The sequence below is a fragment of the Bifidobacterium asteroides genome (assembly GCF_048001765.1).
GTDB lineage: Bacteria > Actinomycetota > Actinomycetes > Actinomycetales > Bifidobacteriaceae > Bombiscardovia > Bombiscardovia asteroides_K.
On the sequence record NZ_CP181447.1, the window covers coordinates 288,358 to 403,700 of the forward strand.

The 115,343-nt window shown below is 57.4% G+C and carries 92 protein-coding genes, 3 tRNA genes and 1 pseudogene (2 of these 96 only partly in view); 55 read left to right on the forward strand and 41 right to left on the reverse strand.

Annotated elements, in window-relative coordinates:
• From ACNAOV_RS01040 to ACNAOV_RS01075, 8 genes are all read right to left on the reverse strand, one after another.
• Window positions 1-28, reverse strand: partial view of a galactose-1-phosphate uridylyltransferase gene (locus tag ACNAOV_RS01040; RefSeq protein ID WP_416517598.1) — the start only. 1,505 nt of this gene lie to the left of the window's left edge; the window shows 28 of its 1,533 coding nt (coding positions 1-28); it begins with the start codon at window positions 26-28; its stop codon lies beyond the left edge, outside the window.
• Window positions 25-1,104 carry a phosphotransferase enzyme family protein gene (locus ACNAOV_RS01045; protein ID WP_416517599.1) on the reverse strand — a complete coding sequence of 360 codons (1,080 nt, stop codon included), beginning with the start codon at window positions 1,102-1,104 and terminating at the stop codon, window positions 25-27. The genes ACNAOV_RS01040 and ACNAOV_RS01045 overlap by 4 nt, the downstream gene beginning before the upstream one ends.
• Entirely contained in the window at window positions 1,094-3,286 is a 2,193-nt protein-coding gene (gene gnpA / locus ACNAOV_RS01050; protein ID WP_416517600.1) for a 1,3-beta-galactosyl-N-acetylhexosamine phosphorylase, read from the reverse strand. The genes ACNAOV_RS01045 and gnpA overlap by 11 nt, the downstream gene beginning before the upstream one ends.
• A gap of 49 nt (window positions 3,287-3,335) precedes the next feature.
• Window positions 3,336-4,241, reverse strand: a complete 906-nt coding sequence (locus tag ACNAOV_RS01055) for a carbohydrate ABC transporter permease (RefSeq protein WP_416517601.1) — start codon at window positions 4,239-4,241, stop codon at window positions 3,336-3,338.
• On the reverse strand, window positions 4,241-5,197 hold the full coding sequence (locus ACNAOV_RS01060; RefSeq protein ID WP_029677622.1) for a carbohydrate ABC transporter permease: 957 nt from the start codon (window positions 5,195-5,197) through the stop codon (window positions 4,241-4,243). Before ACNAOV_RS01060 ends, ACNAOV_RS01055 begins: the two co-directional genes overlap by 1 nt.
• A 131-nt stretch (window positions 5,198-5,328) precedes the next feature.
• Window positions 5,329-6,654: an ABC transporter substrate-binding protein gene (locus ACNAOV_RS01065; RefSeq protein WP_416517602.1), complete on the reverse strand. Its 1,326-nt coding sequence runs from the start codon at window positions 6,652-6,654 to the stop codon at window positions 5,329-5,331.
• A 294-nt stretch (window positions 6,655-6,948) separates the two neighbouring features.
• A complete protein-coding gene (locus ACNAOV_RS01070; protein ID WP_416517603.1) occupies window positions 6,949-12,435 on the reverse strand; it encodes an endo-alpha-N-acetylgalactosaminidase family protein in 5,487 nt (1,828 codons plus the stop codon).
• A 554-nt stretch (window positions 12,436-12,989) separates the two neighbouring features.
• Complete coding sequence (locus ACNAOV_RS01075; protein ID WP_416517604.1) at window positions 12,990-14,315, reverse strand: MFS transporter; 1,326 nt, start codon at window positions 14,313-14,315, stop codon at window positions 12,990-12,992.
• Between the two features lie 441 nt (window positions 14,316-14,756).
• On the opposite strand from ACNAOV_RS01075, the gene ACNAOV_RS01080 reads away from it, so the two are divergent.
• Entirely contained in the window at window positions 14,757-15,503 is a 747-nt protein-coding gene (locus ACNAOV_RS01080) for an SDR family oxidoreductase (protein WP_416517605.1), read from the forward strand.
• Between the two features lie 18 nt (window positions 15,504-15,521).
• Here ACNAOV_RS01080 and ACNAOV_RS01085 read toward each other — a convergent pair whose 3' ends face one another.
• Window positions 15,522-16,142, reverse strand: coding sequence for an isochorismatase family protein (locus ACNAOV_RS01085; protein WP_416517606.1), 621 nt, complete (start codon window positions 16,140-16,142; stop codon window positions 15,522-15,524).
• 345 nt (window positions 16,143-16,487) lie between these two features.
• Here ACNAOV_RS01085 and ACNAOV_RS01090 point away from each other — a divergent pair, with 345 nt between their 5' ends.
• Window positions 16,488-17,258, forward strand: coding sequence for a GNAT family N-acetyltransferase (locus ACNAOV_RS01090; RefSeq protein ID WP_416517607.1), 771 nt, complete (start codon window positions 16,488-16,490; stop codon window positions 17,256-17,258).
• Window positions 17,259-17,530: 272 nt separating this feature from the next.
• Here ACNAOV_RS01090 and ACNAOV_RS01095 read toward each other — a convergent pair whose 3' ends face one another.
• The 5 genes from ACNAOV_RS01095 to ACNAOV_RS01115 form a co-directional block, all read right to left on the reverse strand.
• Window positions 17,531-18,127 carry an ATP-binding cassette domain-containing protein gene (locus tag ACNAOV_RS01095; RefSeq protein WP_416517608.1) on the reverse strand — a complete coding sequence of 199 codons (597 nt, stop codon included), beginning with the start codon at window positions 18,125-18,127 and terminating at the stop codon, window positions 17,531-17,533.
• Window positions 18,128-18,158: 31 nt separating this feature from the next.
• Window positions 18,159-19,124 carry a hypothetical protein gene (locus ACNAOV_RS01100; protein ID WP_416517609.1) on the reverse strand — a complete coding sequence of 322 codons (966 nt, stop codon included), beginning with the start codon at window positions 19,122-19,124 and terminating at the stop codon, window positions 18,159-18,161.
• Entirely contained in the window at window positions 19,124-19,519 is a 396-nt protein-coding gene (locus ACNAOV_RS01105) for a MarR family winged helix-turn-helix transcriptional regulator (protein ID WP_416517610.1), read from the reverse strand. The genes ACNAOV_RS01100 and ACNAOV_RS01105 overlap by 1 nt, the downstream gene beginning before the upstream one ends.
• Before the next feature lie 541 nt (window positions 19,520-20,060).
• A complete protein-coding gene (locus tag ACNAOV_RS01110) occupies window positions 20,061-21,932 on the reverse strand; it encodes an ATP-binding cassette domain-containing protein (protein ID WP_110416784.1) in 1,872 nt (623 codons plus the stop codon).
• The gene (locus ACNAOV_RS01115; protein ID WP_110416785.1) at window positions 21,929-23,218 is read right to left on the reverse strand and encodes an ABC transporter permease; all 1,290 of its coding nucleotides are present in this window, start codon (window positions 23,216-23,218) and stop codon (window positions 21,929-21,931) included. The genes ACNAOV_RS01110 and ACNAOV_RS01115 overlap by 4 nt, the downstream gene beginning before the upstream one ends.
• A gap of 208 nt (window positions 23,219-23,426) precedes the next feature.
• Between ACNAOV_RS01115 and ACNAOV_RS01120 the strand changes: the two genes are divergently transcribed.
• Complete coding sequence (locus ACNAOV_RS01120) at window positions 23,427-24,104, forward strand: TetR family transcriptional regulator (RefSeq protein ID WP_416517611.1); 678 nt, start codon at window positions 23,427-23,429, stop codon at window positions 24,102-24,104.
• Between the two features lie 695 nt (window positions 24,105-24,799).
• On the opposite strand, the gene ACNAOV_RS01125 is transcribed toward ACNAOV_RS01120, so the two are convergent.
• The 4 genes from ACNAOV_RS01125 to ACNAOV_RS01140 all read right to left on the reverse strand — a co-directional run bounded on the left by ACNAOV_RS01125 (window position 24,800) and on the right by ACNAOV_RS01140 (window position 29,280).
• Window positions 24,800-25,642, reverse strand: coding sequence for an HNH endonuclease (locus tag ACNAOV_RS01125; RefSeq protein ID WP_258326486.1), 843 nt, complete (start codon window positions 25,640-25,642; stop codon window positions 24,800-24,802).
• Window positions 25,643-25,852: 210 nt separating this feature from the next.
• Window positions 25,853-25,940: transfer RNA gene (locus tag ACNAOV_RS01130), tRNA-Ser, on the reverse strand.
• 134 nt (window positions 25,941-26,074) lie between these two features.
• Window positions 26,075-27,517, reverse strand: coding sequence for a catalase (locus ACNAOV_RS01135; RefSeq protein WP_416517612.1), 1,443 nt, complete (start codon window positions 27,515-27,517; stop codon window positions 26,075-26,077).
• Between the two features lie 320 nt (window positions 27,518-27,837).
• Complete coding sequence (locus ACNAOV_RS01140; protein ID WP_416517613.1) at window positions 27,838-29,280, reverse strand: Nramp family divalent metal transporter; 1,443 nt, start codon at window positions 29,278-29,280, stop codon at window positions 27,838-27,840.
• 175 nt (window positions 29,281-29,455) lie between these two features.
• Between ACNAOV_RS01140 and ACNAOV_RS01145 the strand changes: the two genes are divergently transcribed.
• Window positions 29,456-30,178: a metal-dependent transcriptional regulator gene (locus tag ACNAOV_RS01145; RefSeq protein ID WP_416517614.1), complete on the forward strand. Its 723-nt coding sequence runs from the start codon at window positions 29,456-29,458 to the stop codon at window positions 30,176-30,178.
• Window positions 30,179-30,274: 96 nt separating this feature from the next.
• Entirely contained in the window at window positions 30,275-32,254 is a 1,980-nt protein-coding gene (locus ACNAOV_RS01150; RefSeq protein WP_416517615.1) for a DUF6541 family protein, read from the forward strand.
• 5 nt (window positions 32,255-32,259) lie between these two features.
• Here the strand turns inward: ACNAOV_RS01150 and ACNAOV_RS01155 are convergent, their stop codons facing one another.
• Together ACNAOV_RS01155 and ACNAOV_RS01160 are read right to left on the reverse strand one after the other, a co-directional pair.
• Window positions 32,260-33,282 carry a glycosyltransferase family 2 protein gene (locus ACNAOV_RS01155; protein ID WP_416517616.1) on the reverse strand — a complete coding sequence of 341 codons (1,023 nt, stop codon included), beginning with the start codon at window positions 33,280-33,282 and terminating at the stop codon, window positions 32,260-32,262.
• A gap of 65 nt (window positions 33,283-33,347) precedes the next feature.
• Window positions 33,348-34,403 carry an acyltransferase family protein gene (locus ACNAOV_RS01160; protein ID WP_416517617.1) on the reverse strand — a complete coding sequence of 352 codons (1,056 nt, stop codon included), beginning with the start codon at window positions 34,401-34,403 and terminating at the stop codon, window positions 33,348-33,350.
• Window positions 34,404-35,196: 793 nt separating this feature from the next.
• Between ACNAOV_RS01160 and ACNAOV_RS01165 the strand changes: the two genes are divergently transcribed.
• The 10 genes from ACNAOV_RS01165 (at window position 35,197) to rplI (ending at window position 46,006) form a co-directional block, all read left to right on the forward strand.
• Window positions 35,197-36,684: a hypothetical protein gene (locus ACNAOV_RS01165; RefSeq protein WP_416517618.1), complete on the forward strand. Its 1,488-nt coding sequence runs from the start codon at window positions 35,197-35,199 to the stop codon at window positions 36,682-36,684.
• A 94-nt stretch (window positions 36,685-36,778) separates the two neighbouring features.
• Entirely contained in the window at window positions 36,779-38,650 is a 1,872-nt protein-coding gene (locus ACNAOV_RS01170; protein WP_416517619.1) for a glycosyltransferase family 2 protein, read from the forward strand.
• 79 nt (window positions 38,651-38,729) lie between these two features.
• Entirely contained in the window at window positions 38,730-39,572 is an 843-nt protein-coding gene (locus ACNAOV_RS01175; RefSeq protein WP_416517620.1) for an ABC transporter permease, read from the forward strand.
• Window positions 39,572-40,867, forward strand: a complete 1,296-nt coding sequence (locus tag ACNAOV_RS01180; RefSeq protein ID WP_416517621.1) for an ABC transporter ATP-binding protein — start codon at window positions 39,572-39,574, stop codon at window positions 40,865-40,867. Before ACNAOV_RS01175 ends, ACNAOV_RS01180 begins: the two co-directional genes overlap by 1 nt.
• 74 nt (window positions 40,868-40,941) lie before the next feature.
• Window positions 40,942-43,050 carry a glycosyltransferase gene (locus tag ACNAOV_RS01185; RefSeq protein WP_416517622.1) on the forward strand — a complete coding sequence of 703 codons (2,109 nt, stop codon included), beginning with the start codon at window positions 40,942-40,944 and terminating at the stop codon, window positions 43,048-43,050.
• Complete coding sequence (gene rfbB / locus ACNAOV_RS01190; protein ID WP_416517623.1) at window positions 43,047-44,093, forward strand: dTDP-glucose 4,6-dehydratase; 1,047 nt, start codon at window positions 43,047-43,049, stop codon at window positions 44,091-44,093. The genes ACNAOV_RS01185 and rfbB overlap by 4 nt, the downstream gene beginning before the upstream one ends.
• Window positions 44,094-44,254: 161 nt before the next feature.
• A complete protein-coding gene (gene rpsF, locus ACNAOV_RS01195; RefSeq protein ID WP_416517624.1) occupies window positions 44,255-44,551 on the forward strand; it encodes a 30S ribosomal protein S6 in 297 nt (98 codons plus the stop codon).
• Window positions 44,552-44,639: 88 nt separating this feature from the next.
• Window positions 44,640-45,257: a single-stranded DNA-binding protein gene (locus ACNAOV_RS01200; protein WP_416517625.1), complete on the forward strand. Its 618-nt coding sequence runs from the start codon at window positions 44,640-44,642 to the stop codon at window positions 45,255-45,257.
• 36 nt (window positions 45,258-45,293) lie between these two features.
• Complete coding sequence (gene rpsR, locus ACNAOV_RS01205; protein ID WP_015021310.1) at window positions 45,294-45,542, forward strand: 30S ribosomal protein S18; 249 nt, start codon at window positions 45,294-45,296, stop codon at window positions 45,540-45,542.
• 14 nt (window positions 45,543-45,556) lie between these two features.
• Complete coding sequence (gene rplI / locus ACNAOV_RS01210) at window positions 45,557-46,006, forward strand: 50S ribosomal protein L9 (protein WP_029677659.1); 450 nt, start codon at window positions 45,557-45,559, stop codon at window positions 46,004-46,006.
• 121 nt (window positions 46,007-46,127) lie between these two features.
• Here rplI and ACNAOV_RS01215 read toward each other — a convergent pair whose 3' ends face one another.
• From ACNAOV_RS01215 to ACNAOV_RS01225, 3 genes are all read right to left on the reverse strand, one after another.
• Window positions 46,128-46,475: a phenylpyruvate tautomerase MIF-related protein gene (locus ACNAOV_RS01215; RefSeq protein ID WP_416517626.1), complete on the reverse strand. Its 348-nt coding sequence runs from the start codon at window positions 46,473-46,475 to the stop codon at window positions 46,128-46,130.
• Between the two features lie 108 nt (window positions 46,476-46,583).
• Entirely contained in the window at window positions 46,584-47,090 is a 507-nt protein-coding gene (locus ACNAOV_RS01220; RefSeq protein ID WP_416518113.1) for a GtrA family protein, read from the reverse strand.
• Window positions 47,091-47,168: 78 nt separating this feature from the next.
• The gene (locus ACNAOV_RS01225) at window positions 47,169-48,506 is read right to left on the reverse strand and encodes an MFS transporter (RefSeq protein ID WP_416517627.1); all 1,338 of its coding nucleotides are present in this window, start codon (window positions 48,504-48,506) and stop codon (window positions 47,169-47,171) included.
• 191 nt (window positions 48,507-48,697) lie between these two features.
• Here ACNAOV_RS01225 and ACNAOV_RS01230 point away from each other — a divergent pair, with 191 nt between their 5' ends.
• Window positions 48,698-49,354, forward strand: coding sequence for a histidine phosphatase family protein (locus tag ACNAOV_RS01230; protein ID WP_416517628.1), 657 nt, complete (start codon window positions 48,698-48,700; stop codon window positions 49,352-49,354).
• An 81-nt stretch (window positions 49,355-49,435) separates the two neighbouring features.
• Window positions 49,436-50,296, forward strand: coding sequence for a hypothetical protein (locus ACNAOV_RS01235; protein ID WP_416517629.1), 861 nt, complete (start codon window positions 49,436-49,438; stop codon window positions 50,294-50,296).
• A 51-nt stretch (window positions 50,297-50,347) separates the two neighbouring features.
• On the opposite strand, the gene ACNAOV_RS01240 is transcribed toward ACNAOV_RS01235, so the two are convergent.
• The 3 genes from ACNAOV_RS01240 to ACNAOV_RS01250 form a co-directional block, all read right to left on the reverse strand.
• Complete coding sequence (locus ACNAOV_RS01240; RefSeq protein WP_416517630.1) at window positions 50,348-51,340, reverse strand: DUF805 domain-containing protein; 993 nt, start codon at window positions 51,338-51,340, stop codon at window positions 50,348-50,350.
• A gap of 179 nt (window positions 51,341-51,519) precedes the next feature.
• On the reverse strand, window positions 51,520-52,308 hold the full coding sequence (locus ACNAOV_RS01245; protein ID WP_416517631.1) for an ABC transporter permease: 789 nt from the start codon (window positions 52,306-52,308) through the stop codon (window positions 51,520-51,522).
• Entirely contained in the window at window positions 52,305-53,408 is a 1,104-nt protein-coding gene (locus tag ACNAOV_RS01250) for an ABC transporter substrate-binding protein (protein WP_416517632.1), read from the reverse strand. Before ACNAOV_RS01250 ends, ACNAOV_RS01245 begins: the two co-directional genes overlap by 4 nt.
• Window positions 53,409-53,723: 315 nt before the next feature.
• On the opposite strand from ACNAOV_RS01250, the gene ACNAOV_RS01255 reads away from it, so the two are divergent.
• From ACNAOV_RS01255 to ACNAOV_RS01320, 14 genes are all read left to right on the forward strand, one after another.
• A complete protein-coding gene (locus ACNAOV_RS01255; protein ID WP_416517633.1) occupies window positions 53,724-54,728 on the forward strand; it encodes a LacI family DNA-binding transcriptional regulator in 1,005 nt (334 codons plus the stop codon).
• 228 nt (window positions 54,729-54,956) lie between these two features.
• Window positions 54,957-56,267 (forward strand): MFS transporter, encoded by a 1,311-nt coding sequence (locus ACNAOV_RS01260; protein ID WP_029677669.1) that lies wholly within the window; start codon window positions 54,957-54,959, stop codon window positions 56,265-56,267.
• A gap of 35 nt (window positions 56,268-56,302) precedes the next feature.
• Window positions 56,303-57,169: an MBL fold metallo-hydrolase gene (locus ACNAOV_RS01265; RefSeq protein ID WP_416517634.1), complete on the forward strand. Its 867-nt coding sequence runs from the start codon at window positions 56,303-56,305 to the stop codon at window positions 57,167-57,169.
• A 433-nt stretch (window positions 57,170-57,602) separates the two neighbouring features.
• Complete coding sequence (gene nrdD, locus ACNAOV_RS01270; RefSeq protein ID WP_044097678.1) at window positions 57,603-59,999, forward strand: anaerobic ribonucleoside-triphosphate reductase; 2,397 nt, start codon at window positions 57,603-57,605, stop codon at window positions 59,997-59,999.
• A 69-nt stretch (window positions 60,000-60,068) separates the two neighbouring features.
• Window positions 60,069-60,791, forward strand: coding sequence for an anaerobic ribonucleoside-triphosphate reductase activating protein (gene nrdG, locus ACNAOV_RS01275; protein ID WP_416517635.1), 723 nt, complete (start codon window positions 60,069-60,071; stop codon window positions 60,789-60,791).
• 56 nt (window positions 60,792-60,847) lie between these two features.
• Window positions 60,848-62,374 (forward strand): glutamate--tRNA ligase, encoded by a 1,527-nt coding sequence (gene gltX / locus ACNAOV_RS01280; RefSeq protein WP_416517636.1) that lies wholly within the window; start codon window positions 60,848-60,850, stop codon window positions 62,372-62,374.
• Between the two features lie 68 nt (window positions 62,375-62,442).
• A tRNA-Glu gene (locus ACNAOV_RS01285) sits at window positions 62,443-62,515 on the forward strand.
• Window positions 62,516-62,556: 41 nt separating this feature from the next.
• Window positions 62,557-62,628 (forward strand) — tRNA-Gln (locus ACNAOV_RS01290).
• 315 nt (window positions 62,629-62,943) lie between these two features.
• Window positions 62,944-64,119 carry an NAD(P)/FAD-dependent oxidoreductase gene (locus tag ACNAOV_RS01295; protein ID WP_416517637.1) on the forward strand — a complete coding sequence of 392 codons (1,176 nt, stop codon included), beginning with the start codon at window positions 62,944-62,946 and terminating at the stop codon, window positions 64,117-64,119.
• Window positions 64,120-64,172: 53 nt separating this feature from the next.
• Window positions 64,173-64,403: a hypothetical protein gene (locus tag ACNAOV_RS01300; protein ID WP_416517638.1), complete on the forward strand. Its 231-nt coding sequence runs from the start codon at window positions 64,173-64,175 to the stop codon at window positions 64,401-64,403.
• Window positions 64,400-65,452, forward strand: a complete 1,053-nt coding sequence (gene cydB, locus ACNAOV_RS01305; RefSeq protein WP_416517639.1) for a cytochrome d ubiquinol oxidase subunit II — start codon at window positions 64,400-64,402, stop codon at window positions 65,450-65,452. Before ACNAOV_RS01300 ends, cydB begins: the two co-directional genes overlap by 4 nt.
• A 61-nt stretch (window positions 65,453-65,513) precedes the next feature.
• Entirely contained in the window at window positions 65,514-67,484 is a 1,971-nt protein-coding gene (locus tag ACNAOV_RS01310) for an ABC transporter ATP-binding protein/permease (protein ID WP_416517640.1), read from the forward strand.
• A 19-nt stretch (window positions 67,485-67,503) separates the two neighbouring features.
• Complete coding sequence (gene cydC, locus ACNAOV_RS01315) at window positions 67,504-69,363, forward strand: thiol reductant ABC exporter subunit CydC (protein ID WP_416517641.1); 1,860 nt, start codon at window positions 67,504-67,506, stop codon at window positions 69,361-69,363.
• A 261-nt stretch (window positions 69,364-69,624) separates the two neighbouring features.
• Window positions 69,625-71,118, forward strand: a complete 1,494-nt coding sequence (locus ACNAOV_RS01320) for a cytochrome ubiquinol oxidase subunit I (RefSeq protein ID WP_416517642.1) — start codon at window positions 69,625-69,627, stop codon at window positions 71,116-71,118.
• Window positions 71,119-71,364: 246 nt separating this feature from the next.
• Here ACNAOV_RS01320 and ACNAOV_RS01325 read toward each other — a convergent pair whose 3' ends face one another.
• A complete protein-coding gene (locus ACNAOV_RS01325) occupies window positions 71,365-72,324 on the reverse strand; it encodes a polyprenyl synthetase family protein (RefSeq protein WP_416517643.1) in 960 nt (319 codons plus the stop codon).
• A 206-nt stretch (window positions 72,325-72,530) separates the two neighbouring features.
• On the opposite strand from ACNAOV_RS01325, the gene ACNAOV_RS01330 reads away from it, so the two are divergent.
• Entirely contained in the window at window positions 72,531-74,012 is a 1,482-nt protein-coding gene (locus ACNAOV_RS01330; RefSeq protein ID WP_416517644.1) for a serine/threonine protein phosphatase, read from the forward strand.
• Between the two features lie 24 nt (window positions 74,013-74,036).
• Here the strand turns inward: ACNAOV_RS01330 and ACNAOV_RS01335 are convergent, their stop codons facing one another.
• Entirely contained in the window at window positions 74,037-74,783 is a 747-nt protein-coding gene (locus tag ACNAOV_RS01335; protein WP_172636696.1) for an IclR family transcriptional regulator, read from the reverse strand.
• Between the two features lie 194 nt (window positions 74,784-74,977).
• On the opposite strand from ACNAOV_RS01335, the gene leuC reads away from it, so the two are divergent.
• The 9 genes from leuC to ACNAOV_RS01380 all read left to right on the forward strand — a co-directional run bounded on the left by leuC (window position 74,978) and on the right by ACNAOV_RS01380 (window position 87,073).
• Entirely contained in the window at window positions 74,978-76,381 is a 1,404-nt protein-coding gene (leuC, locus tag ACNAOV_RS01340) for a 3-isopropylmalate dehydratase large subunit (RefSeq protein ID WP_416517645.1), read from the forward strand.
• 45 nt (window positions 76,382-76,426) lie between these two features.
• A complete protein-coding gene (gene leuD / locus ACNAOV_RS01345; protein ID WP_416517646.1) occupies window positions 76,427-77,113 on the forward strand; it encodes a 3-isopropylmalate dehydratase small subunit in 687 nt (228 codons plus the stop codon).
• 114 nt (window positions 77,114-77,227) lie between these two features.
• Window positions 77,228-78,187, forward strand: a complete 960-nt coding sequence (locus ACNAOV_RS01350; RefSeq protein WP_416517647.1) for a CPBP family intramembrane glutamic endopeptidase — start codon at window positions 77,228-77,230, stop codon at window positions 78,185-78,187.
• A gap of 167 nt (window positions 78,188-78,354) precedes the next feature.
• Window positions 78,355-81,006: a CPBP family intramembrane glutamic endopeptidase gene (locus ACNAOV_RS01355; RefSeq protein ID WP_416517648.1), complete on the forward strand. Its 2,652-nt coding sequence runs from the start codon at window positions 78,355-78,357 to the stop codon at window positions 81,004-81,006.
• Between the two features lie 103 nt (window positions 81,007-81,109).
• Window positions 81,110-82,162: a CPBP family intramembrane glutamic endopeptidase gene (locus ACNAOV_RS01360; protein WP_416517649.1), complete on the forward strand. Its 1,053-nt coding sequence runs from the start codon at window positions 81,110-81,112 to the stop codon at window positions 82,160-82,162.
• A gap of 139 nt (window positions 82,163-82,301) precedes the next feature.
• Complete coding sequence (gene murA, locus ACNAOV_RS01365; RefSeq protein WP_154313203.1) at window positions 82,302-83,633, forward strand: UDP-N-acetylglucosamine 1-carboxyvinyltransferase; 1,332 nt, start codon at window positions 82,302-82,304, stop codon at window positions 83,631-83,633.
• Window positions 83,634-83,647: 14 nt separating this feature from the next.
• On the forward strand, window positions 83,648-84,541 hold the full coding sequence (locus ACNAOV_RS01370) for a lysophospholipid acyltransferase family protein (RefSeq protein ID WP_416517650.1): 894 nt from the start codon (window positions 83,648-83,650) through the stop codon (window positions 84,539-84,541).
• A 113-nt stretch (window positions 84,542-84,654) separates the two neighbouring features.
• Window positions 84,655-85,659 (forward strand): NAD(P)H-dependent glycerol-3-phosphate dehydrogenase, encoded by a 1,005-nt coding sequence (locus ACNAOV_RS01375; protein ID WP_416517651.1) that lies wholly within the window; start codon window positions 84,655-84,657, stop codon window positions 85,657-85,659.
• A 265-nt stretch (window positions 85,660-85,924) separates the two neighbouring features.
• Entirely contained in the window at window positions 85,925-87,073 is a 1,149-nt protein-coding gene (locus ACNAOV_RS01380; RefSeq protein ID WP_416518114.1) for a D-alanine--D-alanine ligase family protein, read from the forward strand.
• A 64-nt stretch (window positions 87,074-87,137) separates the two neighbouring features.
• On the opposite strand, the gene ACNAOV_RS01385 is transcribed toward ACNAOV_RS01380, so the two are convergent.
• Window positions 87,138-88,013, reverse strand: a complete 876-nt coding sequence (locus ACNAOV_RS01385) for a mechanosensitive ion channel family protein (protein WP_416517652.1) — start codon at window positions 88,011-88,013, stop codon at window positions 87,138-87,140.
• The gene (locus tag ACNAOV_RS01390) at window positions 88,010-88,462 is read right to left on the reverse strand and encodes a GNAT family N-acetyltransferase (protein WP_416517653.1); all 453 of its coding nucleotides are present in this window, start codon (window positions 88,460-88,462) and stop codon (window positions 88,010-88,012) included. The genes ACNAOV_RS01385 and ACNAOV_RS01390 overlap by 4 nt, the downstream gene beginning before the upstream one ends.
• 201 nt (window positions 88,463-88,663) lie before the next feature.
• Between ACNAOV_RS01390 and ACNAOV_RS01395 the strand changes: the two genes are divergently transcribed.
• Window positions 88,664-89,335 carry a sugar O-acetyltransferase gene (locus ACNAOV_RS01395; protein WP_416518115.1) on the forward strand — a complete coding sequence of 224 codons (672 nt, stop codon included), beginning with the start codon at window positions 88,664-88,666 and terminating at the stop codon, window positions 89,333-89,335.
• Here ACNAOV_RS01395 and ACNAOV_RS01400 read toward each other — a convergent pair.
• Window positions 89,295-90,107, reverse strand: a complete 813-nt coding sequence (locus tag ACNAOV_RS01400) for an ABC transporter ATP-binding protein (RefSeq protein ID WP_416517654.1) — start codon at window positions 90,105-90,107, stop codon at window positions 89,295-89,297. The genes ACNAOV_RS01395 and ACNAOV_RS01400 overlap by 41 nt on opposite strands.
• Window positions 90,108-90,502: 395 nt before the next feature.
• Here ACNAOV_RS01400 and ACNAOV_RS01405 point away from each other — a divergent pair, with 395 nt between their 5' ends.
• The 4 genes and pseudogenes from ACNAOV_RS01405 to rsmD all read left to right on the forward strand — a co-directional run.
• A complete protein-coding gene (locus ACNAOV_RS01405; RefSeq protein ID WP_416517655.1) occupies window positions 90,503-91,531 on the forward strand; it encodes a helix-turn-helix transcriptional regulator in 1,029 nt (342 codons plus the stop codon).
• A gap of 124 nt (window positions 91,532-91,655) precedes the next feature.
• The gene (gene rpmB, locus ACNAOV_RS01410) at window positions 91,656-91,850 is read left to right on the forward strand and encodes a 50S ribosomal protein L28 (RefSeq protein WP_015021347.1); all 195 of its coding nucleotides are present in this window, start codon (window positions 91,656-91,658) and stop codon (window positions 91,848-91,850) included.
• A 101-nt stretch (window positions 91,851-91,951) separates the two neighbouring features.
• Entirely contained in the window at window positions 91,952-94,429 is a 2,478-nt protein-coding gene (locus tag ACNAOV_RS01415) for an ATP-dependent DNA helicase RecG (protein ID WP_416517656.1), read from the forward strand.
• Window positions 94,430-94,439: 10 nt separating this feature from the next.
• Window positions 94,440-95,045 (forward strand): annotated as a pseudogene (rsmD, locus tag ACNAOV_RS01420) (16S rRNA (guanine(966)-N(2))-methyltransferase RsmD); the annotation flags it as partial.
• 25 nt (window positions 95,046-95,070) lie between these two features.
• Here rsmD and trmD read toward each other — a convergent pair.
• The gene (gene trmD / locus ACNAOV_RS01425) at window positions 95,071-96,000 is read right to left on the reverse strand and encodes a tRNA (guanosine(37)-N1)-methyltransferase TrmD (protein WP_416517657.1); all 930 of its coding nucleotides are present in this window, start codon (window positions 95,998-96,000) and stop codon (window positions 95,071-95,073) included.
• A gap of 281 nt (window positions 96,001-96,281) precedes the next feature.
• On the opposite strand from trmD, the gene ACNAOV_RS01430 reads away from it, so the two are divergent.
• Complete coding sequence (locus tag ACNAOV_RS01430; RefSeq protein ID WP_416517658.1) at window positions 96,282-97,685, forward strand: MFS transporter; 1,404 nt, start codon at window positions 96,282-96,284, stop codon at window positions 97,683-97,685.
• A gap of 30 nt (window positions 97,686-97,715) precedes the next feature.
• On the opposite strand, the gene ACNAOV_RS01435 is transcribed toward ACNAOV_RS01430, so the two are convergent.
• On the reverse strand, window positions 97,716-98,732 hold the full coding sequence (locus ACNAOV_RS01435; protein WP_416517659.1) for a YdcF family protein: 1,017 nt from the start codon (window positions 98,730-98,732) through the stop codon (window positions 97,716-97,718).
• Between the two features lie 359 nt (window positions 98,733-99,091).
• On the opposite strand from ACNAOV_RS01435, the gene ACNAOV_RS01440 reads away from it, so the two are divergent.
• Genes ACNAOV_RS01440 through ACNAOV_RS01450 form a run of 3 tightly spaced genes read left to right on the forward strand, consistent with a single transcriptional unit; the run spans window position 99,092 to window position 102,113 of the window.
• Entirely contained in the window at window positions 99,092-99,910 is an 819-nt protein-coding gene (locus tag ACNAOV_RS01440; RefSeq protein ID WP_416517660.1) for a (Fe-S)-binding protein, read from the forward strand.
• A complete protein-coding gene (locus tag ACNAOV_RS01445; RefSeq protein ID WP_416517661.1) occupies window positions 99,907-101,412 on the forward strand; it encodes a LutB/LldF family L-lactate oxidation iron-sulfur protein in 1,506 nt (501 codons plus the stop codon). The genes ACNAOV_RS01440 and ACNAOV_RS01445 overlap by 4 nt, the downstream gene beginning before the upstream one ends.
• Window positions 101,409-102,113 carry a LutC/YkgG family protein gene (locus tag ACNAOV_RS01450; RefSeq protein ID WP_416517662.1) on the forward strand — a complete coding sequence of 235 codons (705 nt, stop codon included), beginning with the start codon at window positions 101,409-101,411 and terminating at the stop codon, window positions 102,111-102,113. The genes ACNAOV_RS01445 and ACNAOV_RS01450 overlap by 4 nt, the downstream gene beginning before the upstream one ends.
• Before the next feature lie 106 nt (window positions 102,114-102,219).
• Here ACNAOV_RS01450 and rimM read toward each other — a convergent pair whose 3' ends face one another.
• The 5 genes from rimM to ffh form a co-directional block, all read right to left on the reverse strand.
• The gene (gene rimM, locus ACNAOV_RS01455) at window positions 102,220-102,822 is read right to left on the reverse strand and encodes a ribosome maturation factor RimM (protein ID WP_416517663.1); all 603 of its coding nucleotides are present in this window, start codon (window positions 102,820-102,822) and stop codon (window positions 102,220-102,222) included.
• Window positions 102,819-103,052, reverse strand: coding sequence for an RNA-binding protein (locus tag ACNAOV_RS01460; RefSeq protein WP_015021362.1), 234 nt, complete (start codon window positions 103,050-103,052; stop codon window positions 102,819-102,821). Before ACNAOV_RS01460 ends, rimM begins: the two co-directional genes overlap by 4 nt.
• Before the next feature lie 35 nt (window positions 103,053-103,087).
• Window positions 103,088-103,546, reverse strand: a complete 459-nt coding sequence (gene rpsP / locus ACNAOV_RS01465; protein ID WP_416517664.1) for a 30S ribosomal protein S16 — start codon at window positions 103,544-103,546, stop codon at window positions 103,088-103,090.
• A gap of 172 nt (window positions 103,547-103,718) precedes the next feature.
• Window positions 103,719-104,681: an endonuclease/exonuclease/phosphatase family protein gene (locus tag ACNAOV_RS01470; RefSeq protein ID WP_416517665.1), complete on the reverse strand. Its 963-nt coding sequence runs from the start codon at window positions 104,679-104,681 to the stop codon at window positions 103,719-103,721.
• A 30-nt stretch (window positions 104,682-104,711) separates the two neighbouring features.
• Window positions 104,712-106,328, reverse strand: a complete 1,617-nt coding sequence (gene ffh, locus ACNAOV_RS01475; RefSeq protein WP_416517666.1) for a signal recognition particle protein — start codon at window positions 106,326-106,328, stop codon at window positions 104,712-104,714.
• A 561-nt stretch (window positions 106,329-106,889) separates the two neighbouring features.
• On the opposite strand from ffh, the gene ACNAOV_RS01480 reads away from it, so the two are divergent.
• The 4 genes from ACNAOV_RS01480 to ACNAOV_RS01495 all read left to right on the forward strand — a co-directional run bounded on the left by ACNAOV_RS01480 (window position 106,890) and on the right by ACNAOV_RS01495 (window position 111,349).
• Complete coding sequence (locus ACNAOV_RS01480; protein ID WP_416517667.1) at window positions 106,890-108,218, forward strand: ABC transporter substrate-binding protein; 1,329 nt, start codon at window positions 106,890-106,892, stop codon at window positions 108,216-108,218.
• Between the two features lie 113 nt (window positions 108,219-108,331).
• On the forward strand, window positions 108,332-109,264 hold the full coding sequence (locus tag ACNAOV_RS01485; protein WP_416518116.1) for a carbohydrate ABC transporter permease: 933 nt from the start codon (window positions 108,332-108,334) through the stop codon (window positions 109,262-109,264).
• A 20-nt stretch (window positions 109,265-109,284) separates the two neighbouring features.
• On the forward strand, window positions 109,285-110,166 hold the full coding sequence (locus ACNAOV_RS01490) for a carbohydrate ABC transporter permease (protein ID WP_416517668.1): 882 nt from the start codon (window positions 109,285-109,287) through the stop codon (window positions 110,164-110,166).
• Between the two features lie 49 nt (window positions 110,167-110,215).
• The gene (locus tag ACNAOV_RS01495) at window positions 110,216-111,349 is read left to right on the forward strand and encodes a glycoside hydrolase family 172 protein (RefSeq protein WP_416518117.1); all 1,134 of its coding nucleotides are present in this window, start codon (window positions 110,216-110,218) and stop codon (window positions 111,347-111,349) included.
• Between the two features lie 52 nt (window positions 111,350-111,401).
• Here the strand turns inward: ACNAOV_RS01495 and ACNAOV_RS01500 are convergent, their stop codons facing one another.
• Entirely contained in the window at window positions 111,402-112,418 is a 1,017-nt protein-coding gene (locus tag ACNAOV_RS01500; protein ID WP_416517669.1) for a LacI family DNA-binding transcriptional regulator, read from the reverse strand.
• A 77-nt stretch (window positions 112,419-112,495) separates the two neighbouring features.
• Window positions 112,496-114,094, reverse strand: coding sequence for a cysteine--tRNA ligase (gene cysS / locus ACNAOV_RS01505; RefSeq protein WP_416517670.1), 1,599 nt, complete (start codon window positions 114,092-114,094; stop codon window positions 112,496-112,498).
• A 91-nt stretch (window positions 114,095-114,185) separates the two neighbouring features.
• Here cysS and ACNAOV_RS01510 point away from each other — a divergent pair, with 91 nt between their 5' ends.
• Entirely contained in the window at window positions 114,186-114,911 is a 726-nt protein-coding gene (locus ACNAOV_RS01510; protein ID WP_416517671.1) for a type 1 glutamine amidotransferase, read from the forward strand.
• 2 nt (window positions 114,912-114,913) lie between these two features.
• On the opposite strand, the gene ACNAOV_RS01515 is transcribed toward ACNAOV_RS01510, so the two are convergent.
• Window positions 114,914-115,343, reverse strand: the 3' end of a protein-coding gene (locus tag ACNAOV_RS01515) for an ATP-binding cassette domain-containing protein (RefSeq protein WP_416517672.1). 1,517 nt of this gene lie beyond the right edge of the window; 430 of the gene's 1,947 nt are visible here — the last part of the coding sequence; its start codon lies beyond the right edge, outside the window; its stop codon occupies window positions 114,914-114,916.

The following is a 115,343-nucleotide window of genomic DNA, read 5'->3' on the forward strand; positions in this document are numbered from 1 at the left end:
ATTCCCGTGAATCGGTCCGTGGGTTCATCTGGTGGACTCCAAGATTTGCCCGACCATGCTGGCAGTCTGATTTGTGGATTTTTCCATCTGACGGGCCAGGGTCACCTGGGTGCGGCAGCGCACCAGGTTGTGCTCAGGATAGGCGACGGCGAAGTAAGTGTCCCCTTGCAGGTAATCAGTCAGGAATCGCATGCCGCATTCCTCGGTCATCAGCAAGGCGCTCAGGGGAAGCAGACTGGCCTCCCGATCGGTGATGCTTGAGCGGACCGCTCCAATGAACCCTTGGGCGTAGGACTGGAAAAGATCGGTGTCAAAGTGCACCTTTTCCAGGTCCTGTTCGTCCTCCAGCGCAGTGGAGGCCCCGAAGCGGATGGCGTCTCCGAAGTCGAAAAGCATGGAGCCGGGCATGATTGTGTCCAGATCGATGATCGCCCTGGCTTGGCCGGTGGTCTCGTCCATGAGGATGTTGTTGAGCTTGGTATCGTTGTGGGTCACCCGCAGGGGGATGGTCCCATCAGCCAGACCATCCATCACGGTGCCGTAACGGTCTGCGCGCTGTCGGAAGAAATCAATCTCCTCCTGGCATTCCTTGACCCGGCCTCGGCGGTCATCCTCGATGGCGGCCATCAGATCACGGAAGCGTTTGGGCGTGTCATGGAAATGGGGGATGGTCACGTTCAACTGGGAGGCATCGAAGTCGGCCAGATAATTCTGGAACCGCCCGAAAGCGTCTCCGGCGTTGCGGAAGACCTGGGGGTTGGGCACCATCTCATAGGATCGGGTGTGCTCGATGAATTTGTAGACCCGCCAGGCCCCTTGGTCGTTTTGGTACCAGGAGGCGCCCTGGTCGGTGGGTACGATGTCCAAGGTCTCCTGCCCCTGCGAGCGTAGGAAGTCGGTGACCAGCTCAATGTTGTGCATCAGGGCAGCAGTATCGGGGAAAACAGTCGTGTTCATCTTTTGCAGGATGTACCGTCGCCGGTCGGTTCTGGCCAGGTAGGTGACATTGATATGCCCGTTGCCGTAGGGAGTAACGTCCTCCAGACTGCCCTGCATGGCGAAGTGTTCTGCCACCTGACGCAGCGCGCTCTCATCAATCTTCATGGTCCCTCTTTTCCGAAGGCAGCTGTTGCCAGACTATGGCCGAGGGGCCCAGGTCAAGGGCTCGGCTTGTTCCACCGGGAAGACGAATCTCAGTCCTCTGCTCCATTTCGCTGTTGTTGATTACGCAGAAGGTTCCGGCCTGAGGAAAGACGGCCACCTCGCATTCAGGATTCTCGCTGCTCCACTCCCGGTACTGCTTCTCCTTGTGGGCCGCCCAGAACAGGGCTCGTTCCAACAGGCGGGCGTTGACTGCCGAATAGGGCAGTCCAGACAGATAAACTCCGCGTCCGCTGCCGTAGTCACGCACCGCCAACTGGACCTGACCGTCATCAGCCCTGAGCAGGCCTGTTTGTCCATCGATGGGGTAGGTGTCGAGAATCGGGTGACCGAAGTCGGCAGGGGCGTTCCCCGGCAGATCATGGGTGATGAAGTGGTCTTGGATGGGCGCGGAGAAATGTTTGTCTACAGAAAGCGTCCGGTAGCGCTCCTGATCCACGCCGAAGATGTCAGCCAGCTGGAAGAATCGTCCCTGCCAGTCCAGAGCCGTGGGCTGGCCGACTCCAATCAGGCCGCCGCCGTTTTCCGTCCAGGTGCGCAGAATTCGGACCAACTCGGGGTTCTTCCAGACTGTTCCGCCGCTGAAAGCGGTGCCTTCCGGCCCGCCGCAGATGATGACGTCGATGTCCTGGTCCACGCCCTGGCTCAGCAGATCGTCAAAGCTGATGAAGCGGACAGAGACCCTCATGCCGGAAAGGGCTTCCAGGATGCCATAGTAGGAGGCGGTCTGCTGGTTGGGCAGGGCGTGGGCCACTGTGTAGGCCATCCAGGAGCGCATGGCCCCCCAGGAGTTGAGCACCGCCACGGTCAACTGGGTGGCGGCAGGGCGGCTGCCTGTGTGTCGGTGCAAGTCACGGAACTCCTCCGCGATGGCTGCTACGGTGTCCACGAACTTGGGGAACTTTATAGCCAGCGAAGGATAGCCGCCATAGCCCATGCGCGATATGGGGCTGCGCAGGATGGCCCGACGGGCCTTCCTCCAGTTGTCCAGGCCCTCGATGCTGGGGTCGTTGCCCTCATGGAAGGTGTCTGGGAAGAAATATGGAAGGAAGCGTCCCTCGGTGTACCGAACCCCAGGTATGTCGGCAATCATGCGCAGGGTGGTTCCGTCGCCGACGGAACCGACCACTGCATCCAGTTTAAGGTCGGAGAACCCGGGCCGATAGGGTTCGGTGCCGATCCACTGGTCGCCTAGGAACATCATGGCTTCCTTGCCCGCGGCGTGGGTCATGTCGACCATGGTGGCCACATTTGCCCTTACAAAACGGCTGATGAAATCCATCCAGTCGCGCTGTGTTTGCGTGGGGACTAGGAAGGAGGAATTGTAGGAGCCGTCCCTAACGAAGTCCTCGGCCCGTGGACGGTATCCATATTCTTGTGAGAAATCCTCGAGGGCTCTAGGGCTGACCGTACAGGCGTATCCCAGCCAGTCGACGATCTTTTCCTGCTGATGCTGGTCGTAGAGCAGGGTGAATTGGTAGAAGAAGGTGGTGAATCGAACCACGTCGGTGGAAGGGTTGTCCCTCAGCCATCGGGCGAAGGCCTTCATGGCGAAGTCGCGGGTGGCGGGGTGGTAGATGTCCAGGGGAATCTGGTGCTCCCGATCGCCCCAGTTGTTGGTCAGGTGGTTGTACATCTCCACAGGATCCCAGATGATGCGAGCCAGGAAAGTGACCGTATATTCATGCATGGGCATGGCACCCTCGATGTGGACGCGGTCCAAGTCAGGGTCAAGATTCCAGGATTCGTCGGGCAACACCGCACCGGTGGTCCGGTCGATCACCTCCCAATATCGGTGGGGGTCGTCGTCGCGGTTGGGGGTGAATTGCTGGTCGAAGAAGCCGGCCATCAGATCGATGTCGACCCGTCCGTTCTGAGCCAGGACCCGATCCGTCAGCAGAAAGACCTGAGGCGTCTCGTCCATATGCTCGCGGATCCACTCGTTGTAGCCCCTGGCTGGGAAATAGGCGCTATAGACTTTTTTCCCCAGTCCAAGCAGTTCCTTGTCCAGGCTGGTGCCGTCGGAGTTGCGGATGGCATCCGCCCCCCACCTTCGGCAAAGCTCCTCGGTTTGTTTGACAAAGTGCTCCTCGCCAGGCAAGGTGAATCGGCCTGTGGTGCTCATATATCAACATGCTCCTTCGCGGATGGATGAATTGTTTGGTGGATGAGCCTCAGCCCTTGACAGCGCCGGCGGCAAGACCGGCCTGCCAGAACCGCTGCAGGCACAGGAAGAGAATGATGACCGGCAGCACCCCCAGCAGGGCCCCCATCATCAGAGCGCCTCGGTCGTTGAAGGTAGGCAGGGAAACCATGCCGTACAGACCCAGGGTCACTGGGTAGAGTCCCTCGCTGGAGAGCATCATCAGTGGTAGCAGGAAGTTGTTCCAGGTCGCCACGAACAGGAAGAGGAAGATGGTCACCATGGCTGGTGCCAGCAGTCTGAGGACAATGGTGAAGAAGATGCGCGCCTCGCCGGCTCCGTCAATCCTGGCTGCTTCCAGCAGTTCCGTGGGCACTGAGCTCTGTGCATATACCCTTCCCAGGAAGAATCCGAAGGGTGAGACCGAGCAGGGGATGATGATGGACAGCATGGTGTTGTCCAAATGCAGGGCCTGGAAGATGGAGTACTGAGGAATGGTCATCAGCGCGGCAGGCATGAGCAGGGAGGCCATGACAACGGCCATCGCTATGCCCTTCCCGCGGAAGTTGAACTTGGCTGTTCCATAGCCGGCCATGACCGAGACGATGGTTCCGATCACTGCGGATACGCCCGAGTAGATCAACGAATTGGCAACCCACTGCCAGAATCTGGCATGTGTCCAGCCCAGTAGCTTGCTGTAGTTGGTGGCAATGGCGTCGGGTAGGTCCTTGAGGCTCGATGCGAACCAGATACCATTGCTGCCGATCAGCTGGGAAGGCGACTTGGTAGAGGCGATGACAGCCCAATAGATAGGGAAGAGGAAGTAGATTAAGGTGATGATCAGGACAACCACCGTGATGATTTTGGCCAGGTGGGAAGGGCGCATGGAACGTGGCAGTTCCTGGGTGGATCCGGCTTTTGAATGAAAGATGCTCATTATTCATTCACCTTCCTTTCAATCCAGGCGTAGAGGAAGGCCAGAACGCCGGCAATCAGGGCCATGACGATGGCAATGGCCGAGGCTGGTCCGTTGCCCTTGGGGGTTAAGGTCCCACGGGAGGTGTTCATGGCCATCATCATGGGCGTGAAGGAGTTGGAGATGCCTGGATCGGCTGTCTGCATGACCTGGGGCTCGTTGAAGAGTTGGATGGTGCCGATGATGGAGAGCAGCATGGCCAGCAGGGCGGCGCCGCGCACATTGGGCAGCTTGATGTGCAAGGCGATCTGCAGACCGGTGGCCCCGTCTATGCGGGCCGCTTCGTACAGATCGTGGGGAATGGCCTGCAGGGCTGCTAGGAAGATGAGCATGTTGTATCCGGTGAAGGTCCAAGTGGTGATGTTGGCCATGGATGCCAGGACGACCTTGCCGGCGAAGAAGTCTACGGTGATGCCTATGGAGGATAGGCCCTTGACGATGGGTGAGATCTGCGGGTTGTAGAGGAAGACCCAGATGATGGATGCGACAACTCCGGGGATGGCATAGGGCAGGAAGTAGCCTAGACGGAATGGGGTCACGTGCTTGACCATATAGGAATCCAGCACCATGGCCAGGGCCAGGGCGGCGATGATCATAATGGGCACCTGGATCAGGGTATAGATCAGCACACGGCCGATTCCTGACCAGAAGGCGGCCGAGGTCACCACATATCTGAAGTTGGCCAGACCCACGAATTTATTGACCATGGTTCCGCCCCCGTAGGCGCCGCCACCCGAGGCGACGTCCTGGAAGAAGCTGGAATAAATGGCATAGATGATAGGGATGATGAAGACCACGATGAACAGGATGCCGAAGGGGGCCATGAAAGCCCAACCCGTGCGTTCGGCACGTTTCACCGCATCCGAGCGTCCCGCCCTGCCTGGTCGGGCAGCTGACGACCGACGTGTAGCACTCATTCTGGGTACACCTGTCCTTGTCTTAAAGAGAAAATGAGATTATGACCGAGCATGTTTGGGACCCGAAACACGTTCACCGGCTTCGGGTCCCAAACCTCGGGAATGGTCCCGCTCGGTCCTGATGGCGTCGATTACTTGGCGACGGCCAGGCCGTAGTCCTTGAGGGTGGCTACAGAGGTGGTCTGTGCCTGCGAGAAGATGTCAGCAACCTTGGCCTGCCCGGTGGCAGCCTTGGCGGCAGTTTCTGTCATGGCCGCAGCTACTGAGGAGAAGCCAGGCATGTAGGTGAAGTCGCCCATGTTTTTGTTGGCGGTGGCGAATTCCTTCATGAGGTCCTGATCGCCGAAGAAGGATGACCAGCTCTCGGGGGTCTTCGCTTCCTCGGTGGTGGCGGCCAGTACCAGACCTTGGGAGGTCAGGTCCTTGACCTGGGTGTTGAACCAGTTGAGGAACTCCATGGCCTGTTCAGGATGCTTGCTGCCTTTGAGCACAGCGACGCCGGATCCGCCGTCTGGGCTGGATTTGCCTGAATTGCCGAACCAGTCGCCCAGCTGGGCTACGCGCCATTCACCCTTGCCGGTATCGCCCATGGTGTCAACGATGAGAGGTGCCTCCCAAGCGGAGCCCACAGTACCGATCAGCTGGCCGTTCTTGAGCGAGGCATCGAAAGAGGGGTCCCAGCGTGGATTGGTTGGAGCAGCCTTGGCATCCAGCAGCTGCTGATAAACGTCGGCCACCTGCTTGGAGCCGTCGGTCTGGGTGTCCACCACCCATGCATCGTTCTTCACGGTGTACCAGGGCTTGGTGGCACCGGCCAGGCCTGGCATCATGTTGCCGGCCTCGTCGGGCTGGTAGGACATGATGTACTTGCCCTGTGCAGCCGTCTTCTTGGCGGTTTCGATCAGTTCGTCCTTGGAAGTGGGCACTGAAATGCCCAGCTTGTCAAATTCAGCCTTGTTGTAGAAGTAGACCAGCGGGCCAGTGTCCTGCGGTAGGCCGAACATCTTGCCATCAATGCCCATAAGCTTGTATGCACCGGGGGAGAAATTGTCCTTGTACTTGGAAGCTTCGGCACTCACGTCCTCCAGCATGCTCTTGGTATAGACCTCCGGCAGCTCGGCATAACCCACTTGGGCCAGATCCGGTGCGTTGCCGGCCTTGACATCGGTCTCCAGCTTCTTGATCATCTCGGCTGACTTGCCGTTGAGCTTGGTTGCCTTGACCTGAATGTTGGGGTGGGACTTGTTCCACCGCGCAACGATGTCATTGACGGGGGTCATGTTCGGCTTGTCCGGTAGCCGATGCAGGTAGGTGATCTGCACTTTTTCGTCCGACTTGGAAGACTCGCTTTCAGATGAGGACTTTGACGCCCCCGATGAACCGCAGCCCGACAGGGCGATGCTCAGGGCCGCCAGCGACGTCACCGCAGCGAGTAGTCGTTTCCCTTCAGATATCATTTCCCGCTCCTTTACGGTAAATGGCCGTCGTCGTCACCAGACGACCAGTTTCAGATTAACACATTAGGTCTAATTGTCAACACTATTTACAATTCATGGATCGGTCTTCCCTGCCTGGGCATCAAATCAATTCCCCGCCATGGTCTTGGTTTTGCCGCCTTCATGTCGGTCACGGCTGTCGGTGTTTACTTGTTGATAAATTTGTATCAGCTGTAATTGCATGTTAGAGATACGAAAAGGGGCGGCGGGGTATAAGACCTCGCCGTCCCTTTCAGTCTGAGTCGCTGTTATTAGTTAACTTCGTTTCCCCTGACTGCGCCTGGTCAGGAGGAGACCAGTTGTCAGTCCGAGCATAACTACGACCAGTAGGGAGGTCACCGCGACGCCTGTCGCCGATAGCCATCCGTCCTGCCCGTGAGCATTGGGGTAGGTTGGCTTCTGCTGCATATTCCCCTTGCCGCCGCTGAGGCCAGAACCATTGCCTGTGCCGGTGATCGGATTCTTTCCGGTATCTGATCCGGTGCCGATACCACCTATGCCTGTGCCTCCTGTGCCAGTTCCGGGTATTGCGGGCTGAAGCTTGCTGATGGCCGTCTGCAGATTGGCAGCCGCCAAGGCAACCTGATAGGCCGTGGCCTGCTCGTCGGCCAGCACCTGCTTGGCTGCGGCCAGCTTATCCTGCAAGGTCTTCCAGCTGTCCGGAGTGTAGTCGGCCTCCTTGAGTCCGGCAGCCTGATTCACCAAATCCTTCAGCTCGTCCTTGTCTACAGGTTCCGCCAAGGTCGGCAGGGTGCAATCGGTGGTCAGACGGAGCTCGGCTGCTGATACATAATGGTTGGCTTCCGAGTCGCTTTGGCCCGTGGTCTCAATTGCAGTCAATCTTACTCTGATCACATTGGATACCGGGGTGAAGGAGATCTTCTGCCAGGTAGTCTGCGTGTCGAAGGTGCCGGTTATCTCTACCGGCTCCGACTGCCCGCTACGGGTCAGAGTAATCTTGTAGCCTTTGATCTTGCCATTGACCGAATCACCGCCCGGCCGGGGGAGGTAACGCAGTCCATTGACAGTGGTGGGCTCTTGCAGGTCGAATTGATACCAGGCTGAGCCGTCCTCAAGGGCGTTTGCGCCCCACTTGGTGTGCCAGTAGGTTGAGGGCTTGCCGTCCTGGGCGTACTCCTTGGGTCCCTCGACGCCGCCTGCATCGGGCTGTTCACTGCCCGCGCTGACTGCATACTTATCCTTGGCTATGTCGCAGGCATCGCTTGCTTGCGACCCAGGCGCTGTGGCCATATAGTCCTCAAGAGCCGTCAGGATTCCGTAGGCATGTGACCAGTCCTGCGGTCCCGAGCCGTCCTTTTCAATCAATAGGCGGGCCTGATCCACCGTATGCAGGTAGGTCAGCCAAGCCTGGTCACTGTACTTTGCACGGCTGTCGTCGAAGCGGTCCCGCACCTGCTTGAGCTTGGCTCGGGCCTCTTCCTGGGTCTTGGACGTGTCTGGAAGCCGCTCGATGCGCAAGTTATCCAGGACAAAGTCCTGGTACCCTCCGAAGTTGGCCGCATCGCCAGATGTTCCCTGGCGGTCGGGTGCCTTGTCGGTCGAGTAAATGCCGAACCAGGAGGCATCCCGAGGTCCGCCAGTCAGCTCGAATTGGTAGTGGGCCGTGGTGCCCAGGGCCTTCTCCAAGGGTTTCAGCTGGGTGTGGGCCGGGTCGAACTCGCCCTGCCCTATGGCCAGAGCGTAGGATCCGGTGGAACCGGCCTGGTAGTCAAAGGAGATTCGGTAGGTGGCTCCGGTCAGGAACCGGGCATTCTGCGGAATGGTCTGGTAGACCAAGGTGTTGTCCTCAGTAAGTCCGTTGATCTTGACCGACCAATCTCCTTGCAGCACATCGTCCATTTTCTTGACGTCCCAGCCCGCCTGAGTGTAGGGGGCGTGAAGCTCGGACAGATGGACGCGGTTGTCTTCCACGCCCTCGGCGCCCGAAACCACAAAGGGCCATATGCCTTGGGCGTTGTGCTCGAAGTCGTTGGTCAAGGTCTTCACGCCACCATCTGCGTCGGTTTCCAGACCCTTGTATTCGTTCTTCACCAGGCGCAGATTGTCGAAGTAGGCAGATCCGTCACCTTGGTGGGACAGGGCCAGAACCGAATTGCCCTGATCCGGCGCTGTGAAGAAGACGTACATGTTCTGGAAGAAGCTGCTGCCGTCCACCGTGGCGCAGTTGGTGTTGTGGGGATCGGCCTGCACGAAGTTCCTGGCCAGGCTGCGTCCAGTGGAGTTGGCAGCCAGTACCTGGTCACCGTTGCGGACCTCCAGGCGTGCCTGGCCGTCACTGCGGTTATCCACGCCCACATAAAGGGCATAACGTGCACCAGGCTCCAGATCCTTTATGGTCTGTGTCGATTCGACTCTGCCATCCAGCTTGAGCATAGGATTGCTGGAAGCGCTTTTGACGATGGTGGCGCTCCCTGAGCCCTTGGTCTGCCAGTTATCCTCAAGGCTTTTCTTGCCGCCGTTGAAGCCTGTGTCGACCAAATGGGAACCTGTGCTCCAGGCGATGTCCGGATTGGCTGAGGTCCCGCGATGAACCACATAGGGGGTTCCCGCTTTGGCGTTCAGAGTGATCTGTCCGTTGACTACAGGTATATCCAATGGCTCGGTCTTTCCTTGGTCACTCAGTCGGTAAACCTTGACTGCAGACAAATTATGCCAGGAGTCAGGCAGGGTCCAGGTGGTCGTGCCGCCGCGGGTGTTCCAGTGATAGAGTTTCTGGTCGTTCGCTGACAGCGGCTTGCCGGTCTTGGTGTCCCAAAGCCATGGCAGTAGGTAGGACTCAGTTCCTTGGCCGCTGCCGTCGCCGGGCGAGACCGCTCCCTGCAGGACGGTTTGGCCGTCCAGCGTGATGGTGCGCTCGCGGTAGGCCGACGATGATTGGTCGTTGGATCCGCGGTCGATGACCACTTGGTGGCCTAGGTCGTCCTTCAAGATTATCCGCTCCTGGCCATTGTTGGCCGAAGGATCCTTAGGAGACTGCTGATCCAAGGGATTGTTGACCCAGCGAGTCACCTTGAAGTGCTGGATGAACTTGGTAGACAGATCGTGGGTGTAAAGGTTGGTTATGTAGGCATCATAATCGTTGCGGCCCTGCCAGCCTTCGAAGTCCTTCATGCTGTAGCCGCCTAGGAGAGGGGCATTGGCTGCGCCGCCGTAAGCGGGGTAGTCGCCGTCCCAGCTATCCTTCTGGTGGTTGCGCAGGAAACGCATGACCTGGGAGTTCTGCCCCTTTAGGGTGGAGCCTCCGTAGGTCAGATCGGCAGCCCAGTGCTGGAAGGTGGCGTCATATTCGTTGGCTGCACCCCATTCGTTGGCTACTCGCCAGCCATTGTCGGTAATCATCTTCGAAAGCTTGCGGGTTTCCCAGGAGTCCTCGTTGCCGGAGGTCCGATTGCCCCAGACGTCCACATAGATGAAGTCCAGATTGTCGCCGACCTTTTTCTTAAGCTCGCCGAATCTGTTTTGGCGGGAACCTGAGGCCAGGTCATGGATACCGTCGATGCCGACCGCTTGGTCAAGCCAGTTCCAGCCGTATTGCAGGTTGCCGTCAGACCGGCGGCGAACCAGATCCTCGTTGAAGGCCTTGGCCTCCGGGTACATCTCGTCGGCGTTGACATGTACGCCGAAGCGGGCACCGTACTTGGCTCCCTCCTTCATCAGGGTGTTCATGTCTTCGGCGCCGCCCATCCGGGTGCCGATGTCTCCGTAGTCTGGATGGCCTGAATCATGTCCCTCGTTGGCGTAGCCCTTGAGTAGGACGGACTGACCCAGCCCATCGGTGTTGAGGTCTACCTTCTTCACATTGTCCAAGGTGCTAAGGAAAGGATTCTGGGCCTGGCTTCCGAAGTTCATGGCAATACGCCAGGAAACCAGATCAGGCACCTCCTGAGCCCCATAAGGGTTGTTCATGATGGCTCGGTAGGCGATGGCCCCGTCCTGCCAGTCGACCCTGCCGTCCTGATTTTCGTCGCCTGTGATGGCCACGGCCATCTTGGGCATTTCGGTCTGCTCAACAGTGAACGCGCGGTTCTTGGAGTCCCGAACCTGACGATGGTAGTACCAGGCTGGGCTGGACAGTCCGAGTGAAGTTGACCCATGAACGCTGGCGGCGTCCGTGAGTACACGGGTGTTTTGACCACCTCCGGCAGTAGAGCTGCCGGCCGTGGTGCCGTCATGTTCGGTGTTGCTCCATAGTCCAGCGCTCAACGATCCTCCTGAGACGAATCCGTAGATGTAATCGGACTTGTTGGGATCGACTGTGGTGTCGTCGGTGATGGGGAAGGTGGTGTCGCCGGATACCTTGGTGTTCGAGGACATGCGTGCGCCTGTGAATTGAGCCCCGTCCTGATCACTGCTGACGGATACCAAATCCTGCCCGGGCAGGGCTATGGTCTGGATGGGGTGGTCTTCACCGGCAGCGTTTTCGATCTTGGTAATGTCCAGGTGCAGGGTGTTGGCCTTGAGCCAGAGGACCGCTGTCACAGTGGCATCGATGTTCTGATCGGGCTTGTGGGCGCGAAGCTGGTAGGTGGCCTTGTCTGTTCCCTGCTGGGTGAAGGTCACGTCCGAATCAGTCAGATCCATGTCTGTGCCGTTGATGTTCAGACGACGCAGATCCTCGTGTCGGCCGTACATGACCCTGTTGTCCAGATTGGTCATTGTGTATTGAACCACCGAGGGGAAATGCTTTCTGACCTGCACGCTCATCTCGGAGGTGCTCAGCGTGACCTTGGCCTCTGAGGTGGCTTTGTTCAATTGCAAGGGCCCTAGGTCCAGGTCGGCACGGTCAACCTGTATGTCCTTGGTGATGTCCTCGTAGCCCTGCTTGCCAATCTGTAGGGTGTATTTGCCTGATTTGATCTGTTGCAGGGTGAAGGCGCCTTCGGCGTCTGTCAATGTCGAGGCTCCCGTCATATGGACCTTGGCTCCGGCGATGGCTCCGCCGTCTGCATCGACGATTCGTCCGGCGACCGAGTGCAGATCAATCGGGTCTTCCTTGAGCTTGAGCTTGACTTCAGTGATCTGATTCTGATAGGCGCCAGCCTTCATGGCCAACCTTCCGGTTAGTGCGCCAGCCATGGGGCCGTAGTCGACATCCTCGAAGGCAGCGCGCCCGTCTACCGTGAGTCCTGCGCGCTGGCCGGTCCAAGTGATTCCTATCGTGGTCGGGGTATCCTGGGCCGGTGCCGGAAGTCTGGTTCCCGTGTACCACTGGCCGTCCCCGCCGTAGCGCTGCCAGAACCAGCCCCCGGAGTCATAGCCAATAAAGAGACCCGAGTTGGGATTGCCATACCCGAGGTAGAACCCGAACCTGTTCTCAGTGCCAGGCTGGGGCGAGCTCATGGTCAAGGTCAGAGCTCCTGGGCTGGTGAAGTCGTAAGTGGTAGCGTCCAAAGCGATGGCCGGGTATTGTTCGCTGACCGTCGTGGAATTGCCGTTGGCGGCTGAGGCCTTGAAGCGCAGCCAGCCATTGGACTTTTCCAACACCTCGCCGCCTTTGGTGGTAGCGGAATCCAGGATCCAATCGTGGTCTGCAGGATTGACGGGAGTGACCCGTGGATTGATACCAGCAGCTCTGGCTTTTGCTTTCGGTCCTGTAGTCAGGATTGACGGGGCATTGGCCTGGTAGGGCTGACTCCCCGTGGCAGCGAAGGCCGGATCCGCGGCCCCTGCGGTGGCCAAGGCGAATACTGTCGCCAGGGTCATGGATATGATGCGTTTCATATTTTAGACAAGCCTCCTTGCCGTCTATGTGATGACTGACGACTGAACCATGAACCGAGGAAGAGGTCGCCCGGAATCCACCACGTCATTGTTTTGGTCAGAACGTCACGTCAATGTCAAATGTAAGTGTAGTAAAGATAATGTTATTGCACAAGTAGAGATAGTTTCAAAAATGAGGCTTGATTATTTGTATATGTAATTGTCATATTGTGACCGAAAGGTTCTTCGGAGCTGCATTTGCAGATTTCGCTCGTCGATGCATATGGCTGAAGATCCGGTGAATGAACGATTCTTCTCTTATGGATTTATTGCCGCGGACGCGCTTAGACGTCGAGCAGATGGCGGTAGAGTTCATGATCCACAGGTCGGTTAAGACTGAGGTCGGTTATTGTGACAGGCACCTGGCCCTTGCCGTCCGGCTCTGCTTTCTCCGCGGCCCGCGACGGCCCTATAGCGGTGACGTAAACAAGATAGTAGTAGCGGCGATCTGCCTCCTCCTGTCTGCGCATGACGCAAAGTGGAATGTTGCGAGGTCCGCCAATTGCAGGGCTCGGTCAGGCGGTTTGAGTGGCCGACTTTCGTGTACCCTTGAGAGGAATAATGCCCAGGAACAAGGCCGCTACCATGATCAGGATGCTCAGACCGAACATAATGATGTAGCCGTGGGGCTGGTCAGCGATGGCGCCCCAGAAGAGAGCGGCGAAGGCCGATGCCAGGGACCCTACCATCTGGATGCGTGCATAGATGTTGGTGTAGTCATACGAGCCGAAGACCGCCGTAACCAGGATGGGTGTCTGCACAGTAGTGCAGGCGTAGACCAGGCCAAAGGCAAAGGCTCCCATCAGGAGGAGCGCAGGCAATCCGGGGAAGGCGACCATGAGACAGACGCCGAGAATGCCGCCGCCGATGCCCAGACAGAGACCGCCCACGATGCCACCGTCGTTAACCATTCCCAGGATGATCTTGCCGATAGCCTGGCCAGCCATGCAGGAGGAGGCGATCAGGCCTGTGTAGGCCGCCATGGATGGCAGGGATGCCGCATAGGAGGGCAGGAACTGGTAGATGGTCTGATTCATGGTGATCAGACCACAGAAGAGCGCCAGCGCCCAGAAGGCAGGGGAGCGCAAGGCCTGGGAAGCAGTCATGCCCACAGTCGACGCGGCAGGCTCTGGATTCTTTTTGTCTTTACTCCCGGTGTCCATACTATTGGTGGCCGCCTCAGCTACAGCGGGCTCCTGGTCGGTGGCGCCATAGGGATGCAAACCCATCTGTTCGGGTGTGCCGCGAATGACGAAAATGGTGAAGGGCAGGGTGACCACCAGAATGAGAATGGCAAAGACCAAGTACCCCCGCCGCCATCCATCAGGGGCGGATCTGATGATCATGGTGCCTATCTGGTTGAAGATCGCCCCGCCTATGCCGGTGAAGGCCATGCACAGGCCGATGAAGAATCCGACCCGTTTACGGAACCAGGCGTTGATGAGCGTGGGCACCGATAAATAGAGGATGGGCGGCATGCCGATTCCCAGAACCACTCCGCATAGATAGAACTGCCACATGGCGGATGATCGGGACATACCCAGGCAGCCCAGCCCGGCCAGGATGGTGCTTGCCGTCAGGACGATGCGCAGATCGTTGCGGTGCATCAGCCATCCGGCCACTGGCAGGAAGATGACCATGGTGATGCTGAATACGCTGAAATACCCGGTGAATGCGGCCTTGGGAACATGGAAATAGCTGCTGACAGGAGTGAAGAAGATGCCTGCGCAACTGCAGACCAGAGATACCGGGATGGCTGTGAAGACGATGCCCGACAGCACGATCAGGTAGGGATAAACAGCCTGTTTTCGCGATGAGGGCTGTGTCGGTGTCGTCGACATGACTGCGACCTTCCTTTTGCGGAATCGGGACTGGCCAACTGTTGCTTGGTTTGCATGCTCCCATTGATTTGTGGTTTGTCTGCTTTGAATGTCCACTATGGGAAAGTTAAGAACTAATTGTAGTTCAATATTTGACCCTCACCTATCGTTACAATGCAGATTAAGTAGTTGTGTGGCATTTTGCTTTTACTTCTTGCAATGAGGTGATTAAGCCCGCTTTTGGCAGTGCAGCCGCCTTTCTTCGTGGATTACTGCGTCGATTCTACATGTGCACGGTCAGCGCAGTCCTGACTGACCTGCCCTTCTCAAAGGAGTCAGCCCGTTACCACACATTTGGTCAAGGCTGTGGATATGGACTTGGTTGCAGTAAAGACTTGCACCTCAAGCGACTCGAGGTTGTACCATCATGCCGATTGAAGATCAAGGAAAGGCGGAACTGTTATGACTGTTGCGGATAAGACAGTGCTGATCACCGGAGCCTCGTCCGGCATAGGGGAGGCCACGGCGAGGCTGTTGGCACAGCGAGGGGCCAAGGTGGTGCTGGGCGCTCGCCGCAAGGATCGGCTGGATAAAATCGTCGACGACATCGTTCAGGTGGGTGGTCAGGCGGTCTCCATGGCTCTGGATGTGACCGATCGGCATGCCAATGAGGACTTCGTGGCTTTCGCCAAGAAGCAGTTCGGCGGGGTGGACGTGGTATTCCTCAACGCCGGGCTCATGCCTAACTCGCCACTGTCTGCCCTGCATGTGGATGAGTGGGATCGGACAATTGACGTCAACCTCAAAGGCGCACTATATGGCATTGCTGCGGCTCTTCCGGAGTTCACCGGGCAGCGACACGGACAGTTCATCGCCACCTCTTCGGTGGCTGGACTCAAAGCCTATCCGGGTGGAGCGGTCTATGGGGCGACCAAGTGGGGTCTGCGCGATCTGATGGAGGTGCTCAGGATGGAGTCCGCCCAAGAGGGGACCCATATTCGTACCTCTACCATTTACCCGGCGGCCATTCGGACTGAGTTGCTGGATACCATAACGGACAAGCAGACCCTGGCCGATATGAACAAGACCTACGACAGCTACCAGATTGATCCAGAACGGGTGGCCCAGGTGGTGGCCTTCGCTATCGATCAGCCTGAGGATACCAATGTATCGGAGTTTACTGTAGGCCCTACCATCCAGCCCTGGTGAATTCCTCTGTCGCTGCCCCTAGTCGCTGCTGGAGGAAAGCAGACGAATGCCGGCTTGGGCCATGGCCTTTCGAGCCTCGACGCCCTGATCCTCGCTGACCGGTACGGTCAGATCCTCGAAGACCGTGACCTGGTAGCCAAGTTTTATAGCATCCAAGGCCGTCTCCTTGACGCAGTGGGATTCGGCGATGCCTACTACATCCACTTGGTCGACGCCAGCTTGTGCCAGGGCATCGGCCAAGGTGACTCCAGATGCCTTGGCTGCAGCGAACTCCTGCCTGCTCTGGATTTTATCGGTGTTGTCTTCGATGCCTTCGAATCCGGAGTAGGCTGCTGAATACTGGCCCTTTTTGAAGTGATGGGTGATGCCCAACTCCCGGATTTTGGAATGAAGCTCCGCCCCAGGTGATCCGGCCACGCCGTGCTTGGGCCAGGTGTCCACGAAATCCGGGTGATCGGACCAATGAGACCCGGGTTCGATGTGCCAATCCTGGGTGGTGGCCATGTAGGCGTAGTCCTGGGCATGATTGTGGACATAATCGGCGATTTTGCCAGCCGTGGCGTCGCCTCCCTCGACTCCGAGTTCACCTCCTTCGCAGAAGGTCGGTTGAACATCCACGACGATTAAAGCCTTGGACATGGTGATCACTCCCTTGGTCGATGCTGACGGTAGGTAGAGGAAATACCGGTTGAAGCTCCTCAATCATTTCCTCTTACGTATTAGTCTAATTCTCGCAGGTGAGCCGGTCCTCCAGGTTGAGTGCATGTGGACAAATGCGGCGGCGAATCAGCATCTTGCGCACAAGACGATAAGACAGGTAGCGAGGGAGGACAAACGTGGTTGCACGAGGCGGACCCATACGGACTTTTGGGGTGTTTACTTGGTAGTCTAAGTGCCAGGGTTGTACGGAGTTATAGCTGATGCTTCTGGGGCTACCTCTTCCGTACGTGACAGAGCGGGCATCGTTCCACAGGAGATGCGGGTATGAGGATCAATGAGTTTGGGCAACCTATTGGTGATGCGATTTCGTTTCCCGGGGCCATTACGCCGGAGCCTGTCATCTTGACTGGCAGTACTGTTCTGGCAGTGCCCTTGGACGGCAACCAGGGTGATGCCTTCTATGAACGGATTTTCAGTCCAGAATGCGACAAAGCCATCATGACCTATAGCACTCACGATCTCTACCCTAATAGACCATCATTTGACTCAGGGTTCGAATCCATGATTGAAAGTCGCAATCCTCTCTTCTTTGCTATTCTCCGCAATCCGTCTGCACATGGACTCAGTGTCGGTCAGTCTGCAGATGGAAAGGATGCGGATATACGGAAGCATGTGAAGCTTCTTGATTCGTCGGATCTGTTGGGCATGTATGCCTTGCAGCGGATAAGGTCCGACGTGGGAAGCATTGAGATGGGGCACGTTATCTATACCCATGAGTTGCAGAGAAGCAGGCAGGCTACAGAGGCCCAGTATCTGATGGCTAGGCATGTCTTCGAGGACTTGGGCTATCGCCGATACGAGTGGAAGTGCGACAGCCTCAACGCGCCCTCACGGGCGGCAGCGCTGAGGCTGGGATTCAAGGCTGAAGGCCGGTTCAGGAACGATATGGTCTACAAGGGCCGTACTCGGGATACGGATTGGTTTTCCATATTGGACAGCGAATGGCCGGCAGTGAAAGAGCGGTTGGAGACCTGGCTGGATGATGACAATTTCGATCAGCAGGGCAGGCAGAAGCGCCGTCTGCAAGATTGCTGAACTATTGCTGATCTGACTGCAACCCCTTATGGTTGCACTGCGGCATCTTTGAAAAAGCCGAAATAGGCGTTCATGGCTCGGGCTGTAGGAGTGTCATTGCGGCGCATCAGCGCAAGCGGAGTTCCTTCAAATAGCACTTTTCCGCCCGCGCTTCCGGCTCCCGGGCCCATATCGATCACCCAGTCGGCCTGGCCGATGAAGCGCAGGTTATGTTCTATGACGATGATAGTGAGTCCTTTGTTGGTGATGAGTTTACGTAGGAGCGCAATCTGCTACAGGATATTGGATTCATGCAGTCCGCTGGTAGGCTCATCCAAAATCAGGGTCTCATGAATTCCTTCCTTGAGTAGTCTGGCCAGCTTGAGGCGTTGCAGCTCACCGCCCGAGAGCATATCAAGAGCCTGCCCAACGGATAGGTAAGACAGACCCACATCCTCCAGGGCCTTCATAGCTGGCCCCAGCACTTCACGATATTGGTGCATAGCCTCGCTGGCAGTCAGTTTCAGCATGTTGAGCCATGAAGCCTTCCTTAATAAGGGTGCTCTTACCTGAGCCGGCCACCCCCCGGTCACCACAGTCAGCATTTGCCGGGGTATCTTGGCGTGGGCTTCTCTGACGTTGTGGGCAGTGACCTTGTCTATTGTATAGAAGCCATGCGAAGGCACCGATGGTTCATTTACCACGCCTGGATCTGCCAGGGCTCTGCCAGTTGCTGTGCCGCTTCTCAGCAGAGACTGATAGTTCCCTTCAAAGACGATCCGTCCGCCTTCACTGCCTGCCCCTGGCCCCATGTCGACGATATGGTCCGCAATGGCGATGAGCTCGGGGTCATGATCCACGATCACTACCGTATTGCCCCTGTCTCGCAAGCCTTCAAAGATTTTCTTGATCCCAGTCAGGTCATGGGGGTGCAAGCCAACGCTTGGCTATCTTGCGCATTAGGTCCTGCAGAATGGTCTCAGCCTGATCGTCATGAATCTTTCCAAGCCATTCCTGGAGGTCTGCCACGCTCATGGCGGAGCAGTCAGCTATGTTCAGTCCGCGGATCCTGGCTGAGCGCACCTTGGCGTTGACTCTGGCCCCCTGGCAGTCGGGGCACTGGGTGATTCGCGTAACCTCCTCCAGCTCATGCTGGTACTTGTCGTTGCCCTGGTTGATGAAGGTCTTGGTGATCCTGGGCACCAATCCCTCATACATGGCTGTCTTGTGCCAGTTGGGGCCAAGGTGTGCCGGTTTTTGCCTCTTGCCGTAGAGCAGGAAGTCGAGGGCATCTCTGTCCCACTCCTGTAGAGGCAGGTCGTTGTCAAAATAACCTGAATCCATATACCTGGTCAGCCTCCAGCCGCCCGGCTGAAAGGTGGGAAAGTTGATGGCTCCCTGGTTCAGCGAGAGATCCATGCTGAGCAGGCGATCAAGCACCAGAGTGCGCACAGTTCCCAGTCCCTGGCAGGTCGGGCACATCCCCGCAGGATTGTTGAAGGAATATGTCATGGAGTACCCGATGAAGGGCTGGGCCATACGGGAGAACAGCAGGCGTAGGGCGGTGTAGATATCGGTGTAGGTACCCACGGTCGAGCGGGCATTTCCAGAGAGCTGCTTCTGGGTGACGACAATGGAGAAGGGCAGGTTATCGATGCGGGCGACTTCCGCGGGCTCATACTTGGGCAGGAGCTGCTGGATGTAGGAGCTATAGCTGCGGTTGATCATGCGCTGTGACTCGGCTGCCAGCGTGGAAAACACCAGAGATGACTTTCCTGAACCTGACATACCGGTGACCACGGTGATGGCCCGTTTGGGTATGGCCAGCGAGACTTGCTTGAGATTGTGCGTGGAGGCCCTATCAATAAGGATGGATTCCGTCCTCATCAGGCGATCCGCTCCTGGCGGAGCTTGGCGATGAGCCTGTTGGCAAGAGCAGTGAACTCTTCCTGCTCGTCTTCAGACCAGACCTGTCTGGCGTCTTCCTCAAGGGTCTTATGCTGTTGATCGATGATGCCGAGCATGTCCCGACCGTCCTGGGTCAGGCAGGTCTCCAGCTCTCGCCGGTCACGGGTATCGGGCGTCTGTCTGATGTATCCGAGATCGCGCAGCGTGCTCAGGTTCTTGGAGACCTTGGATCGGCTCATACCAAGTAGCTGACCAATCTGTGAGGGCCTGAAGGCTCCAGTACGCAGAACAGTGAGGATATCGAATTGTTGCCAGGTGATGTCTCCTGGGTTGACCCTATTACGCTCCGCTACGAATTCGCACTGCAGATACATGAGAGCGTTATAAAGGGAAGAGGATTTATTTGATTTCATAATAGAAACTATATCATATTGGAAACTATCAGTTGATTGATTGGGCTCATCATGTATCAACTTCAAGTCCGTCCGGTTTTCTTGGTCTGCTGAAGGGGTGGGCGGACTTTTCGACTGTATGCCTGGGTGCCACTCTATTGCAGTCCGATACTGAACACTTATGGAATTCCTTGTGCCAAGGCTCATCCTGAGTGGAATTCTGATGCTATAGAAGGGTTGCGTATGTGCCGTAGAATCTATCGCGAAATAGGCTTCGGCGCATAGGGCTTTCTAACGGTTTCAAACTGGATTTGATCGATGGCAGGATTGCATTTCCCGCGAGCGGCGCTACACGGCAGCGTGGATTTGCAGTGCTAGCTGTGATCTTCGAGTTGCTGGATTGTCAAGGCAAAGACCAGCCCGCCATTGTCGAAACCTTCATCTCTGCTCGTGTATTGTGTCGGTCTACCTGGAGGGGTCTTTGCCAGATACCCCTCCAGGTTTATTGTTGCTTGTTTTGGGGTTACCGAGAACCTTTGGCCAGAATTTCTTCTAAGGTCGCATCCGTTCGGCGTATGGTGCATTCTCGATTAGTCATGTCCAAGGGGGATAAGGCCTTTCGCACCTCCGCCTCGCTTCCATTCATGACCCGCAAGGTCTTGCCGTCCAGAGTGACCGGCAGGTTCGCCTGCTTCAACAGTGCAAAGGCATTCCGCCACCTGCTTGTCTGGACCATGATGGAGGAGTGTCCACGTAGGACTTCTTCCAAGGTGCCTTCTGCCTGCGTGTGGCCATGTGAGAGAATAAGGCAGCAGTCACACTGTGATGCTTCGCTCATATAATGCGTGGTTACCAATATTCCTACCCCGTTGGCGGCTGTGCGGTGAAGCTCACGCCACAAGCGCATTCGTGATACCGGGTCCATTCCGGAAGTGGGTTCATCCAGAACCAGCAGTTTTGGCTGGTGCTCGGCAGCGATGGCATAGGCCAGGAGCCGTTGGGAGCCAAGCGGCAGATTGCCGACTGGTCGCTTTCCCAAGGAATTAGCATAGAGGGAGGTCCATCCGCGCGCTGCCACCTTGTATATATCAGCTGAAAACTGCATATTTTCTGTAGCGTTCAATGCTCGATAGAGTCCAAGGCCTTGAGGGACATATCCTATAAGACGACGTGTAGAGAAGCCTGGCTTTCCGCCAAACATGGACACCCATCCCTTATCCATTGTTTCAAGCCCAAGAAGAATCCTGATGAGCGTTGTCTTTCCTGCACCGTTCCCACCGATAAGTCCAAATATCTGACCTGGATTGACCTGTAGCGATACCTCATTGAGAGCCTTGAATGATCCGAATTGCTTGGTGATCGACATAGCATTGACGCATGGCTCGCTGGTATGCCTGATGGTTTCTGAACCCTTGTGGGGCCTCTCTGCAGAATCCGATTCCGATGACGCTGATATAGAAGCAGTGGTATGCTCCTTTTCTTCGTCGGAGAGAAGAAAAGCGATGGATGCATTCTCCAAGTCAAAATCAGTGCGGCGAAAGTCTTGAGGTGTTCTGCTGTCCTTTGGCGATGTCCAGATATAGACTGTATTGCCCCTTTGCCAGTTATGGTAGGCAAGCTCCGGAGGGCGTGCTCGCAATGAGGATCCGAACGAAGATTGCAGGATCATCGGCTTTCCGATGTCGAGCGCTGCCTCCCATAATTTGCCCGGCGCATCGTTCTGCATGGCTTGCGGATCGCCCACATACAGTGGTTTCCCCTTGTTCATCAGATACAGAGTCGAGGCACGGGCCGCCTCGTCCAGATATGTTGTAGCAAACAATACAGTTCTACCCTCGACCGCTTGGGATGATATCAGAGCGAGAATGTCTTCGCGACTGGCCGGGTCTACGCCTGTAGTCGGCTCGTCGAGCAGAAGGAGGTCAGGCTCATGCAGTGCTGCCATGATTACACCAAGCTTTTGGCGCATTCCTCCTGACAGCTGTCCTCCTAACCTGTTCCGGGCGTCTATCAATCCTGCGCTTTCAATTAAGTAGTCAATGCGCTCTTGAGCGTGTGCAGGGTTCATGTGGTAGATGCCGGCAACAAATCGCAGATTTTCCAGCACGGTCATGTCACGCCATACTCCTGAATCCGCAGGTTGGTAGCCGATGCGTTCCTTGTCGGGCAGTCCTGTAATCTTCCCGGAAGCTGCTTTTACCCGGCCTGCCAGCAGCTTCAGCAGAGTGGTCTTTCCTGCGCCATCTCCGCCTGTGAAAGCGGTCAGGCTGCCTGCAGAGAATGTCCCTGTGAAGGAATCAAGCGCTTTGACGCCATCAAAGGTTACATCGACGTCTCTCAATTGAAGACTGTTGTTCTGTCTGTTCATTTTCTTAAAGTCCTGATCTTTGCTCATCGTGCCCCTCCTCTAGTGAGTAGGCGGCGCAGTTTCAGCGAGGCGAGAGAAAACAGCACCACTGCTTCAGCAGTCAGTATTGCCACCGGCAGCCACAGCGATTCCCATGTAGACCCGCGCAGCATGATTCCCTGAGCCATCTGATTGAACCAGGTCAGTGGAAGTATGTACCCGATCCATCGAACCGATGCGGCCATGGATTCAAGCGGGAAGATGATGCCGCCAAGCAGCATTTGCGGCATGACCAACATCATCGCCATCTGTACAGCCTGCCCTGAGTTTTGGGATATGGTCGAAATAAAAATGCCCATGCCCAGCACTACAAACAGGAACAGGACTGTTCCCAGCAGAAATATCCAGAAATTACCGCGGAAGGGAATTCCGAATACCCATATGCCCAGGATGGTGATGATGGCCATGTCCACCAAGGCAAGCAGGAAGTAGGGGGCTATTTTCCCGACAATGATGCTGAATGGGCGAAGCGGCATAACAGCGAGCTGTTCCAATGTGCCCTGTTCTCGTTCCCTGACCAGACCGATGCTGGTGATCATGGTGCCGATCAGCGTGATAATCAGGCCGATAAGTCCTGGAATCATGACAAAAGAGGTTTTCAGGTCGGGGTTGAAGAAGATCGTCATAGCTGATGTGTTGATGTCATTTGCGGGAGCGACGTTGGTTTTCTCTGACATATCGCTGTTCTTTTCCAACGACAGCTGAGGTCTTGGTGGTGCGGGCTGGCCCTTTGCTGCTGCCTGTTGAGCGTCGAGCTGATACTCCTGAAGTTGCTGCTCGAATTGTCTCATTTTTTCTTGTTGTGTTTTCAGAGCATTCTTTTTGGCTTCCTTTGCGCTCTGCTGCATATCTTCACCGGTGAGTTGCAAAACTGTTTTTCTGGCGGACTGCGCGGCGAATAGACCTGAACCGTCGATGTAGGCATGAGCGTCTGTGCCAAGAATTCTGCTCTGCTTATCTGCGGCATCGCCTTTTACGGTGATGACTGCATCTGCCTTTCTGTCTCGCAAGAGAGTCTCGGCGTCGTTTCTTCCATGCATGTGCTCATCTATGCTGGTGATGGTCATTCCATCCTTGTAAGCATCGTATTTTTCCAGCTTTTCAGCGTATTGATTCGCGTTCTCTCCGATGACGATGACCGATACCTTGTCAACTGAGAAATTCGCGGCATAGCCAAAAATGAACAGCAGAAGCACAGGCATGAGGATAAGCATGGCCAGAGTTCTTTTGTCTCGCAAAAGCTCTCTGAACTCTTTGATCATCACGGCTTTCATGTTTCTCCAATCACTCACTCTCTCAGACCGGCCTTGATGGCCGTCGTGCATTTATTCATCATCGATGAACAAATGGTATGCTAGCACATATTCATCATTGATGAATTCTTGAGTTTCAGCTAGTATTTCCTGTTAGAAATAGAGGATGGAGAAAATGTCAGCCGAGGGAAAGTCACGCACGCGAAAGTCATCCGGAAAGAAGAAGGCAATGCCTGATAAGACGGCGGTAAGGGCCGCTAAGCGTGCAAAGGGGGATTGCTCCCGTAGGCAGCGACGCGGGCGCCCTAGCAGGGCGGAGAATTCTGCTGCACGGGAAAACCTACTTGAAGCGGCTTGCCGAGCTTTCTCCACCAGCCCATTTGATAAGGTCACCATGCGGGGGATAGCCCGAGATGCTGGTTATGACCAAAACCTCCTCTACTACTATTTCGGCAACAAGGATGATCTATTCTCACAATCCGTTGAACGGATAATCTCAAGCAACCAACTTACGGTTGATTTTGGGTTCGACAAGCAGACTCATAGGGCGCCATCGCACATTTCAGGAGCGGAATTCATGAACCGCTTCTTCCAATTTCTGGAACATTCCCCGTCAGGCGAAACATATATACGTATAGTGCGCAACGCGGCAGGCAATGATCATGTCCTTCACCTCTTGGTGAGCACCATATCCCAACAACTCGCCAAGGCGCGTCCTGAGCCTGCGGATATCGATCATAAAGATGAACGCATGATGCTCATTGCATCGCAGCTGTTCGGAATCGTCGTTTTGCGGTACATATTTCGGCTGGAACCGCTGTCCTCCATGCCGGCTCATGAGGTGGAACAGGCGGTTGCGCCGGTGATCGACCATTACCTATATGGTGATATCGCTTTTCAAGGATGAGGTCATAAAGGTATGCAAAATCATGATATAGGCGTTATTTCCGTGGTCAGAACTATGTATCGGAACTATGCATGTTGGAGTGACTCGTTCTTTACATCAACTTATATCAGCCTGTTCTAGCAGTAATTCATCAGCAAGTGAATATTCCGATACCCCCTCAATGAGCCAATCCTATATGACTGGGTACTGCAGACCGGTTTATATTGGATGGGCTTCCTCGAATCTAGGGATTGAGATAGTTGACCCATCGTGGTATCGAACAAGAAGAGTCCATGCTGTAATTCTGAATGCAGTTATTTAATCATTTATTCGATGCACATGGGAAAGGACAAACAGAACGTACCATTTGTTACCTTAAGTTCTCCATACTAAACGACCCGCTAAGACGAAGCAAAGTGGAAACGAATCAGATTGACAACGTAAAGGGCAACAATGCCGATATACGAGATTCGAAACGCGGGGTACTACTTTCGGCTTGGAACCAACCTTTTTAAGGATGACGCTTATAAGTGCTTGACTGTTTTATCCTCCGCTCATACAACGCGTCGTGATGCGGTAAAACAGATCATTATGAATCTCAGGCTGGCAGAGCAACCTGCGGACATAATCGATGCCTTGGAAGAAAACGCGGGGAACGGTTTGTCCAATATTGCCGGGTAGCGCCGAGCGTGTAAGGGAGGGGATTGTCCCTGTCGCTATGCCGCATCGGTAAGGAAGATGTGTTTGTGATGGTACTCGATAAATTCGTGGGAGGGTCGGCTGATCGATGGCAACGTGATCCTCTGGTCTTCGAAGGCATAGAGCCATTGATCGTTGATCGGTGAGTGCCTTACCTTGTCATGGTTGACCATGATGCGGTAATCGTCATCGATGGAGATAAGCCCTTGGTCAAAGGCTCGGTCGTGGAATGCATTGAGCAGCAGGCCGTTCGATGCAGCGGTTTTTTCGGTCGGGGTTGATGCTTTCCAAGGTTTGATATGGCTGGCAATCAGCATCGAAGGTATCTGCATACCAGTGATGCAGCATGTGTACTGGTAGTTCAAGAGCAGCGAATTGCGGAAGTACGACTGGTTGATCCGCTGAATCGTGGTCGCTTCGCGCTCGCCGCCTTCGGGATTGGGCTTGTCAAGCAGGAGCTTTGTTGCGGTTTCGAGCGGGGAATATCGGTCAGAGGCCAAGGGTGCTGGGTGGAAATGTTGTTTGTTCGCTTGCAGGAGTGCACGTTGAAGCAAATCGAGGCACTTCGCCATGAAGGCATCGGGATTTTCGGCGTACCATTGCCAGACTTGGGAATCCAGCTTGCTGCCATGCTTCATGCCCGCCTTGCCTTGGGCCCTCCGATTGACGTCATGGGCTGCGATGTTCCAGATTTTCAAGGCAACTGAGTCGGGAGTGCGATGCAGGAATGAGGCCAGACGCTGTACGTCTAGTCCATTGTCGTCACACTCTCTGGGCTCAAGCACGATGTACAGGGCAAACGCCATCATCGTTTCTTCACGCGACCAGTTGCGACGACGCGATGCGACATTGACGTTCATTGCCATACTCCCTGGCATGCCCCTGTCACTTAGGTGGTGAATTTGCCATCGTAACTGCACCACCTATCTCACTACCCAACTCAGTACATCCAACAACTTCTAAAAAACAGAGCGGGACAGTCGAAAACAGGTGAAGCTGCACAGAAATCTCGGAACATCGCCGTTATCAGTATGAAAAATGGGTTCTGAACTATTGTTCAAAACCCATCCTGGCGGAGGATACGAGATTCGAACTCGTGAGGGCGTGAACCCAACACGCTTTCCAAGCGTGCGCCATAGACCACTAGGCGAATCCTCCATGGCTGCAATGAACGGGGCCATAGCCTACGTGACCCTGATCAAGGCAACTAAGAAATAGTAACACAGGGCAAGGATTGCGGGCCAGTCCAGACGTGTCGCCGACAATCCTCGCCCTGTTTCTGTTTTCTTGTGTTACTTGATCTGATCCATGGAAAGGCCGAGTGCCTCAGCTACGCGCTGGCCATAGTCGGGGTCGGCCTGGTAGAACTGCTTGGTCTCAAGAACCTGGATTTCCTGGTCGTCAACGGATCCCAGGTTGTTCTTGATGGTCTGGATCAAACGGTCCTTCTCTTCCGGGCTCATCAGCCTGTAGAGACGGCCGGCTGCGGAGTAGTAGTCCTTGTCATAGGGACGGGAGTACTCGGTCTGCCCTTGGACGGTATCGCCGTGCATACGGGCATCGTTGTCCTCCACGGGACCACCCTTGCTGTTGGGCTCGTAGTTGACTGATCCGTCCTGGCCCTGGGACATGAACCCATCCCGCTCGTAGTTGTGGACCTCATTGACCGGGCGGTTGATAGGCAGCTGCTCGTAGTTGGCGCCCAGACGGTAACGCTCGGCATCCTTGTATCCAAACAGGCGGCCCTGCAGCAGCTTGTCGGGCGAGGGTTCGATGCCGGGGACGAAGTTGGCGGGTGAGAAGGCTGCTTCCTCTACATCATCGAAATAGTTGGTCGGATTGGTGTCCAATACGAACTCGCCTATCTCAATGCGCGGATAGTCCTTCTTGGAAACCACCTTGGTCACGTCGAAGATATCGTCCTTATAGTCCAGGCCCTCCTGGTAGGGCAGAATCTGCACGCAGACCTTCCACTTGGGGTAGTCGCCCCGGTCGATGGCATCGTAGAGATCATGCAGGAGGAAGTCCGTGTCCTCGGAGGCGACCTTGGCGGCGGTCTCGTCGGTCGTGTTCTTGACACCCTGCTCGCTCAGGAAGTGGTACTTGACCCAGAACTGCTCGCCCTTGGCATTAACCCACTTGAAGGTGTGGCTTCCGTAGCCGTTCATGTTCCGGTAGCTGGCCGGGTTGCCCCTGTCGCCCATCAGATAAGTTACTTGGTGAACAGACTCGGGGGAGTGCGACCAGAAGTCCCACTGCATCTCCTGGCTGCGCAGGTGGGTGGCCGGGTCGCGCTTCTGTGAGTGGATGAAGTCGGGGAACTTCAGAGGGTCGTTGACGAAGAATACGGGGGTATTGTTGCCCACCACGTCGTAGTTGCCCTCCTGCGTGTAGAAGCGCAGGGCGAAGCCGCGCACGTCGCGCAGGGTGTCGGGATAGCCGGATTCGCCGGCCACCTGGGAGAAGCGCAGCAGGATGGGCGTGGTCTTGCCAGCTCCGTTGAATACGTCGGCCTTGGTGTAGGCGCTCATATCCTTGGTCAAGGTGAAGGTACCCTTGGCTCCGGCCCCCTTGGCGTGGACTACGCGCTCTGGGATGCGCTCGCGGTTGAAGTGGGCCAGCTTCTCGAGGAGCTGGTAGTCCTGCATGAGGATGGGTCCGCGGGTTCCCGCCGTCTGGCTATGGTTATTGTCTGCCCAAGGCTGCCCTTCGTTGGTGGTGAGTTTGTCGTTCATATCTGCTCGATTCGTCTGACATCTTTGATTTTTTGCGACCGACAGCCCCATTCGGGCCGGTTCTGTGACCCTGCTTCTGGTCGACTGTCCGGTCGCTGATAGCAAGACCCTTGATAAAATCCTGCTATCCTCCACCGTATCCGACAGGCAATGGAGTTGGTGGATATGCGCGCTGAGCGAGAGTCAGATATCTCACTAACCAGATAAGGCGTTTATGGTGTCTAAAGTGATGGGCCTGCTGCAGACAGCATTGCAAAAAGCCGCCGACACTGCCTCATTCTTTCGGCAAATGGCGGCGGCCCTCATTGGAGCACTGGTGCTTAGAGCATCTGTATCAGTTCGCCCACATCCTGGATGACCAGCTGGAGGTTGAGCCCGGTCAGGACAGCCACCACAATCCAGGCCAGGAAGGCCATCCATCGAGGGTTGGCGTACTTACCCATGATCTTCTTGGAGGAGGTGAACCAGACCAGGGGAATCATGGATATGGGCAGGGCCACGCACAGGAAGACCTGGGAGTAGACCAGCAGGCTATCCAGAGCGGACTCCTTGCCGCCGAAGGCGATGGTGCAGATCAGTACGGGGATGATGGAGATCACTCGGGTGACCAGCCTGCGCAGCCAGAGAGGGATCCTCATGCGGATGAAGCCCTCCATGACGATCTGACCGGTCAGAGTGCCGGTGATGGTCGAGTTCTGACCTGAGGCCAGCAGGGCCACGGCGAAGAGGGTGGAGAGCAATCCGGAGGCGACAGGCCCGGCGATGCTCTTGTCGCCAAGAGCGTTGTAGAGGGCGGTAAAGGTGTCCAGCCCTTCGCCATGTCCGAAGAACATGGCCGCACCCAGCACCAGCAGCAGGCAGTTGACCACGAAGGCGGCGGACAGCTGGATGTTGGAATCCCAGGTGGCGAAGCGGACCGCGTTGGCAACCTGACGGTCGTCGCTACGGTCGAAGTCGCGGGTCTGAACGATGGATGAGTGCAGGTAGAGATTATGGGGCATGACCGTGGCGCCCACGATGCCCAGAGCCATGGTCAGCTGGCCATTGCCCAGGATGGCCTTGTCGGGGATGAAGCCGCGGAAGACCGCCGGCAGGTCCGGCCTGGCCAAGAAGACCTCATAGAGGAAGACCGCCATGATGACCAGGATCAGAGTGGCTACGATGGCCTCGATGCGTCGGAAGCCGATCTTGGTCAGCAGCAGGAGGATGAGCACATCCAGGACGGTTAGTGTGACGCCTACGATCAGCGGAATGCCGAAGAGAAGCTTCAGAGCGATGGCTCCGCCGATCACCTCGGCGATGTCGGTGGCCATGACGGCCAGCTCCGTGCAGATCCAGAGAGCGAAGCTGAGTCGGCGGCTGGTGTGCTGGCGTGTGGCCTGGGCAAGGTCCAGACCAGTCACGATTCCCAGTTTGGCCGACATGTACTGCAGCATCATGGCGATTAGGCTGGAGATGAGAATGACGCTCATGAGCAGGTAGCCGTATTGGGCGCCGCCGCCGATGGAGGTGATCCAGTTGCCGGGATCCATGTAGCCGACCGCCACCAGGGCGCCTGGGCCGGAGAAGGCTGCCAGATTCTTCCAGAAGGAGGAGGTTGAGTTGGGCACGGAGACCGTGGCGTTGATCTCCTCCAGGGAGCGCCCATTGGCCGTCTCGATGATGGGATGGGATTGGTGCTGCCGACTGGCTGGCGGAGTCCTAACTTCGGATCCGGCTGGACTGGCGGACCCTGAGGCGGGTCGGGTCTGAGTGTTCGGCATGTCACCTTCCTTGATTCTGGACCATGTCGGTCGTGTGGCTGGCTATAGACTTCGACCCTTCGAAGTCTAATGGCGCTCGATGAAGAATACCAGAGGTGATCTGTGACAATGTCGAAATATGCCTGCGGGGGTACCTGCGGGTCGTGCTGTGGAGCTGTGCTATAGACTGTGGAACATGGAAATTGCCGAACTGTCTTCCAGCGCCCAGGATTATCTCAAAGTCATCTGGGACCTTCAAGAATGGGACCAGGGCCCTGTCCAACCCAGCGCTGTGGCTGATAGGACGGGCATGAAACAGTCGACGGTATCAGGTGCGCTGGGCCGTCTGGTCGATGCCGGTCTGGTCACTCACAGGCCTTACGGCAAGGTGGAGCTGACTGAAACCGGTCGTCGCTATGCGGTCACCATGGTCCGGCGCCACCGGCTGCTGGAGACCTTCCTGGTGCAGGCTCTCGGTTATGGCTGGGATGAGGTGCATGAGGAGGCCGACAGTCTCGAGCACGCCGTATCCGATAAGATGGTCGACCGCATCGACGACTATCTAAGACACCCAACTGCCGACCCGCATGGTGATGCCATACCTTCGCCTGACGGAGACCTTCCGCCAATACCTACAACCACAAGGCCTCTCTCGGAAGTATCTGCAGGGACGACGGTAAGGGTGCAACGAGTCAGCGACGAGGATCCTGATTTCCTCCGATACCTTGGTGAGAGAGGGATAGGTCCGGGCTGTATACTATCTGTATTTCAAAACAGAAGAGGATTGATTAGTGTACGATCAGAGCAAGTTCCTGCGGCTATACAGACTGCAGATGAAATGTCGGATATTTTAGAATTGATGCCTGATCACGCCAACCGTATCCAAGTTAGTCTATTAACGCATAAAGAATCGGAATAACAAAATACCCAAACGCTGTTATTCGCCATACCTCATCAGCATAGTCAAAGTCCTACTGACAAACGAGGTCCGGAAAAGCGAAGGCAAGGAGTGATTATGATTAGGCGGTTGACAGGGTTGAGCTCACGAGACCGCCAGGTTTTTAGTATTTCTTCGAATGTCGACAATGCCCATGGTGCCTCAGATGCAAAAGGTTCATTGGAGGTCTTGGAACTGCCACTTTCGTCAAATCGGACAGATATAGCTGAAAAAGCCCAACTCCCTCTAATTAAACGGATCAAGACCCCTAAATGGCTGGCATCGTTTCTGGGTATCTGCTTAGCATTTCTAATTGTTCTGATCTGGTTTCCTAAAAGCCAATCCATGTGGACACTGCCGATTCAGGAAATCGATGCCCCGTCCCACTATTACTTCATCCGCAAACTTATGCGCAATGGGGTTTCCGCGGCCCTGACCCTCAATCCGAACGGCTCCTTCTACCCACCTCTCTTTCATCTCCTGGTCTATGCATTGATCAGCATCTCCTCGGTGTTCGGGTCCGGTCTCAATATTTTCGCTTCCTTGAATGTGGTATGGATTGTGGCTTCTGGCCTGATTTTTCCTGCTGGCATGGCACTCTGGTGCTCCTACTTTCTGCAGAAGAGCAGGGGCTGGGGCAAGGAAGTTATCAGTTTTCTGATCCCTGTTTTGTCGGTGTCTTCTGCTGCTTTTCCATACTGGCTTCTCAGAGCTGGACCTCTGATCGCCTATGGATTCGCGTCCTGTATCCTGCCCTTCCTGCTTTATGGAAGTCTCAGGCTCATGGATCTTATGACCGGGGTCGATTCTGGGCGGTCTGGCGCCTTGGTCCGTTGGATTCTGATCGACCTTGCGCTATTCTTAATGATTTGCTTTGCTCAGCCTCGTGTCGCCTTCACATACCTTGCTCTGGTGGGATTCTTTGCTCTTATCAAGCTTCCCAGGAAGTTTCTTCTCTTTATACTTGCTCTAGTGCTGGCAGCCGGGGGACTCTTCGGCGCATATGTCATGTATCGCGACCCAGGCAAGAATTACCTTCACCCGTCCACATGGTTCCATACTTTCCAGCCCACCCGTTCTTTGTCGGGTGCCTTGGGAATCGTAATTGGTGATGGGATGTCCGGGTTGGCAGGGGTCAGTATGGCCTTGATGGTCTGTTTGGCTATTTTTTCTTCTCTGTTTTTGTCGGAAGAACGCAAATGGCTTGGGGCTGCCCTGGTGCTGACATTTCTACTCGTGGGTTTGGTATTCGTCTGCAGCGCATCCCTAACCGGGCCTATTGCCAACTTGTTGACGGCTGCTTGGTACCGGGGAGAGACCAGGCCTATCAGCATGATACCCTTTGCTGTGGTGCCCCTTCTGTCCTTTGGGGCGGATTGTTTGTTTGCCAATGGTCCTGACTTGCTTTGTAGAATGGTCCCATCGATGGACCGCGTAGCCGAGGTGCTGATGTCTTGGGCACTTTCGAGTCTGATGGTCATTCTGGTTCTCTTGGGTAACTTGTCAAACCCGATACGCATTGAAATGGCCGGTCAGATTGCTGACACAACAAGGCTGCTCAGCACTACCCAAGGTGCCCAGTTAACCACCCAGAAGAAGCAGGTCCTGGATGATCTGGCTACTCGCATCGAGCCTGATGCGGTCGTCATCTCTGACCCCATGAACGGATCAATGTATGGGATGACTCTGAACGGAACCAATATGCTCTACCCTGTCTATAACCCAATGCACACCAAGCACGGGGCCGTCTTTGGGCAGGTGGAGGAGGCTTTCGCTTCGGGTGACACGAATATTTTGTTAAATAGAGCCTGCCCTGTTCAAACCAATTACGCTCCCGAAAGTCCTCGCTCTGCACCGACGTCTGTCTATTTCCTGGCGATGGGAGATCAGGCCGACAGTCTGCTCATGTTTACGTATAAGAATCAGTACCTGCCGTTCCATGACCAGTCGATTATCAATAGATATGTCAACGAAGGCGCTCTGAAGCTGATCCGTGATTACAGCGACGGAGATTCTGCCAGGATAAATTGGGCCTTGTATAGGCTTGCCTGCCGTTGATTTATCTAACGTCTCTCGATGGGTTCGGTTTTACTGACAAGCTCTTTTTGTGTGTCCTCTTTCTTCGGAACATCCTCGACAGACTTTTCTCTCCTGCGTAGGTAGGTGAAGGTGTTGGTGTTGCGGATGTATGATTTCCGGTCGTTCCTAGCAAGGATATCCAGGGTGACGCCAGTGAAGATACTAAGCAGTCCCATCAAGATAAGGAGCACTGAGCAGACCAATGTGGGAAATCGCATGACTACGCCTGTCCTCCAGAAATCGATGATGACAGAAATCAGGAATCCTAGGCCTAGCACAGTCAGGATAGATCCGCAGGAGCCGAAGAAGGACATGGGCCGATACTGGCGTATCATTTGGAAAATTGTAGATAAGACCCTCATCCCGTCACCGAAAGTGTTCAGCTTACTGACTGAGCCATGGGGGCGATCTCGGTACTTAACCGGCATCTCATAAAGACGAAGATTCTTATCAAGGCTTTGGATTGTCATTTCGGTTTCAATTTCGAACCCGGTCGAGAGGATAGGGAAGGTTTTGACATAAGCGAAGGAGAAAGCTCTAAAACCAGTCATTATGTCGTTGATGTTGGCGTGGAAGCACCAGTTGATGGCCCGTCTTACCAACCTATTCCCGAAGTTATGGAAAGGTCGCTTATTCTCTGCGAAATAGGTTGAGCTGAGCCTGTCACCGATAACCATGTCATAACCATCGATGATTTTCTGGACCATGGCCGGGGCCTGCTCGGCAGGGTAGGTGTCATCGCCATCTACCATGATATAGATGTCAGCGTCGATGTCGCAGAACATAGCCCTGGTCACGTTCCCCTTACCTTGTCTTGGCTCGTGACGGACTATGGCACCATGTGTTTCAGCTATGGAAGCTGTTTCATCAGTTGAATTGTTGTCATAGACATAAATGCGTGCTTCGGGTAGATAGAGGTGAAAATCGTCGACTACTTTGCCTACTGTGCTGGCTTCGTTGTAGCAGGGTATAAGCACGGCGATATCCATATGATTCTCGTTCGACATAAGCACATAGGCAAGTATAGCTGACTGGTGGGTCTTACAGCCAAGGAGCCTCGGAGGATAATCGCTCAGACTTGTCGTTTAGCTAGTTCGGGGAAGAAAACGCGATTTATGACAGGTATTTGGTAGAGGCAAAGAGTCATTAGCAGATCAAAGATCAGACGGACAGTGAAGATAATCAGAGTCGCTGCGAGCGAGGTAAATTGATTCAGCATTCGTGGGATAATGATTTCCCACGGCAAGACGTCGTCCTCTAGGAGATGCACGCAAAGTATGGCCAGTGTGTATCGGCCCAACTTGACTAGTGCTGAATTTATCAAGGGCAGGCTTGAATCAATCAACTTAGACAGGCCAACCACGCAGACGGTACCGCCTAATGACCCTAGAAACGTCAGAAGGGGAAGTCTCCCATATTGATTCAGTGCCATGCTGAAGCCGCTAAATTTCCAAATAGATGCCACCCAAGCAATAGAGGGGATGATCCATAGCCAAGGATACTGGCTCAAGATTTTCGGCAGATTGAGTTGATGGGCCAGATGACCTAGGTAGACGAAAGTGGCGGCAGTCATGCCTGCTTGGATGCTCCAGGGCAACCAACCTATACGGGCACTCGTATAACCTATGGCGAAGAAGAGGGCAATCCAGATAGATGTATAGGGAAGATGTACCGCCAAGTTCACTAAGAGGTGAGCCCAAAAGAGCGCCAAGAGGAACCATATGGCACCGATACTGTGGTGAACAGACCAGAATGGTCCATCCACTGGTGCCCCGGCACCGTAGATAGAGGCCTTGGTCCAGATCACCAGGGAATTGAAGACAGGTCTGTGTAAAGGCAACGCAAGTAGAACATTGCAGATGATTACCATAAATGCGGTCAATCCATAGGAAACCAGAAGTTCTCTGATTTCCTTGCGCCAGGCAAACTTGTTTTCTGGGTGGGAAAAAAACCCTGAAAGTGCGAAGAAAAGAGGCATATGAAAAGAAAAACAGCAACTATAGAGAAGAAACGAAACAGGATCCATGTTCTCTGGCATGTTTACAATAAGTGTGCTGTGTCCCAGAATGACAGCAAGTATGGCGAGACCGCGTGCGATGTCAAAATACCGAACTCTCACTTTAGACATATTCTTTTAATGCCTTTCGCACTCTGTGCATGCATGCAACAGCATCTGACCGCCCACCCGCCAACTTATATTCAATGGTTGTGCCCTAAGGCTATCATGTCGCATTATGCATTTGCCAAGGTCGAAGACTACTTTTTTGGTACGGACTCTGATCCGGCAGCAACTAGTACCTATATTGTGTGTACTCCTGGCTTTTTCGGCAGAAGTTTTCATCTTCAATCTACCTTATTGGTTAACACGTAACGCCATGCCCGTCCAAGCTGTCAATGAGGGTCTGGGGCCCGGCTTGGTCAGGACAGGGGATGGAAAAGCAAGGGTTTCTGACCCTGAGCAGGCTTGGATGGACATATCAGCCTCTGACCGAATAGAATACTTGTATCTCAATCATGGCAGTGGCAGTCAAGAACGTAGTTCAAGTTCGGATGCTAAAAGCTTGAGTTGGACCACTAGCACTAAGAAACCAACTGATAGTGGCTGGTATCCTTCTACGGCCACTATCATGTTTTCTCCCGACAATGAGATGACCAGGTATTCACACATTGGTGGCGGAGTTACCGATGTCCGGTTGACATATAAAGTCAAGGCTGATGACACTTTCACGATTCCCTCTTTCACTGCTAATCCCCGTGTACCTTTTCGTGTATCTCGGCCGAGAGTGGCCTTGGAAGCAGTCTTGGTTTTGCTAATTATCTGCTTCCGGCCGGATTCTCCTCTTTATAGGCGTCGATTGGCCTCAGGAGACATAGTCTGTTGGGTCGGGATGTTGATTCTTCTAGTGGGTGAAATGTGCGCTGTGGTCAAATTGTGGTTGATAGCCGGTGGTAGCCACACGCCTACCGGGCTTGTGCTGCTGGATAACGGCCTTTTTTTCGACAACGGCCAATATAACCATATGGCTGATGCACTCATCAACGGTCATGTTGATTTGGGCATGCCAGTCAACAAAGATTTAGCAGCGCTTTCGAACCCTTATGACACTTGGGCGAGGACTCAGATTGCAGCAACAAGTGGAGATCGGACGCCGATCCTTTGGGATACGGCCTTTAAATCAGGAAAGTACTACAGCTATTTCGGGGTACTTCCTGCGCTCTTTATGTTTGTTCCCTTCAAATTGATTACCGGATCCGATTTATCTGTCGGCTCCGCTATCTTGATCTTGGCCCTAATTAATACCATACTGTCGATGATGGTGGCCGTCCAGATCGCTCGCCTTTTCTCGCGGTCGAAGTCATCTTGCAGCCTGGGCGCAGCCATGCTGATTAGTTGTGCCATTTTCATGGGTCTACAAATCATGAATCTGGTACCAGTGAGATTCTTCTATCAGCTTCCTCAGACCATGGCTCGGGCCTTTGTCCTGATAGCTATTTCTTGTTGGGTGCAGTCGAAATTGTCAGGTCTCAATAAGGCTTGGTTAGCCTTGGGTTCCTTGGCCATGGCCATGACCCTGGGATGTCGTCCGCAATTCATGCTGGCTGCCATCGTGGCTATTCCTCTCTTCTGGGAGGAGATACGCGGACTCTGGTTACAGGGGCAGACCGGAATTCGCGGGTTGGTTAGAGAGGTTGGAGTATGGGCCTGTGCCTTAGTGCCTGTTTTCCTGGTTTTTGCACCCCTCTTGGCCTATAACAAGGTGCGCTTCGGATCCTATCTAGATTTTGGGGCGAATTATAATTTAACTGGGTTTGATATGCCCAATTCCAGCCTTCCCTATACTCAGCTTTTCCCTATGATTTTCCTCTATTTTCTTCAACCTCCTGTCATTTCTGCCCTCTTTCCCCTACTGACTAAGACACCACAGTTCCTCCCCCTCTGGGCGCCCATGCAGAACAGTTATGGCGGTTATTTGACCACTATTGCTCCCTTCGCGTTGATACTTTTTATGATGCCGAAATGGCGTATCCGATTGAGAATGCATCGGGTGAGTTCACTCTGCTGGTTCTTGGGCTTTTATGCTCTGGTCGTTTTCTGCTTCGACGTGCATGTGGTTGGATACGATTCACGTTATCTTGTGGACTGTGGGTGGGCTTTAATGCTTCTTTTTGCAATGCTGTTTTTGTCCATTGACAGTGAGCGGAAAACAGACGAGTCCAAGAACGTGGTTTCGGTTAGTGAGACTGACTGTAAAGAACATCTTGGAGCATTTACTGAGCTTTCGCGTGTGATGATTGGCTTGGTCACGGCTGGAATGGCTCTGGGGGTTATCCTCAACTTCTTCCAACTCCAAGCTGTTGAGGGAACCCCGCTATGGTGGGATGTCTATTCCTGGTTCCTCTTTGTGTAGATACTCTAGGGTTTTGGCCTAAGGTTATTATTCGTATGTATGTTTTTCGAATGTAAAGCATGAATTCGGTTGTTGAGACGAGGTGCCTACAGGTATGCCAACCATGAAATTCGCCAACATTATTTTGGAGGCCAACCAGAGGTCAGTGTCCTACCCTGACCTTTACTGCCGTTCTGATCAGCCGGTGATCTTCGACGATCATGAGGGCGAATGGGCCATGTACAGAGCAGGGCTTTATGATTTCAATACATACTTCAATTCCTTATCGGTTATGAAGCTCCGGCGCTATACTAGGTCCACGGGGTATACCTTGCATTTGGAGCTACGAGGTGCCGACTGCACGGTTACGCAAACAATGGGCGATGCCTTTGCTGTGCACCCTATACCCGTCAATGAGGTGGAATTCCATGTTGCGGCATCTGATACATGGCAAGGTCTAGATATCCCATTAAAAGTAAAGGACGATATGGTCCTGATCGGGTTCAACATCGAGACTCAAGGGCGGGTTTATATCCGTAATGGTTACTACGCCCTGGATTATGAGGGTGATGAGCGTCCGGTGGAGCTGGCCCTGGCCACCACCACTTTCAAGAAGGAAAGCTACATCACTCACAATATCGGTCTCGTTCGTCGAAAAATCGTTGAATCCGGTGAAGACATTGCGGATCACTTCCATATGTATGTTATCGATAATGGCCGTACATTGGATGCTCCAGCTCTGGCCAGCGAACGGATACAGATCATTCCAAATGACAACGTGGGCGGGGCAGGCGGTTTTACCCGGGGAATGTTGGCTGCTATGGATCAGAAACCCAGGGCCACCAACATCCTGCTCATGGATGATGATGTGGATGTGTCTCCCGAAAGCATCAAGCGGACCTACAACCTTCTGAGAATCCTTAAGCCAGGCTACGAAAAGGCCATGATCAGTGGTGCCATGCTCAACTATGAGGTGGGCGAGGACCAATGGGAGGACATCGGGTACATGACGCCTGAAGGTACTTTCTCCCCTTGCAAGCCTGGTCTGCGTCTAGTGCTCTTTGAAGATTTGATTTACAATGAGCTCTTCAAACCCAACAAAGTTATGAAGGCCAATCTTTATGCAGCATGGTGGTACTGCTGCATTCCTCTGTCGGTCATAGACAAGAATGGTTTGCCTCTGCCGTTCTTCGTGCGTTCCGATGATGCAGAGTACGGAATGCGCTGTAAGACGCCCTTCATTACAATGAACGGTCTGTGTATCTGGCATATGTCCTTCCATGAGCGTTACAACGCCGCCGTAGAACGGTATCAGACAACTCGTAATACCATGATTGCCAAAGCGACCACCGGGGTCGCCCGGCGTTCTGACTTCATGCACGAGCTTCATAACAACATTCGGTTGGAGCTGAAGAAGTTCGGTTATCAGAACGCCGAACTTTGCCTGGATGCCTTTGAAGATTTTCTCAAGGGGCCAGGTTTCTTCAGCCAAATAGGGAAGGCGGAAGAGACCTTCCTCAGGGCGAATCGTGTCAAGGAGCAGCTGGTGGACTTCGATCAGTTGCAACGACAGCTGGATGCGGATCCCGAAACGAAGGGGCTCAGATTAAATCAAATCGACCGTCAATTGATTGATGGGGACAAGCCTCGCACCACGCTAGAGCGCTTGGAGGACTATGTAACCGATAATGGGCAGCGCTATCTTAAGACCGAAGGAAAGGGTTATGCAGTCATTCCTCTGCTCGGCTGGGTTTATCCGGCGGGGGCGATTCGCGGCAAAAACAAACTTATCGTTCTGGATTGGTACAACCGCAAGGGCGCTGTACGTGTTAAAGATCCTGAACGGTATGCCAGGATCAAGAAGCGCTATGCCAGGGATTTGCGCTATTACAGGGCCAATATCAAGAGGATTAGCCGCGACTATGCTCATGATCGTGCACGGCTGACCTCTCAGGGATTCTGGCGCAAATATCTGAAAATGGACTGAAAATTCGCCTTCTGTGAATGGTGTTTCATAGCATGTCAGGCCGAGTGCTGAAGTATGGTGGTGCGGTCGTCGATAGGAAATGAACGTGAAACAACTTGTGCAAAAGATCAGGGACCGATACGGGTATGCGCTGACTGTGCTGCGCGGCTTGGTAAAGACTGATTTCAAGCTGCGGTACCAGGGTTCTTTTCTGGGCATCGCCTGGTCGGTACTCAAGCCGCTTATGCTTTTTTGCGTCATGTATCTGGTTTTTGCCAGATTCCTGCGTATGTCAGACGGCACAGCCACTTATCCGGTTGTCCTATTGCTGGGCATCAGCTCCTGGCAGTTTGTGACCGAATCCACGAATGTGGGCCTGCGCTCCGTGGTAGACCGCGGTGACCTTCTGCGCAAGATACATTTTCCCAACTATATCGTGGTGGTTTCAGCCACGATTGGGGCCATGATTTCCTACGCCATAAACCTTGTTGTGGTTCTTGTCTTTGCTCTTTTCAGCAGGGTTCAATTCACTTGGCGAATCATCTTCCTGCCAATCAATGTGGCTGAGCTTTACATGGTCACTCTGGCCATGACGTTGATCATGGCAACCATGTATGTTTACTACCGCGATATCGCCCATATTTGGGAAGTGCTTCAGCAGCTGATTTTCTATGCTATGCCCATTATCTACCCCCTGAAGTATGTGACTGACCGTGGGGGTAGGCTGGCTTTTCTGGCTCGGTTGGAGTTGATTAACCCCATAGCCCAATCCATTCAGGACATACGTCACAACTTCATTGCGCCTGAGACTCAGCCTACTATATGGAACCAATTTCACAGCTTTTCGATTATGATGATTCCCTTGGTGATTACCCTAGGTCTGCTCTGGTTTAGTATCTGGCTGTTCCGCCGTAACAGCCGTAAATTCGCGGAGGTCATGTGATGTCTAGCGACGATCAAACCTACGAAGAAGTCCTGCAACGTTATCAGCAGTCGCCAGTGGTTCTTTCCGTTGATCATGTATCCAAATACTTTAAGCTCCCCACAGAGCAGGCCACCGGTCTCAAACAGGCATTCATTAACTGGACCAAGGGTATCAAAGGCTACAAGAAGCAGCAGGTCCTTCAGGACATCAGCTTTGAGGTTCATCAGGGGGAGTTCTTCGGCATTGTCGGGCGTAACGGTGGCGGCAAATCCACTCTACTCAAGCTGATTTCGCAGATCTATTACCCCGAGCACGGTTCCATCCACGTGGTCGGCAAGCTGGTCCCCTTCATCGAGCTGGGTGTAGGGTTTAACCCGGAACTGACTGGCCGTGAGAACGTCTACCTGAACGGAGCTCTGCTCGGGTTCACCAGAGATCAAGTGGACGCCATGTACGATGACATCGTTGAGTTCGCTGAACTTGATGACTTCATGGACCAGAAACTTAAGAACTATTCCTCTGGCATGCAGGTCCGCTTGGCTTTTTCCGTGGCCATCAAGGCCCAGGGGGATATCCTGGTTCTGGATGAGGTCCTGGCTGTGGGGGATGAGGCTTTCCAGCGCAAGTGCGATGATTATTTCACTGAAATCAAAAAAGACCCTACAAAAACTGTCATCCTCGTCACTCATGATATGGGTTCAGTCAAGAAGTACTGTACCCGAGCCATGATGATCGCCGACGGACGGGTGGAAGCCCTAGGTGATCCAGAGACCGTTTCTCATAAGTACACCTTGGCTAATTTGGAAGCTGAGCGTACAGCGGAGCACGAGATGCAGATTCAGCGTGGGGGCTATGCCAATGGGTTGAACGATCGCTGTCCTATTCTGAGAACTATTCCAGTTTCCCCACAGGTGAGTGACGGTACTGGTGTTTTCAAGTTCGATGTCGAGTACCAGTACGACCAGCCAGGTGATTTCTATCTAGCTGTAGCTCTGCACGACATCAGGCGGGGAGGCATTACCTATGACACAGGCCCAAAAACCATGCGTATGCGCCGCCACGGCCACCAGGTCGTTCACTTCGAGCTTCCGCTGAACGTTTTTAACAATGGTGAGTTCCGTTTGATTACGTCTTTGCGCACTCCCAATCCCAACGATCCTCATGGGACGGACGCTGTAGGAGTGGCGCTGGACGAGAACGCATGTGACTTTGTTATACGAAATAAGCGGAATGGAGAGTATGCTCTTCTCAGCGATCGGGCGCTGACCATAGCTGCCCTGGACCCTGACCAGGTGGACGAAGTGGATGGGTGATTCCCTTCTTCGTGCTCGGGATAGGATGATTTTGAGGCGATTCGGCGGCCTTGCCGCGGGAAGGTATTTGATCCATGAAGGTTCAAGAGATGGCAGACATAGGTTTTGAAAGTGTGGTCCGGGTGGTCTTTCCCGAGCGTGACCAGGAACAGGTGCTTCCTTTGTATGCCATTGACTGGTCGCCTTCGCACCTTTCGAATACGGTTCTGGATCCACGGACGGATGTGAAGCGCATCAGGCTGAACGCTATGAATCAGTCTGAATATCAACGGCTGGTGGGCCAGGCTCTAACGCGGACCGGTGCAGGCGCAGGCGCTACCACCAACGACTTCGACCTTCTCTCCCGGCGATCTCTGCGTATCCATGCTGGTGGGCGGATCTCACTCTGCACTTTCTTCAACGCCTTCCCAGCCGGTTACTGGCGTCGTTGGACCAGAGTCGATACCATCAGGCTGACCTTGATGGTTCGGGGCCGTGGTGAGGTACGAGTCATGAAATCCAATGGTCGGGGTATCTTCACCTCTGCCGGTTCTGCCCGAATCGAACAGGTTGGACAGACGGAACAGGGAGAACACATTACCCTGGACATACCCATGACTGGTCTGGTCGATGGCGGTTACTGCTGGCTGGAAGCACAAGCCAGCGAAGGTGATACCTTGATAATCAAGGATGCAGACTGGCAAGTACCCATTCGTGCCAGCACCGCATCCCACCAGACAAGTGTATCCGTCGCTATTACAACCTTTAACCGCGCCCCCTATTGTTTGAGGCAGCTGCAGGACCTTGCTGCTGCTACTGAGCTTCGTAGCCGATTGGATACCATATACTGTACTGACCAAGGTAATGAATTCGTCAGTGACCAAGAAGGGTATGGAGCCGTGGCACAGTCTCTGGGTGGCCAGCTGACTTATATGCGCCAACGGAATCTGGGAGGGTCAGGCGGATTCTCGAGGGGTATGTACGAGACGCTCAAAGCCGGTCGATCCGACTACGTCCTCCTCCTGGACGACGATGCCATCAGTGAACCGGAGTCTATCCTTCGTGCAGTTCAGTTCGCCGACTATGTATGCAAACCCATGCTGGTCGGTGGAGGCATGTTCCACCTGGACAACCGGACCGTCCTCTACACTCAGGGGGAGCGGCTGAACTGGAAACGTATGTGGATGGAGCCTTCTCAAGGGCTGGGTTACAATCATGATTTCGCCTTGGAGCCCCTGCGTGATTGTCCTGAACGCCATCAGCGTATTGACGAGGACTTCAATGGGTGGTGGATGTGTCTGATACCAATCAGTGTCATCAAGGAAATTGGTCTCTCCCTGCCGGTCTTCATTAAATTTGACGATGTGGAGTATTGTCTTCGGGCACAGCATGCCGGCTATCCCACGGTCTGTCTTCCGGGAGTTGCGGTCTGGCATCAAGCTTGGCATGAGAAGGATCCGGCGCGTACTTGGGAGGAGTACTACACGGAGCGCAACCGGTGGTTGGCCGCCCTGCTCCTAGAACCTGAGTTCCCTGTTTCTCGAATCATGACGGAAACCTTGTATGGGGATGCCAGTCTGGGGCTGCGTTTTACCTATTCAGCTATGGCTCTGCGCAACTTGGCGCTTCAGGATCTTTTGAGAGGGCCACAGTATATCGTTGAGACTTTCCCCACCAAGCTAGACCAGGTACGTCGCCTCAGGGCGGGCTTCACTGATGCGCAAACTACCAAGGATCTCTGGACTCTGCCGGCTCCTGCTCATGAGACTATACCCCCGCGTAAACGGCCACAGAGTAGGGAACATCGGATGTTGGTGGCGTTAAAGCTCCTTGCCAAGTCCGTGTTGACCGACCGTGATGCCACAAGAGACCAGCAGCCTGACACTTCCATAGCAGCTCAGGACGCATCTTGGACCTGGGTGGCTTTCGATGGCATAGATTCGGCCTTAGTCACTTCGCCAGACGGCGATTCGGTAGCCTGGCTTAAACGGGACAACAGAGAATTCCGTCGCCTGATGGGTCAGGGTTGCCGTTTGGCTTTGACTATCAGGAAGCACTGGAAAGAAATTTCGGCCCGATATCGTGATTACGGCCTAGCCTCTCTTGATACTTGGCAGCGGATTTTCGCCAATAGCGGCATGAAGGTGATTCCCTATCCTTCCGAGAGAGATGGAAAACCCGGGTCCAAGATAGATGGCGAATGACCGCCATGGTCGGCATAGGGAGTGATCAGAATTGCCCCTGCAACCTCATGATTACCGGCGGGGCGGGATTCATTGGGAGCAACTTCGTGCGTTGGGTCAGTCAGCACCATCCCAACACAAGGATTGTGGTCTTTGACGCCCTTACTTATGCGGCCATTCCTGGTAGCCTTCCCAATTCTGGTCCAAATGGCCCCTTTCTGGTCAAGGGCGATATTTGTGATCCTGGAGCCGTGGAGGGGGCTATCAGCGAATACGGAATCGATACCGTCGTTCATTTTGCAGCCGAATCCCATAACGACAACGCCATTCAAGCTCCCGATCCTTTCATCAAAACCAACATCGAGGGCACCTATATCCTTCTTCAAGCTGTTCGCCGACATGATCTGCGCTTCCACCATATTTCTACGGATGAAGTCTATGGCGATCTGGATTTTGGTGACTCCAGGCGTTTCGACGAATCAAGTCCGTACAGACCTTCCAGTCCATACTCGGCTAGCAAAGCAGCCTCGGACCATTTAGTCAGGGCCTGGTGGCGTACCTATGGGACTCGGGTGACCATCTCCAACTGTTCTAATAACTATGGACCGCGCCAGCATGTAGAGAAGTTTATTCCTCGTCAGATTACGAATATTCTCGCAGGGATTCGTCCCCGCCTCTATGGCGAAGGGCGGGAGTCCCGTGATTGGATCCATGTTCAGGACAACTGCGAAGCTATTTGGACGGTTCTGACCCGGGGGATATTGGGATCCACTTATCTCATCAGCGCGGATAACGAATACAGCAATCGGGATGTTCTAGCCATGATCCTAGAGGAGATGGGACAGGAACCTGATGCCTTTGACAGAGTACCTAACAGGCCGGGGGTGGATCGGCGTTATGCCTTGGACTCCAGCCGAATCCAGTCGGAATTGGGTTGGAGGCCTCGACACCGTGATTTTCGGCAAGGGCTCAGGGATACGATCGATTGGTACGCCTCGCATCAGGATTGGTGGAGGCCCGCCAAAGAAGAAACTGAGCGTCGTTACGAGATCCAGGGGCACTGAGTGTAGCTTGCTGCTTTTTATCTGAAGCAAGGTCGGGGCTGGTGTATATTCTTAATAGGTTACTGGCTTGCTGTCCTGATTTGGGACAGCAAAATCCGGTAATCTGCTACACCCTCCTGTCACGGAAGGTCCGTGACCTGTAAGTCCAAAGGAGGTGGGTGATGTCTGCGCATAAGTATGAATTGATGTTCATTGCCGATCCGGCCATGGATGAGCGCTCGCTGAAGAAGTTGACCGACCAGTATCTCGAGGTGGTCACTAACGAAGGCGGCTCCGTCGACAACATCGATGTCTGGGGCCGTCGCAAGCTGGCCTACGAGATCGACAAGCACAAGGAAGGCAACTACGTGGTGGTCGAGTACACCTGCGAGCCTTCCGCCAGTGCTGAGCTCGATCGTGTGCTCAACCTGAACGAGTCCGTCATCCGCACCAAGATTCTTCGCAAGGATGACAAGTAGGCAAACAGCAAAGGGACGTCGGAGCGTCGGCTGACATTCGCCCCAGCAGGCCCATTCCCAAGTCCTCATTCCGAGGAAAGGTCGTGACATGGCGGGAGATACATACATCACCGTGGTGGGTAATCTCACTGCGGATCCGGAGGTGCGTACGACCTCCAACGGAGGCACGGTGGCCAACCTGACCATCGCGTCCACGCCTAGGCAGTTCAACAGGAACTCGGGGCAGTGGGAGGACGGCGACTCGCTCTTCATGCGTTGCTCGGCCTGGGATTCCACATACAATCCCATGGCTTCCAACATTCAGGCCAGCCTGACCAAGGGCATGAGGGTGATTGCCCAGGGTCGTCTGGTGCAGCGCTCCTATCAGGATCGTGAGGGTAACAACCGCACGGTCGTGGAGTTGCGTCTGGACGAGATCGGGCCTGCGCTGTCACGGAACACCGCCCAGGTCACCAGGAACGCCAACACTGGTGGCGGTGGATCCCGAGGTGGTTTCGCCGGTTCCAATAACGGCGGCTACCAGGGTGGGGCTTCCTACCAGGGCGGCGCCGGCGCAGCATCGGCCCCCATGGGTCGTCAACAGCCAGCGCAGAGCCAGCAGGTCCCTGCTCAGGATCCCTGGTCATCGACCGGGTCCGGCGATTCTTTCGGATCTTTCGGTTCCACGGGCGAGTTCGGTGGTTCCGGGGACGAACCCGAATTCTGAAGTTTCATAGCGTCATCATTCATTTAAGGAGTACCAATGTCACGTAAAAGGCCGCAACCGCCGGTCAAGCCCTTCAAGAAGAAGCCGAATCCTCTGAGGGCTGCCAAGATTCATACAATCGATTACAAGGATGTGGCTCTGCTGCGCAAGTTCATCTCTGACCGCGGCAAGATTCGTTCCCGTCGCATAACCGGTGTCACCGTCCAGGAGCAGCGCGAGATCTCCAAGGCCATCAAGAACGCCCGCGAGATGGCCCTGCTGCCCTACGCCACCAACGGTCGCTGAGGGAGGTCAGGATTATGGCAAAGGAAACCAAGGTTATTCTGACCGATACCGTGACCGATCTGGGTCACAAGGGCGACGTTGTCGCAGTCAAGCCCGGTTATGCGCGCAACTTCCTGATCCCCCAGGGACTGGCTTTCGCCTGGTCCAAGGGCGCTGCTGCGCAGATCGAGTCCCTGCAGCGGGCACGTCGAGCCAAGTCCATGGCCACCCGTGAGGATGCCGTGGCAGCCAAGACCGCCATCGATGGGCAGACCGTCGAGATCGCGGCCAAGGTGTCCGATTCAGGCAAACTCTTCGGCGGCATCTCCAGCGATGCCATCGCCCAGGCTCTTCGTCCCCTGGCCGATGTGGATCCCCGCGCCATCTCCGTGGAGACCATCAAGACCACCGGCGAGTTCCCGGCCACTGTGGCTCTGCACCCCGAGATCTCGGCCGCTTTCACGGTCAAGGTCGTCGCAGAGTAGCAAATACGACCTATCCCCATCAGGATCCTTTGAAATAGGGATCTGGGCTTAAGCAGGAGGCCTTCCCGCAGCAGACTGTGCGCGGGAAGGCCTCCTTATGCATTACTGGGGATTACTCAATTCAGAAATTGCCGCCGTTCCAACCCCAGTCAGTGGTGGCCGTGTAGCGGATGTAGGTGCGGTCCTTGGGGATGGACAGCTCCGATTCCAATGTGTCCATGATGGTCTTGGTCAGACTTTCCCAAGCGGACTTGGGCACATCGCTGCCGAAGACGTTAACCTCCACATAGGCGGCAGGCTTGCTGTCGTCGCCCCCGAAATAGATGGGCATGTCGGACTCGAAGGGGCACATGAGCCAGCCTTCGGATTTGCCGGGGACAGCGGTGATGGCCTTGCCATAGGCGGTCTTGATCCGCTCGCGCTGTTCGGCGGTGATGGACGTGCTTACGTGAGTGTGGATAACGGGCATGGTGCTTCCTTTCCGGTCCGTCCGGCATGACCAATCAGAATGATTCGACCGCCTGGCGGATGGCTGACTATTCCCGTCCCATAGTAGCCTCGACCAAGCTGATCGAGCTCAGCGCCAGCCGAAGGGCCGGTGACGCAGGGACCAGGCCCCCAGACGGTGGGCCGCCGAACGCGGATTGACCGGCTTGCCAGGCGCGGGCGCGTCCAGCAGCCACTTGCGGATCAGGAAGTTCCAGATGGCCACCACCACGGTGGCTGTGATCTTGGCAATGTTGGCGTAGAGCAGGTAGCGGGCGTGCATGGTGGTGATGGCGTCCGGGGGCAGCATGGCAGTGCCCATCCACAGTATCATCTCGTTGATCCCCAGGCCGATGACCGAGGAGACCAGGAAAACCGCCATCTCCATCCACCGGGCCATGTCCTCCCGGTGTTTGAAGACGTAACGCATGCTGGCCAGATAGTTGAAGACCAGAGAGATCAGGAAGGAGATGGCTCCTGCCAGGACATTGTTCAGGTGCGGCCCCATGATCAACAGGTTCATGATGCCGATGTCGATAAGGAAGGCGATGACGCCCACGATACCGAACTTGAGCAGTTGCCCGATTAATCTACGCACGGTAGCCCATTCAATCATCCCTCATGTGCTGGCGGGGTACCGGAAGCCGCTTGTACGCAAAAGCCTTACGTTACGCCCTCAGGCGGGCAGCTCGGTCAGAATGGGCTCCTCGGTGCTGTTGCGAATCTGACGGAAGCCCACAAAGGCGATGGCCAGCGAGGCCAGAGCCAGCGTAGTGACCACTCCGAACCCGCCCTGGGATCCGTAACGGTCGATGAACTGCCCTGCTACAGCCGAGCCGGCCGAGGACCCGATAGAATTCATGGCGCTCAACCAGGCCATGCCTTCGGTGAAGCGGATGGGCGGCACCAGGTGGAGCATGAGCTGGTTGCCGTTGATCCAGGTGGGTGCCTGGCAGACGCCGATGATCAGGTAGATGACCATGATGGTCCACAGATTCCTGGCGAACATGAAGGTTCCGATACCCAGGTTGACCACCAGCAGGCAGAAGTAGAAACGCTTCCAGAGTGGAATGGTCCAGTTCTTGGCCCCGTAGAGCAGGGCACCGACCAGGGAGCTGAAGGAAAAGCAGGCGAAGACGAACCCGGTCATCTGCTTCATCCCTTGCTCTGTGGCGAAGGCGATGATGGAGATGGATGCTGCGCTCTGGAAGGCTCCCAGGCCGAACCAGGTGGCGCAGACGGCAATCATGCCGGCGCTCCAGAAGGCCCCGCTCTGGCCGTTCCCACCCTCCTGGGCACGCAGACGAGCCACCTGTTGAGCCTGCCGCTCCCGGTACTCCTTGCGGGTGATGCCCTGGGCGCGGGCCATGTCCGTCTGCGAGGGCGGTTCGGTTTCTCGGCAGGAAAGGAACATAAAGGCTCCGACCAGTACGCAGATTCCGGTGAAGGAGAAGGCCAACACGCCTGAAATGACCGCCAGGATGGAAGCCAGTGGGTTGCCGATCACCCACATGGCCTCGTCGAAGACCCCTGACAGGGACAGGGCCTGGTTGGTAGCTCGGTGGTCACCACGCAGCAGATGCGTCCACCTGCTGCGGCTCATGGCTCCCCAGGGCGGGATGGCCGCCATGAAGGGGGTGACCAGGTAGAGCACCCAGGTGGGTGCGTGAGCGGTGATGGCCGTGATCAGGACCGTGGCGGCCACGATCCAGACCAGAACCGTGGGGATGGAGACCTGCCGCTGGCCGAACTTGTCGACCAACTTGCCCAGCATGGGGCTGACCAGGGCCAGGGCCACGGCCTGGATGGCGGTCAGGGCGCCTGCCAGGGAATAGCTGCCGTAGTAGTGCTGCACCGAGATGGTGATGGTCATGCCCACCATGGGGAAGGGCATGGAGGCAATGACCGATCCCACTGCGAACCGCGCCGTGTGCGGCAGCCGCAGGAGCGCCGAGTAACCTCCGAAGACCCTGTGACCGGCTTCGATCAAAGCCGCCTTCAATTGCCGTGGCATGGGCTGTTCGTCTCGCTTTCCTTGGATGTTTTCCACAAGACCTTCTAGACGCACAAAAGGAAGTGGGGGTGCTGGGAGGACTGCTACAGTGGTAACCATATCGGCGCCTGATCGGTGCCATTCGATACTGATAATTCTACCCCCCGCCATGGTCACTTATGGGGCCTGCCGGGGAGTTTGGGAGGTGGGTCGTGCCTGCGACGACCATACATTTCGTCCGTCATGGCCAGGTTGATAATCCCGATCATATTCTCTATGAGCGATTGCCTGGATTCCATTTGTCCGACAAGGGCAGGGCCATGGTCGAGGCTACGGCCCGCTTTATGGCCGAGGCTCCTGGCATGCGCGATCTGGAAGCCGTCTACTCCTCTCCGCTGGACAGAACCAGGGAGACCACGGCCATTCTGCTTGAGCAGATCAACCCCGCTCGTGTTCAACACGGCTTGAAACCGTTGGAACCTATCTACGACCGTCGTCTGATTGAGGCCGGCAACGAATTCCGTGGCAGGCGCATCGGTCACGGGCAGGGAGCCCTCTGGCGACCCTCCAACCTGCGGCTGATTCTGGATCTGCGCCGTCCCAGCTGGGGGGAGTCCTATCGGCAGATCGCCCGGCGAGTAGCGGATTTCGTCCGGCAGGTCGTTCGCAGCCATCCTGACGCACAGGTCCTCGCCGTCTCGCATGAATCGCCTATCTGGTCGTATCGTCATCTCTTGGAGACCGGCCACCCCGAGCACAATATGCTCCTTAGGGCCACTGCCCTGGCTTCGGTGACCTCCATTACCCTGGACTGTGAAACCGGCAAATTGCTGGGAATCGCCTATGCGGACCCGGCGGCAGGCGTGTAAAGACCGCTTGAGCGGCCTAGGATAGCTGGGGATACTGTCGTGGATGACTGTCCGAGAACCCGATGAAGGAGCGTGATGATCATGGTGGATGTACAGGCAAGCGCGGAGGCGATAGCCGGACGGCCCGCCCTGGCCCAGGCGGCTGAGCAGGGGGCCAGGCTGGTAGACCTTTGGCCTTTGACGAATGCCGAGCATCTGGCCAACGACGCCAAGTATGCGGAAGACCTGCAGGTGCGCATCAGCATGGTGCTGGCGCAGCTGATGACGGGCGAGGATGTGACCATCCCCGACGCTGAATACGTCTATGAGGGCGCTGAGGACATCCCCGGTCGTCCCCAGGATTTGGTGGATGCGCTCATGGCGGCCAACGATGCCATCGAGGCGGCTGCACAGGCGCAGGACGACCAGTCCCAGACGCTTGCGGATTTGGCTGAAACCTTGGGCAACGGTTGGGGCCAGGCTCGGCAGCAGGATGTGGCTGCTGGTGTGGCCAAGGCTGAGCAGTCCCTGGATGATCAGAACAAATCTCCCGAAACCCCTCAGAACAAGGAAGGGGTGGCCCAGGCCCTGGCTACGAGTCTGGAGATCTGCCGGGACTTGCTTCAACGGGCAGGCGCTGACCCGGATCATGCTGCGGCCGCCGCACCGGTCCTGGTTTATGTCAATGAGTTTAACGAGCGACTGGGCATTCCCCGGGCCTTCCTGTCTGGCGAGGATGTCGTCCGCGCCCTGAAGGTACTGGATGATCCTGAGGCTTTCGCCGATCTGCTGGCCCCTCTAGTGGGCGCAGAGTGGGACCACCATCGTCAGGAGGTGCTCTGGGACCCCGAGGAAGCCAAGCGCAAGGCCAAGGAGGACGACGAGCGCAAGAGCCGCGAGGCCCTGCAGGCCAAGTTCGCCCACGTGCCCGAGGACCCCAATAAGCCCCCCGTGGAACTCTGAGAACATCTGCCCCTCGCCTGGCCATAAGTCAAGGCGAGGGGCAGATTGGATTCAGCGGTCGAAACGGATTCCTCGTGGATCGCTGGGCCTGGCCAGCAGAATGATACCAGCGACGGTTCCGGCGAGCATGATCAATACGCCCAAGCCAAGTAGGGAGAGCGAGGATTCCGGATGCCCGTCTGCAATAGCCACGATGGCGAAGATCAGAGGGATGCTGCCCACCAGTTCGCTTACGAAGGGCAGGAGTATCCAGAAGCCGGACATATTGGTGTCATGAAGGCGCCGTATGCTCACGGCCAGATTGGGTATGAAAAGTCCTATGGTGACCAGGAGGGACAGAATCCGTCCCACAAAGGTGGATCCTGAGCTGATGATCGAGATCGCAAGGTTGATGAGGAAGATCATTAGAAAAGCCCACCAGAATTCCCCACGCGAGGCCCTTCCGGAGAAGACGGAATATTTGACGAAGAACCGCTTGCAGGCGTTTACGAAGTCAATGCCGTACCAGGGTGCGTTCAGTGGCGGCTCGCCATTGTATCCGGCATCCGCATAGGGATAGGCCGGATACTGCGGGACCTGAGGTCCGGGCTGGTACCCTGCCTGATATCCGGATTGGTAGCCTGCCTGCGACCAACCCTCAGGCGACTGATAAGAGTTGTTAGATGTATAGCCAGCCGGCGGGGTTGTGCCATTGGCCTGGCCGGGATCCGGACCTTGACCGTAGGGTGCCTGCTGCTGTTGACCATAAGACTGTTGACCCTGTGGCTGTTGACCGTATGGCTGCCCCTGATATGGCTGTTCCCGGCGGTAATCGTCGGCAGGTCTTTGGGCTTCGCTGATTGGATGGTAGATATCGCTCTGATCCGAAGCTGCCGGCGCATAACCGGATTGTCCTGGTTGAGGTTGATTCAGGTAAGCCGCGGGTCCTGAGCCGGTTCCGTCTGCCTGATCGTTCCGGGGCCAGCCGTTGCCCGGACCTTGATTGGCTGAACCCTGGCCATTGGGGGCCTGGTTCCCGTTGCTGGTATCATCTGGATGGCTCATGGATATCGTCCCTCTCATCTTCTGTCGGTTATTCCGGATCAGACTTCTTCGTATATCCCTATTATGGCAGGCCAACTCTTCTGCTTGCCAATCATGCATAACTCAGGGGATAGGAGGCTCGTCATATTTCCTTTGGACGGTCTGTCAGATTCGGTATGTGATTGCTGCTGCAGGCTTCTTCACTCGTCGTCCGGATTGACCATATGATCATCGCCGGCATCGCCCAGCAGTAGCCGTTCCGTCAGGGTGATCAGGCCCAGTAGGAGGGCGGTCAGCAGGATGATGACCAGGGTGGCCGAAAAGATCAGCGGGGTCCTAAAGGAGTTGAAGGCCGATTGCAGCCATATGCCCAGGCCGTTCCTGGCACCCAGATACTCCGAGGTGGCCGCGGTCGCGAAGACATAGGCGGCGCTGATGCGCAGACCGCCGAAGATCTGCCCGGCTGCCACTCGCAACTTGACGTGCCAGAGGGTCCAAATTCGAGTTGCCCCGCAATTCAGCGCTACATCCTGGTAGAAGCGGGGCACGGATTTGAGTCCCCGGTAGGTTTGGACCACTATAGGAAAAAGCGCGAAGACGGCCACGATGACCACCTTGCCCACTGGCTCGAATCCGAACCAGATTACGAAAAGGGGGGCGATGGTAATCAGAGGAATCATCTGTGCGCCTGCGATCAGGGGGTAGAGGGCGTCGTGCAGGGTTTGCCAGCTGTAGAGGGCCAGGCCGATCACTATTCCCAGGACCGAGGCCAGGAGGAAGCCCAGAAGGCCCTCAAGGGTGGTGATGGCGGTGGCAGGCAGCAGGTCCTCCCGGGACTGCACTGTGGCAGCCAGGATTCGGCTGGGTGCCGGCAGAACCTGTTCGCTGACTCCGCCCAGGTGGGCAGCCAGCTCCCAGATGATCAGGAGCGCCAGCAGGGTGAGGGTCGGAGGCAGTGCCCGGGTTCCGCTCTGCTTCCGCACCCTCATTGACCGGCTGCTTCCCGAACGTAGCGATCAGTCCATAAGTCCGTAGCCTGAGGGGCCTTGTTTGGGTCGCCCTTCTTGGCGTCCCGGTAGGTGCCTGCCTTGAACTGGAAGTCCAGATAGTCCTGGGCGTCCTTGACGTTGATAAGCCCGCTGATGCTTTTTTGATCCGGGCTGTCAACCCAGTACCCCTCCTTGACGATGCTCTCCATGGAACGCTTGGCCAAGGTTGGATCGATGGCTGATCCCTTGGTCTCCTTGACCAGGATGTCCGCCGCCTGGTCGGGATGGCTCAGGGCGTAGTTATAGCCCTTCAGGCAGGCCTTGACGAATGCCGTCAGGGCGCGACGGTGGCCGGCTTGCTGTAGCCAGGAATTCTTGACCACGAAGCCCAGCTGGTCGGGGTTGCCGGGCACCCCCCAGTCGGCCTGGGTGAAGCAGTGCAGGGCCGGGCCCTTGAGCTCGCTCTCCACACCCTCCCAGTTGGCATAGAACCCAGCAAAGTCGCCCTTCCCGCTGGTCAGGGTGGCGAAGGTGTTGGTGCCGCTGGTCACCCGCTTGAAGTCGCCTTTGCCGCCTGCATAGCGGATCATCTGCTTGACCACAGCCGTCTGCTCGGCCGAGCCGAAGCTGACGAAGGTCTTGCCGTCGAAGTTCTTGGGTGTTTGGATGTCGGTGCGCGAGGCCAACGAGCACCAGCGCGCCACGGAATGCTGGCCTATGTTGAAGACCTGCCGCAGGTCGGCTCCCTGGGAGTTGAAGGTGGCCAGGTTGCTCAGCTTGGAGAAGCCTACGTCGGCGACCCCGTTCTGAACGGAGGTCTCGGCTCCTGCCTGGGCCGTCGGCAGGATGGTCAGCCTCAGGCCGGCCTTGTCGAAGTAGCCCAGGTGCCGGGCCACGTAGATGCCCACATGATTGGTGTTGGGCGTCCAGTCCAGCATGAAGGAGAGCTTGGAGCCGTCATCGGCCTTGTTCTCTGCCCCCTTGGCCCCGCAGGCTGCGCTCGTAGCCGCCATACAGAGCGCCGCTGCCAGGGCGAGCGCCCGTACGATCAGTTTGTGGCCGGGAAGTCTCCTGAAGCCGCTATTCTCCGACATGCTCATTACTGTCACCTTGCCTCTCCGGCACCCCTGGTGCCCATCCGCATCGGGGCCGCTACGGGAAGGTGAGGAGCCCGCGCGACGATCCGATACGGTCTTGACCGATGGAATTCTGCGATGTGTGCTACGGCTGCTGCCACCAGCCGCGCGAACAAGACCACTCTAGTCCAACCCAGCCGGTCCTGCCTCGCCGTGATGAAAGGTTGCATCATTTTGCCCTTATACTGGAGACTCACGAGAGGTCCGTGCGGGCCGACCGCTGTCGGTCTCGTCCGGAGCAAGACAACCGATTTCGGTAGGGTTCGACGGAGGGTTCCCATGTCGGTGACCATCAGTGATGTGGCCAAGCAGGCGGGCATGTCCGTATCCACGGTCTCCCAGGCGCTCAATGACAAGGGACGCATCTCCCCGCCCACCAAGGACAGGGTTCGTAGGGCGGCCATGGAGCTGGGTTACATCCCAGACAGCCGAGCCCGTTCCATGCGATCCTCGCGCTCGCATGCCGTAGGTCTGCTGGTCCCTGACATCCGCAACCCTTATTTCTCCGAGCTGGTCTACGCCGTCCAGGACCAGCTCTACTCGGCCGGCTACGCGCCCCTGATCGGCGTGTCCTCTTGCCAGGGCAGCAGGCAGGAGGACTATTACCGCATCCTTCTGTCTCGGCATATGGACGGTGTGCTGGTCGTGCCTGACGGGCCCACGTCGCCCATGCTGCGCACCATGCTGGCGCGAGAATTCCCCGTTGTTTTCGTGGATCGCCCTGACCAGACCCTACCCGGCGTCCCTCTGGTGGACTCCGACCCTGTGCCCGGCTTGGAGGCAGCCCTGGACGCTCTTGCGGCCAGGGGAAGCAGACGAGTGGCCTTCGTCCCAGGCCCAGAGAGCCGCTCCTACACCTTCCGCGAGCGCGAGCAGGCTTTCCTGGACGGCGTGGATGCCCGTCAGGGGTTGACGGGGTTGGTGGTCCGCCAAGGGTTTGAGGACCGTCCCCGGGCGGCCTCGACCATGCGCCACCTGCTCGGCCAAGGGGTGGACGCGGTCATCTTCGGATACTCGGCTGATGCCATCAAGGCTGTCGCCATGGAGTGGGAGGGTGATTTGCGCTCGCGTGTGCCCCTGGTCTCCTTCGATGATCTGGAGGTCTTTCAACTGATCAGTCCCCAGGTTTCGGTCATCTCCCAGCAGGTGGATCGCATGGGTCGCCAGGGCGTTGACATGCTCCTGTCCATGATCGAGCCGGGGCGGCAGGCTCCGGAAGGCATGAGCGTGGATCGCCGTCTACGCACCCAAACTCTATTCGTGCCAAGGGGTCTGCTGGCCTAGTAATCTATTGCGTTCATACGTTCTCTTCTGGTCGTTTATAAAAACCCGACTGTTCGGTTATCGCCGGACCGTGCCGTGTCGGGGGGGGGGGGTAGCTTTTTGCCCTGTGAACTAAAAGGGTTCACGACTCCACGGGATTGAGTGATTCGAAGCAGAGTCGCTCTTACGTGGGTGGGCGGTTTCGCCCGGGTGCGTTGAAGCACCATCAACCCTATAAGGAGATTGGTAATGAAGTGGCTCTTGGACTACTTGGGTATGTCTCGAAAACAGTTTGGTATTTTCATAGTCATTACCTTATCCACCTGTATCTATTGGTTTTCCAGCATCAAGAGTGTAATTTACGAACCCTTTCGCCAAGCTCTAGGGGTATCTAATGCCCAGCTTGGATTTTTGCTGGGTCTCATAGGCTTCGTGCAGATATTCGGTTACGCCCTGTTGGGCTGGTTGCAGGATTTGTTGCCTATCCGCAAGCTCATCGCCGTGGATCTGTGGGGTTATGGAATATTCGCCCTCATTCTGGGCCTAGTGCCTCATCTGCCATACTGGTTCCTGATACTGGCTTTCGCGGCCTTTGGCTTTTTCGGCGACGCCATCTATTGGCCAACAATTCAGAAGTCGACTAAGAGTTTGGCCACGGAGCGGACGCAGGCTGCCGCTTTCAGCACTCAGGAATGTATACGATCCGCCATCGGACTGGTGCTTAATGCCTGCACCTTAGGATTGTTCACGCTCGGGGGCTCGCAGATCTTCGGCGCTCGCATCGCTATGTGCACCTACCCGGTGTGCATGATGCTCTACTCTTTCGTCGTGCTTCGGTTTATTCCCAAGGACTTCCTGCATGAACAGGCTGGCGCAGTCAAGGGCAAGGCCCCCAAAAACAACGGGGCTGCGATGGTCCTGCGGGCTATGAAACTACCGATAGTGTGGACTACAGGCTTCGGTGCGGCTGCCACTTATTTGATCTACGTGGCTGCCAACACTTACTTTCTTCCTTTCGTCCAGGCATCATTCAAACTGTCTGATGCGGCTGCGGGTCTTTTCGGCATAGTCAATTCCGGGCTTATGGGTCTGATCGCGGCGGCTTTGTCGGGTGTGCTAGCCACAAAGAGGTTTAAGACAACCCCCCAGTGGATGGCGCTGCTCTATGTCATCGTTTGTGTCATCAGCATATCGGTCATCTTCACGCCCCGAAGCTCGGGATGGATGATTCCTGTGGTCGTCCTCTGCTGCCTCGTGACTTTCATCTGTGTGGCTTTGCGCGCCGTCTACTATGCACCCATAGGTGAGTACGGGGTAGATTCAGAGATCTCGGCCACCGCCATGTCCATTGCCTCATTCATCGGGTATTGCCCCTCGTTCTTTGCTTACATGCTCTTTGGAGCCATCATCGACAATTTCGACACCCAAAAGGCATATAACCTGATCTTTGGCATGCTGGCGATCTTCAGTGTTTTGGGAATTCTGGTCTGCCTGGTTGGCAACAGGGTCATACTTCGCAAACGCTATGCCGAGTCGCATGACGTGTCTGCCCAGGCATGAAGATTTCCATCTATCACAAAGGAGTATGAACAATTATGAAATTTGAACACCTAGGGACAGCTGCAGCCGAAAGGATCCCCGGCATTTTCTGCATGTGTGATCTATGTAAGCAGGCCAGATGCATCGGAGGCAAGGAAATTCGTACCCAGTCCCAGGCTCTGGTTGATGATGCACTCCTGCTTGATTTCCCTGGTGATACTTATTGTCATTTTATTAATAATGACAACTTTGATCTGCCGGCAATTACCCAGCTCTTCATCACTCACTGGCACTCTGATCATTTTTACGGTGAGGATCTGGCTTATCGCATGGATTCATATGCCGATGACAATCCCACCCACATGGATGTCTATGGCTCTGAAACAGTCAAAGGCTTTTACGAGCGGGCTTTCTTCCTGGAGGAGCATTACGATTACGACAAGTTAACGTATCATGCACTTCATCCTGGTGACAGCGTCACTGTGACGGCTGGGAATGGCAGGACCTACACGGTATACGCTTTTGAAGCCAAGCATGGCCATCATTTCGGCGATTGTCTCTTCTACGGACTGACAGACGGTCAAGTCGGTCTGCTGTATGCGCATGATACGGCCTACTTCTATGAATCGACCTGGAAGGACTTGGCCAAAGCTGGGCTTAAATACGACTACGTTTCCTTGGATTGCACCCATGGGCTGACTGATTTCAGCTCCGACGTCCACATGAACTTTTCTGACAATCTGCGAGTCAGGGATCGCATGGTGAAGATGGGACTGGCCGATTCGCACACTATGTTCGTGTGCAACCATTTCTCTCATCACGGCAATGCCAGTTATGAACAGATGCAGGAGGCCGCCGTCAAAGAGGGGTTTGTCAGCTCTTACGATGGAATGGTGACGAACATCCAGCCCCAAGCAGTCTAAGCGTTGGGCTTCGCTGGCGACTCTGACCATTTTGGTCAGGGCCGCCTTTCTGCATCTGTGCAGATGTAAGCTGGAGTGGAGATGACCTATGCCTTGTAGCGTGGTCTCGACAAAAGAAGTGCATACTGTGCGGAGTGTCGGGCGGCTGTGTCGTGCCTGTCAATGACCTTCAATAGCCTTTCGGCCATTTGCCGCCCTTGTCCAGACCCTGCTATTTGTGACTCAGTTCACAAAACACGGGAATAACTAGATGTAGGAAACGAATCATCCTCGGGCACTACATATGGTGGTCACGACGTGATAGAGTGAGTCTTGTCATCAAGAATGACATCCATGTGATTCGCCGTTCCCAGCATGGAATTTGGGAACGCCAAAGCAACTGCACATGAACACCTGTAAGACAGTATGAGGAGTGACGATGGATACTGAGGTCATGACCGATAGCGTGAAGGAGCGTGGCATTTCGGATCGCGATGCTGTCGATGGCATTCTGGTCGAGAAGCGCGACGGCCGGATCGTCGATTTTGATCCCGTCAACATCATGAATGCCATCGAAGCCGCCTTCAAGGACGTCAAGCATGAGGTCAGCCCCGAGGATCGCCAGCAAATCCGGGGTATGGCCCTGACTGTCCAGTCCGAGATCACCGATCGCTACACCAATCCGGTCAAGATCGAGGACATCCAGACTCTGGTCGAGCACGCGCTGGTCAATGCCCATCTTTACGAGATTGCTCGCTCCTATACCTCCTACCGTCTCGACCGTGACATTCAGCGGGCCAAGGCCACTGATGTCAACGAGGCTGTTCACCGTCTGACCAGCAAGGACGAAACCCTGGTGCGCGAGAACGCCAACAAGGATGCCAACGTCTACGCCACTCAGCGTGATCTGCTTGCCGGCGCGGTCTCCAAGGCTTCGGCCTTCGCCATGCTGCCCAAGGATGTCTCCAATGCCCATATGAAGGGTGACATCCACTTCCACGACGCGGACTACTCGCCCTTTACGGCCGAGACCAACTGCTCCCTGCCTGACTTCGGCGACATGCTGGCCCACGGCTTCGAGCTGGGCAACGCCATGATGGACTCGCCCAAGTCCATCGGCACGGCCGCTACGCAGATCACCCAGATCATCAAGGACATCGCCGGCTCTCAGTACGGCGGCCAGACGGTCAACCGCTGTGATGAGATGCTGGACAAGTATGCGCGTCTGGACTACAAGAAGAACTATTCCATGGCTGAGGCCGTCCTGCCGGACGAGGAGCCTATCGACGTGGCCAAGGATGTCGTCCGTGGCCTCAAGGCTCGGGAGGCTGATTGGCTCCATCTGGATGATCGTGCCCCCATCGGTGAGGATGCCCCCTTCGATCTGGACGCTCCGCAGATCGTTCGGTTGCGTCAGGTCTATGCCAAGATCCTGACCCGCAAGAACATCTACGATGCCATGCAGACCATGGAGTACCAGATCAACTCCAACCGTGTCTCCAACGGGCAGACGCCCTTCGTCACCGTGGGCTTCGGCCTGGGCACTTCCTGGTTCGCCCGGGAGATTCAGCGTGCCATCTTCCTGATCCGTATCCGCGGACTGGGCAAGGACCGCCACACTGCCATCTTCCCCAAGCTGGTCTTCACCATCAAGCACGGTCTGAATGCGGACGAGGGCGATCCCAACTACGACATGAAGCAGTTGGCTCTGGAGTGCTCGACCAAGCGCATGTACCCCGACGTGGTCTTCTACGAGAACCTGATCAAGATCACGGGCTCCTTCAAGGCCCCTATGGGTTGCCGTTCCTTCCTGCAGGCCTGGACCAACCCCGAGACGGGCGAGGACGAGGAGGACGGCCGTATGAACCTGGGCGTCGTCACCGTCAACATCCCGCGTATCGCTCTGGAGTCCCGCGGCGACAAGGATCGATTCTGGAAGATATTCGACCAGCGCATGGAGGTGGCCCATCACGCCCTGCAGTTCCGCATCATGCGCTGCAAGCAGGCCACGCCCATCAACGCCCCCACCCTTTACCAGTACGGCGCCTTCGGCAGGCTGAAGCCAACCGACAGTGTAGACACCCTCTTCCGCAACAGCCGCGCCACCGTTTCGCTGGGTTACATCGGCCTCTACGAGGCCACCAGCGTCTTCTACGGCAAGGACTGGATGAAGGACCACAGCTGGGATCCGGAGGGCAAGGAATTCGCCCTGAGCATCGTGCGTCGGATGAACCAGCTCTGCAAGCAGTGGGAGAAGGCTGAGGGATACCATTACTCGGTCTACTCCACCCCGGCCGAGTCGCTGACTGATCGCTTCGCCCGGATGGACAAGGAGAAGTTCGGCGTAGTTGACGGCGTGACCGACCATGACTTCTACACCAACAGCTTCCATTACCCGGTCTGGCTGCGGCCCACACCCATGGAGAAGCTCAGCTATGAACGGGACTTCCCCTATCTGGCCTCAGGCGGTTTCATCAACTACTGCGAGTTCCCCTCCATGCAGCAGAACCCCAAGGCCCTGGAGGCGGTCTGGGACTACGCCTACGACATCGGCATCGGCTACTTGGGCACCAACACGCCCATCGATCACTGCTTCGTCTGTGGATACGAGGGCGACTTCGAGCCCACCGAGGAGGGCTTCAAGTGCCCCGAATGCGGCAACGACGACCCTGACAAGTGCAACGTGACCAAGCGCACCTGCGGCTACCTGGGCAACCCCGTCCAGCGGCCCATGGTCCACGGCAGGCACGAGGAGATCGCCCACCGCGTCAAGCACATGGAGGGCGAGACCGGCCACGTGGTCCTCAAGGACGGATCCACCAAGGAGTGGTTCGACGACAAGGCCGAATAGGCTCTGAAAAGACGCAGTTAATGGCGGGCCGGGTAGTTTGCGGCCCGCCATTGTCATGAGGAGGACCAGATGACGGACATACAGGGAGCCATGAGGAAGACAGGCGGCCACCGTGACTTCGCTGCTGATGAGCAGGGGCGCGGTCCGGGGGTTCCCTCTGCGCTGACCAACAATCCCAAGGCCGGCCAGTGGGACGGTCGCCGGCTCAGTCGGGGAATCGTGGCGGACTACAAGCGTCTGGTCATGACCGACGGCGAGGGGATCCGTTGCTCCCTCTACGTCAGCGGCTGCCCCTTCCGCTGCCAGGGGTGCTACAACGCCTCCATATGGGACTTCAGCGCCGGGCACCCCTATACCCAGCAGCTTGAGGACCGCATCATCAAGGACCTGTCGCTGTCCTATGTGCAGGGCATCACCTACCTGGGCGGGGAGCCTCTGCTCAACACCCCCATGTTGCTCGGCCTTTCGGAGCGAATCCGGCGCGAGTTCGGCCACGAGAAGGATATCTGGTGCTGGACCGGCTACACCTGGGAGGAGTTGAACCGGCCGGGGGAGACCCCGGACAAGGCCCAGCTGATCTCCTACCTTGACGTGCTGGTGGACGGACGCTACTTGGAGAATCGGAAGAACAGCCTGCTCCAGTTCCGAGGCTCGGACAACCAGCGGATCATCGATGTGCCACGTTCCTTGGAGCAGGGCCAGGTGGTCATCTGGTCCAAGTTGCACGACCAGACCAGGTTCATTCCGGAGACCTACAGCAAGGACCGTCAGCAGGAGCAGCAGCGGGGCTGATACCGGCTCCTGCCCTGAATTGGTCTACGTCGCCTTGCCGGGGCACAATGGGTGTCATGACTGATGAGCATGATCACGACGCCAAACCCGACCTGCCTAAGGACCTGAGGGTCCGTTTCTGCCCTTCGCCGACCGGCACCCCGCATGTGGGCATGGTTCGAACTGCACTCTTCAACTGGGCCCAGGCCCGGCACTCGCATGGCACCTTCGTCTTCCGCATCGAGGACACCGATGCCCAGCGCGACAGCGAGGAGAGCTACCAGCAGATTCTGGAGGCCCTCAAGTGGCTGGGGCTGGACTGGGACGAGGGTGTGGAGGTCGGCGGCCCGGATGGCCCCTACCGGCAGTCCGAGCGTGGCGACATATACCGCGATGTAGCCCGGCAGCTGTTGGATGCCGGCTACGCCTACGAGTCTTATTCCACCGCCGAGGAGATCAAGGAGCGCAACCTGGCCGCCGGTCGTCCTGCCGCTTTCGGCTACGACGGTTACGACCGCGACCTGAGCGAGGAGCAGCGTCAGGCCTTCCGCGATCAGGGCCGGCGACCAGCCCTGCGCGTCCGCATGCCCGACGAGGACATCGCCTTTGACGACCTGATTCGCGGACACATCGAGTTCAAGGCCGGGTCTGTGCCCGACTATGTGATTGTGCGCCCCAACGGCGATCCCCTTTACACGCTGACCAACCCGGTGGATGACGCCCTGATGCGCATCAACGTGGTCCTGCGCGGCGAGGATCTGCTCAGCTCCACCCCCCGGCAGATCGTCCTCTACCGGTACCTGATGGAGCTGGGCATAGCCCGGGCCATGCCCCTGTTCGGGCACCTGCCCTACGTCATGGGCCAGGGCAAGAAGAAGCTGTCCAAGCGCGACCCCGAGTCCAACCTCTTCCTGCACCGGGAGCACGGCTTCATTCCCGAAGGCCTGCTCAACTATCTGGCCCTGCTTGGCTGGTCCATCGGCCCCGACCGTGATGTCTTCTCCATGGACGAGATGGTTGAGCACTTCGACATCCGGGACGTCAAGGCCAATCCGGCACACTTCGATATCGACAAGGCCGTGGCCATCAACGCCGAGCACATCCGCATGCTGGAGCCACAGGACTTCCTGAACCGGTCCCTGCCCTACCTCAAGCGCGACGGGCTGGTGAGTGCCGAGCGCTGGCAGGACCTGAGCGATCGTGAGCAACGGATTCTGAGTGCTGCCGCCCCCCTGGTCCAGCCCCGCGTACGTCTGCTGGGCGAGGTCTCCGGCATGGTGGGCAGTCTGCTCAGCCAGGAGGAGTACCTGGAGCCTGAGCCGGATGCCCGCAAACAGCTCAAGGACTCCGCCGGACAGGTCCTGGACCTGGCTATCGCCGCCCTGCAGGATGTGCCGGACCAGGACTGGAAGACCGATCACCTTCACGACCTGCTTACCCAGGCCTTGGTGGATGAGGGCGGCTATAAGCCCCGTCTGGCCTTCGGCCCGGTCAGGGTGGCGGTCTCGGGAAGGCGGGTCTCGCCGCCCCTGTTTGAGTCCCTGGAGATCCTGGGCAAGAGTACAACACTCCGAAGGATGTCCAACTTGCGCCAAAACCTCTGAGCGGGTATATTTCTTTTTTGTTGTGCTACTGACCTGCTGAACCGGGTTCGTACGCGGCGAAAAGTGAAGCCCCCGTCGTCTAGCGGTCTAGGACTACGCCCTCTCACGGCGCCAACACCGGTCCAAATCCGGTCGGGGGTACGACATGTGGCAACCGTCCAAGCGATTGTCGCACAGCCAATTGGGGTATGGTGTAATTGGCAACACAGGTGATTCTGGTTCATCCATTCTTGGTTCGAGTCCAGGTACCCCAGCGGTAGAGACATTGAGTCCCAAGGAGCGGAACGCCGACACGGTGTTCCGCTCTTCTTGTTTACGCATTACCATGGAATCTAGGAATGCTTCTGGTTTGCAAAGCGGCGGCCAGTGGTATCCACGAGAGTTGCCCACGGTGTGAGCAAGCAAACAAAAAGAGGAGGCCCGGCAGACTGCTATGTCAGAGTTTCCGATGACGGAATCTGATACTTTGAGCATAGAGGCTTGAGTGATGGACCCAATCATCGGCTGATCGGGCAACATCACCCGGTATATGAATCATTGTACGATTTTTTCGGTAAAGGTGTGTGATTATGACGACAATCATGGTGTTGGGAGCTGGTTATGCGGGTCTTCGCGCGGTCAAGAAGCTGGCTCATGCAAAGACTGATGCCCATATAGTCCTGGTCAATCAGAATGAGTATCACTACGAGTCCACCCAGTTGCACCAGGTGGCGGCGGGGACTAAGGAGCCTGCGGACGTGGTCTTCGACCTGCGCAAGTCCCTGCCCGATTCGGTGGAGCTGATTGTCGACAAGGTGGTTGGCATCGATCAGGACAACCGCCGGGTCAGCCTGGAGCATCACGATCCTCTGTCCTATGATTACCTGATCAATGCCCTGGGCTTCGAGTCCGAAACCTTCGGCATCAAGGGTGCCGATGAGTATGGATGGCCGCTCGTCGACGTGGACACCGCTCTGGCGGCCCGTAAGAAGCTGGAAGAGACGCTGGCCCGCTACAAGACCAGCCACGATCCGCTGGATCTGAGCATCGTTGTCTGCGGCGCTGGCTTCACCAGCATCGAGTACCTGGGCGAACTGGTCTACCGTCTGCCTCAGCTCTCGAAGCGCCTGGGCTTCCCCATGGATCAGGTCAAGGTGGATTGCATTGAGGCCTCGCCCAAGATCCTGCCCATGTTCAGCAAGGACCTGGTCGACTGGGCTGTGGATTACCTGCGCAAGCGCGGAGTCAACTTCCACACCTCCACCCCCATTACCGAGGTCAGGCAGGATGCCGTGGTCTCCAATGACCAGGAGTTCAAGGCCCATACGATCATTTGGACAACGGGTGTGCGTGGTAGCCACGTTATTGCCGATTCCGGGTATAATCAGAAGCGTAACCGTGTAGTGGTCAGGGATGACCTGTCGGTGGAGCAGCATCCAGAGGAGTTTCTGGTGGGTGATGTCAGCGCCGTTCCCGATCCGCAGTCAGGTCGGCTCTACCCGACCACTGCACAGATTTCGATGGCCCAGGCTGATACCGCGGCCGCGAATGTCCTTGCCAGAATGCGGGGACAGGAGCCCCAACGGTTCACCTTCCGGAGCCTAGGGACCGTGTGCTCCCTTGGCCCCCACGCCGGGGTTGCCGAAATCGACCGTATGGGCACGCTGAAGCTCAAGGGCAAGGCGGTCTCGGTCCTGAAGTGGATCGTAAACGAGCGGTCGGTCCTGGAATTGGCCGACGTGCGTACCATGTTGGAGAGCAACTGAACCAGCGTCTTAAAGACGCCAGGGGCTAGACGACGAGGGAGAGGAGGACGAACATGTTTCAGGTCATGAGGATGCGGCACATGTTCGTCCCCTTCCAGCATCGGATCGGATCGTTCTGGGCCACGGTGGCCATCGGCCCTGTGTTCATCGACATCATTGACTACCTCCTGCTCCTCCTCATTCCGGCGGAAACCGTGACCGACTGCGGCTTCCGCCGGGATGGTGGAGGCCCCCGTGCCCGTGCGCGGATCGGCAGGAGCGAGAGGAGAGTGGCATTAGCATGAGTTTTCTACAAGGTTTATGGTTCTTTGTCATCGGCCTGCTTTTTGCGGGATTCCTTCTGCTTGAAGGGTTCGACTTCGGCGTTGGCATGGCTACCAGGTTCGTGGCCCGTGACGGTGATGAGCGCGCCACCTTCATGAGGGCCATCGGCCCCCACTGGGATGGCAACGAGGTCTGGCTGATTACCGCCGGCGGCGCTATGTTCGCCGCCTTCCCGCTCTGGTACGCCTCCCTTTTCTCGGGGTATTACCTCCTGCTCTTCCTGGTACTGGTTTCCCTGATTCTGCGTGGCGTCTCATTCGAGTTCGCCTCCCACGCGCTGACCAGCCGTGAGCGCGGTGTCTGGCAGTGGGCCAACTTCATCGGTTCCCTCTTTGCGCCATTCTTCCTGGGCATGATGCTGACCAGCCTGATCCAGGGCATTCCCATGGACAAGAACGGCGATGCCTGGCCTGGGTTCTTTGACGTGTTCAACTGGCTGTCCGTGGTCGGCGGCATCGCTGTCGTCTTCTTCAGCTTCGTTCATGGCCTGCACTTCCTGAGCCTGAAGCTGGGCGCCATGGATTCCCGCCGGATGCTCAACGTCAGCGAGAAGGCTTACTGGATCGCATATCCGGCCCTGATTGTCTTCGTGCTCCTGGCCATCTTCAACACCGACTTCTACAAGGCACGCCCTCTGTCCACCTGGCTGATCACCGTCATCATCCTGGCGTCGGTTATCGGAGGTCACGTTGCCGTCTTCAAGAAGCGCGGCGGCTACGCCTTCACCTGCTCGGGCATCACCCTGATGGCCATTATCGCCTTTATCTTCAACGGGCTCTTCCCGCGGGTGATGATCGCTGACGATCCAGCACATAACCTGCTGATCCAGGATGCCTCGGCCTCGCCGCTGACCATGAAGATCATGACCGTTGTGCTTTGCATCTTCCTGCCCATCATGCTGGCCTACTTCATCTGGAGCTACTTCATCCAGCGCAAGCGGCTGGACACCGATGGAGCCCATCTGACCTCACCCGTGGCTCCTTCGGCCACCCTGGCTGAGACCGTCTGAGAGCCAAAGGAGGCAGGGGGGCAGTGCTGGCAGGACCGGAGCGCATCCGGAGGATAATGCATTGATTGACAAGAATCTCTTTCGTTTCGACGGAGTCCGGTCCACCTTGGGCCTGCTGGCTGCCCTGTCCCTGGTTCAGGGAATAGGCGTGGTGGTTCAGGCCTATGGGTTGACTCTGGCTCTGGTGCGCATTTGGCACCTTCAGAACCTCAAGGTGCTGGTGGTGCCGGTGCTGATCTTTTTGGCCGCCTACACCTGTCGACAGCTCTGCGACGTGGCCAAGGATCGTATCGCCACCGACCGTGCAGATGCCATCGTAGCCGAGCTGCGGCCACGTATTCAGGACAAGGTATTCTCACTGGGACCATCGGCCCTGGCCCGGCGTGGCACGGGCTCGGCCGTCACCATGCTGGTGGATGGACTCGATCAGGTGCGCACCTACGTGCTGACGGTCCTGCCAAAGATGATGGATCTCATCTTTATTCCCCTGATCGTCCTGGTTGTGGTCTGGATCCAGGATGCAGGTTCCGGGCTCATCCTTATGCTTATGCTGCCCCTGCTCATCTTCTTCATGGTCATCCTGGGTCTGGCAGCCAGGGATCGCTCCAGTCGGCAGTATGCTCAATTCCGCAAGCTCAACACCAGGTTCATGGATACGGTCCTGGGTCTGCCGACCCTGAAGATGTTGGGCATTGACAAGGAGTACGAGGACGAGATCTATTCGGTCTCGGATCGTTTCCGCAAGAGGACCATGAGCGTTATCCGGATCGCCATGACCTCCACCTTTGCTTTGGACTTCTTTGCCACCTTGGCAATCGCCATCATGGCCGTTTTCTTGGGCAACAATCTGATCAATGCCAAGGTGGAGCTCTTTCCGGCTCTCTTGGCCCTGATTCTGGCCCCTGAGTACTTCATGCCCATCCGCCAGTTCGGAGATGATTTCCACGCCACGCTGAACGGCAAGAACGCCTTGGACGATATCGCGGATATGCTGGACCAACCAGAGCCCAAGCGCTTGGAGGAACTGGACTGGTCCGGGTGGAAGGAAGAAAGCCACCTGCGCCTGGAAGGAATCGATTTCGCCTATCCTGGCCCCAAGCCAATAGAGAGCAATGCTTCAGCCGGGGCACAGATGGATGCCATGGCCAAGTCCGAGAGTCAAAAGCCTAGCAAGAAGAGACGCAAGCCCAAGGCATCCAAGATTCATGTCGGTGATGGGACGTCGGCTTCTGTGGAACTCGGTTCCACGGCATCGAAGGGAGCCGGTGTCGAAGCTACTGCGGCTTCACAGATCAGCGGGTCTGACGGGGGCTCGGAAGAGCAGCCCCTTGCCCTGAATGGGCTGGACTTCGACCTGCACGGCTTTTCCAAGGTGGCTGTTGTCGGCCGCTCCGGTGCCGGCAAGTCTACGCTGATGGATTTGCTGGCCGGATTTGACCAGCCCAAGGCAGGCACCATCGACCTGGATGGTCATCAGCTGGAGCATTGCAACGTGGCTGCCTGGCAGAGGCATATCAGCTACATTCCGCAGAACCCCTTCATCTTTCACGGTACAGTGGCCGACAATATTCGCTTTTATAACCAAGAGGCAGACGATGCCGAAGTAGACCGTGCAGCCGATAGGGCTGGACTGACCGACTGGCTGAAAACATTGCCTGAAGGTCTGCACACCCAAATCGGAGAGGGCAACCGCGGCATCAGCGGCGGCCAGGCCCAGCGGATCGCCCTGGCCAGGGGCATCCTGGATCCCTCGCGCGAAATCCTGTTCTTTGACGAGCCCACAGCCCACCTGGACATCGAGACCGAATACGATCTGAAACAGACCCTGCTGCCCATCATGGACGGACACCTGGTCGTCCTTGCCACCCACCGGCTGCACTGGCTGGCCAACATGGACTGGGTGATCATGCTGGAGCATGGACGAATTGTGGCCCAGGGCGATCCGCATGAGCTGATCGGACAAGGCGGACCCTTGGATGCGCTGATCGATGAGATGGGAGGGAACCAGATTGCCGACTACCAGCAGGACTGAAACCGCCGGAAGGGACGGCATGGGATCGCCTAAGGCCTCCCTCCGCGGCCGCGGACTGTCGGGCTACATGCATATCTGGCACCGGGACCATTGGTTCTGGCCCTACCTGCGTCAGAACAAGGGGCTGCTTGCCCTGATCTTCTTCCTGGGAACCATCACCTTCGTGTGCGCAGCCGGGCTGATGTTCACCTCAGGCTTCCTGATCAGCAGGTCCGCCCGTCATCCTTTCAACATCTTTGCCGTGTACGTGCCGGTGGTCCTGACCAGGGGCTTCGGCATTGGACGGCCTACATTCAAGTACCTGGAGCGCATCAAGAGCCATGACTGGGTGCTCCGAGTGGTTTCCAAGCTGCGGGTTCAGCTTTACCGCACCCTTTCGAAGGACGCAGCTTTCTTGAACGAGCATGAGCGTACAGGTACGGTACTTGGCATGCTCTCGGACGATCTGGACCACTTGGAGAACTTCTATCTGCGCACCATCTTCCCCACGGTAGTGGCCTACATGATGTGGGTGGTGGTCACCATAGCTGTAGGCGTCTTCTCCTGGCTGACCTCGCTCCTACTCTTCCTGCTTTTCGCTCTGATCCTGATCCTGATCCCGCTGGTCTCGCTGGCTTATTCAGACGGGCGTTATGACATGGAGAAGGCGCGGCGGCAGGACCAGTACACTGCAGTGACCGAGAGCTACATGGGCCTGGGGGACTGGGTGATCACACGCCGTCGTCGGCGTTTTGTGGATACAGCATCCGGCGACTTCAACGGTATCGCCACCGGCCGTAGAGAGCAGAAGCGATTTGAACGCTGGCGCAACTGTGGTATCCAGATGATTTTCGCCCTTATGGTGGTGGCCCTGATTGTGGGAGCAGATCTGCGTATGACCAGCTCCACCTCCATAGCTGACTTCGCGGCAGCCGTGGTTCTGGCGGTTTTCCCCTTGGTCGACTGCTTCATCGTGGTCTCGCAGGCTGTGGCTGAGGTTCCCCTCTACACAGATTCGCTGGACCACCTGAATGATCTGACCGAGCGGGTCGAGTCCCGGCAAACTGCGCCAAGTCCCCAGACCAAGCTGGAGGGGCCGATCAAGTCAATCGTCTTTGATCATGTCAGCTTCTCATACGGACCTCATGACCCCCTGTTGCTGGACGACTTCAGCCTGCGGATTGAAGGTGGGCAGCGGGTGGCTCTGCTCGGTCCCAGCGGAGAGGGCAAGACAACGGTCCTTCAGCTGCTTCTAGGCGATCTGCGCCCCACCAGTGGCCGCATCCTCATCAACGACATACCAGTCGACGCACTGCAGGATCAGCGTCCTGAGCTCTTCGGCTACCTGAACCAACAGGCATTCCTCTTCAACACCACTATCGCCTCTAACGTGCGTCTGGGTGCCCCACAGGCTGATGATGATCAGGTTCGTCAGGCCTTGAAGGCCGTACAGCTGGATCAGGTTGTTGCTGACATGCCGCAGGGAATCGACACGCCGGTGGATGAAGCTGGCGGTCGTCTTTCTGGCGGGCAGCGTCAGCGTTTGGCCCTGGCCAGGATTGTGCTCAAGCGTACTCCAATCATCCTTCTGGACGAGCCAACCATCGGTTTGGATCCCATAACCGAACGCAGGCTCATGGCCATGATCTTCAAGGTCAGCCAGGATCGCACCCTTCTTTGGGTGACCCACCACCTGCAGGGGCTGGAGGAGGCCGACCAGGTCATCTTTATGCAGGATGGGCACATCGCCATGCAGGGCCGGCCTGTTGACCTGTACCGGGAGAACGCCCGTTTCCGTGAACTTTATCGCATGGACGTCTCGGACGTGGACAAGGGTGCAGGTCAAGGGATATACTTGGATAAGCAGTCAGATTCAGATGGACGGAACCCTGTTGAATGACCATCAGGCTGTTTCCCGAGCAATGAATTTTGCACGGTTGTCGGGTTGCCGATCTTGGCGGATGGCTTCCCGATTGGTCACCGTGTACCGTCGGTTCATGGACTGGACGGTATGGAAACCGGAGCCCGCGGAAGCGACCAGGTCGCGAAGTCGGGGAGAGCTGAAAGGTTCTCGTGGGCATAAGCCTGGTCATATCTGAATCCGTCCGGATTCGACCCGTGTACCCGCGCCCGACGAACCCTGCAGAGATTGGGAGGAACGATGTTCACTGTATTGGGATTGTCTAGATTCCAGTTCGCCATGACGACGATATTCCACTTCTTCTATGTTCCTATGACCATCGGTCTGGCTCTGGCGGTCGCCATCATGGAGACCGTCTATGTGGTGACCAAAAAGGATGTCTACAAGAAGATGACCATGTTCTGGTCCAAGATCTTCCTGCTCTCCTTTGCGGTCGGCGTGGTAACCGGCATCATCCAGGAGTTCCAGTTCGGCATGAACTGGTCCAATTACTCAAGGTTCATGGGTGACATATTCGGCGCTCCACTGGCCATTGAGGCCTTGGTGGCCTTCTTCCTGGAATCAACTTTCATCGGCGTGTGGATGTTCACCTGGAACCGTTTCAAGCCGGCCGTGCATGCGGTCTTCATCTGGCTGACCTTCCTGGGTTCCTCCATGTCAGCCATCTGGATTCTGGCTGCCAACAGCTTCATGCAGCACCCGGTTGGATTTGAGATCAACCAGGCCACCGGCCATGTTCGGTTGCGCAATTTTGGTGATGTCGTATCCAATCCCCAGCTGTGGATTGAGTTCCCCCACGTCTTCTTTGCCGCCGTCTGCACAGGGGCCTTTGTGGTCATGGGTTGCAGTGCTTTCAGCCTGTTGAGGATGCATATGGGGAACAAGGACAAGGCCGTGGCCGCTGTCGAGGCTGACTCCGAGAAGCAGGCCAAGGTCAACTTGTTCACCAAGTCCATCCGTCTGGCCGCTCTGCTCGGGCTTATCGGTTCCATCTGCGTGATCACCTACGGTGATTTGCAGGGCAAGTACATCGTGACTGATCAGCCTATGAAGCTGGCTGCCACCGAGGCCATCTATGAGGACACCGGCGATCCCGCTCCTTGGAATGCTGTGGCTCTGATAAATGAGAAGGACCATAAGATTGAGGGGTCCATCGAGATTCCAGGAGCCATGTCGCAGCTGGCTTACGGCAAGAAAACAGGCGCCGTCAAGGGCATGAACACCGTCAACAAGGAGCTGCACGAGAAGTATGACGCCAAGTTTGGCAAGGACATGAACTACTACGTGCCGGTTACCACCCTATTCTGGGTATTCCGTCTGATGGTCGGAATCGGGTTTGCCTTTGCCTTGATATCAGCATTGGTGCTCTGGTTCACACGTAAGAAGAAGAACACCCTGTTCACCTCGCGTTGGAAGCTCTGGATTATGGGTATTTTCACCTTCGCCCCCTTCGCCGCGACGACCAGTGGCTGGCTGGTGACTGAGCTTGGACGCTATCCATGGCTGGTTTACGGTTACCAGACCATTGCCGATGGAGTTTCGCCCACCAGCACGGTGCCGAACCTGCTCTTCACCTGCATCGTCTACTTCCTGCTCTTCCTGGTTCTGGGCGGAGTCATGATCTTCTACACCAGGAGGACTCTGCACCAGGGACCCTTCTACAAGCCGGATGACGGCAATGGACTACAGCCTGCCAAGGTGCATGGAGCACCGGCCCGGGTGGCCTTGGCCTGACGATCGGCTGACCTAAACCTTTCCTTCCCCTTCGGTAAATCCCCCGCTTCGGACCGTATGGTTCGGGACGGGGGATTTGCTGTCGTAGGGTTCGCGATCAGCGGCGGATGGGAGTGAGATCCAGAAAAGAGAGCGATGCCGAGCATGAAGCGACAGATGTGATGGATGTTCCGCTTATTATATCTGGTGCCGGACTGGCTTGACTCGTTCAGGTCCGCTCGAGCTGGTTCTGTCGCGTCGATTCGGTCAGACCTGGGCGGTCAGCTTTGATGTAATTCTCTGCAAGAGGTCACGCACGCCTTTGTCCATAGAGGAAACCTCCAGGCTGTCTGAAGCCCGTCGCAGATAGTCTTTGGCGATTCGCCGGCTGCTCTCCATCAATTTGGGATGTGCTCTGAGGTAGTCAACCACCTGATCGGGATTGTCCTGCTGAACCAAAGTTCTGAAGTTCTCATCCTCCTGGAATCCCAGCAGAACCGGCAGGGTGTAAATCCCGTCACGAATATCCTCCAGCTTGGGCTTGCCGGTGTCACGATCCAGATCAAAATCGTTGATGTCATCGATAATTTGGAAGGCCATGCCCAGGTTGCTGCCGAAGTCTCTGGCGGTCCGCTCCAAGGCCGGGTCAGTCGGCTGGCCATCAAGTCGGATCCCGGTCAGGCAGGCCAGGCGGAAGAGGGCTGCGGTCTTGCCCGAGATGGCCCGGTCGTAATCGTCAATGGTTATATGGGTGTGGTGGCGGTCGGACTCCTGGTAGAGCTCGCCACCTACGATTTCGCAGACCGTGCCGGCCTGCTCGCGGATAAAGCCTGTGTCAGGGGCGATGGAGGCCATGATCTCCATATAGCGCGAAAGGATCAGGTCTCCCAGATAGATAGCGGCCTTGTTGCCCCGGATGGTGTGGACCGTGGGCTTGTTGCGACGGATGGGGGCATTGTCCAGAACGTCGTCGTGGACCAAGGTAGCCAGATGAAGCATCTCGATGGCGGCGGCGCCGGTGATGACGGTATCGTCCAGGCGCCCTCCGTTTCGTGCTCCGGCTCGGGCAAAGAGGACCACCATGGCGGCGCGAATCATCTTGCCATGGTTATCCAGCAGTCGACGGTAATCCTCCTGATAGGGGGCTACATGGGTACGCTCCTGGTGCAGGCGGTCGACAACCCGCTCAAGATCCTTGCGCAACAGGAGCTCTTGTCCTTCTGCCATGGAGGTACGCTCCCTCTATCTCGTTAAGAACCGCAACGTATTCAATATACCAAGACCGGGGCCAGCCTTGAAGATTGTTGGCCCGGTCCTGGCTGTCGTTGTACCCACTGTGGTCAAGCTAACATCGGGAGTCGGCCTGGATTCCATTCGTAAGGGGGCTGCACAGATCGACCTAGGAGTGAAGCCGGGTGAAGTAGGCTAGATGTATGAGTCAGCATCACCACGCAGATCAGGTTTCCTCACAAGGCGGCGAGGGAGAGCATGATCGTCTGCTGTCCGTTTCGGCACGACTGGGGCGACTTCAGTTCCATTACTCGGGCAAGTTCAGACTTCTGCAGCTGGCCGACGTTCAGGAGGGTCCCAAGGTCTCTCCGGACACAATCAGGCTGATAGCCGCGGCTTGTGATGCAGCGAAGCCCGATCTGGTGGTCTTTTCGGGTAACCAGGTGGCCGGTTACGACACGGCCTACGAGCGCACCTTCCGTAAGAGACGTTGGAGCACCCCCCTGGACGGCATATACTCTGCTGGTCTGAGTATGGGCGGTGCTCTGGGATTTGGGGGAGCCTCCCTGAAGCGCTCCGCCAAATCTCAGGATGGTCAAGCCGATGCGGACCACAGGGAGCTGAGTCGCAGGGAATCGGAGCGTCAGGGGGCTGACAGGGATGCCGAGCGTGTACGTCAGCAGAACATCAAACACACCGAGGATTTGGTCCGCAGAACCGTTGGCCTAATCACCGGCCCACTGGTTGAGCGCAGGATTCCTTTCGTCGTCACCTATGGCAATCACGACTTCCAGTGCGGCCTGGATACGGATCAAATGGATGCCATCTATCGGGAGGTGCCTGGTTGCTTGAACCCGGAGGCTACGGTCGCCCATCCTGATCGGGTCCATGCGCTGATCGGATCGGCCCTGCCCTCCCAGACTGCCTTTGTCTGCGCTCCGGGCACCTTCGCCCTCCCTGTGGCGGATTGTGACGGTCACGGGGTGGTCATGGGACTGGTTCTGGTGGACTCTGGTGACTATGCCCGTGCAGGCGGCTATGGTTCACCTTCGGCCCAGGCTCTGGACTTTCTGGCGGCCGCTCCTGACCTATTAGGCAATCGATCCATCGTCTTCCAGCACATGCCCATTCCCCAGTTCTATGATCTGCTCAAGCCGGTGCCGGCCACCACGGCCTATGCGGTTCAGGGCTACCGAAGTTTCGACTCCCATTGCTACGTCCTGGACGAGTCGCGCACCTGCCCGGGCTCCTACCTGGGCGAAGGTGTCTCCTGCCCGGACGAGGACAGCGGCGAGTATGACCTGCTCACTCGGAACCGGGGCTACTTCGCTCTCTTCGCCGGGCATGACCATCGCAATGGTTTTGTCGGACGCCGTGGGGATCTGATGTTGGGGGCCACGCCCACATGTGGATTTGGCTCCTACGGTCCTGTGCCCAGCAAGCGGGCGGCGCGGCTCTTCGAGTTTGACATCCGCCATCCCCATCACCCTCGCACCCAGCTTTTGGAGTTCGGGCAATTGGTGGGACGGCCAGGATCGCACAAGGTGTACACCTTCGCCATGAGCCATGTGCCTACTTCAACTGGGGACGCGGTCAACCTCTTGCGTCGGCCCGGGTTTTTGGCGGGTGGTCTTACGGCCTTGGCAGGGTTGATTGCCTCCTGGGGCTCCTCTCGGCGACGATAAGGACAGGTGTGCCGGGAAACTCGCTCAGACCCTACGACGGGCAGGGGATGAGGCTCGAAGCAGGGCTTCGGTCAGATATTTGCCGGCAGCCATGACCAAGGGAGCGTAGCGCCTTCCCGGCGTGGTGGACATGCGGTTGACCGGTCCAGAGATGGATATGGCGGCCATGACCTGCCCGGAACCGTTGCGGATGGGGGCCGAGATGGAACAGACGCCCTCTTCGCGCTCGTTGATGGACTCGGCCCAGCCGCGCTTGCGGACCGTGGCCAGGGTCGCTGCATTGAACTTGGCGTGTCGCAGACCCTGATGGAGGCGCTCAGGTTCCTCCCAGGCCAGCAGAATCTGTGCCGCGGACCCGGCCTCCATGGACAGCAGGGCGCCTACGGGGATGGAGTCACGCAGGCCCGAGGCGCGTTCCACCGCGGCGATGCAGACCCGGACCTCGCCCTGGCGGCGGAAAATCTGGGCCGACTCGCCCGAACGGTTGAGCAGTGTATGCAGGATGGGCCCCGAGGCGGTCAGCAGTCGATCCTCGCCGGCGGCGGCGGCCAGTTCGGCGAAGCGGGAACCCAGGACGAAGCGGCCATGCGCGTCCCGCAGCACGAAGCGGTGGCGCTCCAAGGCGATGGCCAACCGGTGGGCTGTGGGTCGGGCCAACCCGGTGGCGTTGACCAGCTGGCCCAGGGTCATGGGTCCGGTCTCCAGGGTGTCCAGAATTCGCACCGTCTTGTCCAGAACGCCGACGCCCGAATGAATTTCCTCCTGATGCATGTTTGGATCGTTTACGGAGGGATATCTGTCGTCGTCGTTCATAGAAGGTGTGTCCATGGTTGAATTATGCCATCTCAGTATATGAAATGCAAAAGTTCATAACGGTTGGGCAGTTCCATACTCGGTGGTAAGAGGCCGGCGGGGGTGCCGATGAGATTGGTGCCCTGGCCGGTCGTAGGCTTTCAGGAGGCGATATGGGACGCACAATGGCGGAAAAGGTCTGGACCGATCATTTGGTCAGAAAGGGCCAAGGCGGCGAGCCCGATCTGATCTACATCGATCTGCAGCTCATGCACGAGGTGACCAGTCCACAGGCTTTCGAGGGTCTGCGCCTGGCAGGCCGGAAGATTCGTCACGTGGACCAGGTCATCGCCACCGAGGATCACAACACCCCCACCATCGACATCGATCGGCCCATCGCCGACAAGGTTTCGGCCCTGCAGATCTCCACCCTGGAGCGCAACTGCCGTGAGTTCGGCGTCCGTCTGCTTCCATTGGGGAATGCCGACCAGGGCATCGTGCATGCTTTTGCACCCGTCCTGGGGCTGACCCAGCCCGGCATGACCATCGTCTGCGGCGATTCGCATACCTCGACCCACGGGGCCTTCGGGGCCCTGGCTTTCGGCATCGGCACCTCCGAGGTGGAGCATGTCCTGGCCACCCAGACTCTGAGCCTGAAGCCTTTCAAGACCATGGCCATCACCGTCCGCGGGCAGCTCAAGCCGGGCGTAGGCGCCAAGGACGTCATCCTGGCTGTCATCGCCAAAATCGGCACGGGCGGCGGCCAAGGGCACGTTCTGGAGTACCGGGGCGAGGCCATTCGGCGGATGTCCATGGACGCACGCATGACCATCTGCAACATGTCCATCGAGGCAGGGGCCAGGGCCGGGATGATCGCGCCGGACGAAACCACCTTTGCCTACCTGGAGGGCCGGCCGCACGCCCCCAAGGGAGCCATGTGGGATCAGGCTTTGGACTACTGGCGGACCCTGCCTACAGATCCGGATGCGGTCTTCGACAAGGAGGTCATCCTGGATGCCGACCAGCTGACCCCATACGTGACCTGGGGCACCAATCCCGGACAGGGCCTGCCCATAGCTGCTGATGTGCCTGTGCCCGAAAAGATCGCCGATCCGGCCAAGCGCCAGGCAGCCCAGGAGGCCATCGACTATATGGGTCTGAAGCCGGGGATGCCCATCCGCGACATCGCCGTGGACACTGTGTTCATCGGCTCCTGCACCAATGGGCGCATCGAGGATCTGCGCGCGGCAGCGGCCATCATGAAGGGGCATCACAAGGCCAAGAACCTGCATCGCGTCCTGGTGGTGCCGGCTTCTTCGCGCGTTCGCATTCAGGCCGAAAAGGAGGGGCTGGACCGCATCTTCGAGGACTTCGGAGCCGAATGGCGCAACGCCGGCTGCTCCATGTGCCTGGGAATGAACCCCGACCAGCTGGTGCCGGGAGAGCGTTCCATCTCCACATCCAACCGCAACTTCCAGGGTCGTCAGGGCAAGGGCGGCAGGACGCATCTGGCCTCGCCCGAGGTGGCTGCTGCGACGGCCATCAGGGGAACCATCTGCTCCCCGGCCGATCTGTAAGTCATCAACCGTACGTCATCGTCATCCAGAAGGCAGGAGGTCATCATGGAGCCACTTTCCGTTGTAACCGGGGTCGGGGTGCCCTTGCGCCGCTCCAACGTCGACACTGACCAAATCATCCCCGCCGTATTCCTGAAGCGGGTGAAGAAGACAGGCTTCGAGGATGCGCTCTTCTACGCCTGGCGAAGGGATCCGAATTTCGTACTCAACCGGCCCGAATATTCGGGTGCCCGCATCCTGGTGGCCGGGCCGGACTTCGGCATCGGCTCCTCGCGCGAGCATGCGGTCTGGGCTCTGCGGGACTATGGCTTCCGCGTGGTCATCGCCCCCCGATTTGCCGACATCTTCTATGGGAATACCGCTAAGAACGGGGTCCTGGCCGCCATCATGCCCCAGGAATCAGTGGAGTTGCTCTGGAAGCTCCTGGAGGAGGACCCCGGCACCGAGATGACCGTGGACTTGGGCGCTCGCACGGTCACCTGCGCGGATGTGACCCTGCCCTTCCAGGTGGACGACTATGTGCGATGGCGGCTCATGAACGGGTACGACGACATCGATCTGACCCTGCAGTACGAGGATGACATCCGTGCCTATGAGCGCATAAGGGCCGAGCGCTTCCCCTTCAAGCCGCGTACCCTGCCGGCTCAGCACATGCCCGAAGAGCCGGTCACTTCAGCCAGGGAGGGTCAAATCGACTGGCCTGGTCCACTGGCTGACCGCGGCATCATCTGACCGACGGGCCGTGCGCCCTGATATGAAAGTCATTCGCTCCCTCTTCGCCTACCATGGAATGTGACAGTCATTGGTCGACTGTGACCGGTTGGCAAGCAAAGAGGGGCGATTATCATGAGGCACAGCAGCGGCGATGTGCACAACTGGGGCGTTCGACAGGCAGTGAATGCCCTAAGTGCTTTTGCTTTCATCTATGTGGCCATTGAGACATTGGCAGGTCTTTTGGGAGGCAAGGTGGTTTTGCCTGCGCTCTTCCCACACGCCTCCAAGGAGCAATACAACGGTCCTTTAGGTGACTGGACAGTGGTTATCTCCGTGGTGCTGGCCCTGTTGTTTGCCTTGATCAGTCAATGGCCGGTCATCGTCGGCCATGAACGGCATGGCCAGGACCAGGTGCGTTGGGTCACTGCGCGCCGATTCAGCCTGCTGGCGTTGATCATCGCCCTGGCCTGCTTCTTCCTCAGTCAGCTGGTGGCCGGTGCGGCCAACTCTGGACTGAGCGCCATTCTGTCCGGTACTGGTCTGCATCCGCCGACCGCATCCGACGACGGCGGCATGGAAACGCCGATCATGCTCTTCTATGGCATTCTTCTGGGGCCCTTTGCCGAGGAGCTGGTCTTCCGAGGGGTCATCATGAATGGCTTGCGCCGCTTTGGTCGGGTCTTCGCCATCATTACCTCTTCTTTGCTTTTCGGCTTCATGCATGGCTCCTTGGTCCAGGGTCTGTTCGGTTTCATTTCCGGCCTGGTTCTGGGCTATCTGGCCATGGAGTACGGGCTGGTCTGGTCCCTGCTGGTGCACATGCTCAACAATGCCTTCTCTTCAGGTCTGCTGGCCAAGTACATGCCCCTGGCACCCGAGGTTGTTCGCATCGGCCTAGGCCTGCTCATGATCCTGGTGCTGCTGACCGGAGTCGTCGGACTGCTGTTCAAACTAAGGACTCTCCGTGATTACTGCCGGAGCAATCGCGCTCCCAAGGGGATATATGCTACCTGGAGGGCGCCTTGGTTCCTGCTCTTCTGCCTGGCATGCCTGCTGATGGCCCTGAGCGAATTCGTGCCGGGGCTGGCCTGAGCAGACAGTCGATGGCACTGGCCCATTGTCGGGATTCCGTCGAGGGAAGGGCGGGGTCGGGCTAGACTCGGACATGTAGTGTTGATATGAACGTGGGGAAAGGTTCGTGTCGCTGGACGCCCTTGGCGGTCGTACGGTAGTGCATGAAGGGGAAGGATCATCGACGGATGAGGGATGATGAGGATCGCGACAGCGGCGGCGAGTCTGCCGATGCCCAAAGCGATCAGGGGCGCTTGAAGGTGTCGCGCTCCTCTATTGCCCTCATGACTGCAAGCCACAGTGCCAGCAAGGATTACGCGCGCCACTGGGATTATGAGGAAGGGTCCATCAGCCTGCCACCCTTGAGCCTGCCGGGGGAGGCGGTGGATGATGGCTTGGCCTACCCGGGGCGGATAGCCCATAGGAAGACCGCTCTTCTGGGTGATGACGGAGCTGGTGGCAAGGGGCACAAGGGTGCCATGCCAGTTGGTGAACGACCCTCGGTGCTTCCCGGATCCTATGATTTTTTGAACTCGGTCACCATGGCCAGTCAACCGGAGGTTCCCACATTTCCCCCGGAAGACCTGCCAGTTGACGGGCAGAGCGGAAAGGATTCCGGCCAAGAGCCATCCCCTCGGCGTGTGGTGGTGCGCCGAGAGCTGGAGGCTTCCAAGGCCACCGGGACGGCCACAGAGATTTCGACACAGCCTGAGAAGCCTGCAGTCAAGGTCGTCTGGTCCTGGACCAAGCCCGAGACGAACAAAGGCCCGGTCTTCTCCTGGAATATGCCCAAGCGTCGTAAGCCGTCCACAAGCACCCGTGCAGGCAAACCTGCAGCTTCCGCACCGTCTGCCAATGCTGTCGACTCCGCTGTCTCGGTACCTTCCAAGGTCGAGCAGGAGTCATCAAAAGCTTCCGCTCCCGTTCCTTCCGTAGTCGAAACTGCCGAACCCAAGTCGATGACTACGGCCGGGGCGCCCTCGGCTTCCGGCTCTGAGGATCCGATGTCCGCGAAACCGAATCCGGAGGTCTCTGCGCCCGCAGCTTCTGCTGGTGCGCCTGCGACACCCGTGGTATTCGCCGACCGACCGGTCGTTGTCCGTCGTTCGGTTGCGGACTGGGATTCCCTGGTCACTGGTTCCCCGGCTCCGGCGGAGAACGGTGCTGCTGCACGATCCGTGGCCAGCGGAGCCGATTATCAGGGGCGTCGGGTCTGTTCGACTCCACGGGTAGTCGCTCAGCCTGCCGCAGTCGCCAGTGACGGCACCGGTGGTCGGGTCGTTTCGTCAAAGGCTATCGACGGACAGGGGACGGCGCTCGCGCAAAGGGATCATGTCGGTCAGCCCGTGCAGACCGGCCAAGGAGGCATTGCCGTTCAGCCTGCCCCCTCTGAATCTTCCGTGTCTGGGAATGCAGCTCCAGGCAGGCAGTCGGTCGTTCAGTTTGCGTCTTCGCCGACATCCGTATCCTCTCCAGGTGCTTCGGTGGCTCTCGCCGCCAAGGCTGCCGAGGCTGCAGCAGCTGCTGTGGCTGCCAAGGCCGAGTCCGCCGGAACCGAGGATACCGCGACGGATGCAACCAAGCCGTCCGGCTCTTCGCATGGTCTTTGCAAGCGTTTCGGGGGTCTTCATCTCGGCCTTTCCGCCAGAGGCCATGAAAGAAGTGGGGGAGCACGTCGGTCGTCCAAGCGGCGATCTGCTCGTAACCGCACCCGTCCTTCAGTCGAGTCGGCAGCCCCCAGGGTCGTTTCCAATGTTTCGGCAGAATCCGTCCCGGGAGCAAGCCGACCGGCACCCGTCAGTTCGCGGCCGATTGTCGTTCCAAGTGAACTTGATACTGCCACGCCAGCCGCTGCAGTTGCGGCCCAGCCCGCTGCCAAAAAGTCCATCGCCTACACGGCCAGTTCGGGGGTTCTCCACGCCGTCAACGGCCAGGCTGCCTTCGCCTTCGTCTACCTGGCCATATCCGTTCTGGTGCTCATGGTCGGTTCGGGGATGATCCTGCCTGTCATCATGGAGCAGGTCAAGGACCCCAGATCCATCGCCTTCCTATCCGATGGGATTACCCTCCTGTCGGTCCTGCTGGCGCTGACTTATGCCTGCATTTCAGAGTGGAGCGTTATTCGAGGTGAGGATCAGCGAGGACAGGACGCCGTTCATTGGCGCACAGACAGAAGAATGACGCTGGCGGCTCTGATGGCCCTTGTAGCGGTGCTCCTGCTGGGCCAGGGGATGGTCCATGAACTGAACAAGTTCCTCAACCACTTCTGCCTGCTTCTGCACATCCCCTCTCTGGCCTCGCGCAGCCTGCTGGTCACAGGCGCTTCCTCGCCGATGATGGCCCTGTACGCCCTCCTGGTGGTTCCCCTGGCTGAGGAGCTGGTGTTCCGTGGCATCATCCTCAACGGACTGCGTCGGTTTGGCCGAGTTTTTGCCATCCTTACCGCATCCCTGCTCTGCGCCCTGCTCCAGTGTGATCCGGTCTCTGGGCTTTGGATTTTCCTGCTGGGGCTGGCATTGGGATACTGCTCCCTGGAGTATGGTCTGATCTGGGCCATCGGAGCCCGTGTGGTCGGCGATCTGCTCTTCACCGGCCTGCCCAACCGCTATCTGATGAACGCTCCGCGAACCGCCCGTCTGTCGGTTTTGGCAGTGGCTCTGGTCTTGGTTCTGGCTGGGTTGCTCATGTTCTTCCTGCACCGCGCCAGCCTCTTGGATTACCGGCGGCGCTATCGAGCGCCTAAGGGAACCTATGTGTCCTGGAGGCAGCCCTGGTTCCTGCTCTATTTGCTGCTCTGCCTGCTGCTGGCCATCTTCAAGTTCGTGCCCGGCCTGCTCTAGAGCATGACGTATGGGTGCCGCCGGTGTTGGCGTAGACTTGGACCAGCTGGAGGTTGGTGCTGAACGACCAAATCTGCAGAGGATCATGAAAGGGCATGGTGACATGGGGCAGACAGCGACGGAAGCCGATGCGTCAGGGACTGGGCAGACTCAGAAGCCCAGACGAGGCACGGCGGATCGCGCATGGATGAGTGCGGCCAGGGGCATGCTCAACCGCCAGGCCGCTCTGTTGCTGGTCTACCTGCTTATCATCAACAGCGTCGGCCTTCTGTTCGGTGTTCTGGCTCAGATGGAGTGGAATGCCGTGTTCGATCCGGTGCCTGCCCACTCGGGATTTATATATGTGATGAGCCATGCCGACAAGGAGTATGGGGGCATCATCAATCTGATCGCCGCCTGCACAGGCCTCTGCTTCCTGGTTTTCACACGACGCCGGCAGATCTGCGACTCCGGTCCCTCGGGCATTTTCCACACTGATCTGCACCCCATGACCTGGCAGGTTCTGCTGGGATGCTTTGCGCTGACGCTGACCGGGCAGACCCTGGCTGACTGGTATCAGTCGGGCATGGACTGGACTACGGCGCGGCTGGGAGTGCAGCAGTCCTGGACCACGACCGAGCAGATTCAGCAGGCCTCGGGTACCATTCCCATGTTTGTATACGTCAGCCTGCTGGCCCCCGTCATTGAGGAGCTGGTCTTCAGAGGTGCCATCCTGCACGCGCTGAAGCCCTACGGCCACGTCTTCGCCATCGTCACCTCCGCCGTCATGTTCGGCTTCTTCCATGGCGATCTTGGCCAGGGGTTCTTCGCTTTCATCATGGGTTTGCTCCTGGGCTACTTGGCCTGCGAATACTCCATCTTCTGGTCCATAGCTCTGCACGTGTTCAACAATCTGGTCGTCAGCGACGGGCTGGAACTCCTTCTCGGGTTTATGAGCGACAATATGTCCTCCTACATCAACGTGCTCATGATGTTGGCAGGTATGCTGGCAGCCGTCCTGGTCCTCTACCTGGGTCGCCATCGGATTGTCGCTTTTCTGCGGGAAAACCGCACCTATACGAACGTCTATGGCGCTTGGGCCTGCCCATTTTTCATCATGCTGCTGTTGATCATGGGCTTCACGATGCTGACCCCCTTCGTTTCAGCCGGCGCCTGACCGGTATTTGACAGGTTGGACGCTCTATGCCTGAGGCGACAATTCACGGTGTCCCCACACCCCCTGTGGCAGACTTGCAATAAGGGCCGATGATGCGCCAAAGCCCGGCTCTGAGCGGATACGAGAAAGAAGCCGATAAATGCCCAAGGTGAATACACAGAATGATGTGCTGCATGTGGTGGGCGGCAGGCCCCTGCATGGCACCATACAGGTCCGCGGTGCCAAGAACTTCGTCAGCAAGGCCATGGTTGCCGCCCTTTTGGCTCCGGGTGTCTCAGTACTCAAGAATGTGCCTGTAATCCGCGATGTCCAGGTGGTCTCAGATTTGCTGAGGCTTCACGGTGTCAAGGTGGACGTCCGTCCGCAGGAGGGCGTGGTCACCATCGATGCCAGCCATGTGGAGCTGGCTGATGTAGCAGATGTGGACACCCTGTCGGGTTCTTCCCGCATACCCATCCTCTTCTCCGGACCGCTCCTGCATCGGATGGGAGAGGCGTTCATCCCCGTTCTGGGTGGCTGCCGCATCGGCAGCAGACCCATTGACTTCCATCTGGAGACCCTGCGCAAGCTGGGGGCAAATGTCGACAAGGAGCATGAGGCCGGTATCCATATCACAGCGCCAGACGGCCTGCATGGAGCTAAGATCCACCTGCCCTACCCCTCAGTGGGCGCGACGGAACAGACCCTGTTGGCGGCAGTCCTGGCCGAGGGGCGTACCGAGCTGTCAGGAGCGGCTACCGAGCCCGAGATTATGGACCTGGTGGCGGTTCTGCAGAAGATGGGCGCACAGATTTCCGTGGACGTGGACAGGACAATCCGCATTGAGGGGGTGCCCTCCCTGAAGGGCTTCACCCATACCTCCCTGCCCGACCGAATCGAAGCCGCCTCCTGGGCCTCCGCCGCCCTGGCCACCCATGGCGACATCATGGTCAAAGGCGCTCACCAGCCCGACATGATGACCTACCTGAATGTCTTCCGCAAGATCGGCGGCCAGTTCGATGTGCGCGACGACGGCATCCGCTTCTGGCATCCGGGTGGCGACCTGCGGCCCGTGGCCATCGAGACCGACGTGCACCCCGGGTTCATGACCGACTGGCAGCAGCCCCTGGTGGTCGCTCTGACCCAGGCCAAGGGTCTTTCCATCGTCCACGAGACCGTCTACGAGAATCGCTTCGGCTTCACCAAGCCGCTGATTCAGATGGGCGCTACCATTCAGCTCTACAAGGAGTGCCTGGGGTCCCTTCCTTGCCGCTTCCAGCAGCGTAACTTCAACCACTCGGCCGTCATCTTTGGGCCCACCCCGCTGACTGGCCAGGACATCGATGTGCCCGACCTGCGTGGCGGCTTCAGCCACCTGATCGCCGCACTGACAGCTTCCGGCCCTTCCACCGTCCATGGCATCTCCCTGATCGACCGCGGTTATGAGGACTTCCGCGACAAGCTGCTGGCCCTGGACGCGCAAATCGACTGATCCGGCAGACATAGATGGCTTCCAAAGGCAAACCCTCCCCCCGGTCTGCGGTGTCTGCCCTGTCTGACCAGCAGGTAGCCCTGCTGGCCCAACGGCACAGGCTGGTGGATCCGACTCGCTACTATCCCACTGGACACCGCACACCGGCCCTGGACGAGATAGACGGTCAGCACCCTGTGGGGACCACCCGTCTATTGCGTGGGGTCTCCCAGGTGGTGCGCGACTCCTGCCGGGTCTATGCCTGGGGGTTGGAGCGAGTGCCACAGGCCGGGCCCTTTATCACCGCAGCCACCCATGTGACCCAGTTTGACGTTTTCATTCCTATGATGGCCCTCTTCCACCTGGGTCGTCGTCCCCGCTATATGGCCAAGGCCGAGATGGCCCATTGGCCCCTTATCGGCAGCTGGTTCCGCATGGTGGGCATGCAGCCGGTCGAACGCAAGTCCGGCAAGGCCAGGTCGATTGAGGAAGAGTCGATCAGTATCATCACCTCGGGCAGGCCGCTGACCATCTGGCCCGAGGGGACCGTGACCCGCGATCCGCTGAAGTGGCCCATGTCGCTCAAGCCCGGGGTCGGCTTCATCGCCTTGGAAGCCTCACGGCAGCTGGGTCACATGGTTCCTCTGTATCCCAGCATCACCTGGGGAGCGGCTTCAATCAATCATAAGTGGCCTTGGCCTCGCAAGAACGTGGTTATGTGCTATGACCGGCTCCTTGACTATTCCGACCTTCTGGAAGACATGTCTCAGTGGGGCGCGGAACCTCCCAAGCAGTCCGTGCATGCCCTCTGTGTCCGCCTGCGCAACCGGATGGAAGAGGTCATGGCAGAGATTCGTGGCGAGGAGCCTCCGGCGGCCGGTTATTTTGATTATGTGACCATGACTCGTAAACCCAGAAGCGAGCAATAGGGCTGGAACCCGCCCCTAATTCCCCATGCCTGGCGGTGGTGTCATAGGATGGTGGGGACAAGAATGAGGCTGCTGGTCGGCGTTCCCGTGCGCACGGCATTATGCAAAGGAGAATGATGACGAAGATCGCGGTATTGGGAGCAGGCGCATGGGGAACCGCTTTTGCCCAGGTACTGGCTGACGCAGGCAATCAGGTGGTCATGTGGGACATCGACCCGAATGTCGTGGGTGAAATCAACGGTAAGCATTCGAATGCTCGCCGCCTGCCGACCGTGAAGAGGCTGCCCGACGCTATCATCGCCGAGGGTGACCGGGGCGAGGCTGTCTCGGGGGCAGAAATCGTGGTCGTGGCCATAGCCGCTCAGCACGCCTGTGAGGCCTTGAAGGAATTCAAGGGTCTGCTGGGTCATGACGCCATTGCAGTTTCTCTGATGAAGGGGATTGAACGGGGTACCGACAGGCGGATGGACCAGGTGGTCTGCCAGACGCTGGATTTGGATCGGGCCAGGTTTGCAGCCGTCTCCGGCCCCAACCTGAGCAAGGAGGTGGCCGCCCGCGAGCCGAGCGCCACTGTGGTGGCCAGCGCAGATGCCGATACCGCCATGAGAGTGGCCCGTGCCTGCACGACCGACTATTTCAAGGCTTTCGTCTCGGACGATGTGATCGGCCTGGAAATGTGCGGATCGCTGAAGAACGTCACTGCACTGGCTGTGGGGATGTCACGGGGGGCTGGATTCGGGGAGAACACGGCCGCCATGATCCAGGCCAGGGGACTGGCTGAGCTCACTGCCCTGGGGGAGGCTTGCGGTGCCAAGTCCAAAACTTTCGCCGGTCTTGCCGGGGTTGGCGACCTGGTCGCCACATGTGGGTCGTCCCTGAGCAGAAACTATACTTTTGGATTCAATCTGGGCCAGGGCAAAAGCATCGAGGAAGCCACTCGTGTCAGCAAGGGTGTCGCCGAGGGCGTGCCTACCACTGATGCTGTCGTCGCTCTGGGCAAACGTTACCAGGTGGCGACCCCGCTGGCTACGGCCATGAGCCATGTGCTGGATCAGGGACTGAGCTGCCGGGGCATGATCGATGAGCTGTTCGGCGGACGGATCACTACAGAGTTTTGAAGGCTAGAGGGGCGCGAAGACTGTGAAGCCGGCACCATCAACCTTCTGCTCGGCGATAAACGGTTTCCCGAATCAGACAGCACGTCTGGCTTATCTGGTCCTTGTGTCAGCTTCATCATGCCTGTTCGTGCCAAGCTTGTGGATGAGCGACCCTGACCAGGCCCTGTTGCTCGCCAAGGGGATATTCTGCTGTCTTGAATGATGTATCTGTCCAGGCAGGTATGAGGTTGGAATTCATGTCCAGGATGAGGAAAGCCGAGGAATGATGGTCAGGAAACGTGTTGTGGTGCTCTATGGCGGACGTGCCGACGAACATTCCATATCCTGCGTGTCGGCGGCCGGCGTGCTCAATGCCATCGATACCGACCGATACGAGCCCATCCCCATTGGCATCACCAAGGACGGCCGATGGACCATCGGCGGCCAGGATCCCAGGCAGTGGGGTCTTGGCGATGCCAGTCTGCCAACCGTGCAGATAACCGAAGGCAGCCGTCCGGTCATCCTCGACATGGCTCGTGGCAGGGAAGGGTTTCTGATTGGCGACCATGCCGACCTGGTCTCTGGATCCGAGCCTTCCAGGTCCGTCGGGTCCTTGGAGCCTTTGGGGCATGTGGACGCGGTTTTCCCGGTGCTTCACGGCCCTTACGGTGAGGACGGTACCCTGCAGGGCCTGCTTGAAATGATGGGTCTGCCCTATGTAGGATGCGGGGTCTTCGCCTCTGCCGCATGCATGGACAAGCACTACACCAAGATTCTGCTCAGTCAGGCCGGTATACCTGTGGCTCCCGGCATCACTATTGACTCCCGTGAACAGCGATCCGGAGCAGACCTGCTGGCCGCTGTGGAGAAGGCGGAGCTGCATTACCCGCTCTTCGTCAAGCCCTCCCGCGCAGGATCCAGCTTTGGTGTGGTCAAGGTGGAAGAGCCTCAAGCCGAAGCCCTGGCTGCTGCGGTCGTCGAGGCTGCAAAGCATGACTGGCGGGTCCTGATAGAGGAGGGCATTGAAGGGCGGGAGATTGAGTGCGCCGTGCTCGCCTCAAGCAAGGACAGAAAGCCCCGTACTGCCTGGCCTGGCGAGGTGGTGCTGGACAAGGTTGATCGGGACGAGGCCTTCTACGATTTCGACAGCAAATACGTGGACTCCTCCGCCTCCCACGTGGAGGTTCCCGCGGACCTGCCAGAGGAGACTCTTCAGAAGGTTCGCGACCTGGCTGCCAAGGCCTTCAGAACCGTGGACGGTGCCGGTCTGAGCCGTGTCGATTGCTTTGTGACGCCCGAGGGCAAAGTCATTGTCAACGAGATCAACACCATGCCTGGCTTTACGCCCATCTCCATGTATGCCAAGGCCTGGGAAGTCACAGGGATCACATACACCGATCTGATCACCGATCTGATTGAGGGTGTATCGGCCTGACGCGGGAGTCGCCTCCGGAGTTTGAGACTTCTCACGAGAGAGGAGGTCTGCTTTTGCATTTCTGTTAATGCTCAATATCTTTTGTCTGGAGCTCGGCCTCCTGAACCAGGTAGTCCTGGCCGGCCAGAGCACGAGTGGCGGCATCCTGCATATCGGCGGCGATGACACCCTGCTTGGCGAACATGACCACTTGGCCCTTGATGCCATAGGGGGTGAAGCCCTGGAGCTGGACAATGGGCGGGTTGGATGGCATGGCCATGCCCTTGGTTGCCTGAGCCACCGCCTGTGCAATGGAATGGGAGGACCTGGCTATATCGGCATCCCCTCGCAGAGTGAAGGGAACCGTGGTGGCGGCCTCGCCCGCCTCGGTGATTTTCTCGAGCGCCGTGGTATTGAGGATGGAGTTGGGGATCAGCAGCTGGTTGCCGGTCCTGTCGATGACAATGGTATGGCGCCAGGTCACATCGCGGACGGTTCCTGTGGTGCCCTGGATGGTGATGATGTCACCGGGCTGGACCACCTTGCTGACCATCAGTCCGAAGCCGCCGACGATATTGGCGATTGTGTCCTTCAATCCGAATGAGAGCGCCAGGCCGCTGACGCCCAGTGCAGCGACCACAGTGGATGGGTTGATTCCGAAGACGGGTTGCAGGACTGTGGCAGCAGCGAAGATCCAGATCAGGGCGCGAACGATGTTGACGAAGATGGAGGCACTGGGCAGGTTTGTCCGTTCCAAGGCACGTCGCATGGCCGCCGCTACAATCTTGGAGATCAAGGCAGCGCAGACAGCCACGACGATAAGAAGAATGATTTTTCCGAAATTCTGACGGAACCAGAGGATGACGGCATCGCTGAAGCTGGAGATGGCCTGTTCGGACCTTCCCATGGGATCCTTATTCGTAGCGATGCTTGTGCTGGCAAAATCGACGGTCAGATTCATGAGGCCTTGTCCTCCGGCTCGTTTCCATCGCTGTCCGTTAGCGGCTTGTCCATCCACATGTGCGGGCATCCCTCGTCCTGGTCGTGAATGCCCATGTCCCTATATCCTAAAGATCTATAGAAGCCTGCCACCCGTTCCTGGGCGTGGAGTGTGAGCCGGTCAGCCCCCTGGTTCCGAGCGGTTTCCTCAGCCTTGCCTACCAAATTGGCGCCCAGATGCTGACCGCGGTAGGGCTTCAGAACCGCCAACCGGCCAAGGGTCCATGTCTTGTCACGGTCGGGAAATATTCGGCACACACCGGCGGGTTCATCCCCGTCATAGGCCACGATATGGAGGCTGGCATCGTCGGTTTGGTCGAATTCGTTGTGGAAGCCCTGCTCCTCTACGAATACGGCCGTACGAATGGCCCTGGCATCATCGGGGATGGTCTCGCTCACCTCATACCGCATGTTTCCTCCTCGCCATGGTCCTCAGCTGCCTCCAATTTACCAAGCTTGACCCTGGGCGTGAACGTATGTCCGCAACAGAATGACGACTGGTGTGTGCGGCTGTCCGCTGTCTGACCCAGACGATTACATGGGTGGGGAATCTGCAAGCAGTGCAGACTTGCTGCAGTGACATTGAAGTGACGCGGGAATGATTGGATGGCCATGGATAAGGACTTAAAATTGACCGGTGCAGCTGCCGGAGCCGGTAAAGGGGCTTGGCGCTCGCAGAGGGAGCGGATGCTTGCTGGCGAGCTCTATGATGCCTCGGATCCCGAACTGGGCCAGCTGAGGGTCAAGGCCCACGAACTTTGCCGTCTTTTCAACGCATCTTCCGAGCAGGAGCGGGACCTGCGTAGCCGGCTCCTGGACGAGCTGGTGCCCGAGCATGGTCAGGATGTGGACTTCATGGGGCCTATCTATTTCGACTATGGATGCTTCACCAAGCTTGGTGCGCGTATCTTCGCCAATTTCAACTTCACTGTTCTGGATACCTGTCCGGTGCAGATCGGCGACGATGTGATGATCGGCCCCAACGTCACCCTGGCCACCCCCCTGCATCCCCTGCGGTGGCAGGAGCGGAATCTAAGGCGCCATGAGGATGGTTCCCTCTACGACTACGAGTTGGGCGCTCCGATCACCATCGGCTCCAATTGCTGGCTGGCCTCAAACGTGACTGTGGCTGGGGGTGTGACCATCGGCGACGGGGCGGTCATCGGGGCCGGATCCGTGGTCACACACGACATCGCGCCTGACTCCCTGGCCGTCGGTGCGCCCTGCCGGGTAATTCGTACCATCACCGAGGCTGATCGGATGGAACTGCCAGGGGAGGGCTGAAGGCTTCCTGGTCTGGCACAGCATCCATGCTGGCCAGCTGCTGGGCTATGGTCTGCGGGTCCCCGCCCGGACAAGCTGCCTGAATGCGCCCGTCCTGGAGGAAGATGACGCGGTGGGCCCGGGCGGCGACATTGGGGTCGTGGGTCACCATGAGGATGGTCTGCCCGCTTCGGACGGCCAGGTCGAAGAGGTCCATGACCTCCCGAGAGCTATGGGTATCCAAGGCGCCTGTGGGCTCGTCGGCCATGATGATTTCCGGGCTGGCGGCCAGGGACCTGGCGATGGCCACGCGCTGTTGCTGTCCGCCACTCATGTCTGCCGGATAGGTGTTGGCATATCCTTCCAAGCCGACGTTCGATAGGGCAGACAGGGCCGCTTGGGCGGAGATTTTCCTGCCGCCGAAGAGGCTGGACAGCATGGTGTTCTGCAGGCAGGTGAAGGCGTTGACCAGGTTGTAGTCCTGGAAGACGAAGCCGATATGGTCGCGGCGGAGTCGGGTCAGCTCCCTTTCTTTCATTCGCGTCAGGTCCTCACCGGCGATGGTTACACTGCCCTGCCTGACTTGGAGCAGTCCAGCGGCGCAATAGAGAAGGGTCGATTTGCCGGCGCCTGAAGGACCCATGATGGCCGTCCAGGTCCCAGCCTGACATTCCAGATTGATTTCGTCCAACACCCTGGTGCTCTGCTTCTGCCGCGTTCCATAGTCATAGCAGATCTTATTCAGAATGAGTGGGGTCTGTGCGTATGGATCCTTAGCCTTCCGATGCTGCATCCTTGCCTTCCTTTCGGTCGTCGCCTGTCTGGTCTCTTCTTCTATAAGACCATGGCGAGAGCTCCCGTCAGGGTGTTTTCAGGGTCGAATCGGGGACAGTTCAGGGTGGAATCCACAGAATTCGCCTTTGCTTCTGAAAGATATGTATCGTAAACGTAGAGGGGTCGTATCTCTTGCCGGAAGGGGGATTGATGGGCGGGTCGTCATCAGGATGACAGGGATTCGGTGATCGCTTATTTCCTTGGAATTGTAAGGATGCAACCGTTGGTTGACGGAAAATATCGGTGTCTTTGCCGGGTGCAACCCAAAGCTGGTGGCGGTCGGAGCCTCGCACGTTTCATCATGGTCTCGTTGCTGGTTGAATCGGCAATCTGCCGATCGGGAGAAAGAACATTATGAGTTTCAGAACCAACGTGCAGTATCTGCGTTCGCAGCGCAACATGACTCAGGAGCAGCTGGCCATGCTGGTGGGGGTATCCCGTCAGGCGGTGTCCAAGTGGGAGTCGGACAAGGCATATCCTGAGATGGACAAGCTCCTGGCCATCTGCGACCTTTTCGGCTGCACCCTTGATGATCTGGTACTGGGCGATGTCCGGCATCCAGGTTCCGGGCAGCGTGCGTCCAAGCCGGACCATCAGGAAACCACCCAGACGACTCCACCAACCAATGCGACTATGCCGCCTGTCCAATCTGCTATGGAAGACGTGACCGGCTATGCTTCCTTCAGCAATGTCTACAGTCTGCGCATGGCTTTCGGCATCGCCCTCATCATGCTGGGACTGGCTTTCGGCGGTCTCTTCGCCGGAGCCAACCAGCCGACCGACACGCAGAATGGTCTGGCCTTTCTTGCTCTGATGATTGGCATTGTTCTGGGTCTGGCCTGTCTCATACCGGCGGTTTCCGCCAGGAAGGACTTTCGCCGCAGGCATCCCTATGTGGCGGATTTCTATACCGACGAGGAGCGCTCGCGAGTCTATCGGCAGACTACCTGGGAGCTGGTCTGCGGTCTGGCTGTCGTGCTCTTGGATGTGGGGATCAACTCTGCCGGATACCTGATCTGGGGCTGGTCCGATCAGGTAAGGGGATTCGTCTTCTTCCTTCTTCTGGCTCTGGGGGTCTTTCTGCTGGTCCACGCTGGAACAAGCCATAGGATGATGAACCTCCGTGCCTACAACAGGCAGGTTGATTCCGTCGATAACGGTCGCTGGGATACCTATCGTTACGAGCACCGGATAAGCAATGCCATCAGCGGAACCATCATGGGCATTTGCACGCTGGTGGCCCTGACCATGCTTTTCTCCGGCAATTACGACAACCTCTTCGGTTGGCGGATCCCATTCTGGGCCATCTGGATCATCGGCGGAGTGTTCTGCGGAGTGCTCCAATCACTGATTGGCATCTTCCGCAAGCCTCCGCGTGCCTGAGACCGTCAATTTGCCTTACCTAACGGAATGTAGTAGTCTAACAAAGTTGTGTGTTCATCCGTAGCCTTGTGCTGCGGCCTGGAGCACCTGGGACGACTTGGAAAACAACGTAAAGGAAGTCATCATGGCAGCTCGTTGCGCGGTGTGCGGCAAGGGCCCGCAGACCGGTTACAGTGTTTCTCATTCGCATATCCGGAACAAGCGCATCTTCCGCCCCAACCTGCAGTCGGTGCACACCACCGTTGATGGTCAGAACGTGCGTCTGCGTGTCTGCGTCAAGTGCCTCAAGGCCGGCAAGGTGCAGCGCATCGCCGCCTGAGTGCGGTTCGTCGGTCGTATTTGGGACCCCCGGGGGCAAAGCTCCGGGGGTTCTTGTCATCCCGAGGGATGATGGTCGGCGCTTGCGGGAGGTGATCGGATATGTCGGCAGTGGCTCGTGTTGGCCTGCACAGCACCGTGGCCTCACTGGTGGCCAACAGGCGTCGGGTGAGCGCTCTCAAGGCTCTGGGTGTGGTCACGGTGGGGGATGCGCTGACCTACTATCCTTTCCGCATTACCGAACCCATGCAGGTCACCACCATTGCCGGCATTCGGCTGGGGGAGCCCTGTGCCTTCGCCGCCCGGGTTGATCAGGTGCGTCTGGTGCCACTGAGCGGGCACCGGGGTTTTCGGCTGGATGTGATGGTGGACGATGCGGCCTTCGTCACCGGTCGAGGTGGCACTCCGCTGTCGGTCAGGCTGGTCTTCTTCTCTCACAAGAAGCCCTATATGGACTGGATGGTCCGTCGGCTGCAGGTAGGGGCGGATTTGGTCGTAGCCGGTGAGCCCGGTGTCTACATGGACCAGCTCCAGTTCACCCATCCTGAGACCCTGGTTGTTGCCGATGCCGATCAGGAAATTGCTGTGGACGCTTCCCGGCCCGATGCGGCCAGCCTTGACGAGGCTCTGGAGCGCGTCCGTCGCCCGCGGCCGGTCTATCACGCCAGCTCACGAATCTCCTCGGACCATATTCACGATGTCATTCTTGGTTTTCTGCGTCTGCTGGCACAGGCCGATGGTGCATCTGGACCCATACCCCCAGCCGGCGCCGCCGAGGAGGAGCAGGCCAGTGCCGAGGTTCGCATCAATCCGGAAGCGCTGGGCCGGGCCATACCTGATGTGCTGCCCGAGCAGGTCCGTGTTGATCAAGGGCTGATGCATCGTGCCCGTGCCCTCTTGGGCATACATGCCCCCGACAGCCCTGACGACTTCGCTGCGGCCCGTAAGACCCTGCGCTACGAGGAGGCCTTCGTCTCGCAGACGGCCCTTCTACAGACCCGTCGCCAGACTCAAGAGCAGCCAACTTACCCATGCGTGGATTCGGGTGCCGACCGTCCGGACACCCTGCCCGCTCGTTTCATCGACTCCCTGCCATTCCAGCTGACTGATGGCCAGCGTCAGGTCATCAAGGATATAGGCGTCGACATGGCCAAGGATCAGCCCATGCAGCGACTTCTGCAGGGCGAGGTTGGCTCCGGCAAGACCGTGGTGGCCCTGGCGGCCATGCTTCAGGCGGTCCAGGCTGGCCATCAGGCTGTCTTGGTGGCTCCGACCCAGGTGTTGGCCGAGCAGCACTATGCCTCTATCGGTGGCATGCTCAAGGCCATGGGCACCGATGTGACCGCCACTGCCGTAGAAGGACGCCATAAGCGTGTGGACAACGTCACCATGATCCGTATGACTGATCAGCTGGTACTGCCTCTGGTACTGCTGACCGGCGGCATGAGACTGGCCCAGCGCCGCTCTGCCCTGGCTGTCTCGGCCTCGGGCCGTCCCTGCATCGTCATCGCCACCCACGCGGCCTTCTCCAAGACCTTCCAGGCCCCCAACCTGGCCCTCACCGTCATAGACGAGCAGCATCGTTTCGGGGTTGAGCAGCGCGAGGAGCTACGTCGCAAATCCGAGCGGGTTCCCCACCTGCTGATCATGACCGCTACGCCCATTCCGCGTACAGCCGCCATGACCTGGTTCGGCGATCTAGACATCTCCGCCCTGACCGAGCTGCCCAGCAACCGCAAGCCGGTCCGCACGCACGTCATCGCCGAGTCTGACGGAGCGACCATGGGTGCCATGTTCTTGCACCTGCGTCGACGGATTGAGGCTGGGGAGCGGGCCTATGTCATCTGCGCCCGCATCGACGATGAGGACGATCCCTCGGCCGCGTCCGACCATCCTGACCAATCTGGCGAAGCCGATTCCCAGCCTCAGCTGTTGGTCGATGAGGGCCAGGGGAGTAGCCAGCGTCCGCCTCTGCACTCGGTAGCTGAAATGAGCCAGCGCCTGGCGGCCCTGCCGCAGTTCCAGGGCATTGCCATGGCCACGCTGACTGGTCGGGATGACGACACCACCAAGAATGCTGTCATGGCGGACTTTGCCTCGGGCCGCACGCCCCTGCTGGTAGCCACCACTGTGGTGGAGGTGGGGGTGGACGTGCCCCAAGCCTCCTGCATTGTCATCTTCGATGCTGATCGGTTTGGACTCTCCCAGCTTCATCAGTTGCGTGGCAGGGTGGGACGCGGCGGCACAGACTCCTGGGCCTTCCTGATCTCGCGTGCCCCTGCGGATTCCCCGGCTGCCGAGCGGCTTGACGTCATTGGCGACACCACCGATGGGGCCAAAATCGCTGAGGAGGACATTCGCATCAGGGGAGCTGGCGACGTGCTGGGTGATGCCCAGTCCGGCGGGCATTCCTCCCTGAAGCTTTTGCGGGTGGTTACCGATGCGCCCATGATTGCCCGTGCTCGAACCCAGGCCGGCCAACTCTTGGAGTCCGACCCTACCCTGGCCGGGCAGCCCGAGCTGGCTGGCGCCGTTCTGGACTTCATGAGGGGCAACGAAGGTTTCCTGGTCTCCAGCTGAAAGGACAACGGACCATATGCACATCATCGCCGGCCGCTTCAAGGGATTCCCCATTCCTGCAGCCCTCAAGGGCACCCGGCCCACCACCGATCGGACCAAGGAAGCCATCTTCTCCCACCTGGAGTCCGAAGGCTTGCTGCCCGATGCACGAGTTCTTGATTTATTCGCCGGTACCGGGGCTTTGGGATTCGAAGCCCTCTCCCGCGGGGCCCAGAGCCTAGTTGCCGTGGAGTCTTCCGGCCGCGTCGCTGGACTGCTGTCTCGTTCGGCTGCAGGGTTGCGCCATCATCCAGCTTGGGATCAAACCATGGATATTCGTGTCAGCAGAAATCGTGCCGAGCGCTTTGTCCGTCCCCTCTCCTCCGGTCATGAGGACGCCGCTCTGTCCGAGGCTTGCTTCGACCTGGTCTTCATGGACCCGCCCTATGATCTGTCGACTGCGGATTGCCAGAGCATTATGACCGGTCTGACTGGCCGCGGAATGGTGGACGATGGAGGCATGATCATTCTGGAGCGATCGACACGCACCCCGTCGCCCACGGCTCCTGAAGGATGGGCCATTGATCAGGCTCGCACTTACGGGGAAACAGCAGTCTACTATCTGACAGCCTGCTGATTATCCCTGCAAATTTGGCGGCTGATCAATTTGAAGGCTGGTCCAGAGGTCTCGGATGGGTTTTCCCTGTGTCCCAGCCCAGGTCTTCCAAGAGACGGCGGTCATGCTTATCCAGGGTTGAGCAGTCCAATCGGGCAATCAGGTCGGGACGGATTCGACTGGTTCGCCTGATGGCCTCATCGCGCCGGAATCTGTCCACCTTTCCGTGGTCGCCGCTGGTCAGTATCTCGGGCACGGCCATACCGCGCCAGGTGGTGGGGCGTGTGTACTGGCGATATTCCAGCAGCGGTTCGTCCCCGGTGTAGGACTCTTGCACAATGGATTCAGGATTGCCCATGAAGCCGGGCAGGAGCCGGGTGATCGCCTCCAGCATGACCGAAACGGCCACCTCGCCCCCATTGAGCACGTAGTCGCCAATGGAGTATTCCCGGACGTCGATCCCCTGATTCCGGTAGTAGTCGGGAATGCGTGCGTCGTAGCCCTCATAGCGGCCGCAGCCGAATACCAGCCTCTTCGCCCGTGACAGCTCTGTTGCATCGGCCTGGGTGAACAGGGGGGCTGATGGATTGGGGAAGATCAGAACGGGTCTTGCCTGGCCCGTCTCGTGGCTGTCTATAGATGAATCTGCCTCGGACACCGTGCCATAACTGCTGTCGTTTTGTTCTTCAGCATCAGCCGTGTCGGCTGTCTGGTCTGCGGATGGTTTCTGCAAAGCTGATTCGTCTGGCAAGCCCAACAAATCGTCCAGGCATTGGCCCCAAACTTCGGGTTTCATGACCATGCCGGCTCCGCCGCCTACCGGAGTGTCATCCACGGAGTGATGCACGTCATGGGTCCAGTCGCGCAGGTTGTGGGCGCGTATGGTCACCAGGCCTTTCTCCTGAGCCTTGCCTAGCAGGCTGAGTCCAGTTACGTCAAAATACTCGGGGAAGACAGAGACGATATCGATTTGCATGTCACCAACTCTACCCAAGCCTGTTCGGGTCAGGAGTGTGCACGAATTGGTAGGCCAGTGGGTGCTACACTAACTGGGTCTTCAAAGGTTGTGGATGTAAACAGGCTCGTCGTAGCATGCGGCTGTCAGCCCGCCGCCACCTTGGGAGATGTCATCAACGCAGCCAGAGAGCTATAACCGTTGCGCAAACAGCAATGAGGGTGGCATCGCATGATGCCATGCCGTACGGATCCGTGGAGATGGCTATGTGAACAGTCTGATGCGTTAGGAGCGGACGGTCCATGGTCGACCATGTTGATAAGAGAACAAAACTGCTGATTACCGGCACTGCCGGGCTCGCCTTCTGCGGGGTCCTTTTGGAGACCTCGCTCAACGTCACCTTTCCGGAGATGACCCAGTACTTCAAAACCGGGCTGGGCACGGTTCAATGGCTGACTACCGGCTATCTGCTGGTGGTGGCCTTGACGGTTCTGGCTGCCGCCTGGCTGGAGTACTCATTCACGACCCGCGCATTGATTCTAACCAGCGTAGGAATATTCCTGGGCAGCGACCTGATGTGTATCCTTGCTCCCTGCTTTCCCGTTCTCATGGCGGGGCGCCTCCTGCAGGGCGTCAGCACTGGTATCGCTCTTCCCCTGGTGTTTTCGTTGATCATGAAAAAGGTTCCTCTCCACATCCAGGGTCGTTACGTGGGCAGCGCCGGCATGGCGGTGGCCCTGGCACCCTCCCTGGGGCCGACCTTTGGTGGAGCCGTTATCCAGGCCCTGTCCTGGCGAGACATCTTCCTGATTGTGTTGCCCATCGAGCTGGTCTTCGGAATCATCGCACTCATCGCAGCTGACAAGGAGAGCGCCCATGTCGGCCCCTTCGCCTGGCTTCAGTTCCTTCTTCTGGGTGTCTTTCTGACCGGGCTGACCCTGGGGCTGAGCACCCTGGATGTTCATGGGCCCATTACCTGGCTGTCCCTGTTCATCGGTGTTCTGGCCCTTGCTGCAGGAGTCTGGGCCCTTGCGCATCAGCGCACCAGGCTGATCAACATCGCAGTCTTCCGGAGCCGTACCTTCACTCTGGCCCTGATTCTCTACTTCCTGGTCCAGTCCGTCCAGATCGGCCTGACATTTATCCTGCCCAACATGGCCCAGTCCGTCCTGGGGGAGACCTCCACCGTGGCTGGCTTGCTTCTGCTGCCGGGGAGCCTGCTCTCCGCCCTCTGCCAGCCCATTACAGGCGGCTACCTGGATGGCCATGGTCTGCGTGGACTGCTGGCGGTGGGAAGCGTTGCCTTCTTCCTCTCGGCCTTAGGCTTCCTGGTCCTCAGCCGGCACTTGTCCGTTCCGCTGATGATTCTTCTCTACGCCTGCTACATGGTTGGTCAGGCCTGCGTCTTCAACAACCTGCTCACGGTTGGGCTGCAGCATATCCCAGCCAAACTGGTGCCTGACGGTAATGCGCTCTTCAACACCCTTCAGCAGTATTCAGGTGCCGCCTCGACCGGCGTTCTGGCCGCCATAATCACGGGCATGCCCAAGGCCCGAGGGATTCATGCCGGCGTTCAGGCCTTCCAGTTCGGAGCCGTCTGGGCTTTCATCTTCGTCTTTCTCATCGTCCTGGTCATCCTCTTGGTGGCCTGGTTCCTGGAGCGCAGCCTGGCCAGACAGGATAAGAGCGAGATTCAGGTTGTATGACCTCTGATTCCCTCTGAAAGGCTAGTGGTTTTAATTCAGGAATGAGATGCCGACCCAGACGGCCCAACCTAGTGCAAGGACCAGGTAGGGCCACCAGTGCATGCGGGTGATGGCCACGAACTCCCGGATGAAGGCAGTCGGCCAGTAGTAGCCCTTGGTGTGTGAGCCGATCCCGTCGGCATTCAGTCCTACCTTGCTGGCGTATTCGCTGGCTCGGAAGACGTGGTAGTCACTGGTGACCAGGGCCACCCGGTAATGCTCTGGCCCGGTGCCCATCTCGTAGCGGTCATCCAGTATCTGCTTGGAGTAGCGCAGGTTCTCCAGGGTCGTGGTCGACCGGTCCTCCATGATGATGGCCTCGGCCGGCACCCCACAAGAATTGCGCAGATACTGAGCCATGGCCCTGGCCTCGCTGATGGCCTCGTCCGGGCCCTGCCCGCCTGAGACCACGAAGCGCCCGTTTCGTCCCTGCCGCTCCCAGAGGTCTACGGCCTTGTCCAACCGTCCCCGGAGCAGGGGTGTGGGCTCTTCGCCGCGCAGACCGGCTCCATGGATGATGATGTAGTCGTAGCGACGCTTGCGGGGCAGCATCCTGTAGAAGTTGGAATAGAGCAGCAGGGCCAGGAAGGAGAAGAAGAACCAGGTGGCTTCCAGGTCGATCAGCCCGGCCAGTTTCTGCAGCCATGAGGGGGCGCCGAATCCAGCCAGGAGGGGCGAAAGAATCATGTAGGCCACCACGGCCAGCGCCAGCAGTCCGGGCAGCAGAGTGGTCAGGGAGACCCCCTCGTGCCGGATGACGATGACCGTGTTGGCCAGCAGGAAGCAGATCACCAGCAGGGGGGAGAGGATGAGCAGGATGACCAGAGGCAGGATCAGCCAGCGCATCCCGAACTGCAGAAGAAGCGCTCCCCCCAGGGTCAGCAGGAGGAGCAGGAGCCAGATGGCATTGCGGAACTGCCGTGGCTCCTTGTGCAAGTCCCAGAGGAAGAGCAGGCCGAAGATGATGGCGGGTGCGTAGAGCAGGAGGAGTTGCAGGTGGTTGGACATGCGCCGATTGCCCCTTTCACGAGAATGGCCGCGCAGGGTCTGACTCCACTGTAGCGAATCGGTCAGTCACCTCCCATCCTTGACATGCCCAAGATTCCCAGACCGTCGTGGTAGCATATATGTGGTAAATCTCACACGTTCAATAGCTGAGGGTGGGCGATTCCCGACGGTGCGAACTCCAGGTCGAGACCATGATAATGATGGGTCCTTTCAAGGATTGCGCATCGGTGTCCGCATGGACGTGGTCGGTCGCAAGGCAGCGATGCGTTGGAAGGATTAGGGGTTCAAGTGATGTTGGGTTTCTCCGCAATCCGGAAATTGTTCGGATCTGGCGTGCAAGGTTGTAGAGAGGTGCGGTAATGAAAGTAGTAATATTCTCCACCTGCGTGGTGGACCTCATGTTTCCGAACGTGGGGAAGGCCATGGTGGAGGTGCTGGAGCGGTTCGGCTGCGACACCTATCTACCCAAGGAACAGATCTGCTGCGCCCAGCCCACTTTCAACAGCGGGTATGTCAAAGAGAGCATGCAGGTCATGCGCAATGAGGTCGACGCCCTGCTGAGCGTGGATGCCGACTACATCGTGGGTCCGGCAGGCTCCTGCGTGAATATGCTCAAGGAGCTGCCCTTCCATTTGCGGGCTGACCCTGTCTATGCGGCCAAGGCACAGACCATGGCTGACAAGACCTATGAGTTCTCGCAGTTCCTCTATCGGGTGCTGGGTGTGCTTGATGCCGGTGCCGAACTCGACGCTGTGGCCACCTACCACCGATCCTGTCACATGACTCGGCTGCTGGGGGAGCGGACCAGCCCATTCGTTCTGTTGGATCACGTCAAGGGCCTGACCATGGTCCCCTTGCCCCACATCGAGAACTGCTGCGGGTTCGGCGGCATGTTCTCCATGAAGGAGCCTGAGATCTCCAAGCAGATGGTGGACGAGAAGGTAAACGACGTGCTCAGCACCAAGGCCAGCATCCTCATCTCCTGCGATCCGGGCTGCCTGATGAACATCGGCGGTCGCTTCAACCGGCGTGGCGAGAAGATCACCATCATGCACCTGGCTGAGGTGCTCAATCACAACGTGGACATGAGTCGCGTCAAGTATGTGGAAGGCCGCTCTGCTGGCGATGGGGCCGTGGGTTCCGCCAGGGCTGCCAAGAAAGAGGGGGCTCTGGTATGAGCAGCATGGTCAATGGCAAGAAGGCCGCGCAGTATCTGCGGACCAGCAAGGCTCCCTTCCTGACCAGGGTCAAAGAGTCCGAGCAGGACCAATTCGCCCAACAGGCCGTGGCCAAGGCACAGGATGCCCAGTGGGTCAAGCGTGAGGCTGCCCGCCAGGAACTGGGCAACTGGGAGCAGTGGCGCGACCTTGGCGAGCAGATTCGCCAGCACGTCATCCGCTACCTGCCTGACTACCTGGAGGAGTTCGCCGACAACGTGGAGAAGCGCGGCGGTCATGTCTTCTTTGCACAGACTGACGATGAGGCTGCCCAGTACATCAAGCAGATCGCCATCGAGAAGAAGGCCAAGCACGTCGTCAAAAGCAAGTCGATGGTGACCAGCGAAATCAACCTGGACCCCACGCTGATGACTGTGCCCGGCCTGGAAGTGTTGGAGACCGACCTGGCCGAGTTCATCCTGGAGGAGGACGACTGGGACCAGCCCACCCACCTGGTCTTCCCCGCCCTGCACAAGAATCGCGAGCAGGTTCGTCAGGTGTTCGAAAAGAAGCTGGGATACAAGGGCGACAACGACCCTCAGCACATGGCTCGGTTCTCGCGCAAGGTTCTGCGCAAGCACTTCCTTGAGGCCGATATGGGCATCACCGGCTGCAACTTCGCCGTGGCGGATACGGGCATGATCAACCTGGTGACCAACGAGGGCAACGCCGACCTGGCCATGTGCATCCCCAAGACCCAGGTGGTGGTCATGGGCATGGAGCGCCTGGTGCCGACCATGAAGGAGGCCGAGACCATGGACAACATGCTGGCCCGGTCCGCTGTCGGCCAGAAGCTGACCTCCTACCTGACCTACACTGCGCCACGCACCGGCCAGGAGTCGGACGGACCGGACGATTTCTATGTGGTCATTCTGGACAACGGCCGCTCAAACGCTCTGGGGACGGTTTTCGAGCCTATCCTCCAGTGCATCCGCTGTGCCTCCTGCCTGAACGTCTGCCCCATTTACCGGCATATCGGCGGCCACGGCTACGGATCCATCTATCCGGGCCCTGTTGGCTCGGTGCTCTCGCCAGTGCTGGACGGAGGCTACGACGACTTCGGAGACCTGCCCTACGCCTGCAGCCTGTGCGCAGCATGTACGGCCACCTGTCCGGTCAAGATTCCTCTGCATCAGCTCATGATCGAGCACAGGCGGATCATGATGGATGACCAGTCCCAGGCCAATCTGATCGACGACACGGTCATGAGGGTCATGGGCCTGGGAACCGGCCACTCCTCGCTCTTCCGCACGGCTCTTGGTCTGGATCACACCATGCTGACGCCCATATCCAAGAAACAGCCGGAGACGGCCAAGAACCTCTTCGCCAGTGATCGACATGTGGAATGGATGCCCTTCGTCTTCGGCGGGTGGACCAAGGTTCGTGATCTGCCGGATCCGCCCAAGCACGGTCAGAACTTCCGCAGTTGGTTCGCTCATCACAAGAAGGAGCAGCAGGCATGACCGATCGTGAGGTATTCCTGGACTACTTGGCCAAGAAGAGCGGACGGCCCCGCCACCAGCTCAAGGATCATCCCCTGGTGCCGGTCAACGATCTGCCGGAGACCACTCTGTCTGGCCACACCCAGGATGAGCTACTTGGAATCGCCAGGAAGAGCAGCGAGGCTGTCCACGTGGACTTCCGCACCTGCACCAAGGCCGAGCTTCCCACTGCCCTGGACGAGTTCATCGATTCGCGCAAGGACGACAGCGACCATGTGATGCTACCCACCTCCGATCTGTTCGCAGACTTCGGTCTGGAGGAGTGGAGGGACGGTCTGAACCCGCCCGCCACTTTCTGGAAGCCGGGAGCCAGCCGCGAGGAGAACATCAAGACCGCCGATGAGTCCGGTACAGCCATTGCCTTTGCGGACTTCCTCTTGGCTGAGTCCGGCACTATCACCGTGGCTACCACCCCGGGTCAGGGACGGGCATTCCACTTCCTGCCGGTGCACTACCTGAGCATCATCCGCAAGTCCAAGATCCTGCCCCGAACCCGACAGGCCATGGACTACTATGATCCAGCCCTGGTCTCAGGTGAGCTCAAGACCTCCAACATCAACTTCATCACCGGCCCTTCCAACACGGGCGATATCGAGATGGTGATCGTGGTGGGCGTGCATGGCCCCCTGGATATGACCTACTTGGTGGTTGAAGACATGTAGCTCAATAAGATTTCCTGCTCAGGCAGGCGCATTTCCCGTAAGTGGGGAGTCAGCGGCTCGAAGAAGGACGCCGACTCCCCACTTACGGTTTTTCTAAAAGACGGGTTCAGCCCAGGCCGGGTAGAAGTCCTCCAGGTGGATCGATGGCCACGTACCCGTTTTCAATATCAACCTGGGGCACCAGGGCTTCGACGAAGGGTATCAGCCCTTCCGCCTCTTCGTTGTCTTCTGCGGCGGTCATGTGGATCTGCAGCTGCTGCTGGGCTATGCCGTGCACGTCGCTGACTTGGCCGACCACTCGTCCGGAGGGTTCACCCAGAGAGTTGCCCGGGGCCATGCGAACCTCGAGTCCGATCAGATCCTCGGGATACCAGGCATCCTCCTGCGCCAGCTCATCGGCTGGATCAGCCAGGACATACAGTTCGATGCCGTTCAGCGCCTCGGAGGCGTTCCTGTCTTCCACTCCTTTGAAGAGCACGATCCAACGCTGTTTGAAGCGACGGGAGGAGACCACTGTGAAAACCTGCCCGTCCTTGGTCTGTAACCTGGAGCCGGGGGCGAAGCGCCGTTCAGGCTCGTCGGTGTAGGCATATACGTTGACCTCGCCCTTGAGTCCTTGGGCGCGGCCGATACGGCAGACCCTCAGCAACCTTCGCTGCTGAGGGTCCGGACCCTGCGGGTCGTGATTGGTGGACCGGCTGGGGCTCACCGGCGCACGTCCATGATGTCGACGCGCACCTTGTGGTCGGCCAGCGCCTGGATCACGGTGCGGATGGCGTTGGCGGTCCTGCCGCCCCTGCCGATCACGCGGCCGATGTCCTCAGGGTTGACCCGCACCCGCAACAGCTCTCCGCGAGAGTTCTCGTGGGACTTGACCGACACGTCATCGGGAAAGTCCACGATGTTCCTGATCAGATGCTCAACTGCCTGTGCAAGCATGATAGCCGGTCCTTCCAATCCTTGGTGAATGTGCCTTACTCAGCAGCCTGTTCGGCCTGGGCGGCATCCGCCGACTCATCGGCCTTGGGGGCTTCCTTCTCCGCCTCAGCCTTGGCCTTGGCGTCAGCCTCGGACTTGGCGGCCTTGAGCTTCTGGGCTTCGTTCTGTGCCTGCTCGATGCGGGCCTGGGCGTCGACATCGGCCTGCGGCACCTTAAGGGTGCCTTCCTTGCCGGGCAGATCCTTGAACTTCTGCCAGTCGCCGGTAATCTTCAGAAGGTTGAAGACAGGGTCGCTGGGCTGAGCGCCCACACCCAGCCAGTACTGGGCGCGCTCTGAGTCGATCTTGATTGAAGAGGGCTGGGTGTTGGGATCGTAGGTGCCGATCTCCTCAATGACCTTGCCATCGCGCTTCTTGCGGGAATCGACCACGACCACGCGGTAGAAGGGGTAGAACTTCTTGCCCATTCTCTTCAGACGAATTCTGGTTGCCAAAACGGCTCTCCTTGGTACTTGGTGTGCCCGGCGGCGTCTCCATGTGGGGCATGGTGGCGCTCCTGGCGTGTTCCTCACGACCGTCGGAATGAGAGGGCTCCTCCGGACATGAATAACAGCAAAAAGTATACCTCAACCGGGGGATATGGCAGATGGTGAACCTGTATGGTGTTCAGAGCTGACGCGTCAGAGTCAGACGGGCCACTAGAGCTCGGTGGTCGCTGCCTGAAATCCGTAGGGCATGCATGGATTGCGGGACCAGATTGCCGTCCGTCAGAATATGGTCGATTTCAATCAACGAGGGTAGCGCGCTTGCGGAGGGGAAAGTCAGGTGGCTACCGGCTTTCAGGTGCAAAGAAGCGTCATGCAGCCCGGATTTGGCCAACATGGCCCGGAAGGTGGGATGCTGCAGGGTGGCGTTGCAATCGCCCATGACGATGGTGGGAACTGGTGAATGCGTCAGCCTGGTCAGGGCAGCGATGCCCATGCCCCATTGTCTGGCGCCTCGTTGAGGTGATTTGGGATGGACGCTGGCTACTCGGATCGGCCCAGAGCTGGTCTTGAGCTCGACCAGGGGTATTGCAGCCGCCGGAAGGTCCAGGGCTGATGCCGAGGCTTTGTCAGGTTTGCTGACCGAGAGAATAGCGTTGTGGCCGCCGTTGTCGTCAGGGCTCGCAGTCCCCTCTGTCAGATAGGGCAGGAGCTGATTCAGGCCTGCAGTCTGAAGCGACTCCAGCAGCTTTCCTTCTACCTCCTGCAGGGCCAGCACTTCTACTCCATAGGTGCGCACGTAATGCACGACTTCTTCGGGATCAGCCCTGCCAAAGCGGCAGTTCAGAGTCATGACGCTCAGTCCATGCTCAGAAGATGATTGACAGGTCCGGTCTGCTGGAGGAAGCCGGTAACGCAGGCGCTGGCAGCTGACCAAGGTGAGTTCAATCAGCGCCAGCAGGCATTGGGGCCAGGCACCTGCGACGACCGTCCATATCAGTATGGCCAATAGTGGAGCGGTCAGCAGGTCGATCAGGGCGATCAGTTCCACCAGGGGGCGGTGCCAGTCAGCTCCGGCAGGCAGGAAGCGCAGAGCCATCCATAAGGCGATGAGCCCCAGGAGAATCCAGAGAAGGGTGTTCACGTGCCATTGTCTCCTGCAGGAGGGAGGGGTTTAGCGGCCGCCGAAGAGACCGCCCAGTCCGCCGCCAAGGTTGGGGGGCAGGTCCGGCAGGCCTTCAGGCATCTGCGGAGTCTCTGGGCGCTTTGCGAAGGCGGAGCCGCCGGAGGATTTGCCCTTGTCGGACAGGCGCTCGCGTAAAGCCTTCTCTTCGGCCTCCCGCTTCATGGGATTGCCTGAACGGGAACCCTTGCGGCCTTTCTTGCCCTTTTTGCCCTTCTTGCCACCGCCAGCGCCCATGCCGCCCATGCCTGGGATCGAGCGGCTGCCGTTGGTCATCCGCTTCATCATCTTGGCAGCCTGCTCGAACCGCTGCAGCAGGCCGTTGACAGCAGAGACCGTAGTGCCGGCGCCATAGGCGATCCGGGCCCGCCGTGAGCCGTCGATGATGCTGGGGTCGCGTCGTTCCTGGGGAGTCATCGACTGAATGATGGCCTGGGTCCGGTCCACTTCCTTCTCATCGAACTGCTCAAGCTCCTTGCGGTGCTGGGCCATGCCTGGGATCATGCCCAGGATGCTCTTGAAGGAGCCCAGCTTGCGAACCTGCTGGAGCTGCTCCAGAAAGTCGTCCAGACCGAAGCTGCCCTCGGACATCTTCCCGGCGGCCTTGCGGGCCTCCTCCTCATCGAACTGGCGCTGTGCCTGCTCAATCAAGGTCAGGATGTCACCCATGTCGAGAATCCGGGAGGCCATCCGGTCAGGGTGGAAGACCTCGAAGTCCTTGAGGCCCTCACCGTTGGAGTCGAAGAGGATGGGCTTGCCGGTCACCGAGGCCACCGACAGGGCCGCGCCGCCGCGGGCATCGCCGTCCAGTTTGGACAGGACCACGCCGGTGAAGTCCACGCCCTGGTCGAAGGCCTTGGCTGTGGTGACCGCGTCCTGGCCGATCATGGCATCGATGACGAAGAGGATCTCGTCGGGGTTGACGGCGTCGCGGATATTGCGGGCCTGCTCCATCAGCTCCTGATCCACGCCCAATCGACCGGCCGTATCAATGATGACCACGTCGTAGAGCTTGTCTTTAGCTACCCTGATTGAGTCGGCCGCCACCTTGACCGGATCGCCCGTGACCTGCCCCGGGGCTGCCAGCTCGGATCCGCTGGTCTGCACGCCTGGCTCAGGTGCGTATACCGGCACTTCGGCGCGCTCGCCGACCACCTGGAGCTGGGTGACAGCATTGGGCCGCTGCAGGTCGGCCGCCACCAGCAGGGGGGTGTGACCGGCATCCTTGAGCCAGTAGCCCAGCTTGCCGGCCAACGTGGTCTTGCCGGCACCCTGCAGGCCAGCCAGCATGATGACTGTGGGCGGGTTCTTGGCGAAATTGAGCGGTCGATCCACTCCCGCTCCCAGGATGTCAGTCAGTTCGTCGTAGACGATGGAGACTACCTGCTGGGCGGGGTTCAGAGCCTTGGAGACCTCCTCGCCCAAGGCGCGTTCCCGGATGCGCCCGGTAAAGGAGCGCACCACGTCCAGGGAGACATCGGCATCAAGGAGGGCGCGGCGGATCTCGCGGATTGTGCCGTCGATGTCGGCCTCGGTCAGCCTCCCCTTGGAGCGCAGATGGGTGAAGGCCTGGGAGAGCCGATCGGTCAAAGATGAAAATGCTGCCATAATGCCCCAAGTCTACCTGTCAGCCGGGAGATTGGCCGGTTGTTCTGTAAGACCTGCGCCATCAGCCGACTGGCAGCAGAAGCAGGGGTCGGTCGACATACGGGTGAGACGCACCTCCCGTGAGCTTCGAAACGACTGTTTCCACGCCGCCTTGATCGTCGGCGGCATTAAAAAACGCTTTAGTTGCAGTCATTCTGTAGTTTTCGGACAGTCAGGTGTTGCAATACAGCCAGGTGGGCACGCTCTGTTCGGTTGTCTTCTTGGCTACCCCCCCCCCCCCCCCCTATTTGAAGCGTTCAGACAAGGTGCGGGAAAGGGGACTTCCGCCTTTTCACGGATTTAATTGTTCAGTTCCAAGAAGGTGACTCAATTTAAACCTTTAAGGAAATGTCTAGCAAAGTAGAGTGGTCATTTTTGACAGCACAGAAGGCCGTGCTATAATTGTCGAAACGATTCGATTATTTCAGAGATGATGCGAATCGCATAAAAGGAAAGAGCTGAATGTTGTTACGGATTGATCCCTCATAACAACATGCCCATTGAAAAGATAAATTCCAGCCAATGGAGGAGTGGAATATGAAGACGTGTAAATTGCTTGGTGCTTGCTTAGCGATGGCGCTAGCTTCTACGCCGCTTGCGGGGTGCGGGTCTAATAGCAGTTCTGCAGAGTCGACGGGTAAGCCAGACAGCATCTTGGTCTGGGATTATGGTGAGCCGGCAAGCGGGCAGGATAGAGGCTGGCATCGTGCCGCTGAGATCTTTACCAAAAAGACTGGGATTAAGGTGAAATTCGAGGTCAAGTCTTTCACTCAGATAGCCCAGAATGGCAGCCAGTTTTTGAATTCAGATCAAGCGCCCGACGTCATGAAGTCAAACAGGGGTAATGGTTCTGCTGGAGTGCTGTCTACGCAGAACCTGTTGACTGATTTGAAGCCATATGTGAAGAAATATGGATGGGACAAGAAAGTCACCGGTCAGGCGGCAGCTGTAGGCAAGTATGACCAGAGAGGTGTTATGGACGGGGATACCTGGTATGGCATTCCCTCGTATGCGGAAATGCAGCGTGTGTACTACAACAAGGACATATTCGCCAAATACGGTCTACAGATTCCCAAGACCTACAGTGAGTTCACCCAGGTTCTTCAGGCATTCAAGGATAAGGGCGTGACTCCCATTACAGCGGATGCTGGTGAATTCGGCGTTCTATGGTTGTGGTGGCAACTGGCTATGACCAAGGCAGACAGAAAGTTCGTTGATGACTGGCAGCTATACAAGCACAAGGTCAATTGGCGTAGTGAGCCGCTGACATTTGCTACAGATACCATCAAGGATTGGTTTGATAAGGGGTATATCTCGCGAAACGCCACCGGCATGAAGGCGGAGGATACAACTACCGCTTTTATCCGTGGAGAATATCCGATTTATCAGACGGGCAGCTGGAATCAGAACAGGTTCATGGAACAGATCAAGAACTTTGACTGGACAGCGGCCATTTTCCCAGATTCAAAGATGGTCGAGGGGTGCGCCGGCAATCTTCTGGTGATACCGGAAAAAGCCAAGCACAAGGATCTGGCTGCACAATATATCGACATCGTGCTCTCTGATGAAATCCAGAATTTCATCGGCAACCATGGCGGTGTGCCTGTACATGCTGATTCTAATGCCATTACAGATACCAAGAGTCGCGAACTTGTACAGGAATACAACGATGCCGCCAATGCGAACCGCATGAGTTACTATCCAGACTATCCAGCGCCGAATCTTACCGATGCTATGCCCGCCGCTTTCCAGGAACTGGTCAACGGGACCAAGAAGCCCTCGGAGATCCTTCAGACGCTTCAAAAAGATTATGACGATGGAGTCTCGCAAATGGGTCTTGATGACAACTGACAAAGAACTCTTTATGCCGGGCGCTTTAAACGCGTAAGCGCCCGGCTTTGCGACAGCCCCGAGTTCAAGTTATTCGGTTGTGTTCGGGGCATTTAGGAGGTGTAATCGTGTCATTGAGTAAAGACCACGGGACCGTTGCCCATTCGCGCATCCCTGGAAGTCGGCCATCGCGATTCGTGCCCTACCTGCTGCCGGGGCTGATAGGTATCTTCGCAATAGTCATAGTGCCAATTGGCTGGAATATATATCTGAGCTTTACGAGGTGGAGGGGAGTCGGACCCACCCGTTGGGTAGGCGGCAAAAACTGGCGACGCCTTATGAGCGACAAGACTTTCTGGGTGTCTTTCAGCCATTCTTTATGGATCATCGTCGCTATCGTAGTGATACCGACGATACTGGGATTATTGATTTCATCGGCTTTGACAGATGTAATTCAGAAGAAGTTCGGTCCGCGTGCATCCTCATCGCTTAGAGCGCTCTATTATCTGCCCCAGGTTCTGCCGGTGGCTGTGGCCACGATCATTATGGGCTGGATATTCAGGCCAGAAGATGGCGCAGTCAACGATCTGCTGGCTAAGGTAGGTCTGAGTTCGCTGCAGCAGAATTGGCTGGGCTCGACAAAAACCGCTTTGCCGGTATTGATGATTATTCTGATATGGATTCAGCTAGGGTATCCAATCGTCATCTTCATGTCCGGCCTGCAGCGTGTGGACCCTGAATTGTATGAGGCTGCCAGCCTTGATGGTGCTAATTGGTGGCAGAAATTCCACGTCGTCACATTGCCATCGATCGTTCCGGAGTTACTGGTCGTGGTGCTGACTTCGACGATCGGAGCGCTCAAAACATTTGCCCCTGTATTCCTTCTGACCAAAGGTGGACCTGGCACGTCGACAATGGTCCCTTCATATTACTCATACAACCAGTTCTTCCAGATACAGCAGGTGGGTTACGGAGCGGCCATCTCCACAGCTCTTACGGTAGTCATCATTATCTTCTCGATTGCTTTCACTGCAGTGCAGAAGCATGTCGAGAAGAACATGGATTAATTCATCCTTAAGGAAGCAAAATGAGTAGTCAAATGTCAGAGCAAATTACTGATACCTCACCATTCGGACACGCTAAACATATCAGGTCATGGGGGAATTGGACAGCGCTTATATTGCTGGTGCTGGGGGCCGTAGTGATGCTGTTCCCCTTGGTGATCCTGGCCTTGAATGCTTTTAAGACCACAGAGGATTACAACATGACGGGCCCCCTCTCTTTCCCAGCGCATTTGAGCCTTGAGGGGATGATATCCTTCTGGAACACCACTGATTTCCCAATGAAGTTTGCAAACTCTTTGCTTATATCGCTGGTTGTTTCGGTCGTTGGGGTCTTGTTGTCGGTTTTGAACTCGTTTGCTCTTGGGATAGGTCGAGTCAAAGGAAACACTGTGATTCTGCTTTTTATCATGTTGGCAAACATGGTGCCGCAAGAGGCTCTGCTGTACCCGCTTTATATCATGTTCAAGGCTATCGGGCTATACAACACTCAATGGTCGATGATCATTATTTTTACTGTTATTCAAAGTGCATATGGGACATACTTGCTTTCCGCTGTTTATGGCACTTTTCCCCAGGCAATCCTAGAGGCGGCGACAGTTGATGGTGCATCCCGCTGGCAGACGCTTTTACGGATCGTCCTCCCGATTTCTTGGCCTACCATAAGTGTTCTATTCGTTTTCTTCTTCATTTGGACTTGGAATGAATATATGATTCCCATGGCTTTCCTAATGAGCGACAGTGTTCAGACGGTGCCCCTGGCGCTTGCGACTATGCAAGGTCAGCATACTATGGCCGCCACTGATCTGGCTGCTGCTGCCTTGCTTAGTATAATTCCCACGATTGTCTTCTTCGTCTTCTTCCAGAGGAAGCTGTCCCAAGGGATCGTTGCTGGGTCGGTTAAGTAGAACATCGAAGAAAATGATTTCCAAGTTGGAGCATATTCAGGAGGACAAAATGGTTATTAACAGCTGTGGGGGAGCGATTGGGATGGATGCACTCGTGTTTCCTTCGAATGAACGATCTCGTTGCATTAATGCTGAAAATCCGAGCGGTGATAAAGGCAAGGCAGCCATGTCGTCCAGCCAGCTGGGTGTCGCGCGCAAGGGAACTCCCTGCTTGAAAAATATTGCTCCAGGAAGCCAGACGGTTCTTGCGGACATTAAGGGATCAGGCATCATACGTCATATTTGGATGACGGTTACTGATTCGACCTCATCCACAGGTCCCAACGTGCTGCGTAATCTGATATTGGAGTGCTATTGGGATGGCGAAAACAGTCCATCGGTCTGTTCGCCTCTTGGGGACTTCTTCTGTTGTGGTCATGCCCAAGCTTGCAGAGTCGAATCCATGCCGATGGCTGTCTACCCAAACAGGGGATTCAACTGCTTCTTTCCTATGCCTTTCCACAGTGAAGCCAGGATTATCCTGAGAAATGAGCATAACGAGGCGATTCCTGCTTTCTTCTACCAGATTGATTATGATGACGTCGATGATCTGCCAACGCAGGTCATGACTTTTCATGCGCAATGGAGGCGTCAGAAAATCACTCAATTGGCCAATGACTATACCATTCTTGATGGTGTAAGTGGCACTGGCTCGTATGTGGGAACATATTTGGCTTTGACAACTCTTGAGAGCCGTTGGTGGGGGGAGGGCGAGATCAAGATTTACCTTGACGGAGACGGCAAGTATCCGACATGGTGCTCAACTGGATGTGAGGACTATTTTGGTGGAGCTTGGAGTTTTGCGGCTCACGATGCCGACGGCAAGATGGTTGAACAGACCTACTGTGGGACTTATATGGGTTTCCCCTTCCGCTCGAGCAATCTGAACAGCAAGCGTCAGAGCGAGTATTGGGATACATCCAGCCCGGTCATGCGTGGTTTGTATCGCTGGCACATCCCCGATCCCATTCATTTCAATCACGATATCCGTGTCACTGTCCAACAGATCGGTGTGGATGAAAATGGGTATTTCGAACGGCAGGATGATATAGCGAGTGTAGCCTATTGGTACCAGTGTGAGCCTCACGATCCATTCGCAGATGAGGTCATGCAAGTAACGGAGCGTGATCGGCGTCCTCGTTGATACTGAAAAGTGGCTGAACTGAGATTATGGCTAGTTCAGCCACTTACTGTGCTCATTCGATGGTGGGAACTGATTGACGCTGGATCAGCGGCGGGTCTTGGAGCCTGACCTGCCCTGCAACATCCTGATTGCCTTCGATTGCCTTGGTCAGCATGTCTGATGCAGCCACACAAAGCGTATCCGGTGTCAGAGGCATCTCGGAGATATGCAGTGCTTTCAAGGTTTCGCTTGGGGTGTCAGCGGCGCAGGACATTACTGCTACGTCATCTGGTATGGTTCGGCCACTTTCTGCTATTCGTCCTAAAACCGCATCCAAGACTACTGGTCTGACCTCACTTATGAGGCCATTGGCCTTATGCGTCCCGATAGCTTTGAGGACCCGATTCGCATATTGGGTTTGATTGGCTACTCCATTTGATATTTCATGGAACTCGGCATCATACTGGCCGGCCCATTTGCGCAAACTCGCTAGCAAGATGAGTCGGTATCCAGAACGCCGACGATAATCCTGATCCGGACCTTTGAGAAAAATCAAACGGCGACGACCCGCTTGCACCATGTTTTCGATGGCGATTCGACCCATCTTCTCAAAATCCAAATCAATACAGGCACAGTCTTCATGGCGTCGGGGAAGGCCGATGGCTACGCATGGTCGTTTATATGTAGATGCCTGTGCAGCGCGGACATCATCATTCACAATATCCATAAGAACAACGCCATCTGCGAGATTTCCTAAGGTGACTCGGCGAATATCCTCTACACCATTTTCAGCAGTCAGCAGCAAGGAATCATATCCGCGTGAATGCTCCTGGCGAGCGAATTCAATGAAATAGTCAGCATAGGCTGTTCGGTTCTGCCCTAGCCGTAGGGGAGCGCTAATAGCGACTATGTGTTTATGCTCTGCACGTAGCATACGTGCACCTGCATTAGGTGTGTATCCCAGTTTTTTGACTGCGTCCATTATCCGCTGGTACGTGGTTGCCGATATTGGCCGCTTTCCTGAGAAAGCGTAGGAAACAGTGCTGACGGAAACCCCTGCCATTTTGGCGACATCGCGAATATCGGTCATGATTTCCTCTGGTACTGGATTTTATGGCTACGACCGATGGGTTTTGACACTTCGGTCGACCCTGCAAGTACATGCAGTCAGCAATTCGAGGTCCACGTAGGTCCGCTGGAAGTGTCCATGATGGTGATACCACTTGCCGCAAGCTCTTCACGGATCTGATCAGCCAACTTGAAGTCCTTGGCCTTTCGGGCTTTTTCTCGACTATCAAGCCGCGCGCGTACCAACATGTCCAAAGCCTTTTCGCACGAACCTGCTGATTGCGGTCCATCGCTATGGTTCCACTGTTCTGATAAGGGGTCAAGGCCAAAGACATCCAACATGCCACGCACGGACAGGAGAGCTCGAGAGACCTCGGCCATGGATGGTTCTTTGTTGGGTCCTTCCAAGTTGCTCAGCTGATCCATGATTGTATTAGTGCGCCGGATTAGCGCGAATATAGATGCGAGGGCTTCGGAGACGTTGATGTCGTCATTCATGGCCTGTACAAAGTCCGCTGGCAGGTCATCCGCGCTAAGTCCAGCCACGCGGTCACGCTCGGGCTGCGCTCCCAGGATCCGACCAGCCCGGTCCACGAAGTTGCTGATGCGCTCGTAGGCGCCCTCGGCCTCCTGCAGTGACTGGTCGGACCATTCCAGCATGGACCGGTACTGCACCGAGACCAGGGCGTAGCGAACCACCCAAGCCGGATGCTGCGACAGCACCTGGTCCACGGACAGCCCGTTGCCCAGAGACTTGCTCATCTTTTCGCCCTTCTGGGTCACCCAGGCCGTGTGCATCCATCGATGGGCGAATCCCCAGCCTGCCGCGTGCGACTGGGCCATCTCGTTCTCGTGGTGGGGGAATCGCAGGTCCAGGCCGCCTCCGTGGATGTCGAAATCAGCGCCCAGATAGCGGTGGCTCATGGCTGAGCATTCCAGATGCCAGCCCGGCCGACCTGTGCCGAAGGGCGTTTGCCAGCGAGCCGTGGGCGGATCGGTGGGCTTGGGTGCCTTCCACAGTGCGAAGTCGCGGGGGTCGCGCTTGCCGGGCTCCTCATCGGCGTCGGTATTCTGCCCATCGGTGTCGATGCTGGGTCCCAGCCGGTCGTTGGCCGCGGCCTGTTCGTCGGCGGGCTGGGTGCCGGTCTGCTGGTGGGTCAGGGCACCATATTCGGGCCAGGAGGCCACGTCGAAGTAAACATTGCCTGATGGGCGGCCCTGCTCGTCAGGCACCACATAGGCATGGCCGTGGTCGATGATGCGCTGTATCAGGTCGATCATCTCAGGGATATGCCCCGTGGCTCTGGGTTCGTAAGTGGGTGGCAGGACCCCCATGGTCTCGTAGGCATGGGTGAATTCGCGCTCGTAGATGTAGGCCCGCTCCCACCAGCGCTGGCCGTTGGCCGCCGCCTTGGTCAGGATCTTGTCGTCGATGTCAGTCACGTTCCGAATAAGGGTTACCTGGTATCCCAGCCTGAGCAGCCAGCGTCGAATCACGTCGAAGGCCAAGGTGGTCCTGATATGGCCAATGTGGGGCGAGCTTTGCACCGTGGCCCCACACACGTAGATGCCAACCTTGCCCGGCTCGATGGGCTGGAAAGGGGTCACCTGGTGATCAGCTGTGTCATACAGACGCAGACCAGCTGCGGCCAAGCTGACTGAAGCCTTGGAATCATGCGGTTGCGAACTCGTATCCATAACCTTGAGCCTACCAAGGCTTGCTGACTGCCCAAGAGGAAATGTGGAGCCTGCGGAGCCGGTTCGAGGGCTTATGTGCAAGAATGGAATCATGGCGAAACCTAGGGTGCTGGTGCTTCAGCATGTGGATTGGGAAAAGCCGGGTCGCATTCTCGACAATCTCCAGGAGTGCGGGCTGGACACCGAGATCACCAATATCGTGGATGAGAAGAAGCCTGAGCTGCCGCGCTCGCGTGAGTTGGCGGGGCTGGTCATCATGGGCGGGCCCATGTCGGCTGACGAGTACGCGCAACATCCCGGACTCAAGGCGGAGACCAAGCTGGCCAAGGCGGCGATGGCTGCCAACAAGCCCATCCTGGGGATTTGCCTGGGTCATCAGATTCTGGCGCGGGCTCTGGGAGGTACCCTGATGAAGGACCGGGAGCCCGAATACGGCATGGGGCCCATCCGCTGGGTGGGGCAGGACGACGATGTGGCCATGTGGAGCAAGAACACGGATGTGCTGCACTGGCATGCCGACCAGGTCACTCTGCCGCCGGGTGCCAAGCTATTGGCCCGCTCCCAGGCGACCAAGGTTCAGGCTTTTCGGCTGGGGTCGGCCCTGGGCCTGCAGTTCCACCTGGAGGTGACGGTGCCCATCTTCGAGGAATGGATGCAGGTGCCGAGCATGGTCGGAACGATGAAGAAATCCAAAATCGCTAAAATGCGCGACGAATTTATCAAGGGGATGCCGCAGATGCAGCCTCTGGCCGACGCAATCTTCTCCGCCTTTGCGGCCCGGTGCTCGACCCAGGCCGCTCAGCTGGCTGTCGCCTGAGGCTATTCCAGCTCTTCCCCGATGGCCAGCCACTCCTCCTCTAGCTGGTTTGACTGCCCGGTAAGATCCTTGAGCTTGCTGTTGAGTTCGTTAAGGCCCTGGTAGTCGCCGGGGTCATGCTCGGCCATCTGCCGTTCAAGATCCTTGCGCTGATCGGCCAGCTTGGCCAGCTTGCGTTCGATGGCGGAGGCCTGCTTACTCAGATTCCGTTTGGCAACTCGTTCGGCCTTGGCCTGATTGGGATCCCCGGCCTCCTTGGCTGATGCCTGGCCCGGTGCATCCGCAGCATTCCGGTCGGCAGACTCGACCATATCCAAGTAGTCCTGAACACCGCCGGGCAGATGAACCACCTTGCCGTTGATAAGTGCGAACTGCTGGTCAGTCACCCGCTCTAGCAGGTATCGATCATGGGAGACCACGATCAGGGTGCCT

Bases quoted from the DNA above. Each gene is read 5' to 3' on its own strand.
- ACNAOV_RS01045 (WP_416517599.1), bottom strand. From the start codon at position 1,104: ATGAAGATTGATGAGAGCGCGCTGCGTCAGGTGGCAGAACACTTCGCC.
- gnpA (WP_416517600.1), bottom strand. From the start codon at position 3,286: ATGAGCACCACAGGCCGATTCACCTTGCCTGGCGAGGAGCACTTTGTC.
- ACNAOV_RS01055 (WP_416517601.1), bottom strand. From the start codon at position 4,241: ATGAGCATCTTTCATTCAAAAGCCGGATCCACCCAGGAACTGCCACGT.
- ACNAOV_RS01060 (WP_029677622.1), bottom strand. From the start codon at position 5,197: ATGAGTGCTACACGTCGGTCGTCAGCTGCCCGACCAGGCAGGGCGGGA.
- ACNAOV_RS01065 (WP_416517602.1), bottom strand. From the start codon at position 6,654: ATGATATCTGAAGGGAAACGACTACTCGCTGCGGTGACGTCGCTGGCG.
- ACNAOV_RS01070 (WP_416517603.1), bottom strand. From the start codon at position 12,435: ATGAAACGCATCATATCCATGACCCTGGCGACAGTATTCGCCTTGGCC.
- ACNAOV_RS01075 (WP_416517604.1), bottom strand. From the start codon at position 14,315: ATGTCGACGACACCGACACAGCCCTCATCGCGAAAACAGGCTGTTTAT.
- ACNAOV_RS01080 (WP_416517605.1), top strand. From the start codon at position 14,757: ATGACTGTTGCGGATAAGACAGTGCTGATCACCGGAGCCTCGTCCGGC.
- ACNAOV_RS01085 (WP_416517606.1), bottom strand. From the start codon at position 16,142: ATGTCCAAGGCTTTAATCGTCGTGGATGTTCAACCGACCTTCTGCGAA.
- ACNAOV_RS01090 (WP_416517607.1), top strand. From the start codon at position 16,488: ATGAGGATCAATGAGTTTGGGCAACCTATTGGTGATGCGATTTCGTTT.
- ACNAOV_RS01100 (WP_416517609.1), bottom strand. From the start codon at position 19,124: ATGAGGACGGAATCCATCCTTATTGATAGGGCCTCCACGCACAATCTC.
- ACNAOV_RS01105 (WP_416517610.1), bottom strand. From the start codon at position 19,519: ATGTATCTGCAGTGCGAATTCGTAGCGGAGCGTAATAGGGTCAACCCA.
- ACNAOV_RS01110 (WP_110416784.1), bottom strand. From the start codon at position 21,932: ATGAGCAAAGATCAGGACTTTAAGAAAATGAACAGACAGAACAACAGT.
- ACNAOV_RS01115 (WP_110416785.1), bottom strand. From the start codon at position 23,218: ATGAAAGCCGTGATGATCAAAGAGTTCAGAGAGCTTTTGCGAGACAAA.
- ACNAOV_RS01120 (WP_416517611.1), top strand. From the start codon at position 23,427: ATGCCTGATAAGACGGCGGTAAGGGCCGCTAAGCGTGCAAAGGGGGAT.
- ACNAOV_RS01125 (WP_258326486.1), bottom strand. From the start codon at position 25,642: ATGAACGTCAATGTCGCATCGCGTCGTCGCAACTGGTCGCGTGAAGAA.
- ACNAOV_RS01135 (WP_416517612.1), bottom strand. From the start codon at position 27,517: ATGAACGACAAACTCACCACCAACGAAGGGCAGCCTTGGGCAGACAAT.
- ACNAOV_RS01140 (WP_416517613.1), bottom strand. From the start codon at position 29,280: ATGCCGAACACTCAGACCCGACCCGCCTCAGGGTCCGCCAGTCCAGCC.
- ACNAOV_RS01145 (WP_416517614.1), top strand. From the start codon at position 29,456: ATGGAAATTGCCGAACTGTCTTCCAGCGCCCAGGATTATCTCAAAGTC.
- ACNAOV_RS01150 (WP_416517615.1), top strand. From the start codon at position 30,275: ATGATTAGGCGGTTGACAGGGTTGAGCTCACGAGACCGCCAGGTTTTT.
- ACNAOV_RS01155 (WP_416517616.1), bottom strand. From the start codon at position 33,282: ATGTCGAACGAGAATCATATGGATATCGCCGTGCTTATACCCTGCTAC.
- ACNAOV_RS01160 (WP_416517617.1), bottom strand. From the start codon at position 34,403: ATGTCTAAAGTGAGAGTTCGGTATTTTGACATCGCACGCGGTCTCGCC.
- ACNAOV_RS01170 (WP_416517619.1), top strand. From the start codon at position 36,779: ATGCCAACCATGAAATTCGCCAACATTATTTTGGAGGCCAACCAGAGG.
- ACNAOV_RS01175 (WP_416517620.1), top strand. From the start codon at position 38,730: ATGAACGTGAAACAACTTGTGCAAAAGATCAGGGACCGATACGGGTAT.
- ACNAOV_RS01180 (WP_416517621.1), top strand. From the start codon at position 39,572: ATGTCTAGCGACGATCAAACCTACGAAGAAGTCCTGCAACGTTATCAG.
- ACNAOV_RS01185 (WP_416517622.1), top strand. From the start codon at position 40,942: ATGAAGGTTCAAGAGATGGCAGACATAGGTTTTGAAAGTGTGGTCCGG.
- rfbB (WP_416517623.1), top strand. From the start codon at position 43,047: ATGACCGCCATGGTCGGCATAGGGAGTGATCAGAATTGCCCCTGCAAC.
- rpsF (WP_416517624.1), top strand. From the start codon at position 44,255: ATGTCTGCGCATAAGTATGAATTGATGTTCATTGCCGATCCGGCCATG.
- ACNAOV_RS01200 (WP_416517625.1), top strand. From the start codon at position 44,640: ATGGCGGGAGATACATACATCACCGTGGTGGGTAATCTCACTGCGGAT.
- rpsR (WP_015021310.1), top strand. From the start codon at position 45,294: ATGTCACGTAAAAGGCCGCAACCGCCGGTCAAGCCCTTCAAGAAGAAG.
- rplI (WP_029677659.1), top strand. From the start codon at position 45,557: ATGGCAAAGGAAACCAAGGTTATTCTGACCGATACCGTGACCGATCTG.
- ACNAOV_RS01215 (WP_416517626.1), bottom strand. From the start codon at position 46,475: ATGCCCGTTATCCACACTCACGTAAGCACGTCCATCACCGCCGAACAG.
- ACNAOV_RS01225 (WP_416517627.1), bottom strand. From the start codon at position 48,506: ATGCCACGGCAATTGAAGGCGGCTTTGATCGAAGCCGGTCACAGGGTC.
- ACNAOV_RS01235 (WP_416517629.1), top strand. From the start codon at position 49,436: ATGGTGGATGTACAGGCAAGCGCGGAGGCGATAGCCGGACGGCCCGCC.
- ACNAOV_RS01240 (WP_416517630.1), bottom strand. From the start codon at position 51,340: ATGAGCCATCCAGATGATACCAGCAACGGGAACCAGGCCCCCAATGGC.
- ACNAOV_RS01245 (WP_416517631.1), bottom strand. From the start codon at position 52,308: ATGAGGGTGCGGAAGCAGAGCGGAACCCGGGCACTGCCTCCGACCCTC.
- ACNAOV_RS01250 (WP_416517632.1), bottom strand. From the start codon at position 53,408: ATGAGCATGTCGGAGAATAGCGGCTTCAGGAGACTTCCCGGCCACAAA.
- ACNAOV_RS01255 (WP_416517633.1), top strand. From the start codon at position 53,724: ATGTCGGTGACCATCAGTGATGTGGCCAAGCAGGCGGGCATGTCCGTA.
- ACNAOV_RS01260 (WP_029677669.1), top strand. From the start codon at position 54,957: ATGAAGTGGCTCTTGGACTACTTGGGTATGTCTCGAAAACAGTTTGGT.
- ACNAOV_RS01265 (WP_416517634.1), top strand. From the start codon at position 56,303: ATGAAATTTGAACACCTAGGGACAGCTGCAGCCGAAAGGATCCCCGGC.
- nrdD (WP_044097678.1), top strand. From the start codon at position 57,603: ATGACCGATAGCGTGAAGGAGCGTGGCATTTCGGATCGCGATGCTGTC.
- nrdG (WP_416517635.1), top strand. From the start codon at position 60,069: ATGACGGACATACAGGGAGCCATGAGGAAGACAGGCGGCCACCGTGAC.
- gltX (WP_416517636.1), top strand. From the start codon at position 60,848: ATGACTGATGAGCATGATCACGACGCCAAACCCGACCTGCCTAAGGAC.
- ACNAOV_RS01295 (WP_416517637.1), top strand. From the start codon at position 62,944: ATGACGACAATCATGGTGTTGGGAGCTGGTTATGCGGGTCTTCGCGCG.
- ACNAOV_RS01300 (WP_416517638.1), top strand. From the start codon at position 64,173: ATGTTTCAGGTCATGAGGATGCGGCACATGTTCGTCCCCTTCCAGCAT.
- cydB (WP_416517639.1), top strand. From the start codon at position 64,400: ATGAGTTTTCTACAAGGTTTATGGTTCTTTGTCATCGGCCTGCTTTTT.
- cydC (WP_416517641.1), top strand. From the start codon at position 67,504: ATGGGATCGCCTAAGGCCTCCCTCCGCGGCCGCGGACTGTCGGGCTAC.
- ACNAOV_RS01320 (WP_416517642.1), top strand. From the start codon at position 69,625: ATGTTCACTGTATTGGGATTGTCTAGATTCCAGTTCGCCATGACGACG.
- ACNAOV_RS01325 (WP_416517643.1), bottom strand. From the start codon at position 72,324: ATGGCAGAAGGACAAGAGCTCCTGTTGCGCAAGGATCTTGAGCGGGTT.
- ACNAOV_RS01330 (WP_416517644.1), top strand. From the start codon at position 72,531: ATGAGTCAGCATCACCACGCAGATCAGGTTTCCTCACAAGGCGGCGAG.
- ACNAOV_RS01335 (WP_172636696.1), bottom strand. From the start codon at position 74,783: ATGCATCAGGAGGAAATTCATTCGGGCGTCGGCGTTCTGGACAAGACG.
- leuC (WP_416517645.1), top strand. From the start codon at position 74,978: ATGGGACGCACAATGGCGGAAAAGGTCTGGACCGATCATTTGGTCAGA.
- leuD (WP_416517646.1), top strand. From the start codon at position 76,427: ATGGAGCCACTTTCCGTTGTAACCGGGGTCGGGGTGCCCTTGCGCCGC.
- ACNAOV_RS01350 (WP_416517647.1), top strand. From the start codon at position 77,228: ATGAGGCACAGCAGCGGCGATGTGCACAACTGGGGCGTTCGACAGGCA.
- ACNAOV_RS01355 (WP_416517648.1), top strand. From the start codon at position 78,355: ATGAGGGATGATGAGGATCGCGACAGCGGCGGCGAGTCTGCCGATGCC.
- ACNAOV_RS01360 (WP_416517649.1), top strand. From the start codon at position 81,110: ATGGGGCAGACAGCGACGGAAGCCGATGCGTCAGGGACTGGGCAGACT.
- murA (WP_154313203.1), top strand. From the start codon at position 82,302: ATGCCCAAGGTGAATACACAGAATGATGTGCTGCATGTGGTGGGCGGC.
- ACNAOV_RS01370 (WP_416517650.1), top strand. From the start codon at position 83,648: ATGGCTTCCAAAGGCAAACCCTCCCCCCGGTCTGCGGTGTCTGCCCTG.
- ACNAOV_RS01375 (WP_416517651.1), top strand. From the start codon at position 84,655: ATGATGACGAAGATCGCGGTATTGGGAGCAGGCGCATGGGGAACCGCT.
- ACNAOV_RS01380 (WP_416518114.1), top strand. From the start codon at position 85,925: ATGGTCAGGAAACGTGTTGTGGTGCTCTATGGCGGACGTGCCGACGAA.
- ACNAOV_RS01385 (WP_416517652.1), bottom strand. From the start codon at position 88,013: ATGAATCTGACCGTCGATTTTGCCAGCACAAGCATCGCTACGAATAAG.
- ACNAOV_RS01390 (WP_416517653.1), bottom strand. From the start codon at position 88,462: ATGCGGTATGAGGTGAGCGAGACCATCCCCGATGATGCCAGGGCCATT.
- ACNAOV_RS01395 (WP_416518115.1), top strand. From the start codon at position 88,664: ATGGATAAGGACTTAAAATTGACCGGTGCAGCTGCCGGAGCCGGTAAA.
- ACNAOV_RS01400 (WP_416517654.1), bottom strand. From the start codon at position 90,107: ATGCAGCATCGGAAGGCTAAGGATCCATACGCACAGACCCCACTCATT.
- ACNAOV_RS01405 (WP_416517655.1), top strand. From the start codon at position 90,503: ATGAGTTTCAGAACCAACGTGCAGTATCTGCGTTCGCAGCGCAACATG.
- rpmB (WP_015021347.1), top strand. From the start codon at position 91,656: ATGGCAGCTCGTTGCGCGGTGTGCGGCAAGGGCCCGCAGACCGGTTAC.
- ACNAOV_RS01415 (WP_416517656.1), top strand. From the start codon at position 91,952: ATGTCGGCAGTGGCTCGTGTTGGCCTGCACAGCACCGTGGCCTCACTG.
- trmD (WP_416517657.1), bottom strand. From the start codon at position 96,000: ATGCAAATCGATATCGTCTCTGTCTTCCCCGAGTATTTTGACGTAACT.
- ACNAOV_RS01430 (WP_416517658.1), top strand. From the start codon at position 96,282: ATGGTCGACCATGTTGATAAGAGAACAAAACTGCTGATTACCGGCACT.
- ACNAOV_RS01435 (WP_416517659.1), bottom strand. From the start codon at position 98,732: ATGTCCAACCACCTGCAACTCCTCCTGCTCTACGCACCCGCCATCATC.
- ACNAOV_RS01440 (WP_416517660.1), top strand. From the start codon at position 99,092: ATGAAAGTAGTAATATTCTCCACCTGCGTGGTGGACCTCATGTTTCCG.
- ACNAOV_RS01445 (WP_416517661.1), top strand. From the start codon at position 99,907: ATGAGCAGCATGGTCAATGGCAAGAAGGCCGCGCAGTATCTGCGGACC.
- ACNAOV_RS01450 (WP_416517662.1), top strand. From the start codon at position 101,409: ATGACCGATCGTGAGGTATTCCTGGACTACTTGGCCAAGAAGAGCGGA.
- ACNAOV_RS01460 (WP_015021362.1), bottom strand. From the start codon at position 103,052: ATGCTTGCACAGGCAGTTGAGCATCTGATCAGGAACATCGTGGACTTT.
- ffh (WP_416517666.1), bottom strand. From the start codon at position 106,328: ATGGCAGCATTTTCATCTTTGACCGATCGGCTCTCCCAGGCCTTCACC.
- ACNAOV_RS01480 (WP_416517667.1), top strand. From the start codon at position 106,890: ATGGAGGAGTGGAATATGAAGACGTGTAAATTGCTTGGTGCTTGCTTA.
- ACNAOV_RS01490 (WP_416517668.1), top strand. From the start codon at position 109,285: ATGAGTAGTCAAATGTCAGAGCAAATTACTGATACCTCACCATTCGGA.
- ACNAOV_RS01495 (WP_416518117.1), top strand. From the start codon at position 110,216: ATGGTTATTAACAGCTGTGGGGGAGCGATTGGGATGGATGCACTCGTG.
- ACNAOV_RS01500 (WP_416517669.1), bottom strand. From the start codon at position 112,418: ATGACCGATATTCGCGATGTCGCCAAAATGGCAGGGGTTTCCGTCAGC.
- cysS (WP_416517670.1), bottom strand. From the start codon at position 114,094: ATGGATACGAGTTCGCAACCGCATGATTCCAAGGCTTCAGTCAGCTTG.
- ACNAOV_RS01510 (WP_416517671.1), top strand. From the start codon at position 114,186: ATGGCGAAACCTAGGGTGCTGGTGCTTCAGCATGTGGATTGGGAAAAG.